The sequence below is a fragment of the Paenibacillus sp. SORGH_AS_0306 genome (genome assembly GCF_030819345.1).
GTDB lineage: Bacteria > Bacillota > Bacilli > Paenibacillales > Paenibacillaceae > Saccharibacillus > Saccharibacillus kyungheensis.
Genome location: NZ_JAUTBP010000001.1, coordinates 4,938,358 through 5,053,700, shown reverse-complemented (window position 1 = coordinate 5,053,700; position 115,343 = coordinate 4,938,358). Strand labels below are relative to the sequence as shown.

The following is a 115,343-nucleotide window of genomic DNA, read 5'->3' as shown; positions in this document are numbered from 1 at the left end:
TACTACCTTGACCTAATATAGAATCGAAATACACTTCTCCACCTAAGTCTTCTACAATTTCTTTGACAATCGCAAGCCCTAATCCTGTGCCACCGATCTGACGACGATCTGAATTGTCTACACGATAAAATTTACCAAACATATGAGGCTTGGATTCTTCCGGTATACCCAGACCATAATCTTGTACTGCCGCAATCCAGTGCGTATCTCCATCCACTAAGCGAACATCGACACGTTCTTGCCCAGGTGAATACTTAATCGCATTACTAATCAAATTATGCATAACCTGTGTAATCCGATCACTATCTGCGCGTACCAGACACACCCCTTCAGGTACATCAATTCCAATCGTATATCCTTGTTTGTTATCCCATTGTTTGGCTACACTTTGCACAATCGGATTCAGATCAAATGGAACCAGTGTGTAATTTTGCTTGCCTGATTCCATCCGTTGGAGATCCAGAAAATCACTGATTAGATTGGATAAGCGATTAGCTTCTCCATGTATTGTTTCCATATATTTTTTCGCTTTTTCCGGTTTGACTTCACGATGAAGTAGTATCTCTACAAATCCTAAAATACTTGCCAATGGAGTCCGTAGTTCATGCGAGACAATACTTACAAATTCATTTTTCAATTGATCCGCTTGTTCTTCTTCCGTACGGTCACGGAATACAAATAGATGATAATTTTCTAAATTCATACCTTTGATCATATTCATATACATTTCCATATAATAAATAGATCCGTCACGTCCTTGGAGAGAGAACTGTGTTTTCCACTCTTTGCTTTCTTCGGTCAGCAACTGCTGAATCTGCTCGCTCAACATTGTGTGTTCTACTGTATGATGATCCAGATATTCTGTAAGTGAGGTAATATTAGCGCCTGTGATTAGTTCTGGATTCACACGACTTACCTGTTGATTGCAAAATGAAATCGTCCCTTGTGGATCGCAAAGTACCAAGCCTTCATGCAGAGAATCGATGATTTGCTGAATCGTATCCCGTTGTTGCTTAAGCATCCGTTTTTCCAGTTCCAATTCTACATTGAGTTCTTCCAGACGAACACTTTGCTTGCGCCGCTCTTCACTTGCAAGTTGCGCTTGATATGCCAGACCAAATTGTCCGATTAATCCTTCTGTCATCAATTTATCTTTGATATGCACCATCAGACTACCGTACGTTGTAAATAGAACAAAACCGAGCACATTCATTTCTTCATTAAAAATAGGATAGTAATGATCGTCTGCACGTTCATATCCTTGATGAACTCCTTTTTCTTCGGTGCTGAGAGTACGGCTACGGACAATAGGAGTCTTTTCTTCTAATACTTGTAATGCGGGCCCAAATAAATGATCAATAGCTTCTCCATGTATCGTATGTGGCCATCCAATCGAATACATCATACGTGACGAAGCAGGATTGCCGATCTCATCTTGAATAACCAGCATTAGAGCATCATGACGTGTCGCTTGCATCAATGCCCGCAGACTGCTTTCTAAAAAGTCATTCATCTGCGCAAAACCCGTTAGTTTTTCTTGATACGAATTGATCCATTGTAACTGTGTCTCACGCTCGGTCAACCGTTCCAAGATCGTTTCCTGCTCTTGTTGTTGCATCATAATTTCTTCATTCTGTGCTTCCAACTCGTCGTGTTGTTCTCCCATTTGACGCAGACTTTCTTCCAGTTCTTGATGGCGTTCTTTCAACTGATCACTCATATGATTAATACCAGCAACAAGCCCACCAATCTCGTCCTGCGAAAAGGTATTTTCTAAATGAATATATTCCCCTTTACTTATTCGCTCTACTGCTTGCTCCATCTGGGCGATTGGATGAATAATCGATTTGCGTAAATAACGAATCAATATAACAGCAGTTCCCAGTCCTAACAAAATTAACACCAACGGTACAAATAGGATCAAAGAATTGATACGTTTACTTTTGGCAATCAGATCGTTTACTTCTTGGCGTTCAATCTGCATTAACCGATCTAATTCGCTATTGACCGATTGCACCAGAGAAGTAGTGATCGTCTGTGAAATACGATTGATTTCAGTTTGATTATTTTGCTGTTTGAGTGCTTGCATCACCGGAAAATAGCTAAAATATTCTGTGCTTTTGCGTGATAATTCATCCAGACGTGAATCTTCGGTCTGAGCTTTTTTAAATGTATCCAAACGCTTTACAAATTCATCGCGACTTGTCTCGGCTTCCAATAAAAATTCATTGCGATCATAAGCCAGATATGCCCGAAAATCAGAAACTGCTGTACGATAATCTTCATCCATATCTTGAATCTGATTTTGCTGATTAAGATGTGTATTAATATCATTGGTAATATCTGCGGTCTGTTGCTTAAAAAACCACTCAACCGCAAAAATGATAATACCAAACACCAAAAAAAGAACAATCGTCCATAAAGCGACCCGGCGTGCCAGACCCCCGCGGGCTGGATTCATTATTCATCGCCTCCACTGGCTGACAGTAATTCTTCGGCTGCATCCATCAATTGCAGCGGGCTAAATGGCTTGGACATATAAAGAGATACTCCTGCTTGCTCCGCACGAATCCGATCTTTCTCCTGTGCTTTGGCTGTCAGTAAAATAACAGGCTTTTTCGCATTGACTCCGCCACTTTGACGTAACCATTCGCAGACTTCAATCCCTGTAGCTTCAGGCATCATATAATCCAAAATAACAAGGTCAAAAGGGTGACTGGATAGCTTGTCTTGAGCTTGCTTACCATCTTCTGCTTCGATCACATTGTACCCTTCATCTTCCAACGTTTCTTGTAGCAAAAATCGTAAAGCTGGTTCATCTTCTGCGATTAAAATTTGATATGTTGTCATTTCACTGTATTCCCCTTTGTTGTAACAGATTATCGAACATGATACAGATCTGCCGAGCGAGTATACTTTGATTTATCTTCTCTACATTTTACTATATTTTACTATTTCGACAAAACAGCTTTTTATTGTTGTAGGTCTTTCACACTATAAGTAAAATTTTAACAAAATAGACCACTTTACAGACTTTGATAACAACGATCACGACTGGTAATATGATATAATGAAAGCGTAATTCCATTTTAATTGCAGAAGAGGGGTTTGACCTTTATTATGCTACAATTTAGTCCCTCATTTTTACAGATCGGATCAACTGTAGGTCTGTTAGTGATTGCGATAACCGCTATTCTGGTACGTTCTCGTACTAATCACAGACCGGTCAATGCCAAAAAAATTCTGATCCCGCCTATGGGAATGAGTACTGGTTTTTTTATGTTTGTTGTGGCTGATTTTCGGGTGTCCTGGATATGGGCTTTAGGTGCTTTTTTAGCCGGATGGTTTATTTTTTCGTATCCGTTAATTCGCGGTACCAAGTTTGAACGATCGGGTACAGATATCGTTGTGCAACGCTCCAAAAGTTTTCTGTTTATTTTAATTGGTCTATTGATGATCCGTTTACTGTTACACCGATTTATTGAACAGTATATTTCGATTCCACAAACAGCAGGCGTATTTTTTATTCTGGCTTTTGGCACACTATTACATTGGAGAATATCGATGTACCGTCAATATCGCAAAATGACATCAGATTCTGCTATTCCGTTGTCTAAATAATCTATATCAACACATAAAAAACCGACTTCTACAAAATAGAAGCCGGTTTTTTGATATATTTATATATTGTTTTGCAGATTGTATTATTTTATAGCTGATCTAGCATATGATTAATCAGTCACTTTGACCAATTGTTTACCTAGATTTTCACCGCTAAATAACCCGATAAAGGCTTGCGGTGTATTTTCAAAACCTTCTATTACATTTTCGCGATATTTGAGCTTGCCTTCTTTAACCCAGCTACCCATTTCTTTTAATCCTTCGGCTGCATCAGCTGCATAATCACCAACTAAGAAACCTTTAAGCAACACTGTCCGTTTGAGCAAAGTAGGTTGGATACGTGGGCCGATATCTGGTTTCTCATTGTTATATAGAGAAATCTGTCCGCATAATGGAATACGTGCATTGGTATTAAGTAGATCAATAACAGCATCCGAGATTTCACCACCGACATTATCAAAATAAATATCAACACCATCCGGGCAAGCTTCTTCCAATGCTTCACGCACAGGCTTCTCGTCTTTATAGTTAATCACAGCATCAAATCCAAGTTCATCTAATAGATAGCGGTTTTTCTCCTCTGAACCTGAGATACCTACTACACGACAACCTTTGATTTTACCAATCTGTCCTACTAACATCCCTACAGCACCACCTGCACCGGAGACAACTAGCGTCTCGCCTGGTTGTGGATTACCGATACGAAGTGTACCAAAGTAAGCTGTAAGGCCAGGCATACCTAGTACACCGACAGCTGTAGAGATTGGAGCCAGTTCTGGATCGACTTTGCGACAAGTATCTGCATCGACAACAGCATATCGCTGCCATCCCCATCCACCGACCACAATATCGCCTTCTTGATAACGAGAATCGTTACTTTGCAACACTTTACCGATAGAACCGCCACTAACAGGTTCATTTAGAGCATAAGAAGCAGCATAAGACTTCGCTTCACTCATTCGTCCTCTCATATAAGGATCAACTGATATATATAAAGTCTGAATTTGCAATTGACCTTCTTTAGCGTCCTCTAGTGGTTGCTGATCGATCGTAAAGTTTTCTGCAGTTGGCACACCTTTTGGACGGCTTGCCAGTAGAATACGTTCATTTTGAATAGTAGACATTATTTATTCCTCCTTGTTTTGCTTACTATTTGTTATTACCCTTAAACGACTATTGTATCGCGTATTCACACTTTTATCACATTCTGTTCATTTCAAATAAATATTAAGTTAAGTTTCATGACACATCTGTTAATAATAAGCAAAATAAAGTACTATTATAAGTGATCATGAATAGTTAATTGACATTGAAATGCACTTTAGTTGTATTTTATTAAATATAGATCAGCCAATATTACATTGTATATGAAAAGGAGCAGGAGGTTAGTTATGCGTAGAAAATCAAGAAAAGTGGCTATCGTAGGTGCTGGAATGGTAGGAGCAGGTTGTGCGTATTCGATGATTAATCAATCTATCGGTGATGAGATTATGATGATCGGACGTACTCATGAACGTGCAGTAGCCCAAGCATTGGATTTGTCACATTGTATGGAATTCACCTCTCACCGTACCAAAGTCTATGCAGGTACATTGCAAGATTGTGGAGATATGGATATTGTGATTATTACTGCCGGAGCTAATCCGATACCCGGGCAAAATAACCGGATGAATATTTTGCATGAGACTGCCGCGATTGCTCGCGAAATTACAGAACCAATTGTCGCGAGTGGATTTAACGGTGTATTTATTGTAGCGGCTAATCCTGTAGATGTGATTACTCATCTAGTATGGCAAATTTCAGGCTTTCCACGTGAACGTGTGATCGGAACAGGTACATCGATCGATTCTTCTCGCCTCAAAACGCTACTTTCTGATGTCTTTTCGATCGATCCACGTAGTGTACATGGATATGCCCTTGGAGAACATGGAGAATCTCAATTTGTCGCATGGTCACATGTTACGATCGGCGGCAAGCCGTTATTGCATATTTTGGATCAACATACCGCTCGTTTTCCTGATCTGAATCTGGATGATATCGCTCGCAAAACCAAAGATGCAGGCTGGGAGATTTTTACCCGCAAAGGCAATACACAATTCGGTATCGGCAATGCGCTTGCGTATATCGCCCGTTCGATTCTCAATGATGAACAACGGATTATTGCTGTTTCTTCTATATTAGAAGGAGAATACGGACAATATGATGTCTGTGCAGGTGTACCTGCTATTATCGGTGGCGAAGGTATCAAAGAAATTATCGAGCTTCAACTGACTGCGGAAGAGCAGACCAAATTCGAATACTCTTGTCAGCAGATTCGTAATGGTATTGAAGCTGTTCTACCAGTGATCATTCCTAATAGCGATGTTGTCTAAATGTCGTCTAAGTCATGACAAACTAATCTACTCACTCTAAATCGTTATCAACTACCTATATCAAAAAAAGAGCTATACTTCTGAATAATCAGATGGTATAGCTCTTTTGCTTGTATTAGATATTCATTTATGAAAGCTATATTACATATTCTTTCTTCTTACTCTCCCGAACTCGACGCTGCATCCCACTCTAGACTTTCCAGAAATCGGTATACATCCTCAAAGACCAGATCATGTTGCTTGTCCATCGTCAGAATATGACCGGATTGGTCATACCATTTCAGCTCCTTGATCGGCATAGTCAGATCTTCATAAATAATCCGGGCACTCTCTAGATAAAGGTCTTCATCAAGCTCGCCCTGCATAATCATGGTCGGTGCAGAGATACGCTTCACCTGACTAGCGGTAGAGGATATTAGTTTACGTAATTGATCCAGACTGTGCAGAGGTTCTTCAGCTAGCTGTATCAGTTCCTGCTCAATCTGCGGCTCTTCTTTGCCTTCGATAGACTTGAACCAGCGGGCATATTCCAGTACCCGTCTGAGAATATCTTCATTGTCTTTTTCACGTATAGGTGCACACATCGAGACGATAGCTTTGGCGGGAAATAGAGTACCCAGTCGCAGGGAGAATACACCGCCCAGTGATACACCAACTACAGCGATCTCTTCATACCCTTCCTGCTCTAGATATTCATAACCGTCTACAGCACTTTTCCACCATTCCGAAGGTTTGGTGTGTAACAGTTCTTCTGGAGTACTGCCGTGTCCTTTATACAGCGGGCCATGACAGGTATACCCTCTATCATTCAGGAAACGTCCCAGTTTGCGGACATGCAGTGTATTGCCAGTATATCCATGTAGCAGTAGAGCAGCCCTTGCTCCTCCGCGATATGTAAATGACTGAGGGGGAACCAGTTTCATCTGATCATCTCTCCAATTCTATTTTCTCTATATTATAAACAGAATGACTGCTCTAAAAGCAGAACCAGAAGTAAGAATACCATATTTACTAACGGTAGCCTAATCCGCAGTATACGGATCAGAAGTCCTCGTAAATGTTGGTTATCCTACTTCTGGAGAGAGATTGCTGTCTTATTCTGTTACTACGATATCATCGGAATAAGTCACTATATAGTCTGCTTCATCAATCCATGTACCTGTTACAAAGTTCCTTCCGCCGGACTTGTACATGATGCTCATAAATATCCACCTCGTATCCTTCGCTTCCTTCCAGATATTCATCCTCATCCGTCCACAGATAAGCGACCGAAGAAGCATTGAACATCGTAGGTAGCTTGCCTTGTCCATCATACATAGTATGCGGTGCTCCCAACTGCCAGTGCGTATGTCCGGTAAACAAAATCACATGTGGATATGCAGATAATATATGGCGTAGTAGCTCATCTTGATCTACCCCGTACCAGCCCTGCTGTTCCAATGAACCCGCCACCGTATTGATCAAAGGCTGATGCAGAAACAGAAAGATCGGTCGCTCCTGTGAAGACTGTTCTGCCAGCTTGCGATCAAGCCAATCCAACTGTTCCTGCGTCAAATGACAGTCTTTGGACAACGGCTTTTCGGTGCCGATAAAAATGAAGTGATAACCACCGATCCAATGATCATGATAAGAACCGTCTGTGTCTGTAGCTTCATTAAAATTACCAATCCTCCGCTGCCACAGTTGCTGCGAAGCTATATCCTTTTTTTCTGGCAGAGAAGATTCAGCACCTATTTGCGCCTGATATTGCTCCCATAATTCCAGCAGTTGCTTCCCCTTCAATCCGGTCAATTCCTGCGGTGCTTCTTCCCAAATAAAATCGCCCACATCATGATTTCCCATCGTAAAAAAGAAAGGGGGTAGCTGATCACGATACTTTTCCCATATCCGGTGCATTTCCCAGTATTCTGCTTCCAGACCGTGATCGGTCACATCTCCTACATGCATAACGCCGAGACTATCGCCGCCGCGCCGAGCAATATCTGCCAGTGCCCTGTCCCAGTGAAGATTGTGAATATGTTGCGGATCTTCTGTCACATGCGTATCTGTAATGACCTGAAAGCTAGCCAGCCATTGTCCGAAATTATGGTTGGCTGGCTGTACAGCAGGATTATTTTCCAAAGGCTTCATTGTGCATCACTCCATTTCAATCCGATAATTCCAACAATAATCAGTACTATCCAGCAGACCGATGCTGTTCTTAGACGCTCTCCAAAAAAGTAATATCCAGCAATACTGATCAATGTAATTCCCACACCAGACCAGATCGCATAAGCAATGCTAATCGGCATATAACGTACTGCATAATTCAACAGGGTAAAGCTAGCTCCGTAACAGACAAACATTAATACCGACGGCACAATACGACTGAACCCATCCGACATTTTCATCATAATCGTACCGGTTAACTCCAGCACAATCGCCAGCAGAAGCAGAATCCAGCCTGCATTGCCTGTCATTCCTGTACTCCTTCATGCTCAAGCAACTGGGTAAAGGAGAAAATAACAGCGTCCGCAGACTGACTAGCTACACCTGTACCTATACCGATCGCGATTGCACAGTCCGCCGCTCTAGCCATCTGCATATCGCCATTCGTATCGCCAATCACTGCTGTCTGATCCGGTGTAATATCGAGTTCCTCGCAGGCTAGTAGTATCATATCGGCAAATGGCTTGCCTTGCAATACGCGATCATTGCCCACAATTACTTCAAAATAATCTACCATGCCCATCCATTCCAGATGCTTGCGGGCACTGTCTGTATCATCTGCGGTTACCACGCCAAGCCGTATTCCTTTTTCCCTGCACTGATCCAGAAATTCTCTTACTCCTAGTAGCGGATATGCCGGTCTAGCATGCTCCATAGCCAGATTGGCTTCTTGGATACAATCATGTACGATTGCTTTGGATACCGCCCATGATAATCCGGCACGATAGCCATGCCAGATCAGTACAGCATATACTTCGTCCATCGTACCCATCGCCAGCGGTCCACGAGCATCATAATCGATCATGTGTCCCTGCTCGTCATGTATCGTTCCCCAAATATGAGGAATATCCTCCTGACTGATCGAACAACCATGGTCTGCCAGCCGAAAATGAAACAATCTCATCACTTTGTCAGTCCAGAATCCCCACATACGATTAAAATCAAGTAGTGTACCATCCTTGTCCAGCAACACTGCCTTTATAGATTCAGATTCAAGATTCCAGAGTCGATTATGGATAGAAGTGAGCAGATTCGGTTGCTCTCTTATTGCTCTTATCGATTCTGCGGTTTCTGTGGATTTTGTAGTTTCTCTGCTTACTTCTGCCATGTGTGCATGTCCCTTTCCTGCGTGTAACTGAAGACAGTGCACAGCATTACGCAGCTGCACACTGTCTTTGTTTATTTACTGTAAAATTCAGTAGGAGAACTTTGGAGAAAACATGATCCTGTCAAAGAAATCTGTATATTATTGCTAACATTATTGTATTCTTATCGTCAGTCTGCCTGTTGGCTCAGCGCTTCAGTTCAACAATGCTATTAGCGGCTATTCACCCGATCCAGCTCCTGCTGGGCTTTGACTTTGGCTTCTTGCAGTGCCTGCGTAGCTGGTACATTATTGATCTCTACCTGATCAGCAGCTACTTTGAGTGCATCATTGATTTTGCCACCTGTCGGGTCTTGAAATGGTGCCGATGCATGGGAAGCCTGCTTCAGCGGGACTTCGATCTGTGGATTTTTTTGACTGAATGCTTTGAACTCTGGATCTTGCAGTGCTGATTGACGTACCGCAATATATCCGGTATTCATTGACCATTGTGCTGTATTGGATGCTTTGGAGAAGTAAGTCAGCCATTTGAAGGCTGCTTGCTGTTGCTCTGGACTTGCTTTGGCAGGAATACCTGCCATAATCGCATTCGCAACTGGCTTGCCTTCACCTTTTCCTTCCCAACCCGGCTGTTCCATCGCACCGACAATTTTGAAGTCCAGATCTCCCTGATCTCCACTGGATCCGGTATAACCTGCTGCTTTGTTTTTCATCACATCATCAATCGTTTTGTACCAGTATTCCCATCCCTGTCCACCAGAGTGGATCGTCATGATCTGGTCTTCATGAATCCATTTGCGGAACATGTCCCATGTCTCGATCCATTCCGGTGAATCGATCATAACCGTCTTACCATCATCACTGATTATTTGGCCGCCTTTACTCAGCACAGCATCGATCATATTGTCACTGCCCCACATCGGTTCCCAGCCGTAGAAGATCGTTTTTCCATTTTCTTTTTTGGTCATTTTGGCAGCCGCTGATGCCAGAGATTCCCAGGTAGTCAGACTGGCTGGATCTATTCCGTTAGCTTTGAGCGTATCTTTGCGGTAATACATGATCTGGGTTGTACCGTACATAGGCAGGAAATACTGCTTGCTATCCACCTGTCCTTGCGTTAGAAACGTCTGTACAAAATCGTCTTTCTTAAAATCAGGATCGGTTGCAATAAATTGATCCATCGGTGCATAATAGCCTTTTTTCGCCCACTCTACATTAGAGCTGAGCACAGCGGCAGGCACCTGACCGGAAGCAATAGCTGCTTGTAACTTTTGTTCGGTCTCATCATAGTCTGCCTGTACGATTCCTTTGACGACAACATCCTTTTGTGAAGCATTGAATGCATCGATCGTTTTCTTCATATTATCGCCCAGCTTACCACCGAGTCCGTACCAGAATTCGATCTCTACCGGTCCATTGGATGAAGCGGTAGAACCTGCTGCACTGGTTGCACTGTTGCTTGGTGATCCGCAAGCTGTAGTTAGCAGGAAGCTAGAGATGACCATTAACGGTAGAACAGATTTCCATTTCAGCAAGGAACGACGCTTGGCTGTACGGCGATGCTCTGTCAGCGATTCCGGATGTATACTAGAGTCAGACTTGTGATCGTTTCTCTCTGCGTGATAACTGTTATTGAGGATGTTGTTAACAGGTTTTTTGACGATCTCTTTTCCGAATAAACGAAATGATTTCATAGTCGTAATCCCTTCTCATATGTAAAATGGTTGCCTGTTGTAAAGCATTTTTCAAACTGATCTTGTCTGGTTACATGCAACTGTAATAGCCAATCTGTATGTTTCACAGATTGCTTTTAGTTTTTGTTTACTCCTGCCGACATATTTACACTTTGCATAATCGTTTTCTGAGTAAATAAAAACAGAATCAACAGTGGAGCAATAGTGAACGCACTGGCAGCCATAATTTGCGGCCATTTCAGACCATAGGCTCCCCCTTCCACGAAGAAACTGCGTAGTCCAGCCGATACTAGCTGAAGATCAGGACTCTTGGTAATAAGCATTGGCCAGAAATAATTATTGTACTGCTCGATAAACGTAATCAGCACCATTACTGCAAACGTAGAACGCGCCAGCGGTGTGATGATCGTCCACAGAATCCGGAAATGAGAAGCACCATCAAGCTGCCCTGCCTCTACCAGTTCGTGGGAAATCTGCATAAAGGCTTGCCGGATCAGGAAAATCGAGAATACACTGACACAGTTGGACAGAATCAATCCGGTATAACTGTCCAGTAGCTGTAACTTGCTCAATACCAGATAGCTGGGCAAGTATACGGCTGTACTCGGAATCATATAACCGAGCAGTACGACACCGGTGAACAGCCCTTTGAGCCGAAAGCGCATATGAGTCAGCGCATAAGCCATCATGCTGGAATTGATGATCTGTAGCAGAGATATCGCTGCGCCCACGCCGATACTGTTCAGAATATAGCGGGCAAATGGAGCCGCATGCCATGCATCTATATAGTTGCTCCATAGAAACGTCTCCGGCCAAAATGTCGGCGGAAAGCGGAAAATCTCATCATTGGTCTTGAATCCGCTCATCACCATCCAATAAAATGGAAAAGCCATCATCAGACTAATTATAGTCAGTAGCACATAGCGCACTAGCTGGCCTGTATTCCAGCGATAACGAGTCACAGTTATAGGATCGTTGCTTTTGCCTGCTGTTCGCTGACTGTGTGACCCGGATTCATGCCGATCCGGAGTGATTGGCGGATAGGATGTCTCCTTTTTTTCTGCTCGTGTCATATTCACTGGTAATGCACCATCTTTCGCCCGATCAGGAAAGAACATCCCGACAACAGCACACAGATTAGAATAATTACTACAGCCACAGAAGAAGCCTCCCCTACATTAAATGCCTCAAAAGCAGATTGATAATACAGATACAGCAGTGTACGCGTTGAACCTGCCGGCCCGCCTTGTGTCATTACATTGATCTGATCATAAGCTTGCAGAGACTGAATCGTTAGGATCACTGCAAGGAAAAAGGTTGTTGGCGAGATCAGTGGCAAGGTAATATGCTGGAAACTTCTCCATGCACCAGCTCCATCTATTGAAGCTGCTTCCAGCAGATCCGATGGAAGATTACGCAAAGCCACCAGATAGAAGATCATCGCCCAGCCGACCGATTTCCACAGCGTAACGATCAGGATAGCTATAAGTGCCCAGTGCGAATCTTGTAGCCAGCCGATTCCTGCTATACCAAACCAGCTCAGTACATGGTTCGCATAACCTACATCTGGCTGAAAAATCCATGACCAGACAATAGATACAGCGACAGTCGGCGTTACCCATGGAGAGAAAATAAAAGCACGGTATATGCCTGACGTACGAAGTTTGCTGTTCATCAGCAAAGCCAGTAGCAAGCCGCCTACCATAATCGGAATAACACTGCCTAGTCCAAACAATGCTGTTACTTTCAGCGCCTGATAAAATTCGGGATTGGTCAGCAGGTACCGATAATTATCCAGTCCGACAAACAGCTTGTCCGGACTCATAAAATCCCAGTCCGTAAAGCTCAGATAAAATATGTATCCAAGAGGGCCTAGCCAGAATACCAGTAGCGGAATCACAGCCGGCATAGTAAACAGCAATGCCTCGGTCTCTCGGAATATTCTCGTTTTCAATACATCCACTCCTGTGTTCAATTTTTCTTTAATTGTTGTCTTCATTTGTTCTTTTTTCGTGTTATTATATGTTCTGTACAAAAAATATTGTACAATCAAATTCACATTGATGAGTTATCACAGTGTAAAAACATTGGTGATTCATGTAAAATTTATTAATTTCACCGGAAATAAATTACATATTATGAGGTGACATAATGGAAAAGGAAATAAATGAGATATCCAGCGAACCCTCCCATTCCAGAAAGCAAGAGCTTCGCGCAGACATGATTGAGGCGATTGCTCAGACGATGGATCTGTATGGAGTGAATCATTCCTTCGGTCAGTTATATGGCGTTATGTACTTTGAAGATCGTCCAATGACCCTTGAAGAGATGAAAAACGATATGAATATGAGTAAAAGCAATATGAGTTATGCTGTCCGCTCTCTAATGGAGTCACGCATGATCAACAAGCTGGACGAGAAGCGCGACCGCAAAGATCAATATCAAGCAGAAACCGATTATTTTCGTACATTCCAGAACTTTTTTGGTAGTCGATTGCAACGGGAGATCGATGTAATGACCGCTTCTATGGAAGAAGTTATTCCCAAACTATCGGAAATCATCCTTTCCCGGCATACAACAGCCGAAGAAAGGGAAAGCTGTCTTCGTGATCTGCATAAGTTGCAACATGCTCAGCAGTATTATAAATGGCTACAACATTTTGTAAGCGAACTGCAAGCAGGTTCTTATTTCCCATCGTCTACTCAGCCACAAGATGAGTAATCCAGTAGATAGTAGATCGTTAATAGAATAATATTGAAGCTATTCTACCTGTGATCATTGCTAAAACGATACTGTCTAAGATGTTGGCTAGTTTATAACCCATCTATCTGCTTAATCCACATCGTTATCCATTCCACATACCAAAAAAAGAGCTATACTTCTGAATAATCAGATCGTATAGCTCTTTTGCTTGTATTACCTATTTATCTATTTGTATGCTGTGCGTTATTTTACAGTCAATACCGGACAGTTCGCATGCTGGATCACTTTGTGACTGACACTACCGAGAAATAGTTCAGACATTTTACTCATGCCTCTAGTTCCCATCACGATTAGATCGTAATTCTGGCTATTCGCTAAGTCACAAATAATCGTCGCTGGATCACCTGTCTGGTAATTAATATCATACTGAATACCTGTAGGATCAAGTACCTGACGATAAGGTTCTGTCATTTCATGCCCTTCTTCATTTAACTTGGCATCAACATCAATACCTAGTGGTGGTTCAGCAACCATCATCACTGGATTGACATGAACTGCTGTAAGAGATGGCTTATTAGATAAAGCTTGAATCAATTCGATCGCTTTTTGCAACGCTCGATCTGCGTGCTCTGATCCGTCTACAGCTACTAATATTTTACGAAATACGGAACCGGTCGGCATCTGTTCTTGTGATTGAATATTGGTCATCATTATCCTCTTCCTTCTATTATATAGAATCAAACATTAGATATAGAACCTAAGATTAGTGAGCATGAGATACATCAATATCACGTAAGTGACGACGACGTACAATCAATACCAATACACCGATAAATACCATTAATGCACCAAAGTAAAATGGCATCTGTGCATTGTACCATTCAGATAATTTACCTGCTAACCACGGAGAAGCCGCACCACCTAAGAAACGAACAAAGCTATATGATGCTGAAGCAACCGAACGTTCTACAGGAGCGGATTCCATAACAGCTGTTGTAATCAACGTATTGATAATCCCTAAGAAAATACCTGCGACAATAACAGCAACAATAACAGTTGTTGGTGAACCCATAAATGTACCGATACCCATTGCCAACAAATCCAGTGTAAATAGGGTTAACATGACACCCATCGAAGCAGCAAGGTTGAAACGGCTTTGCAATTTAGGTGCTACAAATACAGAAGTGAAAGCAAGCAAGATTCCCCATCCAAAGAATACATAACCAAGTCCATGTTCATCCAAGCCCATGACATAAGGAGAATAAGCCATCAATGTAAAGAAACCAAAGTTATATAAGAAAGCGACAATTGCTAATGTTTTGAGTGCTGGATAGCTAAGTGCTTTGAACGGATCAGCAAGTGAACTGCGTTTAGCTGGTTTTGGAATTTTCGGTAAAACGAATAAAATAAATAAGAAACCAATAACCATCAATACACTAACACCGAAGAAAGGACCTCTCCAAGAGATCGAACCCAATTCTCCACCAAGCAAAGGACCGACTGAAATACCTAGTCCAAGTGCTGCTTCATACAAAATAATCGCTTTGGCTGTACCTGATGTCGATAAGCCCACAATTGCCGATAACGCTGTTGCGATAAATAGCGCATTACCTAATCCCCATCCACCGCGGAAACCAACGATTTGAGCAATCGTATCAGATGCTCCACCTAATGCTGAGAATGCAATAATCAGCAAAATACCACTTAATAATGTCCATTTAACTCCGATCCGACTGGATACAAAACCTGTGATTAACATTGCAAGACCGGTAACCAGATTATAACTAGTAAATAGTAACGATACCTGACTTTTACTTGCATGTAATTGATTAGCGATTGCTGGCAAAATAGGGTCAACTAAACCCAGACCCATAAATGAGATCACACAAGCAAAAGCAACAGCCCAGACTGCTTTAGGTTGTGAAAACAACCCGCCACGTTCAGGCAGTTCTTTTAAAGTTGATGTTTTGGTACTCATATTGATGTATTCCTCCTTGGAAACCGTTAATTTAATTTAGCTAATCCTTCTTGAATCCGTTGACGCAATAATTCTGCATCGGCTTTGAACGCATAGATACGGTTTAACTTCTCATCCACCATATGTAGCTGTTGATCTAACGTCTTATTCATTTCGATCAATTGCTGACGACGTTCTTCTTCATCCGTAGTGTTGCGGTATTGCTCGCGCTGATCATTGAGCATCTCGGTTACTTTGACATAATGCTGTAATTCTTGAAGCGAGAAGCCTAGCACATCGCGAGCATTGATAATTTTTTTGAGCCGATCAATATCTGTCTGACTGTATAACCTTGTTCCACCATCACTACGCTGAGGAGAAACAAGCCCAATCTCTTCATAATAGCGCAGTGTACGCTTCGTTAAGTTACAGGCAGTAGCGACTTCATCAATCTTGTAGAGAGTCATCTGTCATCCCTCACTTTGTTTGTACTCATATATCTTTTATATAAAAATAATTACATATAAGTTATGTAACTATAATACTACTATCTCACGTTAACGTCAATGTTATATACCAAATTTATATGTATTTTTTGTTATATATTTTAAAAAAGGAAATCTGTTAGCTAATCTTTATTACGTATCTTATTTTCAAAATTCATTATTATTCAAATTTGTGGATATATTAGATTATTTCGTTTCATTTCAGTATCCTTTTGTGTATACTAGGAATATAAAGAAAGCCTACAGTGGTGGTACACTGTAGGCTGGATCGACAAAACAGGTAGTAAGCAAGACGATGCTACACTGTCAAACAGTATAAGAAAAACCGCCGAATAAGACTTCTACCTCTTAGTCCCGGCGGTTTTTCTTGTGTTTTGCTTTCTTCCAGATTCCGATAACTTTGTTTAATCCAACCATTAAGCTGGTTAACTTGATACCTACATCTAAAAGAATAAGCAATACCTCCAAGTATGACATGGCTTCACCCCCTTTCGGGTTGCATCGCCATATCATTTACCACCGGTACTTTGTCTTTCCTATGATATTGTAGCATATGTAGTACATTAAAATAACTTAAATACGTATAATTAATTTTGGAGATTGAAATATAAAAAAGCGACTCTATAATATAGAGTCGCTTTTATTTTACCAAGCGCTAGATTATTGTTTTTTCTCTACAGCGTGTCCGCCAAATTCGTTACGTAGAGCTGCAACAACTTTACCTGTAAATGTATCGTTGTCTAGAGAACGGTAACGCATTAATAGAGACAATGCGATAACTGGAGTTGCCATTTGTAGATCCATTGCTTCTTCTACTGTCCATTTACCTTCACCAGAAGAGTGCATGATTCCTTGAATTTCTTCCAAGTTACCATCTTTTGCAAATGCGTTTTCTGTCAATTCCATTAACCATGAACGAATAACAGAGCCATTGTTCCATACGCGTGCTACTTTTTCGTAGTTGAAATCGTACGGGCTTTTCTCTAATACTTCAAATCCTTCACCGATTGCAGCCATCATACCGTACTCGATACCGTTATGAACCATTTTCAAGTAATGACCGCTACCTGATTCGCCTGCATACAAGAAGCCATTTTCAACAGAAGTATCGCGGAATACCGGTTCAACTACATCCCAAGCTTCTTTGTCGCCACCAACCATATAACAAGCACCGTTACGAGCACCACTCATACCACCTGAAGTACCTGCATCCATGTAACGAATACCTTTTAATTTCAATTCGTTATAACGACGGATCGATTCTTTATAGTGAGAGTTACCTGCTTCGATCACGATATCATTTTCATTTAACAATGGAGCGATCTCGCCTAATACGGAATCAACAACACCATGAGGAACCATGATCCATAAAATACGTGGAGATTCTAAGTTAGATACCACTTCTGCTAATGTATATGCTGGTGTTGCACCAAGATCAGCGATTTCTTTTACTGCTTCTTTGTTCAAATCAAATGCAACAACCTCGTGGTTGTGATCCATTAAGTTTTGTCCAAGGTTCATACCCATTTTTCCTAATCCAACTAATCCGATTTTCATTGTGTAACCCTCCGTGTCTTTTTTGTAAAAGTAGTTGTTACTCACTATCCATAAGTCTTTTCTCTATTGATCTATATCTACAAAGCCAAATTTTAGCTTTAGATCACATGTAGAATACGCTCTGTAAAACATATACCAGAGCGTATTACCCATTTTATGGTATCTGTTAAACGACTGCTACAGGAGCAGAAGCTTGAACAGGTTGATCTTTTAACCATTGGAATCCTTCAACAGCAAGCAATTCATTAGAAGCTTCAGGACCATACGTACCTGCTGCATAATGATGAATTGGCAAATCGTTATCTGCAAATGCTTCTAAGATCGGTTGTACCCACTGCCAGGACAACTCAACTTCATCCCAGTGAGCGAAGAATGTAGCATCTCCACGTAGTGCATCATAGATTAACAATTCGTAAGCTTCAGGCTCATTGTCTGATCCTACTTTAAATTCAGCTGTCATTGGCTCAAGACGACCAGTGATGACATTTTTATGATTTAATTGTAGAGTGATTTTTTGATCTGGATTAATGCTGATCACCAACATATTCGGTTGAGCATCACAAGCTACACAGATATCTTCATTTTTCATTACATCTTTAAATTCAATTACGATACGAGTTGATTTCTCTTTCATACGTTTTCCGGTACGAATATAGAAAGGAACTCCTTGCCAAGAGAAATCGTCTACCCATACACGAGCAGCAATAAATGTATCTGTCATCGAACCTGGAGTGATTCCTGGCTCATCTTGATAAGAAGCTAATGCTTTACCATTGCTTTCACCAGCACTATATTGAGCACGTACGATATGTTTGTGCGCATCTTCTTTAGAAATGGAGCGTAACGACTGAGCGATATGTTTTTTGTGAGAGCGTACATCGTCTACGGTATGACCAGCAGGCAATGTCATTGCAGTCATCATCAACACTTGCAACATATGGTTTTGCATCATATCACGAATCGCACCTGTGTGATCGTAATATCCTGCACGTTCTTCAACACCAACTGTTTCTGCTGCTGTAATCTGTACATTAGCAATATGACGGTTGTTCCAAAGTGCTTGAATCGCTGGATTGGTAGAAGCTAAAGATTCCAAATTTTGCACCATTGGTTTGCCCAAGTAGTGATCGATACGGAAAATTTCTTCTTCTGCAAATGTTTTGCTTAATTGTTCATTCAACTGACGAGCAGAAGAAAGATCATGTCCAAATGGTTTTTCAATGATTAGACGTTTCCAACCTGTTGTTGTTCCAAGTCCGCTGTCTTTGATATTAGTAGCAATCACTTCAAAGAATTCAGGAGCGACTGACATATAGAACATACGATTTTGCGGAATATTTAATTCAGCTTCACGAGTTTCAACAATTTTGAGCAGTTCTTGATAACCTGCTGTATCATCAACATTTAAGATATGGTAACGAATCGAGCGAAGAAAAGCATCTACAGATTCACGATTTTCTGGTTTGTTACGTGAAAATTCTTCTAACGCCTGTTCTACGTAAGTTTGGAATGTAGCATCATTGAACGATTTTCTTCCTAAACCAATTACCGAAAAAGCTTCAGGCATTTTGCTATCTACAAACAAGTTATACAAAGCAGGGAAAATTTTACGTTTTGCTAAATCCCCTGTTGAGCCGAACAATACAAAAGTCATTGCTTCCATTCGTTTCTCCTCCAAAGTACCCTACTCCAACACAGTTTCTATTTTATCGTGCGGGTATATTTTATCTACGTGACATGTGGTGTTTTCATTCTTGCTAAAAAGATACGGTTGATATAGCAACTATATCGCCAAAAAATAAACGAGCATTTTTCATTATGTACGACTTTACATAAAAGAAGTCGTTGCATATCCAAATCTCGCTTTAAAGTCAATCCGTCGTTGTGTCTCTTTTGTGACAGACACTGTTTACAAAATCCACAATAGACCTTGTGTCGAACAATGTCAAGGATAAAAATGAAAGTTTCAGAATGAACATTACTTATTCCGTCAATTTATTATCGGTATTTTGCTGCTACTTGTGAATAGCTTCGTTGACAATAACGGTTACAAGTGATAGGATATTTTTGCACAAAAGGTTGCTATAACAACTAAAACAGTAGGTGAATGATATGCCTTATGACGTAGAAAAGAGTTATACCGTATTGATTCGTGATGTCCATCTAGCGATCTCCGGTCATATTAAAAATAAATTATCTCCATTTAACCTGGCGCCCGAGCAAAATTTTATTATGATGCTGTTATGGAAAAAAGATGGCATTACGCAAAATGAAATTGGCGAGCGCTTAGGAAAAGACAAAACCAATATTACGCGCATGATCTCTAATTTAGAAAATAAAGGTTTTGTCCGTAAAATTACATGTACTGACGATCGGCGTTGCTTTAAAATTTATCTTACTCCCGCAGGTGCGCAACTTGAAAATGAAGTCTGCCCTGTGATGGAAGAAGTCGGGCAAGAACTGGTAGATGGCATTTCAGCAGAAGAACTGGTTCTGTTGCGTCGTCTGCTTACCAAAGTTCGTGATAACGCAAGCACTACTACTGTCGCTAACGATTCAACAATTACACCAGAATCGATAGTTACAGCTCCTCTATAACTGGGAGCTAAATGAATACGGCTGGTAAATCCTCTTTTCACTTCAAAGAGCAGGATTTGCCTTTTTGGTCTGTCTGCTACTTCTCCTCTTCTACATACATACGAATAATCTGAATCGGCCCGCGTGAATTAAGTTCCATCATTTGCTCGGTCATTTTCTCCGGTGTATACGGCATATCATTGTCTAGCCACCAATAAATGACTCCTACATACGCTGATCCAATATAACTAGCGATCACATCTTTATGGACAAATAACTTATCATCGTCAAACCGCGAAAACTTTTGCTCATAAAAAGTAGTGATATATCGCTTCATATACTGGATAAAATTCATACTCGCTTTGCGTTCAAACATCACCCGAAAAAACTCTTTGTATTTGATCACATACTCAAAAATCCTTTTTGCAATATAACGTTGTAGATCGTCTATTGAAGGATTAATAATGGATGCTTCTTTGGCATCGCCAAACAATTCGCCCAAAATCTCATCTGTAGTTGTATATAATAAATGATCTTTTGTTTCATAATGCAGGTAAAATGTTTTACGGTTTAAGGTGGCAAGATCGGTAATATCTTGAATTGTGATTTGAGCATACGGTTTGCGATCCATCAGATCGATTAACGCATCTTGTAACAAACGGCGTGTACGTCTCACACGTGGATCTAATTTTTGCTCAGGCATATACGCTTCCCCTTCTCTTCTAATTATCATTGCATAATAAGTCATGCTTCCAACATGTTGCATCTTGTTAATCCTATATACCCACTTTATAGACAAGTGTCGCTTTAGCCACATCTAAAGAAAGTTTGGTTATTGTAACTATAGGATCAATAGCGTATAATTCAATTTAACACAATTTAATATGAAAATTTATTCATATCCATCAAGCCGAATTGGTTTGTTTATAATAAAAACAGATATCAAAGGAGTTTTACACATGACAACAGCACATGAGTTAGTTCAACAACAACGACAATTTTTTAATACAGGTAACACCAAAGATGTTACTTTCCGTATTCAAGCGTTAAATCGTCTTAAAAAAGCAATCGAGAAATTTCATCAACCGATTCTGGATGCTTTGAAAAGCGACCTTAACAAATCAGAGCCTGAAGCGTTTGGTTCTGAAATTCGTATCGTTTTAGGCGAAATCGACTTTACGTTAGAACATTTAGAGCAATGGGCAGCACCACGTGAAGTACCTACTGCTTCTACTTTGCCAGATTCGTCTAGCTTTATTCATCCAGAACCTTATGGTGTTGCTTTGATTATTGCGCCTTGGAATTATCCTTTCCAATTGGCATTTGGTCCATTGGTTGGTGCGATGGCAGCCGGTAATAGTGCAGTGATCAAACCTTCTGAATTAACACCTGCGGTATCTAAAGTCACTGCTGAATTGATCGCAGATACATTCCCTAGCGAGTATATTGCTGTTATGGAAGGCGAAGTAGAGACTAGCACAGCACTACTCAAAGAAAAATTCGACTATATCTTCTTCACAGGTAGCACAGGCGTAGGTAAAGTGGTGATGAGAGCGGCAGCAGAGCATTTAACACCAGTTACATTAGAATTGGGCGGTAAAAGTCCAAGTATCGTGCACAAAGATGCGAATCTACAAATCGCTGCTCAACGTCTAGCTCGTGGTAAATTCTTAAATGCAGGACAAACTTGTGTAGCACCTGATTATCTATTGGTACATGAAGATGTACGTGAAGAGTTTATCTCTTTATTACAAGCAGAAATCAACGATAAATATACAGAAAATGCAACTCAAAATCCAAACTTCCCGCATATCGTTAATCAACGTAACTTTGATCGACTAGCGAAATTTTTGGAAGATGGCGAGTTCTTAATCGGTGGTCGTTCGATTCGTGAGCAATTGGTTATTGAACCTACATTACTAGGCAATGTTGATTGGAGTTCACCAGTCATGCAAGAAGAAATCTTCGGACCGATCTTGCCCGTTATTGAATACAATGATCTAACTCCTATTTTAGACGAAATCACAAATCGCCCTAAACCACTTGCTCTATACTTGTTCACCAATGATGAAGAAGTACAAGATCAAGTATTCAACACTGTATCTTTCGGTGGCGGTTGTGTTAACGAAACATTGTCTCATATGACTTCACACTACCTACCTTTCGGTGGTGTTGGTGATAGCGGTATGGGTTCTTATCACGGACAACAAAGCTTTGAACTATTCTCTCATCACAAAAGTATCCTAAAACGCAATTCTTAATACACTACAGTTACAATAACTATTATTTTGAGATCGTTTATTTTCAACTAAAACAGAATAAAAAGTAATCCTCACAATAGCCAAAGTGATCTTCTTTATAAAGGTACATGTTCTTTAGCCATGAACATGACGAGAAGATACTTTGGCTTTTTTTATATACTTTTTGCTCTATACCTTTTTTCGTATATTGAATTCATTCCATCTTTCTTCACTTTCTTTTCTGCATTCTCCACGTACAGAGCGAAGGGAACGGAGTTGTTCTGAAAGTCGCCTTTGAAGTCAGATATTCACCGCCCAAACGGTCATTTCAGATATCTGATTTCACCAGCGAAGGCAAGAACAACGCTGTTAACGTAGCATTTTCACTTACTTTATACACACTGATTGACTATATGTGGCTTTCTCCCCATTTCACAATACACTGGTTATTGAGTCCTCTATTGGGTAAGTTTATACTTATATGTATACATTTACTTATGGATGGAGTGAAAGCAATGAGTAATTCAACTAATGTAGAAATGAACACCATCGATCAAATCAAACAACGTATTTTAGATGCTAAGCATAATCGCCTTACTCATACTGATTTTGATATTCATGCAGAATTGGAGAATGTATTGCAAGATGTCGGACTTTCTTCAGCAGATAGTGGCGGAGAGATTTCATTTATAGGGAAAGATCCGATTGTACCTAGCGTATTGCGTCTAGCAAGTTCAGCAGGGATCGGAATGGTTGCCAAATCGGTTGCTGCTGCTAACCTGTGGCGACTACGTGGAGGTAAAGGACAAGACATCTCACTGGATTTGCGTAAAATTTTACATCGCTTATCTCCTTTTTATGATCGCAAATGGGAGAAACTCAATGGATATTCACCTGCTAGCCCTTCTGATCCTAGTCAAGCGCTCAAATTTGGCTTTTATGAAACCAAAGATCATCGCTGGGTGATGCCGCTTGAACCTTATCCTAAGCTCAAAATCAATACACTTAAATTATTAGACTGTGCAGATACACCAGAAGCTGTCGCTAAAGCAATCTCTACATGGAATGCCAAAGATTTGGAAGATGCTGCCGCTAAAGTAGGTGTCGTGATGCCGATGGCACGTACGGTAGAAGAATTTATCGAAGAACCTACATTTGCTGATGTCGCCAAATTACCCCTTATACAAATTGAAAAAATCGGCGAAAGTGATCCAGAACCGTTGTCGCAAGGTGTCTCTTCTCCACTTGAAGGTGTACGCGCATTAGGAATGGGGCATGTGATCGCAGGCGCTGGTATCGGACGGGCACTGGCTTTACAAGGAGCAGATGTACTTAATATCTGGCGACCATCCGATTGGGAAGTAGACACTACTTATTACACATCTAGTGTCGGTATGCGCTCTTCTACATTAGAAATAGGCGAACCACAAGGTCATGCCAAAATGCAAGCATTGTTACAAGACGCAGATATCTTTTTTGCGAATCGTAGACCTTCTTATCTGAATCGATTTGAACTGGATCCAGAGCAATGTGCTAGTGTAAGACCGGGTATTATTCATGTATCTGTCTCGCTTCATGGCGAAGAAGGAGTCTGGGCAGATCGAGTTGGATTCGATCAGACCGCTGGAACGGTTACAGGGGTTATGTGTCTTGAAGGAACACCGGAGAAACCACAACTACCCGCTATTTTGGTCGTAAATGACTATATTATCTCATGGCTTGCTGCTGCTGGCGCAATGGCGGCTCTTGCAAGACGTGCAGAAGAAGGCGGTAGCTATAAAGTACACATTTCGCTTAGTCGTGTATCGTTATGGTTAATGTCGATGGGTATTTTTGATAAAGATTATGCGTATGCAACAGCAGGTTCGTCGGATGAGCATCTGTATCTTGATCCTGACTTATTTACAGCAGAAACGGTCTGCGGAGATTATCAAGGCGTGACCGATCAAGTGCAAATGTCTGAGACACCGGGACATTACAACACTGTACTTGTTCCAAGAGGATCTAACCGTCCAGAGTGGTTACCCAAAAATCTGTAAACTTCTCTGTTCATTCCTATATTCTATACAAATGATATAGAAGTATCCTGATATAAATAGTGATGACTACTTTAAAATAACTTCTGATCTTTAGCCATTGGGTTACGATAATAAGCTTAAATATCGCTTGTTATTGTAACCCTTTTTGTGTTTATTTAGATTCTGTCAAACGATTTACAATCATGTACTTATGAAGACGCTATATAATTGGTTCCTACAATTCTTTTTAGGGTATAAATCGATAGACCATACGCAGTCTAATACATATCTTATGTAGGAGGAACATCTATGTTAATCGAAGCTGTCTATCATCGTCCCAAGCTGAATTGGGGTTATCCTTATGATCGTGAAACGATTCATTTACGTCTACGCACCAAAAAGCAGGATGTGAAAGAAGTCTGGGCTCTTGCTGGCGACAAATACATGTGGGAAAAATCCAAAGAACGCGTACAGATGCATGTTTTTGCAACAGATGATCTGTTCGATTATTGGGAATGTGAAGTAGTTCCTCCTTTCCGCCGTATCAAATACGGATTCCTTCTCAAAAACGATGATGAAGAAATTTGGATGGACGAAGATAAATTTGGTAAAGAAGAACCGAAAATGGATCGTTTATTCGATATTCCATTTATCAATCCAGTCGATGTATTTACACCACCAGCATGGGTGAAAGATGCTGTCTTTTATCAAATTTTTCCGGAACGATTCGCTAATGGAGATCCTTCGATTAATCCGAAAGACACATTGCCATGGGGCGAAAAGCCAGAGTGGTTTAACTTTTTCGGGGGCGATCTGCAAGGGATTATTGATCATTTAGATCATTTGACCGATCTTGGGATCAATGCGATTTATATGACGCCCATTTTCAAAGCAACCACCAACCATAAATACGATACCGAAGATTATATGGAACTTGATCCTCATTTCGGAGATAAAGAAACGTTGAAGAAATTAATTACAACGTGCCACGATAAAGGGATTCGCGTGATGTTTGATGCGGTATTTAATCATTCTGGCAAAACATTTGCTCCATTTGTCGATGTACAAGAAAAAGGCGAAAAATCTAAATATAAAGACTGGTTCCATGTACGTAGATTCCCATTAGCTGTAGAAGACGGTATTCCAACGTATGATACATTTGATTTTGAGCCATTAATGCCGAAGTTGAATACTGAAAATCCAGAAGTAAAAGAGTATCTGTTAAATGTAGCTAAATACTGGGTTGAAGAATTTGGCATCGATGGTTGGCGCTTAGATGTTGCCGATGAAGTCGATCATCATTTCTGGCGTGAATTCCGTCAAGCTGTGAAAAGTATCAATCCAGACGTCTATATTTTGGGCGAAATCTGGCATGAATCTTCTCCATGGCTACAAGGTGATCAATTCGATGCTGTAATGAATTATCCGTTCAAAAATGCGGTAACCGACTTCTTTGTCGAAGATACAACAGATGCGTTAACATTTGCTCATGCGATTGGTACACAGATGTCACGCTATCCTCGTCAGGTAACTGAAGTATCTTTTAACCTGTTAGATAGTCATGATACTGCGCGTGCGTTGACGCTTGCTAAAGGTAACAAAGATCGTCTCAAATTAGCGGTAACTTTCCAGATGACATATAGCGGTACTCCATGTATTTATTATGGAGACGAATTTGGCATGGAAGGCGAAAACGATCCAGATTGCCGTCGTTGTATGGTATGGGATGAAAAAGATCAAGACTTAGAATTGTTTGCTTTTTACCAACAATTAATCAGTCTGCGCAAACAATATCCTGCTCTACGTCAAGGTACATTTAAGTTCTTACATGCCAAAGAAGGCAATAACGGACTGATCTATGAGCGTTCTGATGATAAAGACACATTTGTAATTGCGATGAACAGCTCTTCTGAACCGGTAACAGTTAGCATTGATGTAGAAACATCCAAGTGGGAAAACATGTTAGATCAGACTACACTTGAAGTTGAAAATGGTCGTCTAGAAGAAAAATTACCTGCTTTTGCTTTTGTTATTTTGAGAGCTGTTCAATAACAAAATCTATTTATATAGAAGATAGATATCTTTCGAAGCCTGCTTTCTTTATAGAAAGTAGGTTTTTTTATTGTTTTTTTAGTATGTAATCATTTTTCTCCTCTCGCTTACAACACATATCATTTATCATTTTAAAGTATTCCTTCGCTCACACTTTAGATAGAAGTAATGCTCTTTTTTTGCAATAAAATATGTAATATTGAAATTTATATTAAGTATTGAGAATAAGGTTCCGATATTCAAAGAGACAAACTTTTTTTACATTTTATTCAAATGTTTCAACAAGTATTATTTAGGTTTATGTTTATACATTATTTAGTATTTGGTTCCAATGATTTATCACTTTTTGTCGAATTATTTTTAAGCATACGTAAGACTTTATACACCCTTTTTTTCAAAACAGTATTTGGATTTATCCTTTTTTATTATTTGTTTTGGACTGCTGATTTACTCCCTCTTTACCTTTGTCCCTTATACACAAAGGACAAATCGTATCATCTTTCAATTGATATCTTCACGTTAAAACCTTAAACTTTGAAGTATTCACTACTAGTTCTTATTTCTTAGCCCTATGTTTATGATATCGTTTTCAATCGGACTTTGGAAAGGAGGATATCGATTTTGGAGAAGCTGACCGCTCGCCTCACAATGATGCTACAGTTTCTGGTTGCCTCTCATGGTGACTATATTACAATCAGGGACTTGTCCGATCATCTAGATGTGAGTGAGAAAACGGTCAAGCGTGAATTGCCGAGCGTTGAAGACTGGTTACATCAAAGACAGCTAACCCTGATTCGCAAACCGGGTACAGGGCTTGCACTGGAAGGTAGTCCAGAACATCTGGCTATCGTACAGCAAGAACTGGAAGAACAGACACCTAAGAAAGACTACACCCGTGAAGAAAGGCATTACTTCATTATTAGTGAACTTCTACTTTCCAAAGAACCGATTAAGTTATACACCTTTGCTTCACAATTCAAAGTCACAGAAGGCACGCTCAGTAATGATCTGGATCGTATCGAACAATGGCTTCAAGCTTTTGAGATTACATTGATTCGTAGACCCGGACTTGGTGTCTATATTGAAGGAACTGAAAGTAGTATCCGTTCTGCACTGGTACATCTGCTATATGAAAGTGTAGACGAATACCAATTGAATCATCTGGTACGTGACCGTTTCCCTACAGAAGAACAACCTGGACGCGTACAATTCCATATCCGCAACCGCCTGCTGAACCTGGTTGATGATGGAATGATGAACCAGCTTCAGCAGTACTTGAGTGATCTGGAACGTGAAATGCATATGAAATTAACCGATAGCGCGTATATCGGGCTGGCTGTTCATCTAGCGCTGGCGATAGAACGTATTCGAAGAGGGCAACGCATCACGATTGCTCCTCGCATACTGGATGAGCTCAAGCAACTAAATGAATTTGAGACTGCACGTACACTCGCGATCAAGTTAGAACAGTCTTTTGATATTGTGATTCCTGAAGATGAGATGGGTTATATCACTATGCATCTCAAAGGCGCTGAAACAAGACTTAGCGTCGAATCTGATCCGTATTATGAGCATGTTAGCTTTGAACTGGTCAAGCTTGCCCGGGATGTACTGAAAATGGCCGAAAGTGAAACCGGATTCGAACTCAAAGGAAACAGCAAATTGTTCGCAGGCTTTATTAATCACCTTGGACCTGCGGTAGAGCGACTACGATTAGGATTAGATATTCGTAATCCCCTACTCGCACAGATCAAAGAACAATATGGCCCTACGTTCGAAGTCGCTCGCAAGTGTTCGACTTTACTGGCTCAATTTACAGGCAAAGAAGTACCGGAAGCAGAGATTGGTTATATGGCTATGCATATCGGCGCTATGGCTGAATATGCTGCTGCTCAGAAAAAACCATTTAAAGCATTAATCGCTTGTGCTAGTGGGATGGGAACATCCAGTTTGCTGTCTGTTCGAGTCAAACGTGAATTCCCTGCTCTACAAATTATTGATGTGGTTTCTTCTTCAGAAGCTGTTCGTTTAGAAAAGCGTGCTGATATTATTATCTCTACCGTAGAAGTAGATAGCCTCATTCCAACTGTACGAGTATCACCCTTACTTTCATCAGAAGACATTATCGATATTCGTAAAACCTTATCTCAGCTAGATACTTCTAAGCATACACAACATGTACAACAACAATCGCTTGATCCGAGTGTACGCTTAACCGAAACATTGAACACTCATAAAGAAACACTGACTGGCATCTTAGATTTAACACAAGGATTAGTGATAAGAGATGGATACACTTCCACTTCTGTAAGTGACTTGATCCACCACATTGCAACGACTTTTACTGCTTCTACAGAAAGAGCACATGTATTAGAACAAGAACTGCATGAACGTGAGCGATTAGGAGAAACTGTTCTTTCGCAAGATGGATTGATTTTGTTACACTGTCGTTCATCTGTCGTGCCTAAGCTTTTTCTAGGTGTGATGCGATTTGCCCATCCGATATCAGCCGCTTCTCAATCGGTTGATCTGTATGCAGCGATCGTCTTGCTTGCTCCCAAAGACAGCAGTAAGTCTTATCTGGAAGCAGTTAACGAAGTCAGTAAATCATTGATCGACCGTCCTGGATTTGTGACTAGAGTCGTATCGGGTAGTGCCGCCGAATTAACGGCTGAGATTTCTAGCTTAATGAAAGATTTGTATACTCGCAAAATCGAACAATATATGATGGAGGTCGAACAATTATGAGTTCTGTGCAGACAGCTACAAAAGAAAGAAAAAGTGCTCGTGATCGCGTACAAGCATTCGGACGCTTTCTAAGTTCTATGATTATGCCGAATATCGGTGCTTTTATCGCTTGGGGTCTACTCACTGCTTTATTTATTCCAACAGGTTACTGGCCTAATGCTACACTAGCAACAATGGTTGATCCAATGATCAAATATTTGCTTCCTTTATTGATTGCTTATACAGGTGGTAAAGTCGTTGCTGATCATCGCGGTGGTGTACTCGGTGCGATTGCCGCTATGGGTGTTATAGTCGGTGCTGAAATTCCAATGTTTATCGGTGCAATGATTATGGGTCCACTTGGTGGATATGTGATCAAACAGTTCGATAAATTGATCGAAGGTAAAGTAAAATCCGGTTTTGAAATGTTGGTTAACAACTTCTCTGCTGGTATTATCGGTATGTTGCTTGCGATTCTGGGCTTTGTCGGTATTGGCCCATTAGTAGAAGCATTTACTATGCTTGTAGAATCAGGCGTTAACTTCTTGGTTGCTCACGATCTTCTACCATTGGTTTCGATCTTTGTAGAACCTGGTAAAATTTTATTCTTAAATAATGCAATTAACCACGGTATCTTTACACCGCTAGGTGCGCAACAATCTCTAGAAACGGGTAAATCTATTTTCTATCTTTTAGAAGCAAATCCAGGCCCAGGTCTTGGAGTATTGTTGGCTTACTGGATCTTTGGTAAAGGTACAATTAAAGGTTCTGCTCCAGGTGCAATCATTATCCAATTCTTTGGTGGTATTCATGAAGTCTACTTCCCTTATGTATTGATGCGTCCAATCTTGTTTATCGCTGTTATTCTTGGTGGTATGGCTGGCGTATTCACAAATAGTATTCTAGGTAGTGGTCTAACCAGTGCTGCTTCTCCAGGTAGTATTATCGCTATTATGGGTCTAGCTCCAAAAGGTGGTCACCTGGTTGTATTAGCTGGTGTAGCCGCAGCAACGATCGTTTCCTTTATTTTCTCAGCGATCTTCTTGCGCAAAGCTCCAAGCGATGAAGATTTGGAAAAAGCTCAAGCCGCTTCCAAAAACATGAAGTCTGGCGGTAACGCTGGTGGTCCTGCTTTGACATCTGCTACCGATCTTCAAACAGGTGAAGTTCGCAAAATCGTATTCGCTTGTGATGCAGGTATGGGTTCAAGTGCTATGGGTGCTTCTTCTTTCCGCAAAAAAGTACAACAAGCAGGTCTACCGATCAATGTAACCAATACAGCGATCGATGGGATTCCTTCTGATGCAGATATCGTCGTGACTCAACAAAATCTAACAAGCCGTGCTAAAGGTAAAGCACCAAATGCACAGCATGTATCGATTGATAACTTTATTAACAATCCGATCTATGATGATATGATTGAACGTTTAAAAGCAGCTACAGCAGGTAGCCCTGACTCTTCTATTCCAGATAATGCTGCTGGTGTGAAACAAGAAGTCAGTGATGTATTGAGTCACAATGCACCACATGTGGTACAAGATACAACAACGTCTAACGCAGGTTCTACCATTTTGCGTAAAGAAAATATTGTATTAGGTCTTGCTAGCACATCGAAAGAAGATGCGATTAACAAAGCAGGCGAAATGCTAGCTGCTGCTGGTTATGTCAAACATGATTATATTGCAGCGATGCATGAGCGTGAAAAAGTAGCTTCTACTTACATCGGTAACGGTGTAGCGATTCCTCATGGTGTCGGTGAAGCGAAAAAACAAATTCAAACATCCGGTATTGTTGTTCTACAGTATCCAAATGGTGTGGAATTTGAAGGCGGTACTGCTTATCTTGTGATCGGTATTGCTGGTGCAGGTGGAGAACATCTTCAAATCCTGACTAAGATTGCTGAAACGATTGAAGATGAAGCGACTGTACAACATTTAGCTAAAGTCACAGATGCTGAAGAAATCTATCGCACATTCTCAATCTAATCCTATAGTTATTCCGGTTGAATCAGCAGCGATCTCGTTGCTGATTTAACCTGTTTATATCTACTTTTGCTTATATAAGCTACACATTAAGGATGGCTTCTGGTTATATACAGAAGGAAATCCTACAAATACTTACGGAGGTGCAATATTATGAAAAAAGCGATTCAATTTGGTGCAGGAAATATCGGTCGTGGATTTATCGGAGCTTTATTGTCTAATGCAGGTTATCACGTGGTTTTTGCAGATATTAACGAACAAATGATTAATGAACTGAATGAGAAAAAAAGTTACCAGATTCATATTCTTGATCTGGAAAAAAGCGTAGAAACGATTACCAATGTATCTGGTTGTCTTTCTAATGGTACAGACATTATTGATGAAATTGCTAGTGCAGACATTATTACAACCGCAGTAGGGCCAAATGTACTCAAATTTATTGCGCCTACGATTGCACAAGGCATCGAAGCTAGACGTACAGCAGGCGGTGGTTCACTGAATATTATCGCTTGTGAAAATATGGTTGGTGCCACAAGTCATCTACAAGAGCAAGTACTGACTCATCTTTCAGAAGAAGGTAAAGCCTATGCTGAGCAAAATGTCGGCTTTGCCAACTGTTCTGTAGACCGTATCGTTCCTCCTTTTCAGGGTGACAGCATTCTAGATGTAGGTGTAGAAGCCTTCCACGAATGGATTGTAGAAGAGCCTAAACTTAAAGGTGGTACTCCTGAAATTGATGGTATGAAGCTTACAGACAATCTAGTTGCTTATGTACAACGTAAACTGTTCACACTGAATACAGGTCATGCCATTACAGCGTATATCGGTTTCTTGAAAGGTCTAGAAACGATTGACCAAAGTATTCAAGATGAAGGTGTACGTGCGATTGTACGTCCAGCGATGGAAGAAAGTGGCGCAGCTCTTGTACAAAAACATGGCTTCGATGCAGGCGAACATGCCAAATACATCGATAAAATCGAAACTCGCTTCAAAAATCCATATATTCGTGATGAAGTGATTCGTGTAGGACGCGAACCTTTACGCAAATTAGGACAAGCTGATCGTCTGGTAGGCCCTGTAAAAATGGCAACTGAATTTGATCTCGGACGCGATCATTTGCTCAAAGGGATTGCTGCTGCATTCCACTATGACAATACAGCTGATCCTCAATCTGCTGAACTACAAGGACGTATTCAAGCCGAAGGCTTTGGCCCTGTCGTCAGCGATGTAACAGGATTTGCCAAAGACAGCGAAGACTATAATAAAGTCATCACTGCTTATGAAGAGTTGAAATCTCTAAAAAGCTAAGCAAAATAGATGAATTACGTTGTATTATCCAAACTCATCAATATACTTTTACTGCTATAAGTAATAATTTACTTATAAAAGTAGAGGTGAATTGATGAGTTTTTATTTATTTTCTTTTATAAGTTACTTAATCTCACATCAAATTTAAGGTTGTATCCATAATATTCCTTTAGATTCCAAAAATTTGAAATTAACTATTTACAAAACAGTTCGACATGATATAATAACTTACAACAAATGGATTTAATTCAAACTAAAGGAGTTAACTTCCAATGAATAACATAGATATCAAAAAACCTATCGAAGATTATGACACGAATTATTTCGATCAATCGTATTTAGATGTCTATAAAAAAATATTAGTAGATGGCTTGCAGGAACAAATCGATTTTCTGACTTCTATTATTGATCCTGATACTGAATCGAATATATTAGACTTCTTCTGCTGTAACGGCAGACATATTTTACAACTGTCTGATATGGGATTTCACACTACAGGATTAGATATTAACAAACAATATTTAGAGTTGATCCAGCAACGTTCTCAAGGAAAAGTACAAACTATTCTTGCAGATGGACGAGAATATGTCGGTCAGGAAAATTACGATGTTGTACTGAATTTAGAAAATTCTATCGGTTATATCGAAGACTATGAAGACAATCTTAAAATTATCCAATCGATACATAGTTGCTTACGTTCGGGTGGAAAATTTATTTTAACATTGATTAACCGTGATTATCTGGTACGTAACTTTCACTCTCTTGCCTGGTTTGGCAATGGAGAAGGTAAATATATGTTAGAAAAGCGCCGTTTCGATCCGACAACCAGTGTACTTCATATTGAAGAAAAAAGACTTACTGTAGACGGTCCTGAAAAAAATTACAGACTGAATATGAGATTATTTAGCGCCACTGAAATCAATCTCATGCTATCCAGTAGCGGATTCAAAGTACTTGATATTTTTGGTGATTTTGACCGCAGTCCATACCGAATGAACTCTCCACAAATGTTATATATCTGCGAAAAAATATAATCTCTATTTATATTTATAGATATACCTATACTACGTGAGGGAGGTGACAATTTATGAAAAGAGATCGTATTATCATCATTGACTAATTTGTCTGTCGGCCAACCGGATACCTCTACAAAGGCTACTGATATACTCAGTAGCCTTTGGTTTATCCAAAAGAAAGGATTTGTATATTCATGTCTAATTCGACCGTATCTTTTGTAGCTACAGGTGATAGCTTTATTACTCGAATTTCTCCCGGTCATTTATCTTTGGAACAGTTAGTTCCTTTTATTCAAAAGCATGATGTACGATTAACCAATTTAGAAACAACAATCCGTATGGAAGAAGGATTCCCTGCTGCTCAAAGTGGAGGAACATGGGCATCAGCAACTCCCGAGGTTTTACAACATTTGCAATCATATGGATTTAATATATTATCGATCGCTAACAATCATATGCTTGATTATTCTTATGGCGGTTTGGCAGCTACTGAAAAATATATCAGTGCATTGAATCTATTATATTGCGGTGCTGGCTCTACTCTACATACCGCAAGTAAACCCAAATACTTAGAAACACCTCAAGGTCGTATTGCAGTCATTGGTGTCACTTCTACTTTTCATGAATCAGCTATTGCTGGAGAAAGCCGTGCAGATTGTTCTGGTCGTCCCGGTATCAATCCTTTAAGATACAACACTGTTCATCAGATTAGCTCTACTCATATGCAACAATTAAAAGAATTAACAGCTGTCACTTCTATTAATGCAGAAATCAATATTGCGATGCAACATGGACATTTACTCGATCAACTTCCAGATTCTTTTTTTATGTTTGGTGAGTATGATTTTGTCGAAGTAGATGATCCCTCTCAGGAAGGTACTTTTACCAGTTGCAATCCGATAGATACCCAGCGTATCTACCAATCTATTCATGAAGCCAAACGCCAAGCAGATTATGTGATTTTAAGTGTACATTCCCATGAAATGAAAGACGAAAATGAGAATGAACCGGCTGATTTTTTAAAAGAATTTTGTAGAGGATGTATTGATGAAGGAGCGCATGCTATGATCTGTCACGGTCCTCATCATATTCGTGGTATTGAAATCTATCAAGAACGCCCTATTTTTTATGGATTAGGTAACTTTATTTTTCAAAATGAAACTGTAGAATCAGCACCAGCTGATTTTTATAACCATTTAAATTTAAATCATACCCATAATATTGCAGACTTACTGGATAAAAAAAGTAAAAACGGTACTTCTAGCTTTGGTGCTAATCTCAAGTTCTGGCAATCATTTGTGCCTTCGTGGACAATGGATAATGGCAAATTAATAGATTTAGCGATTCATCCTATCTCACTTGGACATGAATTACCACGTTATCGTAGAGGTTGTCCAACTTTTAGCAATCAGACCTCAATCATTGAGCAATTGAATACATTATCTTCTTCATATAACGTTCATTTTGAAACTCAATCAGATGGTACAGGCAAGTTAATATACTAAAGATATTGCATCGTAAAGGAGATGGAATATGCTAGCTTTATTTCGAATACCCGCGTTTCTTCATTTTTGGCTAGCACAAGTCTTTTCTAGACTGGGTGATGCGATAGCCACTACAGCCATCATTTTTCTAATAGGTTCCAATTCGTCAGATCCTATTTTTATTAGTTTAGTAATTTTTGCAGAGTTGTTTGCAACGACAGCTTTTGGTTTGTTTGCAGGATCCATTGCTGACCGTTTTCCTAAGCATCTGGTAATGATTTATATGGATGTATTCAGAATTGTGATCAATATTATTATGATTCTATGTATAGCTTCTCCACTTGCTCTTATTGTTTTGGTTTTTTTGAAAGGAATCGGTACAACTATTTTTTACCCGGCCCGCACTTCTTTTATTCCCGATATTGTTGGTGAGAATCATGTTAATGAAGCTATGTCGATTAGTCAAAGTACTTATTTTACTGTCTACATTATAGGCCCTGCGATTGCTGGATTATTATTAACCACCACTTCAGTATCTATGATTTTTGTACTCGATATTTTATCATATCTCTTTTCTATTATATTTATTATGATTGCTAATTCATTTATTGTATCCAAAGCTAAACTTGATCTTACGCCAGAAGAAAAAGTAACTCACGAACCGATCTGGGCATCAATGATTTCCGGTCTTAAAACTGTTTATCGTATCCCTTCGCTGTTCTTTTTGCTTATGATTTTGATTCCTTTTATGTTTGTTGCCGGGATATTTGATACAACGTATACTTCTATTTTGCTTCAAGTGTTTCGTTTACCTGCTATCGATTATGGTCAGATTCAAAGTATAGAAGGAATTGGAGCTGTCGTAGGAGCAATTATAGGCCCTTTTTTATTACGTAAATTAAATTCTAGTCTACTCTTGTTATGTACTATTATTGCTTTTGGTATACTAATGAGCTGTGTGACTCCACTTAATTATATCCATGCTACAAATCTTTCTCCTATTTATGTATGGAGCCTAGCGATCGGGATTATCAATGCTTTGATTAATCTACCTATCACTTCTATTTTTTTGAAAATCACACCCAAACCTTTTCGAGGTCGAGGGATTTCTATACTACAAACATTAACTACTTTAGGTATTATTTTAGGCTTATTATCCGGAGGAATTGTAGCACGTTACTTTAATCTGATTACACTAACGACGATTGCTGGTATTGCTCTTATAGTGTTTATACTGATTATCGCTTGTACCTCCAAATTCAAGCATTTATTACAGGAGTCTCGTTCTGAACCAACCGTAGCATCTACTTCTAAGCAAGCTACTGAATCTTCATAAATAAAAGATAACAATAATCTAAAAAAGACTTTTCTTTTTCAGTACAAGTTCATGTACTTTGAGAAGAAAAGTCTTTTTGGAAATATCAAGATAGGAGTCATACATCCAATCATTTAACCTAGCATTTGACGAGGGTATTCGGCAGGCTTACCGAATAAATAACCCTGTGCTAGCTCAATTCCTATACTACGGCAAAAGTCATATTCTTCACGGCGTTCTATACCTTCTGCTAACACAGTAGAACCATGGTTTTGCGAACGCTGCAAAATATGAATAATTTTTTGCTGTTTCTCAGCAGAGATATCACAATGATCGATTAAGCTACGATCGATTTTGACATAATCAGGTTGCAGATGATCGATTAATTCAGGCTTGGAATATCCTGAACCTACATCATCCAAAGCGACAGATATCCCATTACTGCGATAGACATCAAAAATATTTTGTAACTTAGGCATTTCAACAATATTTTCGGTTTCAACCACTTCAAATACAAAGTCTTTTGGATTCAAATGAAGACGTTCAATAGCAGCAAACGTATGACTCAAACAATACTGCGGATTGTAAATAGAAGATGGTAAAAAGTTAATAAAGCGTTTGATACCTGGTTGTAAATGTTGCGCACTCGTCTCAATCGCTGAAATACGAGCTGCCCGATCCAAAAATGAGTGTAACCCTGTCTGATGCGCAATATCGAATAAGCGATATGGCTGAAATGTAGGGCCATCTATAATCGGACGAAGCAAAAATTCATAAGCAATGACTTGCTCATGTTGATTCACAATCGGTTGCATATGGCTTGTAAATTGCTTTTGTCGAATAATTTCAACAACATCGTCATGCTGTAGTCGATTAACAAATACAGACAATGGCAACCATACCGGCTCTCCCCCAATATCGTCTGAACCTAACAAACCTACAGATACACAAGATGTAATTTCTTCAGGTAAACTTCGTACCCAGTGCATGATATCAAGCATCTGTTCTCTTGATTGATATGAAATAGAGCAAATATCTTCCATGATATACGTATCATAAGACTGTTGTCGAATTAGATTTTCAAGAGAAGAAGAAAGCGGTCGCAAGGACACTGTTCCTTGGTCTTCTATCGGCTGAACATAACTGCAACCGCTACAATTCATAGAGATCCTCCTTAATATTAAAACAAAAACGTAGTATAAACGTGAAAATTAATCGGGTTTAAATAGAGTTGCTTTACTTTTCATTTCTCATATTATAACATCCTCAATCAAGATCACATTAGGCGTTCAGTATATTATCGGCTTTATTTTGATATTTTTGAATACGACAAAAACTGCAATAATTACTATTGCAGTCTTTGAAGTTGATACGTTCATCATTCACTCTAGTTACGTTGCTATTAGCTAGCAGGAATCTCGATCGAATCTCCAACTTGAAGCTTCGTTGGATCTGTAATTTTATTGTATTTAGCAAGTTCTTCCCATGTTACGCCATATTTCAGACTAATACGGTACAGATTATCACCTTTTTTGATAATATAGGTTTTCTCATCTGTAGGTTTAGCTGGCTTATCAACAGCTGGTTTTGTCGGTTTAGGTGCTGGAACCGGCTTCGTTGTTGGTTTGGTAGGCTTCGCTGGTGTTACTGGTTTGGGCGGTTTGGCAGGTGTTACGGCTGGCTTGCTACCTGCTGCTGCGCTAGAAAGATTAATTGAATATTTAGCAAAACCATCTGCTGCTTCTCCTACATAAGCAATTGGATCTGCTCCTGCAACTGCTTTGGCACTAGACAATGCATCTTTTGCTTTTGGAGAAGTGTTAAATGTTACTGTTGGGTTGCCTTTGATTGGTGCAAGTGACCAGTTACCATCAGCAGCCGGATTGATTGTTTTGTTTTCACGAATATAATCGATAATTACTTGACGGTTCTCGTCTGGTGCAGCCAGAATAATACGTTTGCCATCTGGATTCGCCAATTTGGACGAAGAAGCACGGTAGTTATTTGTAGCTACTACGAATTTTTGTTCTGGATCGATAGCTTTACCGTTAAATTGCAAGTTCACAATACGGTTAGAAGATGCATTTAAAACAGCACCTTTTGCATCGTATTTCGGTGGTTGTGTGACATCAATTTGGTAAGTAACCCCATCGATAACATCAAAGTTATACGTTGGGAAGTCCATATTGATTAACGCTTGCTCGCCTGATTTAGCTGGATCGATTTGATTGAATTGTCCTGCTGACCATTCCAACCAGTTTTTCACTTCTGCTCCATTGACAAGCACAGCATGAACTGTATTTGGATATACATAAAGGTCAGATACATTTTTGATAGCTATCGTGCCTGCTGGAATATCTGTGTAATAACTTGCTCCTGAACGTCCACCTGCTTTGAATGGAGCGCCTGCAGAAAGAATAGGTAAGTTCTCATATTCTGTCCCTTGAAGTTGTTTCTCCAAGTACCATTTTTGAGCGTTTGTTACGATTTGGATCGATGGATCATCTTCTACCAGTGCAAAGTAACTGGTGATACGAGCAGTAGATTCACCAACAGGTCCACGAATATATCCTAACGTTTCTTCGTGTTCTTTGTATACAGAATCGACTACACCTTGATCTGCATCAACTAATGCTTTTTTGGTAGCAGTATCATAGATTGGACGAGCTTCTACTTTAGAATCAGAGACTGTCCATTTGTCGCCTTGTTGTTTTAGTTCAAGATCAATAATTCCCAGGTGATCGCCCCAGAAACCTGGCTCTACTGAAGGAACGCCATTGATTGTTCCTTTTTCTAGATCTACGCCTGTTTTACCAGCGAAATCAGCACTAGGGAATACTTTGTGTGCATGTCCGAACATAATCGCATCGATACCTGGCACTTTGCTCAAGTACAATACGGAATTTTCCATCAATTCAGTCTGAGGAATATCTTCAAAGCCAGAATGTGGCACTGCAATAATAATATCTGCGCCTTCTGCTTTCATTTGTGGAATAAATTTGTTCGCTGTTTCAACGATATCTTTAGCAACCACTTTCCCCGACAAGTTTGCGCTATCCCATTGCATTACTTGTGGTGGTACGAAGCCGATAACACCTACTTTAATCGTATGTTTAGCTCCACTTTCATCAGTGACTTCTTTATCCAAAATCAAATAAGGAGTAAAATAGTTTTTCTCACCTGAACCTGTGCCATCATCTGTATAAATATTAGCATTCACATAAGGGAAGTTAGCGCCTTTGAGAGCGTTACCCAAGAAATCCAGACCATAGTTAAATTCATGGTTACCGATATTTCCTGCATCATAACCCAATTGGTTCATCGCTTTGTAGACAGGGTGAACTTCGCCTGCTTTTAAAGGATCAACTTTGGCTACATAGTCACCTAACGGATTACCTTGTAATAGATCACCATTATCGATCAATACACTGTTTTTGGCTTCTGCACGCGCATTTTTGATCAATGTCGCTGTTTTGGCATATCCATATTGATCTGTCGCTGCATCTGAATAATAATCATAGTTCATTACGTTCACATGAATATCTGTTGTCTCCAACAAACGTAATTTTACGGTAGATTCAGAAGAAGTGGCTTCGGCTGCAAAAGCAGGAACTGCCGACACTGCAAACAATTGCAGAGCTGCGATGACAGTAATTGCTTTTTTAAATGTTTTGTTTCCCAAATTCAAAATAAAAAACCCCTCCCAAATATATTCGCATTTGCTTGACCTTTTCCTATTTATCTCTATGCCCTATATGTATAACAGCATGAACAAGCAGTGACAATGTACTTAACATGCTGATTTTAAAAAAATCATATTAGAAATTATGATTTAGAGTAGGCAGATAAATAGTAAAAAGGCTACCAAAAGAAACGCATGATAGAATTGTATACTATCAGCTGATATATTTGAAGGGTTATTAGTTCTATTTTTTATGAAAATAAGATTTATTTTGCGAAAAATTCTATAATTTACATGATTGTGTCATGTTTCTTTTCATAAATAATAACTCTTTGAGATTAAGGAGTTAAAAAATTAGTATTTCGATCTTTATATTGAAAATACATATCTAAAATTCGATCTAATTGTTCTGATTGGTCTAACACACGATAATCGCGCATCCCATGTTCTTCTGCCATCTGGTTCAATATGCGGCGTTCCTGCTCAATCTGTTGTTCTATTTGTTTTAAGTTCAAGGAAACCACCTCCAGTATATTTCCTTATATCTTGCTATCAATGAGACTTTCATTTTATTCCATCATCGTCATTTTACAGGTTAGTCTATAAAATATTTCTATATACCTTTTTATACCTTATTTGAGTATACCTTATCAAGTTCCTCAAGTACCTATTTTATCCTTTTTATGGAAAAATAAAGACGAAAAAACTCGGAATTTGAATTTTGCATTCATTTCTCTTGTTTCGCAAATTTCAAATTCCGAGTCATTTATGTGATAACTGCTATCTTAAACCATTAAAGTTGTATCAGATTACGCAGTCCACGTTTTTTTGTTACCATCTTGATCTGTATATTCAATCGTTTGTGGTTTGATATCTAGGATCACATAATCAGGATCTTCTGGACCGGAAAACCATTCTTTAAATTCTTCTTTCCAAACACGTTTTTTCAATTCGTCGTCTGTAGATACAGCACTTACACCTTCGATTTCAACGACTTGATTAGTGCCGCCTTTTTCATAACCCAACAATACATAACAGTTCGGATTTTTTTTCTAACTCTTCGACTTTATGTGTTTTGCGGTTTGTCGCGAGATGAATATTCAAGCCTTCGTTATATAGCGCCATGTAGCGTACTTTAGGTTTGTCATTTTCTACTGTACCTAGTGCACAAAATGGATTACCTTCTAATGCAGTTAATATCGCTTGTTCTTCAGCTGTTTTACTCATGATCAATCTCCTCCTGTATATAAACGTATGGGTGTATTCAATATCTATGTCTATGTATATCTATGCGATACGTATAGAAGAATATTGAATGGAACTTTTGTTAGTTACAAACTTCCGTATATGTAAATACCCTTAGACAGCGAGACTGAACCGAAATACACTGTCTTTTGCTGATGACACCGCATTCTCTTTACTGGACAGTTGATACCCTCTGGTCTATAATTACAATGTAAAAAAACCGCATATGTACAGGGGAGCTAGTTGCAACTGGCTGAGAGTGTATTGTGATAAATACAGACCCTTATACCTGATCTGGATAATGCCAGCGTAGGAAAGTAACAAGTCGTTATATGCTGTACTCTAGCTTATAATTGCACCTATGTCGTCCCGATGGGGGCGTTTTTTTTATGCCTTTTACCCAGTATTACAGGATTGACTATTTGAGCTAGAAGAAAGAAGGATGACGGTAATGAGAACTCAAAAAAGGTGGCGTCAAAGCTTACCGTGGTTAATGGTAGGTTTATTGTGGATCACCACTGCATGTGGTTCAGCAACAAGTACAAGCAATACAGCCAATCAGGCAGGATCAACATCTGCCCTTAAAGATGTAAAAGTCGTGCTCGACTGGACACCAAATACGAATCATACTGGCTTATATGTTGCCCAAGCACAGGGCTATTATAAAAAAGCAGGATTAAACGTCGAAATTATTACTCCCGGTCAAGGTGGAGCAGATACCATGGTCGCTTCTGGTGAAGTGCCTTTTGGAATCAGTTATCAGGAAAGTGTGACTCAAGCGCGTGTACAAGGAGTGCCTTTAGTGTCACTCGCGGCAGTTATCCAGCATAATACATCTGGCTTTGCCGCTCCTACAGATCGCGGAATCAAAAGCCCTAAAGATATGGAAGGCAAATCCTACGGTGCATGGGGATCGCCTGTTGAAGAAGCAGTTATGAAATCCATTATGGATACCGACGGTGGCGATGTTAGCAAAGTCAAAAGTGTTAATATCGGTAATGCGGATTATTTTACAGCTGTACAAAAAGGAATCGACTTTGCATGGATATTCTATGGATGGACAGGAATTGAAGCAGAACTTCGCGGACAACCATTAGATATGTTATATGTAAAAGATTATTCAGATAAATTAGATTATTATACACCTGTTATCGTAACCAATGAGAAGCAGATCGCTACCGATCCTGCACTGGTGAAATCATTTATGGCGGCAACCAGTAAAGGATATGAATATGCAATCGCTCATCCTGATGAATCAGCAGATATATTGCTCAAAGCAGTACCTGATCTTGATCCTGCACTGGTCAAAGCTAGCCAAAAATGGTTATCTCCACGTTATCAAGATGATGCCAAACGCTGGGGCGAGCAAAAACAATCAGTCTGGGAAGGTTATGCCGATTGGATGTTCAAGCAGAAATTGTTAGACAAACCGTTAGATGCAACCAAAGCATATACAAACGATTATTTACCTGAAACCACCAAATCATAAATAGAACATAAGGAGATGACTACTATGGCACACACCCTTTTAAGTATTCAGGTTATTCCCAAAACTCAAGCTGGTGAGAACTCTTACGATTATGTCGACCGGGCAATAGAAGTGATTCAAGCCTCCGGTGTGAAATATGAAGTGCATCCACTTGAGACCACGATGGAAGGCGAACTTAGCGAATTGTTAGAAGTGGTTCGGCAAATGCACGAAGCGTTAGTGGAAAAAGGAAGCCCGAGTATTATTTCTCAGATCAAAATTGCTCATAGTCCAACCGGAATCAGTATGGATGGATTAACTGAGAAGTACCGCTAATGTCTACGATGAATACATGGTGGAACAGGCTATGGCCGCCCCTCGGGGCGGTTGTTTTATTACTGATTATCTGGCAACTGGCAACCAGTCTATTCCATATTGAGACATGGATTCTTCCTAGCCCTGCATTGATTGGACATGAAGCATGGAGTGAGAAAGACCGACTGGGCTTGCACACATGGGCGACGTTAAAATTGACACTATCCGGCTTTAGTATAGGTGTTGCTTTTGGATTACTGGTCGCAGGCGTGCTTCATTATATTCCTTTTCTACGTTCAGCATTATATCCATTATTGATCTTGAGTCAAAATATCCCTACGATTGCTCTGGGACCGCTACTCGTTATCTGGTTCGGATTTGGGATATTGTCCAAATTAATTGTGATTATTCTGGTATGCTTTTTCCCGGTGACCATTGCGGCGCTGAGCGGACTGGCTACTACCGATCGTACAATGCTTAATTATATGCAAATGATCGGCGCTTCTAAAAATCAAATCTTTTGGAAATTAGAATTACCTTTTAGCTTACCTTCGATCTTTTCTGGAGTTAAAATTGCTGCAACGTATAGTGTAATGGGTGCTATTATCGCTGAATGGATTAGCAGTAGTGAAGGAATTGGCTATTATATGATGTTGCAAAAATCAGCTTTTCGCACCGACCATATGTTTTTAGCGATACTGGTAGTTGTAGTGATCAGTCTTATGTTATTTATGCTAATCAATATGATCGAAAAATGGTGTGTTCGCTGGCATCATCCTGCACAACATCGTGCTGTCAAAGGAGGTTCTAAAGATGTCGCTAAATAAACCTCAAGATCCGACTTTATCGGTGAACAACTCTACTCCACTTTTAGCATTACAAGGAATCAGCAAATCTTTTACACAGGGCAAGCAATCGTTACATGTGCTGCAAGACATTTCGCTGCATGTAGAGCAAGGTGAATTTGTATCCATTATCGGCCCTTCTGGTTCCGGTAAAAGTACGCTTTTGCAAATGATTGGTGGCGTGGTGCTTCCCGATCAAGGACAAGTCCTTTTGGACGGACAAAATATAACCGGTCGTAAAGGATTGAGCGGTTATATGCCACAACAACCTGCTTTGATGCCCTGGCGTACGATTGAAGATAATGTTATTTTGGCGCGCGAAGTAGCAGGATTACCGCGCAAAGAATCATTAGAATTAGCCAGACAATGGCTGGATAAAGTTGGACTGGGTGGTTTTGCATCATCTTATCCTCATACATTATCTGGCGGGATGCAACAGCGGGTTGCGTTTTTAAGAGCTTTGCTAGGACCTCGTGATCTTCTATGTCTGGATGAGCCTTTTAGTGCGTTAGATGCTTTTACACGCAGTGAGATGCAATCATGGTTGTTGAACATTTGGGAAGAAAATAGACGCTCGGTTATTTTTGTCACTCATCATATTGAAGAAGCATTACTACTTTCAGATCGAATCTATGTGCTATCTCGTCGTCCTGCTACTGTACTGCATAATATTGTAGTTCCTTTTCCTCGTCCAAGGCGAGAAGAGATTACCGATGATCCGCAATTTATTGCTCTACGCAGACAATTGATGAATGCGATGCGTGATACCCATGAAGGTGATCAATCATGAAGCCTGTCTATGCTCCACTTATCGATAGCCATATCCATCTGGATCAATATCAAGATCAACAGATTAAGCGAATCATTAAATCGCTTCCAGAACATTATATCCAGTCGCTGATTACAGTTTCGATGAATCTACCTTCCTGTCAGCGTAATGAGAAGCTGGCTCAACAATATCCGTCTATCGTTCGCCCTGCTTATGGATATCATCCAGAACAGCCTTTACCCGGCTCGCAGGAGCTTGAGACGTTATTGGTATGGATAAAGCAACGTATTGATAATATAGTAGCGATTGGTGAGATTGGATTGCCGTATTACTTGCGACAAGAAGCAGTAGAACGTGGCGACCAATTAGATGAACAAAGATATATCGATGTATTGTCTGCTTTCCTACAACTTGCTGCTGCTTATGACAAGCCTGTTATTTTACATGCTGTCTATGAAGATGCAGAGATCGCCTGTGATCTTTTAGAACATTATGGTATCACTCAAGCTCATTTTCACTGGTTCAAAGGATATCCTGCTACGATTGATCGTATGATAGCCAAAGGTTATTATATTTCGTTTACGCCAGATATTCAGTATGAAACGGAAATTCAGCAATTGGCTACACTATATCCTGCTCATCTGGTGATGGCTGAAACGGACGGCCCGTGGCCATTTGAAGGTTCTTTTGCCGGACAAATGACTCATCCGTCTATGACTGCTACTGTCTGTTCTGAATGGGCTAAGATTCAGCAGATATCAGAGCAAGAAGCTCGCCACTTAATTTATCAAAATACATTATCATTTTACACACCAAATCAGGCACAGCGTCTCTAATACGAACGCTGTGCCTGATTTATGTTGTGCTATTTTATGATGATAGACCTTTATTGTTGTTGCTTTTGATTTTGATTGTATAGCGTTTGGGGATGTTCCCAATCGGAAAGCCATACCAGAATAACAGATAACAACTGCTCCACATTCATCGGTTTACTGATATAATCAGATGCTCCTGCTTCTATACATAATTCACGATCATCTTTCATTGCTTTAGCGGTGAGTGCAATAATCGGTAGGTTTTTCCACTTTTCTTCCATCCGAATCCAGCGCATCGCTTCATACCCATCCATAATCGGCATCATCATATCCATTAATACAATATCTGCGGATTCAGCATTTAATAAAGCAATCGCTTCTTCCCCATTCTGTGCACTACGTACATGCATACCTTTACCTTTGAGCACACCTTCTAACGCAAAAATATTACGTAAATCATCATCAACAACAAGCACAGACTTACCTTGCAGTCGTGCTAATGAATCTTGTTGTTCTTCTTGATCCATCCATGTTAAAGGTAATGGCTTGGTAACAGGCTGTCCTTCTTCATTGATAGCAAGTGAAGGTAGATACAACGTAAATGTACTACCTTTACCTAATTCACTTTGAACAGTAACATATCCTCCTAGTAATTTGGAGAATTCACGACAGATCGATAATCCTAGACCTGTTCCACCATATTGACGTTCGGTTGTGCCATCTTCTTGTTGAAAAGCTTCAAAGATCAGATTTTGCTTATCTTCTTTGATTCCTATTCCTGTATCTGTAACTGAGATCGCTAGCATATAATCCATTTGTTCTGGAACCGTATAGCCTTTAGCAACCATCGAATCGTCTGCTAGACCAATATTGATCGCCACTGAACCTTTACTAGTGAATTTAAAAGCATTGGATAACAGATTTTTAAGAATCTGCTGTAATCGTTTCTCATCGGTATAAAATACATTAGGAACATTCTCAGCAATATAAGATTGAAATTCGATCCCTTTTTGCTCGGCAATTTTTGCAAAACTATAGCCCATCACTTCAGGTAGATCATAGACGGATACAGAATCACGTTGTACTTCAACCATACCTGCTTCAACTTTAGACAAATCCAAAATATCATCTATTAAATTAAGCAAATCTTGACCGGAATGATGAATCACTTCACCAAAATGAGGCGTATCATCTTCTTCATGAGTTTTGTCTTTTTCACTAATCAATTGAGACAGAATTAAAATACTATTGAGCGGTGTACGTAATTCATGAGACATATTGGCTAAAAACTCCGACTTGTACTGCGAGCTACGGCTCAATTCTTCTGAATACAATTGAAGTTCTTTTTGCGCAATTTGTAATTCTTCTGTTTTGATCTCTGAATAGTGATTGCGTTCACGAAGTTGCTCGTTCGTTGCCTGAAGTTCTTCTTGTTGTGCTTGTAGTTCTTCTTGTTGAGACTGTAATTCTTCTGTTAATGTCTGTGCTTCACGCAGTAACCGATCTACCTGCATCCGATTATCTACATTATTCACAACCACTCCAAATGTAGATACTACACGCTCAATTAACTTTTGCTGTTTGTCTGAAAATCCATAAATAGAACCTAATTCAATCACAACCACTGTTCGATTTTCAAATAAAATCGGCAATAGCATAATCTGCTTCAGTGGAATAGAGGTAGCTCCTGTCTGAATACGAATAGGATGATCTGATGGAGATTCCATCAACATAATCGTTTGTTCTACGGCTGCCTGTCCAACGACCCCTTCACCGAATTGAAATTGGCGCATGGCATCTGGCATCGCATGATAAGTAGAATAAGAGGCTTTGTGCATCAGCATAGGAATCCCATTCTTTTCTTCGCAAAAATAGAAAATGCCATACGCTGAATCTACAATAGGAGTAAGTTCACGAATAAAACGATTTGCCAGATCATCGATTTCATTAATGTTCTGATATACTGTTCCCATTTTGGCTAATTGCGTCTGAATCCAATTGCTTTCTTCGATCTGTTCGTTAAATTCACGAGCTTTTCGATTATGATCTTCTAAAGCACCAGACATTTTATTAAATGCGACTGCAATATTGCCGATTTCATCACCAGTGACAACTTGTAGACGTGGCAAATGTTCCGCTGTATTAAAATCCATTTCTTCCATTACCGTTGTGACTTGCTTTAGTTGACGGGTGGTTTTCTTTATCGTCCATACCGCAATTGTAATCCCAAGAATAATAAGAATCGCAGATAAGACTACAACAACTACGCCCCTGCCTGCAAAAGATCCATTTTGAGATATCATAAATTCGATAGCCATAAAAAGAATAGCCACTATTAACACACTAACAAAACCAAAAATTTGCTGATTTTTGTAGTTCATTCGTTCGATAATCTTCCTCTCTGTTGTACGCGCTTAGTGGGAAAATAGAAAGATAATATTCATATATCAAGAATACGCTATATTTGCTTTCTTGTCTTGATTACATTGAAGTTTTTGCTAAATTTTGTTTGTTTATGAAAGTGTTCGTATTTTGTGTGAATAACCTTGACGTTCATTTTATTCTGATATACGATGTGCAGTGCTTCAAACAGCGTTATTTTCGTTAATAATAACCATTATTACTCAGGAAGAAGGAACAGTATATATGTCCAAAGCAACCAATCGTTCTATGGTCACTATAGGTTTGCTTGCAGCCTTATTTATCGGTGCCCTCGATTCAACTGTAGTCAGTACAGCATCACCACGTATTATCTCTTCACTTGGAGGATTAAGCCTGATTAGTTGGATCTTCTCTATCTATACATTAACGACTTGTATCGCTACACCAATCTTTGGTAAGCTAGGCGATTTGTTCGGTCGTAAATCGATTTTCGCTATTGGACTGGGTGTATTTGTGCTCGGTTCTATTATGTGTGGATTTGCTAACTCGATGACCGAATTGATCTGGTATCGGGCTATTCAAGGAATTGGAGCAGGTGCGCTCACACCGGTCACATTTACAATTGTAGGCGATCTGTATCCTGGCAAAGAACGTGCTAAAGTACAAGGACTCTTCTCATCTGTATGGTCAGTAGCCGGACTGTTTGGACCACTGGTAGGCGGTTACTTTGTCGATTATATCTCATGGCGTTGGATTTTCTTTATTAATCTGCCTGTAGGGATTATAGCGATTTTGTTTATCTTTATTTACTTTCATGAATCGTTTGAGAAAAAGCAAAAATCGATCGATTATGCAGGTGCAATTACGTTTACGATCGGAATGACTGCTTTGTTGTTAGCTCTTTTGACAGGTGGAGAAGAATACGCCTGGGGTTCACCTATGATTATCGGTTTATTTGTTGTTACAATTATTTTTATGGTTTTATTTTTACAAATAGAAAAACGTGCGGCTGAACCGATGTTACCTTTATCGTTATTTCAATCCCGCATTTTATCGATTCCCTATGTGCTTGGATTCTCTACCCGTTGGATGGTGATGGGTGTAACAGTTTACTGTGCGCTCTGGATTCAAGATGTATTCGGCTATAGTGCTACCAGTGCTGGACTGGCTCTTATGCCGATGTCTATTGCTTGGCCTGTGGCTTCTACTTTAGCCGGACGCTGGATGTACAAAGTAGGTGCCAAGCTACTGATTGTGCTTGGATCTGCATTTGTAGTAGGCGGTAGTCTATGGCTTGCTCTAATGCATGCTCAGTCTTCTTATGGAGTGATTGTAGGTTCATTGATTCTGATCGGACTCGGTATGGGCTTTATCGTGACTCCTTCACTTGTTGTAATCCAAGGTGCTGTTGGCTTCCAGATGCGTAGTGTAGCTACATCGACCAATACGTTAATGAACTCACTGGGACAGACGATTAGTGTAGCTGTATTCGGGATGGTGTTCAATGCGATTGTGACGACAGGGACTGCATCGCAACTAGCTTCCGGGATTCACTATGTATTTATATTAATGTTTGCGGTATCAGTCTTAAATCTAATTATTGCGTTATTCTTACCATCCAGTCAGCAGTTATTCAGTGCGATTCGAGAACATGAAGCACCTACAGGTGCTAGACCTCAAGGTCAGACTTCTACTTCACCTGCACTGGAACGTAGCTAATCAACACGATATAATCGAAGAGTCTCACCCTACACTATCTATAGGAGTGTGAGCTTGATCATGATAGATTGGGAAAAATGGAAAGAGCTTGAATGGAAACTATTCAAGTTCTGGATTTCTATTCCGCGTATTTTACGTATATCTATTATCCCGTTGATTCTTGTGATTATTTCTATTTTAGGTTGGGTCAAAATCTTTTCAGAATAATATACAAAAAAACCGTTATCAGCTCTTCTTACGAAGATCATAGGATAACGGTTTTTTGTATACTATTTTTAGTGCTATGATAATGGTTTTGAATTAACGTTTATTGAAGCCTTTGCGTTCTAAGAACGATTTTAATTGCATACGTGAAGGAGCGGTCATTTTTTCAGCCATCAGTGCAGACCATGGTGCTGTTTTGGCTCCGCCGGTACGTTCAGACAAATAACGAACCATCGTATCATCGTATTCTTTCATCGCTTCTAATGTAGTATCTGCTTGATAAGACTCACGATGCAAAACAGCTTTCTGTGGTAAACGTGGACGAATACCTGGCTCTTGATTCGGATAACCCAGACACATACCGTATACAGGATACACATGGTCAGGCAAATTCAAGAATTCAGAGACTTCTTCAATATGGTTACGAATTCCGCCGATATACACAACGCCAAGACCCAAAGATTCAGCGGCTACTGTAGCATTTTGTGCAGCTAATGTTACATCCACAGTAGCGACAATAAAGTTCTCAGCAGCATCGCCATAAGATTCTGCGTCAGGCATATGTTGTTGAACTGCATTTTCCAGACGATACATATCCGCACACCACACTAAAAATACAGGGCATTGCTCGATATAAGGTTGGTTGCCTGCTAATACAGACAATTTGGACTTACGCTCTGGATCTGTAACTGCAATCACACTGTATGCTTGCACATTGCTAGAACTAGATGCCATTTGTCCAGCAGCAATAATCGCTTCTAACTGTTCTTCGGTTACCGGATCAGGTTTATAGCTACGAATCGAACGGTGTTTCATTAATAAAGAAATGGTATCATTCATAAATACGAACACTCCTGTCTACTAATCATTTATAACTAACTGACTATATATAACTATTATCATATTAATTATACGTTAATGCAAGTCTATTACAATTTAATTCGTTGTAAGCGTAGCGCATTTAATACAACCGATACTGAACTAAATGCCATTGCTGCTCCTGCTAACCATGGTGCTAACAAACCTATCGCTGCAATCGGAATCCCTATCACATTGTAAGCAAGTGCCCAGAATAGATTTTGCCGAATATTGCGGATTGTACGTCGACTGAGCATAATCGCGTCTGCAATTCCATTCAGATCACCGCGCATCAAGGTGATATCTGCGGCTTCTATCGCTACATCTGCTCCTGTACCGATTGCAATCCCTGTATTGGCTGTAGCCAGAGCAGGCGCATCATTGATACCATCACCGACCATAGCTACGATTCGACCTTGTTGTTGCAAACGGCTAATTTCAGTTGCTTTGCCTTCAGGAAGTACACCTGCTAATACTTGGTCTACACCTGTCTGCGCAGCGATCGCTTGAGCAGTACGTTCATTATCACCTGTAATCATAATGACATGTAAGCCCATCTGTTTGAGACGAGCAATCGCCGCTTGTGATGTTTCTTTGACCGTATCGGCTACAGCAATCCAACCTGCATATTGTCCATTGATTGCAGTTAACATCACTGTTTTACCCTGCTGTTCTACCTGTTGAATCTCTGCTTCTAGATCATGTACATCAATCTGCTGAGATTGTAACAATTGACGGGTTCCGATCCATAACGATTGTGCACTTATCGTAGCATGGATACCCTTACCAGGTATCGCTTCAAAACTATCTACTAATTCTGCTTGTAATCCGCGTTCTTTGATACCTTGTACGATAGCTTTGGCAAGTGGATGTTCAGAAGCTGATTCTGCTCCTGCTACCCATTGCAACCATTGCTGTTCAGACATCTCTTGACTATTGTTCGCAAATTGAATATCAGTCACAACTGGTTCGCCGCGCGTAATCGTACCTGTTTTGTCTAATACAACCGTATCTACTTTATGTGCGGCTTCTAAATGCTCTCCGCCTTTAAATAAAATACCGTATTCCGCAGCCCGACCAGAGCCTGCCATAATCGATGTCGGTGTCGCAAGCCCTAATGCACAAGGACAAGCAATCACTAGAACAGCAATCGCTTTTTCTAGTGCCCCACTAAAATCACCTGGAGCTACACCCCAGAACCAGATAGCAAAAGTGACTAAAGCGATCCCGACCACAATCGGTACAAAAATACCTGAGATGACATCTGCTAGACGCTGAATCGGTGCTTTGGAGACTTGCGCTTCTTCAACGACACGAATAATTTGCGACAGTGCTGTCTCTTTACCGATATGCACCGCTCGAAATTTAAGTCGTCCATTCTGATTAATAGTCGCTCCAATTACCTGATCGCCGACCGTTTTTTCAACAGGTAGACTTTCTCCGGTTAGCATCGATTCGTCGATAGAAGAATGACCTTCTACTACTTCGCCATCCACCGGAATCTTTTCACCCGGTTTGACGATAAGAAGATGTCCCACCTGTACATCATCTACAGGAATCTCTACTTCTTCCCCATCAAGATCGATTCGGGCTGTTAATGCGCGCAATCCCATAAGACTCCGTATCGCTTCAGAAGAACGTCCTTTGGCACGATATTCAAACCATTTTCCTAACAAAATTAATGTGATTAAAATAGAACTGACTTCAAAATATAATTCCACACTCGTTCCCGGTACAATCAGTGAACGAATCATCAGAAATAGACTATAAAAATAAGCAGCCGATGTCCCTAGTGCTACCAGTACATCCATATTGGCGCTTCCACTACGCAATGCTTTGTAGGCTCCTACATAAAAAGCACCACCAATCACAAACTGAACCGGTGTTGCTAGAATCAACTGTACCCAAGGATTCATTAACAACATCGGTACACCAATCCATGAAGTGACGCTAAAATGACCTACCATCGCCCATAATAAAGGTAATGATAAAATCGCAGACGCTATCAATTTCCATTTACGTATCGTTGCCTCATGTTCTCGGCGTTGTTGAATACCTTCTTCTTTTTTCGGTGAAGCGGTATATCCTAGCTTTTCTACTTTGCGGATAATATCTGTCGTTTCTAGTGTACCTGGTGTGTATTGTACTCTAGCTGTCTCCAATGCCAAATTCACATTGACCGCAGACACACCATCCATACGCTTAATCCCTTTTTCGATCCGAGTAGCACAAGCGGCGCAAGTCATTCCTGAAATATCCAAGTCGACAGTTTCTTTGAGCGACTGGTAACCTAATTGTTCGATTTTCTGTTCAACCTGTTCTTTATTAATCGCAGACGGTTCATAAGTGACAGAAGCACGTTCAAGCGCTAGATTTACATTCACTTCTTCAACACCATCTAGACGACGTAATCCTTTTTCGATACGTGTAGCACAAGCAGCACAGGTCATTCCACCAATCTGTAACGTTAATTGTTTGGTCTGATCTGAAGCTGGTGTAGGTGCTGAAGATTGGGGATCACTGATATTACTATTAGACGATACACTCATCACAATAACCTCCTTTTGAATACTATTGATATCCCTTATATACCCCTATAGGGTATTTATATTTTCAAAAAAAGTTGCCCTGAGCATCACTAAGGGCAACACATTTACTTTATTTACAATAATTCTACAGTTCTGTTGGAGTGATCGAATGATCTGATCATACGAAATAAGGATATCTTAACGATTAACCGCCTGTAGAAACTACATCATACCCTTGCTCTTCGATAGCGTCGGTCAATTTCATAATATCGACTTGATCTGCATCATATTCAATATCAACAGATTTGGCTTCCAAATTCACTTTACCTTTTGCACCGATCTCTTGAAGTGCTCCTTCTACCGCTTGAACACAGTGGTTGCAAGACATACCTTCTACTTCTAATTTAATATTTGCCATGATTATATCCTCCTTTGATTATGATCGTTATATTATTTCAATAATTTATTAATCGTGATAAGTAGCTCGTCAATCACTTCATTTTCCCCTGCTTCGATACGCTCGACCACACAACTCTTCATATGGCCTTCTAACAGCAATCTACCGACAGAGTTCAGAGCAGATTGAGCGGCTGCAATCTGATTCAGCACATCATCGCAATAAGTGTCTTTCTCAATCATGCCTTTGATTCCTCGAATCTGTCCTTCAACACGATTAAGTCGACGGATCATATTGCTTTTCATCTCATCTGAATGATGACTACGACGAACCTCTCCCGGGCTATGATCGCAAGATTGATGATGCTCATGAAGTGAATCTTCTGTATTCAGATGATCTACCTTCTCCATAAAGTATCCCCCTTGATCGTTTATAATTACATCTTAACATACCCCCATAGGGTATTCAAGGTTGAATTTATATGTATATAGCATTTAATGGATTGGGCTTCCAAGCTACAGCACAAACAGCCTATCTGCTAACGATAGGCTGTTGTTTTGTAAATATTCATTCCATATCATCTTAAATATCACGTTCATTTTGCCGATTAATCAGTAAGCCATTATACCCAAAGCAGACAAAACATCCTGTTTATTTACTTAAAATTTGTGCTAAAATGTACCCAGTAAAAGCGAATTCATGATCCCTCTATTCCTCTGTCTAAATGATCCAGTACTCGCTCGATCAATTGTGCCGGATCAATTGGTTTTGTCATAAAATCAATAGCGCCCATACGCATACCACGAATAACCATTTCAGAACGAGAATCACCTGACAATAGTAAAACAGGGATATCTTTGGTAGCTGGTTTGTTTTTAAGACTTTCTAGTACATGTAGCCCGTCCACATCCGGTAAATGAATATCCAGAATAATCAGATCATACCCTGTAATGCGTGAAGGGATTTTCAGAAAATCTGCCGCATCCTCATACGATTCTACAATTACATCTTCTGTCTCCAATAATTGTTTAATCAACAATGTAAAGGGAGCGCTATCATCAATAATGACTATTTTTTTCATGAAACGGTTACACGTCCTTTGCAGAAAAATAGGGAGGGAAAAATCCATGTCAAAAGCAGATCGGTATCAACAGATCATCCAACAAACTAGAATTCGGTTTTTGGCGGATGCTTCTCTCAAAATGCAAGATTTGCAACATCGCTTTGAAGATTATGATCACGGTCGATTATCCGCAGATCAACGTACATTACCTGATTGTATTCATCGTCATGCTCATGCGATCAAAGGATTAGCCCTTACACTGTCGTATGAAGATATTGATCACATCTGTGAAGAAATTCTTAATTACATTCTATACCAACCAGATCATGTATGGACAGCAGAAGATATCCATACTTTGCGTAAAATGGTAATCACACTGGATCAATTGTTAACTCAAGCTTCTTCAGCACAGGTGTAATGTAGCTTCGATGCTTTACAGATATGACGTGCATTTGTTGCTTTTTCGTTAGATTTTCCATTGGTCTCTCTCGTTAATTCCTGCTACAATAGATCACGCTGACAGAAAGAACGATCTACAGAAAGGGGTATTACGACTATTGGCACAGTTATTTTTTAAGTACGGTGCAATGAACAGTGGGAAATCGATTGAAATTTTAAAAGTTGCCCACAACTATGAGGAACAGGAGAAACATGTTCTGATTTTTACGTCTGCCCTAGATAATCGCGATGAGACCGGTTATGTCTCTTCTCGCATTGGTGTACGTCGTCAGGCTATTGCAATTCATGATGATACCGACATCTATAGTATTGTCAAAAATTATGCGCCTAAGCCTTCATGTGTATTGATTGATGAGTGTCAATTTATGAAAAAAGAAGCGATTTTGCAACTGGTACGCATCGTGGATGAGTTAAGCATTCCTGTGATGGGCTTCGGTCTCAAAAACGATTTTCAAAATAATCTATTCGAAGGTAGTCAGTATATGCTACTGTATGCAGATAAAATTGAAGAAATGAAAACAATTTGCTGGTTCTGTGAACGCAAAGCGATTATGAACCTGCGCGTAAAAGATGGAAAACCTGTGTATACAGGAGAACAGATTCAAATTGGTGGTAATGAAAGTTATTATCCTGTGTGTCGCAAATGCTACAATAATCCTCCGATTGAATAGATTGGCGGTTGTAAACTCCAGAACGCCTACAGACATGATGTTTGTAGGCGTTCTTTATTTATTTTGAAGTATACCAGAGCAAAGCACGCTGTTCTAATTGAGTGACAAATTGTTTTTTGGCTGGGCTGTACTCGTTGGTTGTAGTGAATTTCTGGGCAAGTTCTTCTTTAAATTGGCTATATCGAGTCACTTCTTGAGGATGGCAACGTAAATAATCTCGTAAAACAAGATGACGATGGATATGAGGATTATGTTGTTCATAACAATGAATATGGTGAGTGCGCTGATCGCCACCTTTTCGAAATAATCGCCTGCCTTCTATTCCCCATTCACCTGCCACATCATATCCCACATCACGCATATGATTGTTCCATTCATCCATCTTTTCAATATTCTGAACGATTACCAGCATATCAATCACAGGTTTTGCTTTTAAAAAAGGAACCGATGTGCTTCCAAAGTGATGTATCTCTATGATTTGATCTGCAAATATATCTCTAAGCAACTCAGCTTCTTCTGCAAACTGTACTGCCCATTCTTCACGAAAATCACTCAATCTTACGTCCATCACCTAGCCTCCTCTGCATGCATGGTGCTTCTGCGTAAATGGTTTTTACTATTTTCCCGCATTTCCCGGTACATCAACCATCCCATCCACAGCAAAATGAAGAGATGAATCCATACTACGATCATGCCTGGTATACGCGGAAGGTTGCTTGTTAGCACGCCCCATAGATTATACGTAATCGTTACACTCAATACGCAGGCGATTGCAATCCATTTCCGGTCTATCATAGCGACAAGTAACAGTAGAATCAGCGCAGGAATACTGTAACGCTCGTGAATTTCTGTCGGTAACATAAAAAAGGCAAATGAAATCCATGCAGCAGCTTTGAGCAAAACGGCCGTATGAAGTGCGCGACATTTCCAAAGATAGATCCCTGTATAGATCACAGCGATCAACAACAATATAAATCCCAAATTACGTAGTGAAATCATGTTCCAGAGCTTCTCTGTATCGTTCATGGTAGGAACAGTTCCAATCACATAAAACCAGATATTTAACGCATTCAAGGTGACTTGAGTGTATAAGCCTACAGCGCTGACATAAGCACCTTTGAACATCGCTTGTAATCCACCATACGAGGCAAAATAAATAGCGACCACCACTACAGGAATGATCGCCCCTACTACCATATAAATAAGAGGCTTTATCTGACGGTGCCATATACATTTTAATACATAAAATCCGAACACAGGTGCAATCACAATCGCTTGTAATTTTGTAAATAAAGCGATCGCAAATAGTAAACCTGCTACTAGAGGAAAAGCGACAACAGTCAGTAGCGCACCTGCCATCAGGATTCCATTTAATATATCAACTTGTCCCCAGATCGAACTGTTGACGATCAAGGCTGGATTGAATACAAATAAACAGAATAATAACCAGCGTGTAGGCGTGGATCTAATGTTACGCGACCAGCAAAAGACGATTATACATGCACATAGATCAAGTAGGATCAGCAACCATTTAAAAGACAATTGACCTGCTTGTATCGTAATTCCGAATCCATGTACAAGTGCGGCATAGCCTTGCATAATAAGTAAAAATAAGGGCGGATAATTAATATTGGTATCATGGATATAGACCGTTCCTAGCCCATACTGCCGTATCTCATTCATCCACTGGACAAACAAATTCTGATCGCTCATAAATCCTGCATAATGGCTTCCCAGCCATACACGTATCCATAGCCCTATCGCCAATAATATCAACAATGCGATCCATTCGGTTAACGGTGTAATATACATAGGTTTTTGCTTTCGTGTGCTTCTCGATACTATATCTGTAATAAGTCATACCTCCTTGTATCTGTACAAAAGTGGCAGACGTTGTTCCAAGAAAATAAGGCGATTATGCTCTTCTCTGCCTTATTAACAAACGTTGTTAGGCTCATTATACAAGCAACTCTTTGCGGTTTGCGAATTTGTTATTCATATTTTTGATTTTGCAAACTATAGCGAATATCTTATGAAATATTTGTTCCTATTTACAAAGAAATCGGTATACTGGAAAATGTGCATCTTTTTACAAATTACGACGTAAAAAGGAATAGTCTATCGATGTATTATTCAAAAGGGAGTGAACAGTATGTATTATCCTCTGCGATATATAGAATGGTCAGAGACCAAGCAGATGGAAGTTGGCGAAGTGTATCAGATTCATTCACTGTCGCAAGAAGAATTATTTGTACATAAGCTAGTGGATGCAGTAAAACTTAATCATCGTATATGGGTTCATGTGTCTCATGAATCTATAGATCATGAAAAGCATACGATTTATGTACGTCCATTTGCAGAAGAATTACCCGCGACTTATCAGCGTAGTCTAGCCACGACGATCAGCGGGCAGAAAGATTATCCGAATGGACTTGCTCCTGAATATTGGCTCTGGGATGGCACACAATTTCAACGTCGTGATGCAATCGATTCGTATGTATCACCCATTCATCTGGCTCTGCGCTTATTGGATCACTATTTGGTACAGCAAGATATTACGTATGATATTTTGTATACCGTACTGGATGCAGATCGTCAGAAAGTGATGATTTTTTTAAATGAGGTGAATGAGTGATGAATAATCGTACCAAAATGATTGCTTTCTCATTAATGCTCGCTGTTCCTGCAACTCTTTCCGGCTGTGGCAATGATTATGATGACGATTGTCAGTATGATCAGAACGGGAATGCATATAACTGTAATACTAGTAGTGGGTATCACAGTGGCTCATCCTATTCGAAAAAAAGTAGCTCCCATAGTGGATTTGGTAGTGGTGGCTTTAGCGGCTTCTTTTCTGGAGGTTAACTAGATGCGACAGACACGAGCTCTTCCGTATACAAGAGCACAACTATTCACCCCGGAGATCGAACAACGGGTTCCTTATCATATGATGTATGAGAAGCCTTACTGCTTAACAGCACTCACTCTTTATCAGGCGCATGAATGGGAACAGCTACGCATTGGCTCTGAACAAGTACATCATCTATATCGCAAAACGTTGCGATTTGTACAACAACATTTACCCGATGATTATTTATTACAGCAATTAGGAATTCATCCTGCTCTACTAGAAGGTGCCCGTCAGGATATTCCGTTAGATGGACTGACTAGATTAGATTGGATCATTAGCCCTCAAGGTGAGCTGAAATGTATCGAAAATAATACAGATACACCAAGCGGTGTGCCTGAAGTGGCTTTTTTGGAACAAGAATTATTGCGATATACTTCTGATCTAGAGCCTGCTTCTGCTTCGATGAACGCCTGTATTCAGAAGATGTTCAAGCAAGCGGTTGATTATTATAAAGGTCAGGGATTAGGCGAAGTAATCTATTTTACCAGTTACGACTGGCATGATGAAGATCGTGCGAATACGTTATATATGATGGAACAGTGTATAGCACTTGGTATTGAAGCTACATATGTACCTTTAGAACAACTACAGATTATACCGGGTGAAGGACTATATTATGGTCAAGAACGTATCTATATTCTGTATCGCTTATACCCGTTAGAGTATCTTGTAGAAGATCGAGAAGCAGATTCAGAGCGCCCTGTCGGTGAAGATTTATTGCAACTGGTAACTGACGGTAAGCTTGGTCTACTAAATCCGGTACAACATATCGTGACCCAGAGCAAAGGATTTATGGCGACAATCTGGTCATTATATGAACGCAATGCGCAGATGGCTGACTATACAGGCTTTACTTTATTTACAGACGAAGAATGTGAATGGATTCAGCAGTATTTGTTACCTACGTATTTTACAGATCAAGTGTTTGTGCAACAGCAGATTCCTTATGTAGTCAAAGGCTTTTTTGGACGCGAAGGATTAGGAACGCATCTGATCGAACAACCGGAAACGCATTCATTAGATAGACCTGAGTCTAGTTATCGTGATGATTCTACTCCACAGACAGAAGATGATGAGATTGCCGCTTATTATGAAAATCAGCCCAAAATCTATCAACAACTGCATCCGATGGAGCCTGTCTCTGTAACGACTTCTGAAGGAACATTTGATGGTTATCTGTTAACAGGAGCTTTTGTAATAGGTGGTCAATTTGCTGGATTGCTACCTCGTATAGGAGGCAAAGTGACAGACAATCTAGCTTGCTATTGTGCGGCGGCGATTGTTCCCTCATCAACCTTTTGAACAACTGATTATATGTTTATATTTTGAAGGAGGAAATACAGTTGAAAAACTTCGGAACTGACTTATTACATATCGGAATAGGGTTAGTTATTTTATTTGCTGTTCTGTTTGTAGGGTATTATATTTTTAGTCTTATGACACGCTATAACGATAATCAGCAGATTGCAGAGGGCAATCAAGCGGCGGGTATGTATATGGGTAGTAAAATGTTAGGATTATGTATTATCGTCGGGCTGGTATCGATTAATTCTGATGCATGGATAGATGTATTGATCTGGTCAGGTGTTGGTATTGTGATTCTGTGTCTGGTGTATCTGGTATTTGATTGGGTAACTCCGCGTACCAAAGTCTGTGAACAGATTGAAAAAGGCAATATGGCGATTGCTCAATTGTTACGTTCTTTGATTATCGGGATTTCATTTGTGATTGGAACATTTGTGATGTAATAAATCAATATACTGATAAAAACATAAAAACAGCTTTCTTCTCTGCTTTATAGGCAGGTCGAAAGCTGTTTTTATTTGATATGATAGGCTACATCTATTCGTAACTACCTGTTATGAAGCTGCTCCATAAGAGCCGTTTTTGAATGTTGTTGGATCATACCATTTGTAACCTGCTGCTGGAGCTGCCCAAGGTTCAGCTTGTGGCTCTGTAGATGTAGCAGGTGTCTCGATAGAGATTAATGATGTTGGGCTATCTAACGTCAACCCTGATACTTGATTTAAGCTGGTATAGCTTTCTTTAACAGCCAACCATCTTACCGTCTGTACCAATAATTTCGCATCATCGACTTCTTTGTATCCATCATAGGTTGTCTTTTTAGCGCCTGTTTCTTCACGTAGATATTTAGGAGAAGCATCTTCTACTGGCGAAGAATCACCGATAAAGGCAGCTTTCCCTGCGCCTACTTTAGAAACCGCTGCATAAGGACCTTCTGCACGTCCGCCGCCATTGTATACGCCTTGATCGACAGCATTATTCCATTTGGATACAGAAGACGGTAGATATACGATACCTTTTGCTTTGGTCGGATCTAGAATAGCAAGTGTTGATCCTGCATGCATCGCTACAGAATTTACACCGGCTGTAATGCCAAACGCTTGTGATGAAGCAACGATATCATTGGCATTTACATCACCTAGAGCGTTGTAACGGAAACGAATACCAAAGTTCGTACCCAACCAGTCGGAACCACTCACACCTTGCATCGCTGGTGAAGCTGCTTCTTCTGCACTCATTCCTTTTGCCGGGTTACTGTAAGCACCACGACGGTATCCGTTGATTGCTTCTGATCCATCCCAGCGATTTTTGTTGCGGTCTGCATTATAGTGATCGGCAATAAAGAAAATACTACCGCCGCCTTTTACATATTGAAGCATAGCTGCTTGTTCTGTTGATTTGAAAGGAACGTTAGGCTCAGCGATAACGAATACATCGTATCCTTTGAGCTTATCATACGTAATCGCTTGCTCTCCAAATGTATACGGTATTGGACGAGTAAGCGCATCTACTGTAAATCCGTCTGCTTTGAGTCCATTTGCAAAATCAGAGAATCCTCCATCGATTACCCAATCTGCTGCACCGGCAGTTTGAGCATGCGTATTATCGAACAATACTTTTTTACCTGTTCCATTAGGAAGAGGCGTATCTGTTCCTGGCTCAGTAGGAGGTGTCGTTGTATCACCATCTAAAGTCACAGACGTTGGATTTTTAACACCTGCAAAATTGTTATATGCACCAGCTGTACCCGTAACGACAATCGTTTTGCCAATTAGACTTGGATTGCTCTGTAAACCGAACTGCGAGCGGAAAGAGCTGCTTAATTGTACATCTACTAATTTGCTAGTTGTACGTTCACTGCTGCTATCTGCGATTAGCACGTTAAAATCGTTAGCAAACGGGCTTGCAAAATCACCTGTAGAAGCTCCTGAAGCATGTCCAACCACAATCCCTTTAACTGTAATCGTAGAGCCACCACTTTGAGCTTGAATCGCTTGTGCAACCGTTAATGTTGTTGCCGCTTCAGCTACCGGACGATACCCACCCAATAAAGAAATGAACATCAATAATGCTGTTAAAAGCACTACTGTTAACCGCTTCGTGACTACCTTATGCATATAACAATTCCTCCTTTGAATAGGTAGAGACAGAATGACTATTCTGATTCTCTTATTATCATAATTCTATTTTGTCTATCTAATTCCTCTTTTATGTAAATTTTTAATTAAAAGTAAATTAAATAAGAGAGAATGCTGTATATAAAGCAAAAAATACGACCTCCATATACTAAGGTCGTATTTCTATTTTTTTTACTTATGAAAATATTATGTGGATCTAAAAAGGTCTAAACAGCTCAAAACTGAGCAAGGCAGGAGCGATTGCGTCCTTGCTGTTTGGCTTCATATAACGCTTGATCGGTTTTTTCTAATAATTCATCCCACAATAACGCCGGGTACATGCCAATACCTATCGAGATTGTAATATGAATGATTTTACCATCCGGTAGTACAAATTTCTTTTTCTCCACATTGGTGCGTAACGTCTCGGCAATAATTTTAGCTTCAGTTAATTGGCAGTATTCTAGCCAGACAGCAAATTCTTCTCCACCTTTGCGAGCTCCATAATCTGTACTGCGAATACTTTGTTGAATCACGTTAGCCAACTGAAATAGCACTGCATCTCCTGCCGGATGACCGTATTCATCATTTACTTTTTTGAAATGATCGATATCGATAAATAGCAGAGAATGTGCCATATCTGTTTCCTGATGTTGTAATTGTTCGAACTTGTGCTCAAATGCTCTTGGATTATATAAGCCTGTCAAAAAGTCAAATTGAGCTTCTTTGCTTACTTTTTCAAATAATTCATTATTTTTTCGTAAAGATCGAGTAAGCATAAAAATAAATAAAGTCGCTGCGGATTCCACGATAATAAATACAAACACTTTATCAATTTCATTTCTGCCTAATACAATACTGAGCGAGATCATAGCAATAATCGTCAAAGCAATTCCTGAATATAGCCATTTTCTATAAAAACTAATTTTACGTGAAAAAATCCATGAAGCTGCGATACAGAGAGTTGCCGCATTGGCCAAGCCCAATATTGCACTTAATCCAATCGTCGGACTTAATATAATTCGGGTAATCATAATAATAATCGTTGTAATAATTCCGGCTACACTGCCACCCATACTAATCGACAGAACGATCGATATCTGGCGCAAATCCAATAGTACATTATCTCCTACTGGAAATGTAAATTGCATTAGTGTAGCTCCTAACAAACCAAAAAATAATCCGATCCATTGGCGCTTTATATACGTACTTGTTTTGAAATGAGCATTCAAATAATTCAATAACATACTTCCAAAAAAAGAAAATGTAGCTAAAATACAAAAATTCATAAATAAATCTTTGAACAACATTTGTTCACGTCCCTCTGACTACGGAAATAATAAGTATATCTATATACATCGTCAGTCTGAAGAATTTATTAAATAGGCTAAATTTATTATTTTAGTGTGCGATACAAAACTGATTTCTTCCGCCTTTTTTAGCTTCATACAAAGCACGATCGGTTTTTTCTAACAACTCGTCATCAGCATATAAAGGATAAAACCCTATCCCAAGCGACACTGTCATTGATACCGTTCTGCCATCAGGAATCACAAACTTGTGCTCCTGGATATTTTGGCGGATCGTCTCTGCCCATCTGATCGCTTCTGCATGCTCTTCTACATGTTCAAGAATAATTGCGAATTCTTCTCCCCCTTTGCGAAAACAATAATCGAATGAGCGTACACTGCTACATAGCACTTCAGCAAATTGAGCCAGTACCGCATCTCCAGCAGAGTGACCGTATTGATCATTAATCACTTTGAAATAATCGATATCTAACAATAGTAATGAAAAAGGAATTTTCTTTTGCTGACTTAATTGATTGTATTTATATGTAAATCCACGATAGTTGTATAACCCTGTCAAAAAATCAAATTGAACTTCTTTGCTCATCGCATCATAAATCTTGTTATACCGCCGTAACCGTTCGATCAGCAAATAAGTAAATATAAACGACGAAAAGAGCACCACAATAAATAAAATCAGTGTCGTCTTTTTTGAAAATCCAGTCCATAACAGAAAAATAAGCAATGAATTCAATGTCGATAACAGTGCAGTCATAAACCATTTGTAACGAAAAGAAGGCTTGGTTCGAAATACAAAATAGGCGATCACAAATGTAATACAAGCATTAGCTATCCCTAAAAAAGAAACACCAGTAATCGAAGCAGAAAACCATAAGCGTGCTATTGAAATCAGCATAGTCGTAATAATGCCAGCCATGCCACCGCTTAATACAGTAGCTACAATAATAGGAATTTGTCTCAGATCAAGCAATGTTCCATTATCTAATTTGAAGGTGAACTGCATTTGGACGATGCCAAATATCCCTAGAAAAATCCCTGTTAACATCTTAAACGCAAATGGACTGATACGTGGATTACTACGCACACTGCGAAAAAGAGCATTACCAAAAAATAAAAAAGTAGAAATGATACAAAAATTAATAAACAAGTCTTTTATGATCATAAATACAGTACCCCTTTTACTCTAAATCACGATTGATCAATAGGTTATCTATTCTTGAGAGCAAAAGGCTTGATCGCTGTATTCAGCTCTATTCAAACTAAGATTGCCCATTCAATTAAGTTACTGTCTTTTTTACTTTTTGTTAAGCATAAGACAATCTGACATGAAAATCACTTCAAATTTGTCTTTTTTTACTTTACAATCTAAAAGGTTTTCGATAAAATGTCCAATAGACCAATCATCCTACCTTTAGGAGTGAACATTATTTTTAATAAATTGGAAAAGCAGTCGTTGGTAGATCAAGTCTATGCTCAGATTGAACAACGAATCAAAAATAATAGTTGGGCGATCGGAACACGAATTCCCAAAGAAGCTGAACTGATGGAGCAATTTGGCGTTAGTCGCAATACATTGCGAGAAGCGATTCGTGCGCTTGTGCATGTCGGTCTATTATCGACAAGACAAGGTGATGGAACCTTTGTAATAGCAAATAGTGAACTTCATTCGGTATTGCAAAAGCGGGTACAGCACTCTACTGTTGTTGAAATTCTAGAAGTACGTCATGCTCTAGACCGAGAAGCTGTAGCTCTAGCTTGCCGTAGACGAACCGATGATGATCTACAGCAAATGGATCATTATGCTAATTTGTGTCAGCAACATATGGATGCTGGAGAGATTGAGCAATTTGTAGAAGCAGACTTTAAGCTACATCAAGCTATTACTGCGGCTTCGTATAATCAATTGCTGATTGATCTGTATGCTCATCTTTTTGAACAAATTCAAATGTCGATTACCAGTACTACCGTGCTCAATGATTCTTACTGCACAGGGCATCGTAATTTAATCCAAGCGATTCGTGAACAGCATAGTGAACAAGCGATGTTGATCGTTGATGATTATATTACTTATTTTACAGATCGACTTCAGTCGCTAGATCACTCTTCGTAGTATCAAGCGCATATTAGAAAGGTCAACGCTTATGTATTGCCAGGCGTTGTAGAAAGGACTATAGAAATGAATCGTCATTCGTTGGAGACTGCGGAGTCAGGGTTATCCCTGCGTAATCCGCTTTTTTTATTGATTTGTATTTTGTTAACAGCTCTTAATATGCGTAGTCCAATTACAGCTATTAGTCCATTGTTGGATCTTATCCGGCAGGACTTCCCTGTATCTAATGCAATGGCTGGATTTTTAACAACGATCCCTTTAGTCGCTTTTGCCATTTTATCTCCTTTTGTCGCAAAAATGGCAGGCAAATACGGGATGGAACGCATTATTATCGTATCCCTGATGGTATTAACTCTTGGTGGCTGGTTACGTCCATTTGGTGGATTAACTATGCTCTTAATCGGTACCTTTTTGACCGGTCTTGCGATTGCAATCGTCAATGTTATTTTGCCTGGAATGATCAAACGTGAATTTCCTTTTCGTGTCGGTATTATGACCAGTATCTATTCAATCTGTATGAATGTATTTGCCGCTACTGCTTCTGCGGTTAGCTTGCCTTTAGCCAATGCAGGACTCGGTTGGAAAGGTTCGATCTTGATCTGGACTATGCTTGCAATGGTTGCTTTGATCTTATGGATTCCGCAACAACGTTATAATCAACCCGCCAAATTGCTAAAACATACCGCTCATGCTACTCGCAGTGTATGGCGTTCGCCTTTGGCATGGAAAATCACGATCTTTATGGGTATGCAATCGATGATATTCTATGTATCTATCGCTTGGTTACCTGATATTTTGCAAGAACAAGGGCTGACCAATATCCAATCTGGATATATGTTATCTTTAATGCAATTTTCGATGTTGCCATTTAACTTTATTATTCCTATTCTAGCCGCGAAGCTCAAAACACAGCGTCCTCTTGTTTTATTTACAGTCATGCTGTACTTGATTTCACTGCTTGGTATTATTTTTGTTGATGGGCACTTATGGTGGACGGCTATTTGTTTGATTTTGCTAGGGATTGCAGGTGCTTCTTCATTCAGTCTATCTATGATGTTCTTTAGTCTGCGCACACATACGGCTACCCAAGCGGCTGATCTATCCGGTATGTCCCAATCTATCGGTTACTTGCTTGCGGCTTGTGGCCCAACACTTTTCGGGATATTGCATGATATCACTGGCAACTGGAAATTACCGCTCAGTCTGCTGGTCATTGCTACCTTTATTATTTTGTATACCGGAATGATGGCAGGCGGTAAAGGCTTTATCCATCCTGAAGAAAAACCGGCTTCTGCCAGCTAATTAAGCATAACCTGTGTGATTATCCTCAAATTCGGGTATGTTTAATAAGAGATCAGATTTAAAGGAGGAGCTAAATAATGACTACTGATTTAATTTCAGTGAAGAAGTTGAACAATGGTGTAAATATGCCCTGGTTTGGTCTAGGTGTATGGCAGGTTGAAGATGGTAATGAAGCGATTGATTCGGTAAAAGCTGCACTTAAAAGCGGTTATCGTGCAATAGATACAGCTGCTGCTTACGGTAATGAAGAAAGCGTCGGCAAAGCAATCAAAGAATCAGGGATTGCTCGTGATGAACTATTTATTACTTCTAAAGTATGGAATAAAGATCAAGGTTATGAATCTACCCTTGCTGCTTTTGAACAAACGATGAAAAAATTAGATCTAGACGTATTGGATCTATATTTGATTCACTGGCCTGTTGCAGGTAAATATAAAGATACTTGGCGTGCTATGGAAAAACTATACAAAGACGGACGTATTCGTGCGATCGGCGTAAGTAATTTCCAAACTCATCATTTGGATGATTTGTTAGCAGATGCTAAAGTGGTTCCTGCGGTCAATCAAGTTGAATTCCACCCGCTATTAACGCAATCTGAATTGCTTGCATATAGTGAAGAAAAAGGAATTCAATTGGAAGCATGGTCTCCACTCGCACGCGGTAAATTATTTGATAATGAAGTGATCAAAGAGATCGCTGATAAATACGGTAAAGAGCCTGCTCAAGTTATCTTGCGCTGGGTACTGGATAAAGGTGTAGTCGTGATTACGCGTTCTGTCAAAGAAAAACGGATTGCGTCTAATGCTGAAATCTTTGATTTCAAATTGACTGTCGAAGAAATTGATCGTATCAGTGCGCTGAACAAAAACGAGCGTACCGGTCCAGATCCAGACAACTTTGATTTCTAAATCACTAATAAAGGCTTGAATGTACTGCTATTACAGCGGTGCATTCAAGCTTTTTTTTGATACAAAAAAGCTTCCGACGAGTGCCGGAAGCATAAGAAGAGCGAAGTAGCTACTTACTACTTAAATGACTTTTTCAGTATAAGCGATCAACCTACAATTGAACTACGAGTGCCTAGTAAAGCTTGCTTGAGATGGTTGTATTGATTAAGTATGGAATCTACTCTTCTAGACTGGTCCAATACGCGGCGATCGTGAAGGTCGTAAAACTGCACCATTTCATTAAGTTCCCGGCGCTCTAGTTCTATCGATTCCTCAATCTTTTTTAGATGTTCCAAGAAACTCACCTCCTACCGCGGTATCTTATATAAAGCGTGATAGTGAAAACCATTCTTTTCTCTGACTCTTCTACAATCATGGTCTTCACTATTATAGTACTAGATGCAAATAGAGTACTTTCTAAGAATTTTACCAAACGATTCCTAATTCTACCATATCAGATTTACACGTACTTTAGATTATAAAGTGAACGATTGTCACCAGATTGCCTTATGAACCGAAATGCCCTGAACGAGCTACTTTTGTTTTTAAATATTTTTCATTAAATTCTGAAATGTCTCCCCATAACGGCACACGTTCTTTCACTTCAGCACCAGAGCGTTGCAATGCTTCTAATTTGCGAGGATTGTTAGTAATCAAAGTTACAGGCAATGTACGTAAATGATTCAGAACTGCAATAGCATCATCATAATTACGCATATCATCTTCAAAGCCAAGTTCCAAATTCGCTTCTACTGTGTCTAATCCTTGTTCTTGCAATACATAAGCCATTGCTTTACTGAACAGACCGATACCGCGACCTTCGTGATTAGCTAGATAAAATAAAGCACCTGATCCATGAGCGGCAATCATTTTCATCGACTGCTTCAATTGGAATCCACAATCGCACCGTTTGCTACCAAAGATATCCCCTGTATGGCAAATGCTATGCATACGAATCAAAGCGTCAGGAGATTCTTTGAAATCACCATACACCAATACACTGGACTGTTGCGCTTCTGCTAAATTAGAGGAAGATAACATTTCAATAATTGCTGCTTGATCATATTCACCTTCGCCACAGAGATTACCTGGCATACTGTCACAGCGCAACCAGCAGTACCACTGGAATACAACTGTTTCATTATCCAAATTGACAGGTAAACGAATCGGGCCGACCAAATATATAGATTTATCAGCGCTTGGTACAATCTTAATATGATCTTGCAAAGCAGCTGTAATTTTAGGATTAATCATGGTTATTACCTCCAAAGTCCGTATGTTGGATCATAGATATTATTGTAAGATACGTTGTATTGAATGATATGGATTATATGCCTTCATGCTGGAAAGATGCAAATTGCGCGCGAAAAGCAGCTTCTTTGACAAATTGACTATCCAGTTCAGCTCTAGTCTCCGCACGACGAGCTTGTTCGAATTCTTTTAACCGGTTAGCACTCCAATTGCGTGTAGCCAGTGCATCTATAATAATCGGTGTTAAAATATGAGCATCTTGCATCGCACTGTTCACACCAATCGCTCCGGTCGGGCTAAAGGTATGAGCAGCATCGCCCATAATCACCAGTCCATCTTGTACCCATGTATCGCAGACACAGCTTTGTACTTTGAGTAATACAAAATCTTCCCACGATACGATATGCTGTTCTACGATAGATTGTAATTCAGGAAAAGCTTCAGTCAATGAACGCACAAATGGTTGAAACGGTGTTTTGCGTAGTTGAGGATACGTATCCTGCGGAATATTCCAACCGATTTGGATATAACCGCCTTCTTGGCTGAACAGCGACAATTGCGCATCTTGTGCCAGTGCCATACGTACTGTAGGCGGCCATTGTTCAGGTGCAGGAATACGTGCCCATAATAGATCGAATCCATGTTTTACGATATCTGCATGAATTCCGGCAAGCTTACGTACAGAAGAATAGCGTCCATCGGTACCTATAACGATATCACTATGGATCACTAACTCTTGTCCATCATGTCGTACTTTAACACCGTTAACATTACCATACTGCTCGTCTTTGATCAGATCAATAACAGTGGTATTCATCATTAATTCGTAGTTAGGGTATACAGAAGATTGGTCTAACAGAACCTGTAACAGATGTTTTTGAGGAACATGAATCCCTGTATGTTGTTCTCCAGGTGCAGGTTGAATCGTTTTGATGATTTGACCATGTTGAAAATATTCTACACGTTCCATAAGCAACAGCCCTGCTTCACGCACTTTTTCATAAAGTCCGTATTGCTTCAGAATCTGCTCCCCTTGTGTATTTAAATGTTCACCACGGAACTCTTTATCAATATGGTTATGCCGTTCTAACAGTATGACGGATATCCCTTGTGTAGCCAGCAAATAACCTAACAATGCACCACCAGGACCTGCGCCAACAATACATACATCTGCCACTTTTTCCATTGTGTATTTCTCCTTACCTTGCTTTTCAGTAGCTTTATTTATTACAGCTTCAATAATAATATTTATTAGTTACTTTTAATAAGTTAATTATATTTAAGAGAATAATCATTGTCAACTTTTACTTATCATACCCGATCACCTATACATTTTACGATATGAAAAAAGCTAGAGCGACGCATGCCCTAGCTTCTTTATCGGTTGAACATTACAAATTAATTTGAGGTTTCTGGGAATTTAATCCACTTTTCAAACCGTCGATATCTAATCCATCTGTAGCAAATGCTTGCCGTACCAGCAATGGTTGAATAAATTCATCGTATTTGCCCATATAAGGAGCCTCTTCTTCTGCCAGTAATTGTTCAGGATTCTCGATCCGTTCACATTCTGCGATAATCTCAGCTTCGATCTCAGCAGCATCTGCTTGACCGGATACGACAAAATAGTAAGGCTCTAGCGGTGTTACTGCTCGTAGTCCTAGACGTTCGGATAGATTATGCTTGAGCAATCGTTCCAATGTACGGAAGGACTTGCTACCAACCCATGGTAAAACAAAACAGGAATCCCCACCAGCAGGTAACACGATCTTTTTGAGCAAATCGGTTTCTCTTGCTAATCGACGTGCTCGTTCTAATCGGGTTTTGGCTTGAGGGGCTAGATAAGGATAATGATCATTGGATGCTAAAATTTCGCGAATCTTCTGCATAATCATGGTATCGATATCACCACCTGCGCCAAGCCAGAGCGTATCTACTTTCCCTTTCGAAGATTTGACATAGACTGCCCGATGGCGACTGTCGATCTCTTCGACTTTCCAGAGCTTGCCTGCCAGTGAAAAGCAATAGCCCGGTGGTGGAACGGTCGTAATCGAACCTATTTCTTCTGATCCATTATAGACAGCATGTTCTTCATCGTCTTTGAATACGGCATAGAAGCGGAAATTGTTGACGATCTTTTCTCCGGCTAACCCGATAATTAATGTGCCTTCTTCGGTATATTGAAGATGATCCAGTTGCAGTAAGTATTGAAGAAACGATTGGTATTGCTCTGCACTAAAATGGCGAAAAGGCGGTAATGTCAAAATAGCACGCGCCAATTCAGCAGGCTCTGCTTCGCCCATACTTTTGAGTATACTCATCGTCTGGTGATACAGAATACCGACAGGCAATTTGCGTGCACTGAAAGGCTCTACCCATTTCTGCTTCACATACAATTCAATGACTGCGATCGCTCGTAACATAATCCATGGCATACGTGCCGGCAATTGTGCTTCTTCATCCTCTTCTTCCGGACAGACAAAGATCATTTCTGATACAGACCCTTCACGTCGCCCTGAACGTCCTAATCGCTGAACAAAGCTAGAGCATGAATAAGGCGCACCTAATTGAATAACACGCTCTAATTCACCCAGATCGATGCCTAGTTCAAGTGTCAGTGTCGCCGCCGCTACAGCAGGGCCGTATCCTTCACGTAGAGCTGCTTCGGCTTCTTCTCGTAACAATGCCGAGATACTGCCATGATGTACATGAAAAATATCCGGTTCTTGACGCTTAGCAGCAACAGCTCTCATTTCGAGCGTCATATACTCCGCATCTGAGCGACTATTGGTGAAGATCAGCGCTTTTTTATGATGGGTTTGGTCATAGATAAAGTTATGATACGCTTGTTGCGCATATTCTAATTGTTGAGCTTGTTCTTCATTTCGAGCATTAGGAAATGAAAAGTGTTCAATACTCAAACGCAACTTACGATTGCCTTCCGGTGATACAATCTCAACCGGTTGACCTGTACCTGCGGCTAACCACTGGGTCGCACTTTCGTAATCGCTTAGGGTCGCAGATAATCCGATTCGTTGAGGACGACAGCCACCCATACGCTCAATACGGGATAATTGTGAGAGTACTTGAATTCCCCGATCGGCTCCCATAAACGCATGCACTTCATCGACTACAATATAACGAAGATCGCCGAACAGCGCTGGAATCGAATTGGGACGGTTCATCAACAATCCTTCCAGTGACTCCGGTGTAATTTGTAAAATGCCAGAAGGGTTTTTCATTAATTTGGTTTTCTGTGATTGAGGAACATCCCCATGCCAGTGCCAGACCGGAATATCCGAATCACGCAAAACCCCTTTAAGCCGTTCAAATTGATCATTGATCAATGCTTTGAGAGGCCCTATATATAAAATGCCGACCGATTTGGACGGATGTTCATGTAATGCGGTTAATGCTGGAAAAAAAGCAGCTTCTGTTTTACCAGAAGCTGTACCGGACGCAATCAGTAAATGATGGGAAGTATCCAAAAGCACCCGACAAGCTTCTACCTGTGCTTCACGCATTTCTTTCCAACCACTACGATACATATATTCCTGAATAAATGGAGCCAACCGATAAAATGGATGGTTTCTACTCATAGATCAAACTCCGCTAAAAAATCATCGACTTCATCTTTGGGTGCAGGTGTAGGTGAAGCTGATCCTCTAGATGGTGTACGCTGACTGGAGGCTGAGTTAGGCAATGCATCAGCATCAGCCGCATATCCACCGCCATGCGGATTGGTCGGCGCTGTCGCTAACTGCCCTAACAATTCATCAAACGATAATTCTTCATTAAAATGAAGCGTGTTAAGCAAATCAATAAAATCGCGTACCACTTCACGCGGAGTCAGCAGTTCTTCTGCCCCCATGCGTGAGACAGCAATTTGCATAAAAGCGACCAGTTGATGTTGCTCTAATGTCGATCCATACTTGTGATGCTGACTATGAATATCACGTAACTTTTGTAACATTAATAATATTTCTTCATGTGATAACATTTCTAGTCGAATCACAGGCCCTGCAAAGTTCTTGGTTCCACTGCTACCGAACCGACTTTCAGATAAACGGGAACGTAAAGCTTCATAGCTATATAATCCACGACGCGGGTCTTCGACAAACTGCGGTGTGCCACCGATAAATACACCGAGATGCCCTGCTTTACCTTGCATCGTATCGTTAAAGATCGTTAACAACTTTTCATAATTACTTTGACGGGATACACTATTAGAAATTTTGTATAAATTAACACCTTCATCGACAAATAATAGCAATCCTTGATAACCAATGCGAGCAGCAAACTCTGCCCATAATTTCATATAATCATACCAACCATCGTCATCAATAATCACACCTACATTTAATTCACGTCTGGCTTCGGTACGGGTTGGATATTCGCCACGCAACCAGCGTAGTGCCGATTGTTTGAGCGTGTCTTCACCTAAGCGAATCCCTTGCCAGTACGCCGATAACACTTTGGCAAAATCAAATCCATGCACCCAGCCTTCCATTTCAGACGTTACTGAATGGATACGGCGTTGCACTTCAATCCCTATAGATGGATCGTCTGCAGATACATTGTTTTCTTCCATCACTTGTTGTTGAAGGGTCGATATCCATTTCTGTAACATCGATTCAAGCGCTCCACCGTCTGGACGGGTACGAGTCGATAGATTGGTCATTAATTCGCGATATGTGCCAAGTCCCTGACCTTTGGAACCGGTAAGACGGCGTTCAGGAGATAGGTCGGCATCTGCGACTACAAATCCGCGATCCATTGCATAATTACGGATCATTTGTAGCAAAAAGCTTTTACCACTACCATATCGACCTGTGATTAATTTGAAAGCCGCTCCGCCATCAGCTACATTATCCAGCTCACGCAAAATAGATTCTACTTCATATTTACGACCAACCGCTACATGTTCCAGACCGATACGGGGAACAACTCCTGCCGCAAAAGAGTTCACTAATGCAGTGGTGATCCGTTTGGGAATTTTAACTTCATTCATTTTCTTTTCACCTCATGATGATTGCATCAAGCACTGTTCTATATTCTTCCATAATCGTACCTTCTTCAAGCAAAAGGTCACCGATTGTATCCATCGCCAGATCATTAATTTCATCGACTAGCAGTGCTGGCATTGTGCCACCTTTACTAGCGATATCACGCAATACTGAATCATCCGCTTCATCTAACAATGCGCCCAAAAATTGAATATGATGCGTCTGTAAGCCATCGATCCACTCTTGCCATTCGTTATCCAGTTCGGCAGGCAACGGAGCAATGCTCATCCTCACCTCTTCTGTAAGTTGATCCTGAGGAAGAGATGATTGAGCTTGTAACGTCTGCTCTGTATCGTCTACTGATTGGAGGGTGTCTTGTTGTGTGCCTATCTCTGGCTCTTCTTCTACCAATGGTGATTCAGCATCTACAGCTAATGCATGTTCAGCGATCCATGTTGTCCATTCTTCTTCATTGCTAATCTTCTGTTCTTCACGCAAAGTCAACATATCACGTACCACATTAGAATCCGCTTGTAGTTGTTCAAGTACCGATGTATCAATCTGTACTTGTCTTGGTGCAGGTAATTCTTCTGGCACTGTAAATATACGCTTGATATACCGTTCGATCAAGCGAGCAATCTCTGGTTCAACCGGTGGATTGATACGAAGTCGACCGCTAAATTCCAGATGACGACGAAATTCATTTTCTGTTAATTTGATAATACCTGTCAAAAATTCTCGTAGTGGCTTGTGCTCACATAACGGCAATCGTCTGACAGTAACAGTACGCCCGTAGATTGTAGCATCATAGACAGCACTGCGGAACAAATAACGTTCAGTCTCCCGATATACAGGTGGACGGAAAATCTGGATCAACCTTGCTCCTTGTTGCTTATCTAGAAAAGCATCGACCGCCGCCAACACTTTAGGCACATATTCTTGTATCCATTCGCTACCTTTTTCCACATAGAATCGGCTACGCTGCATATCATAATCAAGTAATTGATGAACCAGTGCAAAAGGAATCTGTGCTGGTTGGGCTGACCAGATACGTTCCCATTCCAGATCAGCTAATTCAGTAGGCAAATGATCAGATGCTTCAATCATAAATTCACTCAGCGGTTCATGCAGGTCATGAACTTGTCCAAAATCAAGTACCCACTGCGGGATATATCGATCTAATTTGATAAACTTTTTGCGATATTGACGCCATAGATTCATTAGATATTGATGCCCTTCTAACGGTTCTGTCCATCCTGCGCCATTGATAATTTCGTAACACATTAAGAAAATATACGATAAATCTGTTGCTGGATATCGACCTTCACGTACTTCTTGACGCCAGTAGAAATACCACTTTTTCTGTCGCCATGTCATACTCTCATAAGTCGGCCAATAACTCATAAATGGAACAAATTCAGCTTCTTCTTCACGATGTTCTATCATTTCATGTGCGCGCTTCGCAAAAACATGCTCTGCGGTCTGAATCGATGATTGAGAGCGCAATTCTTCATCGGTCTCTGATGAACCATACTTCGATGAATCTTCATACGATACATAGCGTGGTGCAAGTTCGCTATCTAGCACGATCTCTTGTGCATGATTATCATGAGCAACACGATGATCTACCGACAAATCGACTTCTGCGATATCGCCTTTTGCTTGATCCTGCGAATAAATGCTTTCATGTTCAGCAGCATTTATAGGCGGAATCTTCCATGTAGACATCGAAGCAGTATCGACCGGAATAGAAGCACTTTTTCCAGTAGAATGAACTACTTTGTAAGTAGGTGGTTGATTAAGATCCATTTCATAGCCACTGATGTCGTCCTGTTCTCTCTCGCTTGCAGATTGTTGATCTGCTGTAGATTCAGGTGGCAAAGTAACAGAAGGACTATCTTCTTTTTTATATTGAAAAGACTGTAACCAGCCTTGATGGTCATAGATAATATGATCTTTTTTCCAATCTTCGTCTATAGTTGTGTCTATGTTAGGAATAGAAAGGTCAGCAGGACGTTCAGGAATACGCAATCCCCGTTCTTCTGTTCCCCATTCAAATTCAGCAAATCCACCTTTGCGCTCACTTACTTGTGGTAATCCCGATTGAAGTGCACGCTTGACCACCATTGGAAAAGCAGGTGGTAACTCGGTCAATGGATGGTCGGGATCGACAATCGCATATTCACGTACTACAGAATGAAATAATTTGAGCAGACTGGTCTGAGCTGTTCGCATATGAGGTTCATCCAAATGTTGACCTTCTGCATAGATCGCCAACCGTAAGCGGGTAGTTAACTTATTCATAGCTTTGTATACTTTGCTCGTTACACTATCTGTTAATTCATCAGGTTCTAAATAAATCGCAATATCGACTCCACCTGGCAACAGCGCTGTTCTTCCAGTCAATAGACTAGCAGGTACAGCAATCAATGGTAATGTCGATTTATTTTTGGTTGAGCTTGTTTTGCTCGACAATTCAGATGCTTCTTGCCAGTATGATCCGAGTGTCGGTTGCCATAGCTTTTGCAATCCAGTCAGTAAAGGCTTTTTACCAATAATCGCAATCTTACATGCTGGAAATTTGCGAATATAAGCTTCCAGAAAATGCTGTAGCGATTCACTATGCTTCATCACTCCGCCTAGAATCCCGCCAGAAATTCCCCAATGTGTTAGAAAATCAAAATGTTGCGTCAAATCACGTTCTGTACCCGGTAAAGCCAAATCTGGAATCAGCAATTGTTCCCACGGGCCGCTGAGTCGTTCAGAACCACGCTGAATAATTTCTTGCGATGTTAATTTACTATTTTTATCAAGTGATGTACCGTCAGCCATTCTACCCATAGGCCCTAACCCTAATTCGCGTAGTACATCTGCTTCGATCTGTCCATGCTCATGTAATCCAACATACGTTCCAGATGCACCTAGACGACGTGATAATTCTACAGCAGGATAGCGAATCCCACTGATCTCGATCATCGGTACAGCTGTGACTTGTCCGACACCATTTTTCTCGTCTCGTCTGCCTTCAAGCACCCATTTGGCATCCATATGAATACTATCTGTAAATTCTTCTGGAGCAGCATATGGAATATATTCTTCAGCAACTTGAAAAGACTGATCTTGTGCATAGGCAGGATCGATACCATAGACGATTTCTTCATCAGGAACATCTTCAAGATAATGATCCAGATCATCTACAGTATAGCTTGATTCTGAAGATGTAGAGATAGCGATAGTCGTAGCAGGTTCACTCCCGCCAGAAAGAACAGCTTCAGCGCTACCATCGTAACTTGCTTCAATCGGTGTACCATCAAATAACTCTAATGTGCCCGGTACTAATCTGGTCAATCGTGTATATAATTTGTGCGCTTCTTCCGGTTTGAGCAGACATTCGCTATGACCGTAAGAGGAGTGTTGCCATCTATGTTCAGCATTACGAAGCGTTTTACCCATAACCATCTGCTGTACTTCCTCAGCTTGTTCCTCTTCAACGACTCCATCGGCGCGCGAAATATGCAGGAAAAAGCCTCGATCTTCTTCGAAGCTTAATAATGCCGTATAGGTTCTGTCTGTATAGGATAGTGGCGATGGTGAATGCATAATAGACTCCTTGCCTTTCCTTTAATAATATTGATCATCCGTTTGGTAAACATAATATCCCATTATACATGAAGCAGACCGAAGAATGGTATAGGTTACGAACATATTTTCGTTTATTTCTTTTTATTTTCTACAGATTTTCTACAATTGAATAGGTGAGGAAGGTCTAGCCGGTATCTGAAAAGAACGATGTACCCAGCCTATCAAGTCCATTTCATCAGTTAGACTGCCAATATAACTGATATATCCATCTGGACGAATCAGCACATAGCCACCTTTGCCCATTCCATATTGTTGATGCAGATGATTGTCTGGATCGGTATGAATATGCGATGGTAGTGATAATGAAGTCATTAATGGTTGATCCAGTAATAAAATATGGATATCAATAATATCTTTCCATTTTACAGCTACTTGAGTCAACAATGAACGGTGATCTGGCTCTTCGATCTCATCTTCAAGTGTGGGTGGCTTCGGGCTTGCGACTACAGGATGTTCTCCTGTAAATAAAAGTAGCGTATGGCGAGATGATTGTCCGTATCCTCCATCAGGTGCTCGCTCTCCTGCATGAAGCATTGGTCGTTGCCAGCCTTTGCCTTGTTGCACAATAGGGCTGTGGGGATAAGCCAATCCTGTTTCGGAGATTAGACTGAACAATCGCTTTTGGATTACTTTACGAGAAGATAGTAATGGAGCGACTGTATTGCGAATCGCAATCGGTACAGAATATCGGGTTGTCGCTAACCGGGTAAAAAGAGAGGTTCCACGTAGTAATTGTCGTCCAATCGGTTCACGTTCAGCATGATAGCTATCCAGTATAGTATCGGAAGCATACCCCTGACAGACTAGCGCTAATTTCCAACCTAGATTAAATGCATCTTGTATCCCTGTATTCATTCCTTGTCCACCGATAGGTGAATGAATATGAGCAGCATCTCCTGCTAGAAAAATGCGACCTGTACGGTAAGACTTCACTTTCCGTTGATGTACAGCAAATTTTGCTAACCAGATCGGATCTGAAATAGTAACTTTGATCGGCAGACAAATATCCAGTACTGCTTGAATATCTGCTAATTCAATAGATTGATCGGAAGCAGAAGAGGTTACAGCATGATCCGGTGGCATGCCAATAATAACCCGGTGTCGGTGATTCAGCATCGGGAAAAGAGCTGTCAGATAGCCTTTATTCAGATAGACATACAGCTTATTATGATCTTGCTTCCAATCGATCTGTACATCAGCTAGAGCAAACGATTGAGCCAGTACTTCGCCTTCAAAAGCAATATCACTGAGATGACGCACAGTACTATGAGCTCCATCGCAACCGACTACCCAGCGTGCCAATATCTTTTCTTCAGACTGAGCAGATTTGTCTGTATGTTGAATAATTGCCTGTACATATTGCTGAGGCTGATCTAGCTGTTGCAGAGCAGTTAATTGAACCTGTCGCTCTACAGTACCTCCGAGTGATGTTAAGCGATCAATTAGCACTTGTTCGGTGATACTTTGCGGAACCATCAGTACGTAGGGATAAGGGCTCTGAATTAATGAAGTAAAGTTTACCTGTGCTAATACTTTGTTATAGCTAGATGCTTGCATCCCTGTGACTTGATGCCCTTGAGCTATTAATGTATCTGCCACCTCTGCTTGATGTAATAATTCTAATGTACGTGCCATCACACCTAATGCTTTGGAATATTTGGAAGGATGCGGTGCTTTGTCAATAATTCGATACGATATACCGCGTCTTGCTAGTTCAATTGCTAGCGTAAGTCCTGTAGGACCTGCGCCTACAATCAACACATCACAATCAGGAGCAGTCCGATGAATATCAGCGTTGATAACCATATCTACCTTTCCTTTCATCTCCAAAATGATGATATATGCTATTTCAATGATTGACGTGCTAGATACAGACTGTACTCAATAGCCGGGCGCGCCAATTCTACGTAATTAAACAGTGTCGATGGTAGTCCGATTCCAGCTTCAAATAAGCAAATATTGCGATGTTCATCTACACCAATATCCAACCCGATTTCATGAAATCCTGATCCAATTTGTGATTCCAAATAATTTGCTAATTGTAGGGCAGTTTTTTGTATTTTTTGATCCATCGGCCCGTTCACTTCTTCACCAAATTGATGCTCCAAAAATCGATTCCATGTAGTAGATACAGTCAGTGTTTTTTTGCTATTGGCTATTTTAATATTGGATTTTAAAGAAATCCCTGCTGAACAAAAAGCGACAATCCATTCGTTTTTGCCATTTTTGGCAATATGCACTCGAATATAAAAAGGAAATCCTTGTATAACGGTACTACTCTGCACTAATTTTTGTACACAATAGCGTCGTTCCGTCAATAATTCTACCAAAGCCATCGTTTGCTCAGCGTTCATCTGATGAATATACGTCTGATCGAATACTTCCAGCATGTCTCCTTTTACTTCTGCTGTAAAAGTATTCTCGCCTTTAGCGCCTCGATCGGCTTTGAGTACGACTTGCTGATGTTGCTGAATAAATTCAATCACCTTCTCCGGTTCTCGCATAGTCATAAAAGGGATTACGATTTTTTTAAGCTCAGGATCACCTAACAGTAGATTGTACACTTTTGTTTTGTACATCGACTTGCCTATAAGGGTATGTGTTATTGGAATACCCGCTAACTTTTCATAAATATTGCCGAATTGATCTGATCCTCTGCGGCGCATCCGATCATAGATCACATCAGGATAATCAAAAGTGTTGTAGACCCATTTTGTACCATTCCATTCTTTGCCACGAATTTTACGTGTTGCTTCCTTCACATCGCCAGGGTAGAAATAGAAAAAGTCCGCTTGATGACTGCTTGCTGCCATCGCACTAGCTAGACACAATTCAGGCTCTATTTTCCAACCGATAAGCATCCCAATCGACAATCGCTTCTCCATCGTATTCTCCTTTGCTTTTATGCAATGTATTTATAGATAGATTAGACAAGCTATGATCGCTTTTTAAGAAGATTGCGACTGACGCACTAAGTATTGACAGTAAGCGATCGCAGGCTGAGCCAGCTCTATATTATGGAAAGAAGTATCCGGTATCCCCAGACCTGCTTCAAACAATCGAATTTTATTTTGCTTATCAATTCCGAGGTCTAATCCTATTTCGTGAAATCCTGTACCCCATTGCTGTTCAAGATATTGCGAGATTTCAATCGCATATGCTTGAATTTTGCGATCCATTGAACCACCCGGTTGTTCTCCGAATTGATGATTGAGAAAGCGAGTCCATGTGGTGGTCACACGAAATGTACTTTCGCTATTTGTTACTTTGATCATCGGATTAAGCGACAAAGAGACTGAACAGAACGCAACCATCCATTGCCCTTGACCGTCTTTGGATACATGAACACGAATAAAAAATGGAAACTCTTGCACTGTTGTACTTTGAATTAATTTCTGTGCACAATATCTACGTTCAATCAATACCGTAACCACCTCAAGCATTTGTTCCTGATTCATCGTATGCAAATAAGTCTGATCGAACACTTCATATCCATCATCTTTCACTTCTACTGTAAACATATTTTGAGCAGATGCCCCACCATCTGCTTTGAAAATCACACGTTGATGCTTATGAACAAATTCGATTACTTTTTCAGGATCTCTCATCGTCATAAAAGGAATTAGTGACTTTTTCAAATTCGCATCCCCGCGAAGCACATTATAGACTTTCGTTTTGACAATAGAGCGTCCTCTCAGCGTATGAGTGATAGGAATACCTGCTAATTTTTCATAGATATTACCGAATTGATCTGAACCTTTGCGACGCATCCGATCATAGATCACATCAGGATATGCAAATGTTCCGGTGATCCATTGTGTGCCGTCCCATGCTTGCCCTTCAATCGTACGTGTCTGTTCATCTACACCCGCAGGATAAAAGTAGAAAAAATCAACTTCTTGACTGTGTGCTATTAATGCACAAGCCAGAGGTAAATCTAATCGTATTTTCCAGCCAATCATCATGCCAATCGACAATCGTTTTTCCATAATGATCTCCTTTGCTTTCTACTCTTGTTGTGATTTCATAGTACAACATATAGCAAAAGCTCGCTTTCTTAAAAACAGAAAAGCGAGCTTTTGCACATTCAAACGTTTAGCTAGAGGAATCAGTTGTTGCTGAATCTGTACTAATAGATGTTATAGCATATTCAGTGCTATCAATTTTGATTTTGTTGATATTATGACTATCTGTTTTGGCTGGCAAATCAATCGTGACTGTATATGGATTACTTTCAGTCAATTGAGCTTCAGATACAGGTTCTGTTTCTTCTGTTGGTGATGTACTTGATGTAGAAGAATCGGTTGTTCCTGTGTCGGTTGTAGCATTGGTTGAGCCTTTACTATCTATCGTATCGGTTGTATCTGAATCTGTAGTCGATTCAGAAGTTGCTGCTACAGTAGCTATCGTAGGATTATCGCTCATACCTGTAGTACTGGATGTGTCGTCGGTACGGTTGGTTGTAGCATCTTCTGCTGAAGAATCAGAAGAAGTATTCCCGCTACTCGTGGACGCTTTGCAAAGCGACTTGGCATTCAATTGAGTATAATCTACCTTTTGCCCGTTCCCCATCAGCAATGTTGCTTTAGTAGGTTTGAATGCTTCACAAGTAGCTAGATCTGCAAAGTGAAAAGCAAGACCTGTCGCATTACTAGTACTAGTACTGGTACTACTGTTATCTGTACCTGTTGTTGGCGTTGCACTGGTATCTGCATCTGGAGTCAATAATGTGACTACTACTTTGGGCAATTGAACGGTTTCTGTCGGCGGTTCGGTCACTTCTGGTATCGGATCAACCGCAGGTGCCGCTTGCTCGACAGTAATCACGCCAAATACTTTTAATGCATATACAGATAATCCACCGATCGCTACCAGTAAGACAACCGCTAGTAGCGCTAATAAGGGCATACGTTTGCGATTACGTTTAAACCATTTTGATAATGGTGTAGCTAATTCATCTCTTGCTTTAAGGTATACTGCTCGCAATGCTGGCCCTTCTTTGGGAAAATCAGCTTTCGCTTGCGAAGCAAGTTCTCCTCTGCGAAATGCTTCTGGATCATGTCTGCGAAAATACGCCAGAATAGCGGTCTCATAAGCAGGTACAAATCTTGGACTTTGCGACTTGCGACCCGATGTTTTTTTGGGAGTATCGGCTGTACGAACTCGATCTTTATCTAACAAATGATCGCTAGCCGATGAAGCAGGGTCAGGTAGCATAAATTCTGCACGTCCTTCTGACCAATGGAAAAAAGTATAAATTTGTTCAGGAGTACTCGCATGCTGGCGAACCGCTTCTACCATTGCAGAATAATCCAAGTCATTCGGTTCAGCACTATAGCTAAAAGCTGCCGCCAACCGTCCGAATTGTCCTTTTCGAATATCATCGGCTAGCCATAAGCGTCCTAGTTGTTGTACTTGATCTTTCTCATTCGGTTGCAATTGATGCAATAAATTCATTAAATCTGCGGATAATTCTTTTTCAGTAAACCAAATATATAATAATTGGAGTGCTAATTTTTTGGCATTGAGACGGCGATCAGCACGTTCAGGATATTCATCACTTGGTAACGGAAGAGATAGGAAATCTGCTTGCAACAACTTCTCACGAGTCAGTGTTGACCATTCCAGATCATTCAATAACAATCGTTCCGCAGAAGCTCGCATATCGTCTCCTAGACCGGATTGTCTCCAAGCTTCGGGTGGAATCACTTTTCCATGTAATGAACCGGTATCTACTTCATCTAATAAAGTAAATACTTTACCTGTAGCGATCATCAAGTCAGAGCTATGCCGTAATGCTTCCATAAAAGATTGACCTGCACGATTACAATAATCGTCCATCTCTAGTAAATCTGGATAGGTCGTGCCCCATTCTACAGCCAATTGAATCACTTCTTCAACAGTCTGTGCTTGATGGAATTTACGTTCTATTAACGGATTTAATAACATAACTGCAAGACTAGGCTGACTACCTGCCATTTTGATAAATGCATCATTTAAAGCAGGATGTTTCTCCATCATTACATAGAATGCCTGACTTGCTGCTGTCTGTCCTGCCGCAACAGCATTACGAATCGCCCAGATAAAATACTCTACAATTTTGCGTCCGGTATGTACTTCATCGATACCGTAATACTCTGCAAAACATTCTGCAATCGCAATATCCGGTACAACACCTGTCCGTACTTCATCAAATTCACGATCAAAACGCGATAAAAATAAATCATTGACACGCATTGCAGAATCCAGCGCGCCTGCTGGTCGTAAATGTTTAAGCAACGACTGCAAAATAGCCGCAGGATGCTCGCTATACAATTGTTCGTCGCCCGCTTCTACACGAAACAACGTTGTCCACTCATCATAATGTGCAGGATCAGGTAACTCTTCTGTCGAAGCATCGATTCCTGCTTGCCCGCTATCAGCAAATTCTTGTAATGCACGCAATTGATCCGGTTGTGTAATATGCTCCCAGACCCATTCGGTGTATACTTGACCTGCTTTTTCCGGTTGAGCTGGATGAATACGACCTGTACTCCAGTCAAAATGATAATCACGCTCAATATTGCGATCACCCGCACGAATCGAACCACTTTCAACGAACATCAATTGAATCCCTTTACGGCTTTCGGGTTCTTTCGCATAAGTGGTAAATCCTAGACGACGACGGAAAGCGTAAGGAAGCGCTTCTGTAATCACCGCTGTTAATCGCTTCGCATATACAGACAATTCAGTAATCGGTACATTCAGCGAAATATATACTTTACGACGCTTATGAATCGCAGACATCACTGCACCGATCAATTGCCGAAAAGTAGCTCCATCTATTCCTAATTCCTCTAATACAGCCATGCTATTTGAAGCAGACGGGGTAGACGGAATATCTTGCAATTGTGGTAAGTCTTGCCCTTGCTCTACATCATACTTTTCCTCAAAATCTGCTTGTAACCAACGATCATAGTGATGTACCCATTCTTCAGCACGCCCCGCAGGAATCACATAATTGTGAGAAAAGAATGTACTTCTTAACCCTGTAAAATCAGCATTTACGTAATGGCTATTTCCCAGTACAATATCACCATTTTCCAGTCGTACCAATTGTAAAGCAGACGGAAATAAAGCATCTTCTTTTTCACCTTTGGCTAACAACTCTGCCGGTGCATCATATACGCATAACGGATGAATATACTTTTTGATAAACGAGTTATCGAGTCTAGACGATTTGGCAATCGTATCGTACCCCTCGGTAGAGCGGAAAATACCACTTTTCTCCCGGGTATACATCTGTTGATCGATCAGGGCATTCGAGAATAAACTCAAGCGTTTCCTCTCCCCTCGATATAATTCAGTTTGTACAATAACCAGATAAATGGCTCATCGACACGAATCGGACTAACGACACTTTGTAGCTTCTGGTCGATAGGATTACTTCCTAATGCCGAGACAGCAAAATAAGCAGTGTCTTTGAAATATACATCCATCGTTCCTTTAAATGGACGATCGACACGCTCAATAAAGCGGCGAATTTCACCATCTATATTTTCAAATTCATTCAAATCAAAATAATCACGATGAATTACATTATGGAACACATTACTGTTGGATTTGATATATTCCCCTTCATCTCCACGCAATGATTCCAGCATATCGCTTTTGGTCAGCACAACAGCTGTTGGAATATTGGTTTTGCTATCTTCTTGATGAGCTATAAAATCGCTAAATAAAGTTAGTACGACATCACGTGGCTCATCATAACGAGACACCCATTCTCCTTTATCGTCACCAAGCTTAATCCGAATACGATCTCGAATCGAGCGAATCTGAAGCGGATCGACCATAAACAAAATCCCCGCAGAGTTTTTAATATGCTGACCATGCAGTCCCAAATAATCCTGATCAACCATACCTTCACCAGCTACATCAAAAAACACTAGTGTTAACGGTGGCTTCTCTTCATCTTTGAAAACAAATTGGAAAATAAACGGTTCTTGCATCCGTTCTTTTTGCGTAGAACCCAGTAGATCGCCACGTTCAAATAAAGGCTCTTCATAATTGATACGGAACTTGCGACTAATCTCTGTGGTCAGTGGCATACAGGCGGCATCAAAATTTTCTGCTGTAGTATTTTGCAACGTATGGATTAGTGCTGTCATATAGACAGACTTACCTACCTGCGAAGCACCCACAATCGAAATAATATTGCTAGGTACTTTGCCTGAAGTAACTGGTAATTCATTATGACAATGCGGACACAGACGACGACGTGTGACTTCACCATAGCGGTCATTGAGTCCCACCAGTACATGATCCGAATAAATACGCTGTTCTTCAGGAACATCTGTTGGTAGCAATACCGCTTCCATATCATGAACCGTATCCAGCCCAAAGCGAGAACGGTATTTGTTTAATTTTGCATCTTCACCGAGTCCGTAATCTTCATCATCTTCACGGTGATGTGAAGCACGAAATTCTACTTCTTCCGGTGAAAATTTATTAAAACAATACGGGCAAACGATATCGTAAAATAACGGTCTAGGCGCGGCTTCCGGTTTCTTTTTAAACCAATCGAAGATATTCATCTCAACGATCTTCCCCCTACTCCAAAATCAATTCGTACATCTGTCCGTATGTACGTCCATCGGTAAAAAAGAGTCTTACATATTCATTTTTGCCTACCTCAATCGCGGGCAATTCATTACGTCCTGCTTGAAAAGGAGCTGCAAATGGATATACAATCCCATCATCTTTATTGACAGCATACCCGCCTTCTTTTTTCACATAACATAATACTTCTTTGGGAATAGGCACTTCTGCATGAACTTCGATTCGCACCGTTTTACGTTTGCCAAACCATACTCCTTGTTGCTTAATCGAGTAATAAATTTTGGCTTTGCCTGCACTAAGTTCAATCGTATTTTGACCATCCGGTTGACGCACAAGTACAGTTTCTCCTTGTTCTTCATACGTCATATATACGGTATATGTCATCCTACCAAAATGATCGACTCTTTCGATATATCCATTGTTCGCTTTATATTCTTCTTTGGTATATAGACGCAGACTCGCAGGAGAAGAATCTGGCTGATCTGATGAACTACCTTCTTCGCCAACTGCGGACATCTGCGTTACTTTTTCAATATAGACCGCTTCTGTATCGCGTGGCCATAACCAACGCAATGTACACAATCCATCTTGCGCTTGTCCGGTCAAACCATGGATTCCTTGATTGGTTTTCAGTTCGGTGTACAGCATATAAAGATCCCCCTTCTGAGTCTACTTCTATCTATGTTTGACTGTATTTAAATGTATCTGTAATGAAACAAAACGTAATTAACGTTGAAATGTACCACTACTTGTTCCACGACGTCGACGTGGGCCTTCTGAAGGTGTAGGTGGCGGTGGTGTAGAACTGCGTTTGATCATACGTTTACTATTTTCACCAATCGGAACAACCAATGTGAATAGTGCAATAATAAATGCCAGAATCATAACTGCTAAAAAGCGTATCACTCCGTCTGTCCAATCCGTTTTGCCGATCCCCCACTCCAATAACCAACCAGCGAGTAATCCAGCTACACCGCCACCGATTCCGAAGCTACGTGCCAAAAAGCGATTGTCGAACATTAATCCCATACCTACACCCATCAATGCGCCTAATAACATCACCAGTATCACATGCAGAATCACATAATACAGATTGCTATAAAAAGGTTCACTACGTTCTGTTACCAGGGTACGTTTGTCTAATGTATCGTAAATCTGTTGGAACGTCTGTGGCAATTGCGAAGCATCAGCTACATTGTAATAGTTACCGCCTGTTTGACTCGCGATATCTGTAAGTAGATTCGTGCCGCCTGCATCTGTCAAATTCAAACCAACCGTATTGATCGAAATTGATTTGGCTTGATAAGGAGCAAGTGCAGACATATCCAGCGCACTATATCCATCAGACAACATAATGACGACTGTACCACGAGTATCATCATTTTGAGCAGTAATCTGTTGCATTGCAGTATCCAAAGCACCTGTAAAGTTAGTACCACCTGTAGTCGTTGTCATCGCATCCATCGTAGCTGTAATCTGCTGTTTGGAAGCATCATTGATTTCGGTCAACGGCAATACTACATTTGCTTGGTCGCTGAATCCGATAATCCCAACACGCTTGTCATCATCCATCGAATTGACCATATTTTTCACTGCTTGAAAACGCTGGTTCTGTGCATCGGTTTCTAGCATACTCCCGGAGTTATCGATCACTACGACAACGTCGCGAATCGATTTGACTCCATTGAATCCGATCTGGTAAATCGCTTCTCCACCAAGTCCTCCTAAAAACATAAGCACCAAAGTAGCGGGTACAAATAATTTCCACGAAAGCCCTGCATAACGTTGACGCCAGGATGCTCCATTTAATTTCGGTGAAATCGTTTCAGCTAACAAACAAAATCCACCAATAAATAGACTGATAATTCCAAAATACAATCCAATAAGAAGCACTCGTGGCATCCGATCAAAATAAGAATGAATCAACCATTCTCCTATGATAAATCCGATCGCGCCTCCAATAAGGCTAAACAATACCATAAGCCAATTCACTTTGCGTTGCATACGTGGCATCTCCCCTTTCATATGAATATGTGACATTTCGTTTATACATTTGAGCGATTGAAGTGTATCCTTACATCTAAATTTTAATGAAGTAGATGAAAAAGCTATGTAGGGAATGAGTGTAAGTTTGACCACTTCGAGGAAAAGATTATCCTTTCGCTCGCTGTTAAGGTCGGATATCTTGAATGACCGCTAGACGGTCGATATCCGAATCTAGCATATGCTTACGAAGTAGTTTTCTAAAGAAAACTTGTAATGCGAACGCTACGCTGCTTTCGGATCAATCTTTGCCCCTTCGTTACGCGGTAAGTGGCTACATAGTTTTTAAAGAATTTTGAAAAGCTTTGAAGAGATTTTTCTTTTAATCTATTGAATGACTTTTTACAACGAATAATTTTTCAAATAAGTGTATACAAGAAATGGAGGAGCCACTTAAAGTTTTTAAAAGTAATTTGCTCTTATCCTTCACCACTTGCCTCACCCTGCCAGGCAAACGCTCCTATTTTGAACTTTTAGCATTTACTCCCTGCTCTGAGCGGAGGAAAGGCAATTGCTCTGAAAGAGTGAAACGATCGCCTTTGCAAGATTGTCCCGACTGCAAAGCTTTTATTCAAGGGACAATCTTGCAACAGCGACGACAAGAGCAATTTCTTTCCCGAAGCGGTCAAACTCAGAGTAAAAGCTAGACGTGAAAATCATACCCGTTTGCAATATACGTATCATAGTACGTTTTACCATTACGATAGTAAATTAAATCTTCAATCGTAAATCCACCCATCAGATTCAGCTTTTCTACACCACTGGTGCGATCTTCATGGACGAATCCTGTTTTATAAATGCGAGTCGTATTATCTACACCTGCGGCATAACGGACAAAGTCACCGTTAGCATTACCAAACATATATTTTTCTTCATAACGATGTTTATGCGTATAATCCAGCAGACGAATATGGATAACCGCTCGATCTTCTAAAGTACGATACAGTTCTTTGAACAAATCTTCTTGCGATAAAGCCTGCTTGTTCTCATACTCAATCGTAACATTAGCACGATTCAACAGTTCCTGTTCGAATGTCTGTGTAAATGAACGTGATGCTAATAGTTCTTTACGACACACCTCCATCAGACGTTCCACCAGCGTCGAAGCTCCTTGTTGCAACAGCAATGTCACATCGCCTACACTGCGCTCTTCAAAAAAAGCACCATCGCCACGTTTTTCCTCAATCTCCTCCATCACTTCAGCCGTAAGACGACTATAGTAATCATGGATATTTTGCCCGATATAATCATCTGCTGTACGGATACTGTCTGTTGCCGCCGCTTGTAGATTAGAACCGATCGTATCCATACTTTTTATCTGTTGCATACTATCACGATGAACAGCAGTAAGATGCTCTTCGAACCGACGATATAGACGCAATCTAGTTTGCAATCTTAAAATATGCAATTTGCGTGGATAAATCGTATCAATCAAGGCACGGGTTAACCCGCGAATATTGTGTTTTTCCATAAATGGTAATCGTTGAAAAGATAAATCGTCTGCCCGGCTGTCATACCATTCATCTAATTCAGCCTGTGCACTTTCAAGCGTATTCATTAGATCACGAGTACGTGCATGATAATCATTCCACATACTCTGTTCGCCAGATTCATCGGTCCACTCTGCAAGCTGGTAGAAATGAAGAGGAGGATGTTGACGAAGCATCTCTGCAATATTAGCTTGAAGTTCACGCCCTGCATCCCATTGTTCGATCCGCTTGATCATTTCTTGTTCATAATTATCATGGAAAAAGCGTTCTCCACCATATTCGAACAATGCATGTTCTGCTTCACGTAGACTTAGCGATTTCAGATGACTAAAGCTTGTTGTACGGGTCATAAGACCATTCATATCTTCCAAACGACTACTATTAGGGACTAACATATCAACTCGTTCGTCGATACGTTGTTCATCCAGACCTAACAACTCGAACTTTTCACGACTGCCTAGAATCGTTTTATGTTTCATTCGTTTCATTATTCCATAGAAAAATTGCTCCAAAACAGTTAATGCAATCGCTCGATCCGGTCGTCTGACTCTAGCAAATCCAGCAGACACTAACCCTTGATTGCCTTCCCCATTACGAACATTATTTTTGAAAGCATTATTATTATAATCAGATCCGTAAAAAGAAGATTCTCCACCTGTTTCCAGACGTTGACGATTTTTGAGCAAGCTAATCCGGCAAATAATATCGTAACTACTTTCCATCCCACCATTAACCGAAATTCCGCGTTCATTACGATCAGATAACACATACGCTAATTCAAATAACGGCGATGGTGAATGTTGTACCATCACAGCTAATCCATCTTCAGTACGTTGTAATGGTGCAGTCAATGTATAATCTGCACGTTGAATATGTTCCAATTCTTTTAGAAACGCTACTCCTGCTGAACTGGCATATCCAAATTGTTCTTCTTGATCGCCTTCATAAATGAGCGCATACATATCCATCTGCACTGATTTGAAAGATTGACCTAGAATCGAACGTGCTAATAGCGATATTTCTGGAACCAAAATATTCATCGGATCATCAACACGCGTTATCACCGATACATGCAATCGATCAAAAGAAGAATACATCCGTCCGAACTCAGCTAAACGGCGAGCCGCCTGCCGGAACGTACGATTCAGTTCCAGCAGATGCTTGCCATCTTTTTGAAAATGGTGATGCCAATCAGGCCGTTGTGTTTTTTTACTATGATCGTTAACTGTCGGACGAGATAAGAAGGTAGTGATTTTTTGCGATTCTAATGAACCTATACTTTGACCTGTACGCATAGAATTCACGTTCTGTTCTTGTTCATACCGAGCTTCATTAGCCCGTCTTGCTTGCTGTTCTTCTCCTGTAGGTTCAGGAGCAATCTCCACATACATCACGCCAGCACTATTATCCCACTTCTGAGCATTAATCTGCATAACAGGACGGACAGCATCTTGAATCAGATCCCCGATAAACAGGAAAACGGCGGGGTAGTGAATACTGCTCCGCCCATCTCCCTGCCCGGCTGTTTTCTCCTCGTCAGCAGCATATGCATCTGCGAATTGTTTCAGCCGAACGTCCATCTTATTTCAACTTCCGGCGAATATCGCTTAATTTAGTAACCATTTGTTTGTAGAACTGGTAAGCTTCATCTCCATTAGCCAATTCGACACGTTCGTATTCTAGACGATCTCTTGCTTCCAGATACGCTTCGTACAATTCATCTAATTTATTTAGAAGCGGTGCAATATCTTCAGACGAAGTGATTTCATTGTCACGACGATCTGCTTTGCGCATCAATGTTGCACGATTTTTCTGATCTAGATTGCGGAAATGTTCAAATACTTCAAATTCCACAAAATTACGGCTCTTCATCAGATTTGCAAAAGCATCCCAAGCTTCTTCTTCAGGATCACGATCATAGACGTACAATGCACCTTTTTTAGTAATCGTATCGGTATACAATGCTTGTAAGAACTGATCGGTTAGTTTTTCTTCGCCTTCATAACGACTTAACATACTTTCTAGTTCTACAATTTTGGCTTGAATACTTTCATATTTCGCTAGTTCTGCACGTACACGTTCGATCATTTTTGGTGAACGAATCAAGTTCTCACGTGCTAGATCTTCGTTAAAGCTACCGAAGATATCTTTCGTAGATTCATGTGGCAAGCCTTCTGCCATAAGACGTCTAAGTTCTGCTAGTGCACGTTTCACTTCACCTAGATTCGGACGAGGTGCATCCAGACGCATATCATAGCTAGCAAGCGTAGGAACCAGATCGAATGGCTGTGTGAAATGAACAGCAAAACGACTGCTTGTATTTTGGTCTGCATCTTTTTCAACAATAATGCCTAGTTGTTTTGCACGCGCATAGTCTGCACGCACACGAGCATTGTAGCTTTGTACACGAGCATTGGTGTACGTTTCACCCCATGATTGCTCAGGAATAGGTGAAGGCAAGTATGTCCAGTTTTCTTTCTCGGTCTGTACCAAATGGCGACCAATACCTTCACGATCCAGAATCGTACGCTCATAGTTCTCTTCATATACTTTCAGCGGTGTATAGACGAACAATGGCACACCATTACGAGTGTTCAACCAGAAAATACGGTTTTTAACTTTACTTTCTTTAATCGTAAAGTGTGATTTACCCAGTGCATTGTTCTGGAAGTTACGAATACCACGCAAAATGCTTGGCGCTTGAACAGGAACAGATACAAATCCCCATGAAGGGAAATGCAGATTACCTGCACTATTGCTCAAATGGAACACCGGTACAGCTTCATCATCCAATTTACTAGCAATCGTGCGCTCTACGAATTTCTCAATCGGCTCGTCTTGACCGTATTTCATCACCAAGAAATCTTCCATTGAACGTGTGATCAGATCACCGAATTTGTCGCTCAAGAAATCAGAGATCGAGCGTACAATATCGACTTCTTGCTCTTTCACCCATTGATCGGAATGTTCTAGCAATTGTGCAGAGAAATCACGAATCAGATCATCGCCATCTTTGCTATCCATAATATCGCTCACCGCTTTGGAAATATCCGGTACGCTCACTAGATTCCAATAATACGTTTTGTTCCCACGATGATCTTCTTGCTCATTCGCATTGGTCAACAACTCACCATTTTTCTCGAAAATAGAGCTTAATGCATTTAGTACTTCGGTAAATACTCCATAGATACGGTTATTTTCACGATTTAACATTTCATATAAATCTTCATAAAATTCGATCATTTGTTGTGTACGTTCTACATCTGCACGCAACCAGTATTCGTCGATTTTAGCTTCAATGTATACATTTTTCTTTTTGTCTTTAGAAACGAAAGCACTTTTCGCATCGCCTAGACGTTCATTCGCATAATCAGCTGCTGATTCGATATCACGCGGAATACGTGTCTGACTTTCACGCAATGTTTCGATATACGAAAGAAGCATTTTCAGTAGTGAGAATCCTTTTTCCGAGTACAACAGACGTGATACATAGAATGGGCCTTGTTCTGGATGTAAGAACATACGGCGAATCTGATCTGAAAATTGTCCGACGATCTCGCCTGGCAATTGTTGCTTCGCTTTGATGTATTCTTCACGAGCACGAATCAGGAAGGTCTGCTCAAGTTCGGTATCCATATTAACAGCTTGCATTTTAACTACATTATTGAAGCTTAGACGTTCACTATTTTCAAATCCAGGCAATGGTTCAGGTACACGAGATTCGAATGTTTTGGTCATCGTCTCGACATCTACCCCTAATTTGCGGGCAAAATTCTCAACAGCTTCTTGGTCTGGCGCTTGATCGAACATTTTGTCCATCTTTTGGAATAGACGATACGCTAGATATGTGGTCATTTCTTCGATTGGTAATACCGCAGAAGAAGCACCAATAATATTGTATTCATAGTTCGCAGGATATGCACGATTCATCTGTGCAATATTGGTACGAATATTACTGATATAGTCATGGATCGCAAATTCTTCACCAGACGCTTTTTCTTCACTTGCCATAAAGTTCGTAATATTTTCAGCCGTTACATTCATACAGTAATCATATGCATTTTCAAGCAATTTACCTTCGGTATTGGTTGCTGAGATCAAATGACATAGATTAAATGGTGCAAGTGGCGAATTTACATTGAGTATACTGCCGTATTGCTGTTTGAAACGTTCACCACGACTATCGACATTCATCCAGTAATCCAGTTCTTTCAGAGCCGCATAACCATTTTTGCGAATATATTCGCGTGTATGCTCACTTAGACTTTTATTGGATAAGTTGACGTCTGGTGTAAACAGGTAACCGAGCATATTCAGACGGTCTACCCCTGCTGCGCCATAATCGCGTTCTACAATACCACGTACAATATATGAAATATCTAAGAAACAACCACTACCTGTACCACCCGATAGCCCTGTTAGTAGAAAGACCATTAATTTTTTATTGGTACCAACAGACAGCGTTTTGATCTTTTTATCTATACTTTGTACGACCTGATTAATTTTAGTAAATAACAGCAATCGTCCTGCTTGGCGTACACCAGCCGCACCGTTCATACCGTCAGTGATCCCTAGTTCTGGAGACAACCATTCAGTGATATAAGGTTCTAGCAGACTACGGTTTTGTAGCAATCCACCGATCTCTGCATTGGACAGCAATACAAATTCGTTAATTGGATCAAGCCCGATGCCTTTATATTTTTTGTTGCGATCTTGTTCGTTCGTTTCAAAAGCAAGAAATTCAACGTTATCTGGTTTGTCTTGTTTTTTCTTAGTCATTGGATCTTCTGGAAGTTTGAAGCGACGGTTGATCTGGTATTTCAGACGCAATAGTGCATCAATACCTGTACCCCCAAGTCCGATAATCAAAATAGGGTTGTCGATTGTATCGACGCGTATTTTATCACTGACAATACCACCGCCAAGTGATACGTCCAGTTGTTGAATGTGTTCTCTAACGATTGGTTTCATGAATGATCCCCCTTGGGCGAATTAAATTTCTTTATTTGAATGTGTGTTGGTTGGTGGAGGTGAGGACAAGCGCTGCGGGGGTGGATCGTTCTTGGCGTCGCTGGTAAGATCGGATATCTTGATTTGACCACAGAGTGGTCGATATCCGAGTCTTAAAGGCGACTTTCAGAACGATTCCATCCCCTTCGCTTGTGCATCCTTCCACTTTGGAGCGCTTGGGTAGGAAGAAGAGAGATTGAATGCGCTTGGATTTGCAATCCGGTGCTGGGTTGTAGTTAAACATTTATACAATTTAAAGAATAGAATGTGAATTTCATTATCTTAAGATATATGTCATGAGATACATACTTTAAAAGATACGTTTTGGTTTCAATAATATATTGTAATCAATGATTATGAGATTTTGAAAAGAGATAGACCATTTTTTAAAAGAATATCTTTGTGTTTTAGCATACACAACCTAATTTCAGCATGATACACACTCTGTTTCAGTATACAGATGTAATATGAATAGTTTGTGTATAGGAATTATGTTAGGTATTCAAGCATAATTGTTTTGTCGACCTGACGTAAGCTGATCGTGATGCGGTCGCCGCTTTTAAGTTCAAAGCCTTTAGAAGCATCGATCGCGCGGGCGGATTTTTCGATTACGTTGTCCGCGTTGTTCCGAATCATAATACGGTCGTTACTGCTTGGTGTGAAAATAATATTTTCCGTTTCTTTCAGTTCTGGTGCAAGTTGAACCAGTTGATGCAGGTTAAATTTGCCACGGAATGTAGTTAGTTTTTTGTATTGTGGGTAAGAGCGTTCGCCGGTATTTTCATCGCGAATCTCGATAACCATTTGTCCAACAAAGCCGCGGTTTCTTTTTTTCAAGAAGCCGAGTAAGAACCACAATCCTGCAAGTATTAGTAGCGCAACGACTGCAATAATGATCCATGTAACCAGACCTAATCCCGCTTTTTCGCCACTACCGGATACACCGCCTTTGGCATCAATCGTTACTGGAGCAGTCTCACGATAAAAACTTTGTTCTTCTGCACGAGCAACCAGTTGATAGACATGATTGTCAGGCACTTCAAATGTACCTTTAAATTCACTGCCATCTGTAGTCAAAGGAACTTGACTGGTTGTTCCTGTATCCATGTCTTTCACATTCAGTACAGCTTTCATACTGCTTGCTTGCGAATTATCTGTTAATTTCTGACCGCCGCTTGTTAAATAAGAAACGATATCGATTTTATCGCCTTTACTGTATGCTTTGGTCGGAATAGGATCTAGTGCTAATTCCAGGTTATAGTTAAACACCAGATTAATATCAATCTTGTCTTGATCGACACCTTTAACCTGTAATGTCCAATCTCCTTGCTCTGGAGATAACAATTTAACTAGCGAATAGCTTTTGGAAGTAGACATGCTGACTTTATCTGATGGTACAGCTACAGCATTGCCTGATGGATCGACTAATTTCACTTCAACCGCTTCTGACGACATAATAGAAATATTTGCTTCTTTTACATTGGCATTCGGAATATGAATCTTCACATCTTGAAATTGTCCGTTACCTGTTATCGAATCGACAGGTACCACATTCACTTCTTGATGATCTGCAAAAATCTCACTTAGAATCTCTGGCAAGTCTTGCGCCGAAGTTGTTACAAAAGATTTACCACCTGTATCATCAGCAATCTTTTTCAATGCTTCTTGATTTAGCTTACCATCCGCATTCAGCCCGATTGTATAGACAGGATACCCGTCTTTTTTGGCTTGTGCTACAGCTGTATTCAGATCATTATCTGCATCACTGTTACTGCGTCCGGAATTACTGTTCAACTGATTGTTACCATCAGCGAACAATACAATCATCGGTTCATGTCCTTGCTGTGCATTGTCTTGCAAAATGTTAACGGCTTCTTTCATTCCTACCGAGATATCCGTATACGCTCCTCGTGTTAGACCATCGATAAAAGACTTGAGCTGTGTTTTATCATCAGCAGATTGAATAGCAGTCAATGCCTTTTCACGTTCAATACGGTCTGTATACGATACAACTCCTACTCGATCGCCTTGCGATGGTAGCATATCTATAAATAATTTCATCGCTTCACTACCTAGTTGTTGCGGGTCACTGGATTTCATAGAATTACTAGCATCCAGTACCAAGACCGCATCAATCGGTGTAGTGGAATTATTAGTACTATTTGTCGCTGAAGCAGCGAACATCGTGCTAGGCAACTGTGTCAGGCACAGAACCAAAGCTAGCAGGATATACATAAAGTTTGTATTTCTTCGGGACATAAGTCTACTCCTTCACTGGATAGATAGATGGCGCTATCGTACACCATCTTACGACATTTTCATTAAGCGCCGGTTAAATTCACCTTAACATGCCTTAAAAATCATAAAGTGAAAAATTTGATACTATTCTTATCGGTATATCCATTTTACTCCATTTTAGATCATAAATCACAAACACATATGCGCTATTTATCATAACAAGCCGGATACCATTATAACGCATATTCGCAAATATCTTCCCCACCTTAAGACGGGGGAATCCACTAGACTATAGGCTAAAAGTTGAATATCACTCCTAATTTTCGCTATTCTGTAATAGATTATGCGCTAAAATATAGGTATAGTGAGGTTGTTGAACACTTTATAATTCAACAAGTAATACCGATCCTCCCTTAGATTAAAGTTAGACTCGATAAATCTGATTAAGAAAGGAATGTCATATGTTTGCATACGTATGTCTCGCTGTTTTGTTTCTTTTTGTTATCCTAAGATTGTCTATGTACGCATTTAAACGCAAACGTGTCCCAACAGAAGATGAATTAGAAAAGCAGTTACTATCTACTATTAACCAAAGAAGCTAACAGATTCGCAGATTTACCCAATTCCTTGTTAGCAGACTCCTGAAGTTATTTATAAATACGATGTATAGTGAGTGATCTTAATCTATGACAACAACCAAAAAATCGATTCAATTACCGGTGCTTCATCGCACCCGGCGTGTATACGATAACTTACGAATATGCCGGAAATGTCAGAATTACACCATTTTACCTGGTGATGCTTGTCCGGATTGTGGCAAGCAAGCACTTGTTCCTGTGACACAACATGCCCGTCTACGTGCTAAGCGCAAAATGATGAATGAGATTCTATTTGCTCTTCTTCTTACTATTATAGCGGTTGTCGTATCGAAAGAAGTCACTGAAATCGTTATTTCTGTGATCACAGGTGCAGTATGTATAGCGGTTCTTGTTTTGGTTCAACGCCGTATGATATCTAAAGAAACATTACGGCAGTTAGCACGCTTATTCAAAACAGATAGTAAAACGATCTATGAAGGCACTGTACGTGATCAATCAACAGCTGTAACGGCTGTACGTAGTGGTGAAGATGTCGAAGGATATCATATGTTACGTCAAGCAGCCGTTGTTGTGCATAATGATCGTCTACGACTGGCTCAATTATCTTTATTGCAAAATTTCCGATTGCGTAGTGATATGGATCTGGATCTAGATTCATTGATTGTGCAAGATTTTGATCCTTTATTAGCCGAATATATCGGTGAAATTGCCAAGATCAAACGCGAAATGGTGAAAGATCGAGCTATTCGTTATGTGATAGCGAACGAACCTCAGATTTTGAAATTAGAAAATGGAATGAATATTCTGGTCAGTGTAACTTCGGCAGCGGTACGAATGAAGCGTTATGTCACGATGTATCCTGGATTTGTTCGTCGTTACGCACGCTTTTTACCGAAAGACCGTTTTTTACGATTGTACCGGATGATTAACAACGATCCTGCACAAAAAGACAGTGCAATGGCAATAGACTTGGAAACTATTCGTCAAGAATTATACAAAGGCGATTCTGATTTTGAGCCTGCTATTCCTGGAATAGGGATCTCATGAGTATTATTCGTTTATTTGCATTACGTAATCTGTTAATCGTAGCTTGCGCTATTGCAGCCGTACTAGCAGTCTATAAAGGAGTTCAAATTTCGCAAAAAATCCATGCTGTGCAAGAAGCAGATCGCTATTATGATCAGAAGCAATGGGTAGAAGCCGAAACCTTTTATCAAAAAGCGAATACCAACACATCGATTCAGTACCAGAATGAACATATTGCTAATCGTTTATTGCAATTATTGCCGATTACAGATTGGAAGCAGACAGTAAGTTCCAGTCAGCAACAGCTTCAATCTGCCGCCAGTACCCAACAATTTGAAGCGTATCTTACCGCTTATAAATTATGGCAACAACGTCTCAGTCAGCAACAACAAGCTGACAAAAGGTATACGGTTCAATACAAGCAAATTACAAATGAATCGAAGATCAATGATCAATTAAAAACCGATTTTCAAGCTTTTCGTGAATTGTTCGAAGCAGGGCTACAAAATAATCTACAAAAGCGCAATTACACTGATGAATCGGATAAATGGAATCTATTACAGATTCCGGAAAAATATCTAGCAGTTACAGGCACACGCCAATCTTATCTCAATACAGTGTTCAAAACGTATGATCAGACCAAATTAACACGTCTGGCAGCCGCCGGTGATTTTACTGCTTTTCTAGAACAAGCACGCAGTACATGGGATGGTTATCAACAACATGATTGGAGTGCAACTTGGGTATTAACTGCGGCGCAAAATAATGCAGCCAAGATTCTTGCCACCGATATTGCAAATCAGCAGATCAATAACTTTGTTACTCATGCTCAAAGCTTTAATCAGTGGGTCACTACAGTCAATCTAAGTTCTTCTCCTGTGACAACCACGATCAATAATGAGATTAATTCATTACTTCGTGAAGCCAATAATATGGTGACAGCAGGTCAGTATCAACAGGCTCTCGATATTTACCAAGCGATACAACCTGTCCAAGATACTACCAATCTGATAGCACAGACAAAGGTCACATGGGCTTCCAGTGATCCGCTGTATGTGTTGCAAAGCTCTAATCCTTCAGTTGCGTATCAACATGTAGTTGGAGGCACTAACGGACTTAATGCAGATGTCTATGCATTAGCAACCGATGCTGAAAATCATCTCTATATTGGCAGAATGACCGCTAATGGTGATACCAGTATTCTGTCTGGAGAAATTGCACAGCAAGCATCTCAGATCCGTAGTCTAGCGATCGTGAATCAATTAGGGACACCTGATCAACCTGTGATCGAAATTCAATCCGAACCTACTACAGATCGTACAGCTACTTTTTCTTTTTATGCGGTTGAACCTAGTGGATTCCGTGCGTTGCTTTCTGTCGAAGCTGATGGATATACAATCGGTGACAATCAAACGATACAGGTACAAAATCCATCTGATTTAGAAAAAGGACAGACTGCTATCTATGCCCGTAATGAAGATGGAGAGTACACACGTACCGAAACACAGAATGAATATACTTCTATTGATGGAAGTACATTAACAAGCTATCTTAATGAGCCTGTGTCATTTGAAGTCAATATTGTATCTACTGATGCGGATGATCGAGGAGCGATTGCATTAGTCGGAGAGCAATATATTCGTCTTCGAGGAGAATTGAACTGGAGTACAGGTTCCTTCGTTGTCTCCGGTGTATTCCGAGGTGAATTTGAACCATTTACTAACACATTAGGAGCTGGCGACACCCATTCTACAGGTGAAAATAATACACCTACCGAAGAAAATGGAACACCAGAATCAACAGACGAAACAGGATTACTACAAGAACCAGACTATGGAGTAGACGCTCCTGATGCTCCTGCCAATCTAGAATCCAATATCACGATCCCTGTGTTTGAAGTCGAATCTCTGCAATAAGGTTTTACTAGAGGCACAGCATTTAATTTTAATAGCTAAAAATAAAGCAAAAAGCTATCTATCAGGAGTACATACACTCTAAATAGATAGCTTTTTGCTTTTGATCTTACTGATTTTATTTGGTCGCAGAAGGAACAACATCTGCTGGAATCGGACATATATACGTCTCGCCTTGCAATCGCTCTTTTAGTTCTGCTTGTGCAGTTTGACGTAACTGAGGATTTTGCATAATTTCAATAGCAGTAGCCGCCATAATTTTACTGGCATATAACATACCTTTATGAGCAATAGAAGTTGCTCCTAACGTAACCCATTGCCAACTATGAGGCATCGTACCAATCGCAAAGCAAGCGGTTGTACACTGCACTGTAGGCGTAATCCAGCTTACATCTGATACATCGGTTGATCCGTATAACATGAGTCCATGCAGATATGGATTCACATGATCTGCTAACACTTTACCTTGAAGAGTGGCAGGTAGATGTGGACTGCCCTTTTTTTCTTGCGCTGTTAATGTATTTTGCACCGCAGTAGCCAATGCTAATTCTTCTGAAGTATGTTCCGGAATCGGAAATTGAGCAAATTGGTCATACACAACCTGTTCTAACGTGGTATTCGGAATAATATTTGAACATGCTTTATCAAATACAATTTCTACTTCTGTACCTGTCATCAGTGCCGCACCTTTAGCGATATCATGAACTCTTTCCATAATATCAGCGGCTTCTCGTACATGAGGGGCACGAATCAGATACAACACTTCTGCATTCGCTTGTACCACATTAGGCGATAAACCACCGGTATGAGTCACTGCATAATGAATACGAGCTTCTTGAATAATATGTTCTCGCAAGTAATTCACACCAATATTCATCAGTTCTACCGCATCAAGCGCACTTCTTCCTAGATGCGGACTTGCAGCGGCATGAGCGCTTTTGCCTTTAAATTTATAATAAATCTGAAAGTTCGCCAACGTATGAACCGACATCACACTATGATAATCCATAGGATGCCATGTGACTGCACTGTCCACATCGTCAAATAACCCTTCGCGCGCCATAAATGTTTTGCCAGAGCCGCCTTCTTCCGCAGGACAACCGTAATAACGAACCGTCCCGGCTAATCCATGTTGCTCCATATAATCTTTAACAGCAACCGCCGCCGCTAATGCACCTGTTCCAAGCAGATTATGACCACATCCATGACCATTGCCACCTGCCACGACCGCTTGTTCAGTTGCACTAGCTGATTGCTGACTAAGTCCGGATAATGCATCGTATTCCCCTAACAAAGCGATCACAGGTTGACCACTTCCATAACTGGCTATAAATGCAGTCTCAATACCGCCACTTCCACGCTCCACATGGAATCCTTCGTGCTCTAGAGCAAGGCATAACAATTCAGCAGATTGCTTTTCTTCAAAACGAGTCTCTGCATATTCCCAGATCTGATCACTAATCGCTGTCCATTTGTGTTGACGATCATCAATAGAGCGATGAATCGTATCGGTATTGATCATAATATTATCCTCCTAAGCCTACAAAAATCATAATAAGAATCAATTCCACCATATAACCGATCACCAGCAACATCGGAATACTGATAATTAAAAGAAACCGACGCATAGGCACAGTCACATCAGGTGCTTTGCTTATCCAGCGATACAATCCTCTCCATGCCAGAATCAGAGCAGGCACGATAGCCAAAATCCCCACCGTAATCACTGCTACATACAACGATTGTTGCTGAGCAGTACTCGCACCTTGTGTCATCAGATTTGATTTGCGAATCATCAGAAAAACCCAGACAGCCGCTACGATAATGTAATATAATTTGATCCCGTTACTAAATGAAATAAGCTTCTTATCCAACATGACTCCCCCTTTAATCTAGACTGTGGTTTGTTTGTTCAAGTGATGCTTCAGCAGAACCGTGCACCTGAGTTAAACGGTAAATTTTGCGTGGTCTCCCTCGTAGCGCTTGTAGCTCCTCGCCTTCTACCTCGGCAAGATGAATGTGACAAAGGCTACTCATAATCCGTTGGGCATTACGCACAGTCATAGACAAATGTTGAGCAAGTTGAGCGGTTGTGAAGCCATCCCAGTTCATCCGCTGTGTCAGTGCTTCGATTTTTTTGTACGTTTTGACACTGATATTAGCTTCGTTCAATTGAGACAATAATGCTCGATCTAGAGAACGAGAACTATAACTCCATTCTTCGATCTGCCCTACCGCTTCACGAATCACACCGTTATCTTGCACAATAATAATGTGTGAAGACGATTCTTGTTGTTTACTTTGCTGAAGAGCACGTAGCGCATGATTCTCCGCGGCTAACGCTGTGTCTCCATACCCTATTCCTACAGACACTTCCACTTCAATCTCCAGAGCGATCTGCTCTATACTATGATGCAGTCTCGATAATTCACGTTCAATCGCTCCGCGCGTGCTAAATATTTGGTAGCGTCCATTTCCTTTGTCCACCAGCACACCATCCATATGTTCACACAATTGCAAAAGTACGGTTTTAATCCGTAATTCAGCATACTGCAATCCATACGAAGTAGATTCGGTTAGCGAGCGGTGATTAAGTAGATCGGCTTCGATCATATGAATCCCAATCTGAGTATCTTTAAAATAAGAACTTCTCGCTTGCTGAATCAGTAGCTTGGCGGCTTGCCGAATATCTTGCGAACTTGTGGTCAAACGATACACCGGAACCCCTTGTTCTTGCAGAGCAGCATAGACAAAATGCATACAGGTTAATGCCGCTACACTTTGCCCGCTTTTCCATTTATCCATATGAAATTGAATCAAAGTCTCTGGTTCATCCGAGCCTTCAAATATATTGAGATACACTTGGTCGATCGGCAATCCTGCTTCAGCAAAAGACTCGTGCATATCCAAGTCTTCTGAACGAATAATATCGACCGAATAGCGGTGATCCCGAATATGATAATCCATATTCATTTGTAATAAAGCTTTGTATAATCCTGAACCAGCAGGCTTACAATAAGCTGTTAATTCATGTTCTTTCAAAAAAGGGCTTGCAACTGATAACGGAATAGGCCCTGAAAATAGCCAGCCTTTGACTGTGGAACGATACTGTTCTAAGATTTGTGGAATTTCTCGTGGATGATTATAGACCATCGCCACAAATTCTACATCGTCCGCTAGATCCCGGGTCAGATTTAAAATACGTTCTACAGATGGGAGTGGCCCCACGATACCGAATCGATACGTCATCATCTTCTCCTTTGTCCTCACACTTGAATATACGTTACTTCTTATTATATCAAGTTCTATGGGCAAAAGAAGCTTGGACGATTTTAACGCAGAATACGCATCGCGATTCGGCGGAACCATTCGATTCCGATCGGTAATGCCGCTTCTTCAATATCAAACTTTGGATGATGATGCGGAGCAGGATTACTGCCACCTATAATCATATAAGTCGCTTTACCGCCATTCTCTTGCACACGTCGCAACATATAACTGGCATCTTCACTACCGGTAGAATAAGCACTTTCTTCAGGAATTGTATGCACACCTTCGATACCGACCGCTTCTTCTCGGGCAATTTGTATCATATCTTCATCGCAAGTAATCGGTATGGCTCCACCTACTATTTCAACTTCATACTCCAATCCATGCATGCCTGCGCTATGTTCAATAATCGTACGCACACGTTGCTCTAGCTCACTATTCACCTCTTCCGATTTAGAGCGAGTCTCGATAACCATACGCGCATGTTCAGGAATAATATTGGCTGCTGTACCGCCTTCCAGTACCCCTACATTGATTCGTGTATCTCCTGTGCTATATCGTGGAATACTATGAATATTAAGCAAAGCAGTTGCCGCTCCAAGCAGTGCATTTCGTCCTTTTTCCGGTGTTGCTCCTGCATGCGAAGCTACTCCTTGAAAATGGGCTGCTAACTTGGTCGTTGCTAGATAGCCTGTTGTTCCTCCATGCAATTGACCGGTAGGCACTTCACAACCCAGATGAGCGCAAAATAGATAATCCACATCGTCCAATATCCCTTTTTCGACCATAGCATAAGCACCGCGTACTCCTTCTTCGGCTGGCTGAAAAATCAACTTGATCGTTCCCGCGAACTCTTGCTGGCTTAACGCTTCTGCAACACCCAGTCCGATCGTTGTATGACCATCATGCGCGCAAGCATGCATATTCCCTGGAAAATGCGAGACAAATGTATGTTGTTGTGGAAAATGATCATCGTCTTTACTTTCTACAATAGGCAGTGCATCCATATCAAAACGAAAAGCCAGTGTCGGCCCTGAACGCTTTCCTGTTAAAGTACCGACGACCGCCGTATATCCCCCACGCATATTACCTACAATATCTGGATCAGCGCCATGTTCTAGTGCACGTTGATACGATTCTTCCAGTACTTTGTCGCTTGGTAATCCGCGCCGACTGTCTCCATCAATCGCATCTTGCCCGTAGATCACGTCATACCCTAACGATTTTAAAGTCTGTACAACAATCGAAGCTGTACGATATTCGGTAAATCCCAATTCAGGATGTTGATGCAAATCTCTGCGTAATTCAATGATGTTTAACATGCAAGTTCATCTCCTTGTTAAATGTGCATCTTATATTTGAAGCATATAGTAATCGATCTAATATTTTGTTTATGAATCAGCTAATCGCGGATACACACCCGGGCCAATCGGAAGCCCTAACATATACCACACAATCAACATCAACGACCAGACGATCAGGAAAACGATCGGATACGGCAAAATAAGTGAATAATACGTGCCTAAACGTGCATTTTTCTGATATCGCTGTAAAAATCCTAAAAACAATGGAAGGAATGGTGACATCGGAGCGAAAGGAATCACTGACGAATCAGCGATACGGAAGATCATTTGTGCAAATGCCGGATGATAACCTAGCAACATAAACATCGGTACAAATACAGGGGCCAGAATCGACCAGATTGCTGATCCACTGGCGATAAACATACATAGTAGAGCAGACAAGAACATCAATCCTAGAAAAGCAGGCATGCCTGTCATATTTGTTTTTTCTAATATATCAGTTAATCCTAAGGCAATAAATTTCCCCATATTACTCCAGTTAAAGAAAGCCACGAATTGAGATAATGGAAAGACCATCACAATAAAGCCAGCCATTCCTTTCATCGGATCAATCAACAACAGTGGAATATCGCCTTGATTACGAATCTGCTTGGTTACAACACCATAAGTAACAGCAACCACAAAAAAGAAAATAATAATAATTGGCACAATACCAGACATAAATGGCGAAGGCACAATCGAACCTGTTTCTGGATTTCGAAGAATACCGTTGCTAGGCAAAATCAATAATAACATCACACCAATAAATACAATTGCCGCTATACCGCTTGCAAGTAGACCTTTATTTTGAATAGGCGTCAAAGCTTCCATCTTGTCTTGATCGGTTCCTTGATATTTAGGCAATCGTGGTTCTACAAATTTATCGGTAACGATTGCTCCTGTAATCGTCAGCACAATAACCGATGTCGCCATAAAAAACCAGTTGTCCAATACACTGACACTAATCGTGCTGTTCACTGCTTTGGCGGCTTCTGTACTGATTCCAGATAGCAATACATCTGTCGTCACCACCAGTAAATTCGCTGTAAATCCAGAACCCACGCCTGCAATAGCCGCCATCAAGCCTGCAATCGGATGACGACCTACTGCTAGGAACATTAGCGCTCCCAGTGGAGGCATAATCACTAACGCTGCATCTGAAGAAATGTGACTGAAAAAGGCGATAAACAACACCATATAACTGGCATACTTGGCACTGACACGAGACGCCATTTTCAACATTAACGCTTGTAACAGTCCTACTTTTTCTGCTAATCCTGCTCCTAATACCAGCGCCAGAATCGAACCTAAAGGCGTAAATCCGCTAAAATTTTTGATGATATTAGGTAGAATCCACTGAATGCCTTCTGCACTAAGCAAGTTTTTGACAACAACTGATTCTCCATTCGTCGGATCTTTTACCGACACATGCAACCACGACAAAATAGCTGTCGCTAACATCAAAATAATGATCAAATACACAAACAGTAAAAATGGATTAGGAATTTTATTACCGATCCTCTCGACCCATGTAAATATTTTTCCTGGACTTGACGGCGATTGTACTGGTGTTTGACTCACTAGCATTCCCTCCATTTTAAGATCATAATACGACATTTTCGTTTAATGCAGTATAAAAAAAATATGCACAGGATACAATAGATATGTAAGGTTTTTTAACAAAAATATTAATTTTTTTTATAAAAATGAGTTTTTCTGCATAAAAAAAGCCAAAAAGATCAAGAACAATGACAGCTAAGTTCTCAATCTTTTTGGCTTTAGATGATAAAATGTCTTTTTATGGTACGTTTTTATTTGCGTTTGCGTGAATTCATTACAGCGACTCCGCCTAATACTAAGGCAATAATCGAAATAATCAATGTTGTCACTTGTAGACCATTACTGCTAGCCGGTTGTTCCATCGGCATCGTGTTCATATCATTTGAAGCCGCAGTATCTGTTGTTGTGCCTGTCGCTGGTGTACTTTCCGTTTTTGTAGTATCTGTTCCAGTCGCTTCATCTGTAGCTGTCGCAGTATCTTCGGTTGTTGCTGTATCGTGTCCATCAGTTGTTGGAGCGGCAGGTGTTGTTGTAGCTGCATTTTCTGTAATCGTAGTAATCGAATGAGGAAGTTCGCTTCCTTCTTTGCCTGTCCATTCAACTACGCTACCATCGCTATAGTATTGGTACGCATCCCATGCTAATTCGCCATCTTTAGCTGGATTTTCACCTACAAATACGAACTGTTGAAATTGACCTGCTTCAATCCCGCCACTTTCTGCTTCCCAAGTGATCGATGTAATTTCACCAGCATCATTTTTTTCAGTTGTTGTTTTCCAACCCGGTACAGGTTGATATTGTTTGAAAGATAAGTTTTCCGGTACTTTTAATGTTAATTTAGTCGTTGGCAAATCTTTTTCAGAAGGTACTTTGATCGTATACGTTTCCCAGGCGGAAGGCATCGACTGAGCAGGTTTGACCGTAACATGCGCACTTGCAATACTGCTAAATGTTAGTAATCCTGCGACCATAACTGCTGAACCGATTGTGATCATTTTGGTAAATACCGAGTTTTTTTTCATTCGTCATACTCCCTTTTTTATATATCATACAGGCATAATATAATCTGCCTGTTGTACCACAGCTTATTGACCAATCCGTAGTGTAAATTCAGTATCAATCGTATCTAAAGACTTGGTCAAAATATGAACTTTGACATGCCAGTTACCATTCATACTCACCATACCTGTTTTCTGATAGACTCCATCTTTGCCATCACTGGCTGTAAGCAGAATTTCAGTAGGAGCCATCGCCATATCCATATGATTCATCGTTAATGTAATTTGTTCGACATCTACAGGTTTGGCTTCAGTTTTGTTTTTAACAGATACGATAAAATTATTGCTACCCATCTGCGCTTGAGGAACCTCTAATTTAATCTCATATCCATCGACTTCTTGTGTCTGTACGGTCTGCTTCGGTGTCGCTCCATTACTGATCGGAGCGGCTTGAGGAGAAAGATGCACCAGCGCCGCCGCTAGCATCAAAATCACAAAGCCAGTTAACACTTCCCACATCAAGTCTTTGCCAAGCTCTTCTTTTTGCTGTCGTCCTTTGACATAATTCATGGCACCGAATGCCGCCATCACAAGGAATAACAACATTTTTGCAAGTAGCGTCAACCCATAAGCCGTATTGAACAGTGCCATCAGACTAGGCAGATAAATAATACTTCCATAAATACCAGTAACCAATAAAGCCGCTACCGATATAATCGCCCACCATGAGAAGCGGCGTACAATACTCCAATATACCGTTTTGCGTTCTTCTCCTGTAAAAGGAGCTACAATACGCGGTACAAATACCGCCATTGCTACCAGTGCACCACTCCATACCAGAGCCGAGACCAGATGGATAAAATCAGCTGCAATCGCAATGCCTGCATACGGTTCTGCATAAGCATGTCCATCCAGCGATTTGGCGAGTAATTGTACAATCATCAAAGCAATTGCAATCATTCCGATAGCACGCTTCGCAGCAGTTGCAAGCTTGCTATGCGCATACAAAGCTATCAGAATGACAATCAGTACAGCGGTGATCATTTGGATCAACCATACCTGACCGAAAGTCGTTTCACGGAATGTATTTCCTAATTCTGTTGTTGTCTGCATAACCGGAATATCTGCATTCCAGGCGATGCGTAGTGGCAATTGAACCAATAACGCAACCACTGTTAGTGCCATCCCTATCCATAAAAATAAGGCATATCGACGCTGACGCATCCATGTTGTTGCTTCAGATGTACGTAAGCGAGCTGGTAATAAAAATAGTGATAACGCAAGCAATCCTAATACTAATGATTGACCGGTATACTGTAACCACCGCATTACAATCAATAATGGATTAACTGATTTACTATCTGGTAGTGTAGTTGGCGCATCTGACATTTTTTTGCCAGCACCGTCTCCGACTTGAAAAACAATTCCGCCTTCTACCGGATGTCCATCTCCTGAGACCGCTTTCCATGAAATATTGTAAATATCATCAGCAAGCTTCACCGGAATGTTTGCTTCTAATAGAGCTGCATTTTTACTATCAATAACAGCTTTGACTCCGTCTATTTTTTGACCGGACGAATCCATCAATACAATCTGATAATACGCAGGCTGTATCGATTCATTGAATAATAATGTGATTTTGTCAGGTGCTTTGTCTAGCACTTCATTTTGAGCAGGGAAAGATTGTTGCACATACGAATGAGCCGAAGTGCTTTGTGGAAAGCATAATCCACTACAAATACTCAAAAGGACTAGCAATACAGGTAACAACAATCTCCGCTTGGTTATCGAAAAATAAATTGATGTATGATAAATATGATTCACCTACTTTATGTGAGATGCCTTCTATGAAGTCCGTTTTGTGCAATCACAATCTCTATGGTATCGAAGTGAGTACATTCTGAAAATGACTATATAGGGCTATATCTGTTACAAATATGGCTTAAATTTGAAAAGATTATGGACGATAGAGCTGATCTGACGCTAATCCATGCTCAATCGCATATCTTGTCAATTGTACTCGATTTTCTAATTGCAATTTGTGTAGTAAATTTTTGAGATGATTCTTGACCGTTTGCTCTGAAATATTAAGCTCTGCCGCAATATCTCGATTGGTCAGCCCTGACGATACCCAGTGCAAAATTTCTCTTTCACGTGGTGTTAAAGTGTTCGCTACCGGATCATTTTGCGCTTTGGTCGATGGGAACTGTTGCAGAATACGTAGTGCAATCTCTTGACTAAGCCCTGCTTCATCCAGCACAACACTACGCAAATATTCCAACCACATTGAAGGCGGCAAGCTTTTGAGAATATATCCTTGTGCGCCTTGCTTAATCGCTTCGAATAGATGGGCGGCATCATCGGATACAGTCATCATAATAATTTTGATATAAGGAAATCTAAGCTTAATCAGACGAGTCGTTTCTAACCCATCCATCCCTTTCATCGAAATATCCATCAAAATCAGATCAGGCATCCATTGCTCGGTGAACTCCAATGCTTCCTGACCGCTTGTCGCTGTACCTACAATATTGAACATTGGATCTTCAGACAAAATTACACGCGTTGCTTCGCGTGCATGAGCATGATCATCGACGATTAAGACACGTACACTATTCATCACGATTACCTCCTTTGATGATAAATAAAGTTCGCTCTTGTTGACGTTGCAAAGCAAATGTCCATCCTCTCCACTGTGCACGTTCAGCCGTAATTTTCAATCCAAATCGACCGGGCAATTGCAAAGACTGTTCATGAAATCCTTCTCCATCATCTTCAATCACAATCTGCCAGCCATTCTCGTTGCCTTCACTATGTATCCAGACCTGCTGGGCATGCGCATGTTTGTGAATATTCAATAACCCTTCTCGTATACAAGCTAATAGTTCTGCTTGTTCTTCAGGTTGGATATATTTATCGTTTAACTTCCAATCTAATTCTGTTTTTACACCGGCTAACGGAATCATTTCCCAGACACGATAAGCAAGTGACACTTCTTCTGTTGCTCCACTACGAGGAACATGCTTCAGATCAGCAATCGCTTGTCGTACATCGTGATTGGCTTCACTTACTGTGCGACTGATATCGTTAAGCGTTTCCTGTACATGTGGATCAGCATACATCCGTTTCGCTCGATCTAACTTTACGCCGAGTAAAAACAAAGATTGAGCTACTCCATCATGCAGTTCTCCAGCGAGCAACTGACGTTCTTCCAATTTTCCTTTGACGATCCGCTCTTGATCGAGCGCTGCACGCGTATTTTCTAACATATCAAATAATTGCCGTAGCAAAGTCACACTGACCACATAGATAATAACCGGTGATAACCAATTACCCACTTCCATCGAGAGATACGGCATTAGAAATTGATGACGAATATATTCCCATAAGCCAATCGTTACTGTAGGTAAAAATAAAATGATCCATTTAATTTTGGTATACGACATATAACTCTCCTTTACTTACGTAAAAATTGATCTTTGCGATCACTATTGTACGTGTTTGCAAAGGATTATGACATATCTCACGTATGGACATCATGTGAACATATCGAAATCTATACTTATTTTTAATAAAAATTGAATAATTCATTTGCAATTGACTGTATTAATGTTTACAATAAATTTATGATAATGATTATCATTCCTATTCAACTGATAATGAAATGATAATATAGATGTTGATGGAGCACAGTAACCTATTTTAACTTCAAAGGAGCCGGAATCTCGATGAACGTAATGACACAGAAGACTTCACTACAAGTAGATGATTATCTGGATCTTCTTAACCTTGCCGTACGTATTGGCGATCTTAAATGGCAAAAAGAAATTATTCGTAAATTAGAATATATGAAACATAGCCAGACTCCTTCTAGAACACGCGCATAGTTTGTTAAGAATCCAAAAGTATCCTTTTTACTGAGAATAAAGATCATATGGATGATCTTGTTATACTATATATAAGGAAGATTGGAATGGTTGAATCTACCACCACAATCTGTTCCTCAAACCGATACTTCATGTGTGAAGATGTCGGTTTTTTTATGCACAAAAAAAGCCTGCTAGGACAAAATCCTGCCAGGCTTTCACTATATATTCAATTCATTGATCATGTCGTTTATATTTATAGCTTACATTATAGTGGATTACAATTTTATAACAGTGCTTCGATATCTTCTTCCATATCCAAAGGATCGGTTGTCGATTCAAAGCGTTTAACCACTTCACCGTTACGATCGATTAGGAATTTAGTAAAGTTCCATTTGATTGAATCGCCTGGCAAATATTCTGGATGCTTCTCGTTCAGCAATTGTACCATCAATTTAGATACCGAATGATTCATATTAAATCCTTCAAATGACTTCTGTTCTACCAAATACTTGAACAATGGATGAGCATTTTGATCACGCACATCTACTTTTTGGAACATTGGGAACGATACACCATAATTCAACATACAAAATGCTTCTACTTTATCATTACCATCAGGCTCTTGATCTGCAAATTGGTTACAAGGAAAGCCTAAAATCACTAAACCTTTTTCTTTATAACGATCATACAACTTTTGTAAATCTTCATATTGGAATGTAAAACCACATTGACTTGCTGTATTTACGACTAAGATAACTTGATCTTTATATTCTTCTAATGATACTTCTTTACCATTCATAGCTCTTGCAGAAAATTGATAAACACTCATGTTGGCTCTCCCTTTGTGTTGGACACGTGTAATAAGTCTCACTACTATATAATTATAACCAATATTTTGTCGAATAAACACACATTCATTAAAATTTAAAAATATTTTTAGTTCTTTTAAGACTATGCAGTAAAAAAGACCAGCCACATGATGATCATGGCTGGTCTTTTATCAGTATTTAATTGATTTATGCCTCGTGTTCTTCATCCATAAATGGCTTATTAACATAATAGTACATCGTCGACATAAAGATCGCTCCGCCGATCAAATTCCCGAGTGTTACCGGAATAAGATTATGAATAACCCCTGCAAAATTAATAGTAGATGGATGATCCACTACCAGAGCAATCGCAAATGTACACATATTCGCGATACTGTGCTCATATCCCGAAATAAAGAAACAAAATACAAATAACATCATAGCAAATAATTTGGCGCCATCGCCTTTCAAGCCCATCGGAATAAAGAAAGCCAGACAGACAAGCCAGTTACACAAAATAGCGCGGAAAAACAATTGCATCGTAGGCGCTTCCATTTTGTGCTGAACGACATTTAACAGAAACGCATTGACCGAATGATCTGCATATAATCCTGTTAAAAAAATCAGCAACGCAAATGCACATGCCCCGAGTATATTCCCAAAATAACTTGTGATCCACATCCTGATCACATCTAACCACTTCAGCTTACGCCGTATCGCCGCGTAGGAGTAGTAGAAGGTATCTCCTGTAAATAAGTCTCCACCGCCATAAGAGATCAATATGATCGCCGCTCCGAACGTTAACGCAGCCATCGGGTACGCCATAGGAGACTCAACCGCATAAAAGAAGTTCCCTGTTTTGAATGCGACAATAACGCCAAATCCGATAAACATACTGGCAAGCATCGAACGCGATAAATAACGAAGCTTGCTTTGTTTGTAGATCCGATTTTTTTCAAGTGCTAACTTTTCGACCTGTCGTAGTGATTGTACTTCCATAATTCACCGTCCTCGTTATTAGAATTTGTTCGATGTGCTGTTGATCATAGACATTATAATCTTCTTTACACCATTGTTCTGATGTTGAATAGGTCTTTTTGCTACAAGACGTCCCCTTTTGCGATGTGTTTTTAGTTATAGACAATCTGACCGTTACTGTATCACAGGTTAATTATTTGGAAAAGAGGTTATAATGTATATCATAGATTTATATGTAAATTTATACTGTGTATAAAGATTTATACTAGAATAGTACTAGAAAAAATAGTAAATTTACAGCTATAGGAAATTAAGTAGGACATAGTTCCTATTTATCGACAAATTGTGACTAAAGTAGTATTTGCTATAACATTTGAAAATAATTCTACCGAAATGATAGTATAGACATTAACAGACACACATTGGACACATCATTTTTCAGTAAACAATGACCTTTAACCTAATTCAAAGGTCTTGATCATATATATATTTTTTCCCTTATGTATCAACACTTTATTGGACTGTCGTTATAGTTCGTTCATAAATTTGTCAAAATTTAATCCGAATTTAAGGTAATTAATGTGAAAAAGTGTTAATGTAAATTTACAATTAATAATAAGAGGTGACCGAAAATGACAAACACAAGTAAAGTACAACAACTTCGTGATATGCTTCCAAAAGACCAACAATCTATCACTCGGTATGTAGAGCACGCATTAGAATCTATTGATGAATTGGTTGAAAAACACCGCCAATATACAGCTTCTCTAGCAATCTACGGTGACAAAATCAATGGTAACGAAGAACGCGTATATCGTGATACAATCGCTGAGATCAAAGCACAATTGGTAGAAACATTGGAAAGAACAGTAGAAGACTTCACACACAAAGGCGACAAACACTGGCAGAACAATTACAAAGACGGTATTGTATAAGATACAGCTTTTACAATAACTTTATCATTATTTTTCTATACAAAAAGAACCGCAGCCCGGATCGCTGCGGTTCTTTTTGTTGTGTTCAGTTATCCAAAGTGATCAATAATACGGTGCCATCATCAGATATACGATAACACCTGTAGAACTTACATATAACCAGATTGGCATTGTCCAACGTACAATTTTTTTGTGTTTTGCAATCTGCATCGTCCATCCCCATACCAGAGCAAACAAAGCAAGCGGCACAATAATCGCAGCTAAGAAACTATGTGTAATCAGGATAAAGAAATAGATAGGACGCACAATACCTACGCCACCAAATTTAGCGGTTTCTGGTGATAGATAATGAAACGTTAGATAAGTGACTAGAAATAACAATGTCGATGAAAAAGCCGCTAAAATAAAGCCACGATGGACTTTAATATTTTTTCTCAAAATCGCTATTAAAGCTGCTACTAGAAAAATAAAGGTAAAGCTGTTAAAGATCGCATTCATTCGTGGCAATAACGTAATATCAAAATCGACTGTACCTTTGTAACCTATTGCTGGTGAGAAAAATAACAACAAAATAATAACGTTAGCAATAACGGATACAGTAATAATAATTCCGGCAAAGTTTTTATTCGTTTTTGGTGTTGCCACATTAGGCTGTGTATTTTTATCCATGCAGACGCTCCCCATCTTTCAAGTTCATACTCTCATTATAGTTTTATATTGGAGTTGAGGGTAAGCCCTTTGGTGACAACAGTTTGAACATTTTGAGGTTGTTTGGATTTTATACGTCTTTACGCCAGATATCGTGATAATCTTTATTGCGTTTGAATAATGCTAATGCATAAGAACAAGCAGGTACAACTGTTTTTCCTTGCTTGCGAGCAATATCTACCGCTCTTTT

At 40.2% G+C, this 115,343-nt stretch carries 95 protein-coding genes and 1 riboswitch (2 of these 96 only partly in view); of the genes, 33 read left to right on the top strand and 62 right to left on the bottom strand.

The window, feature by feature from the left end; genetic code table 11:
- Nucleotides 1-2,461, bottom strand: the 5' portion of a protein-coding gene (locus QE450_RS22425; protein WP_307302236.1) for an ATP-binding protein. It extends 560 nt beyond the left edge of the window; 2,461 of the gene's 3,021 nt are visible here — the first part of the coding sequence; the start codon lies at nucleotides 2,459-2,461; its stop codon lies off the left edge, out of view.
- Nucleotides 2,461-2,850, bottom strand: a complete 390-nt coding sequence (locus tag QE450_RS22420) for a response regulator transcription factor (RefSeq protein ID WP_273614630.1) — start codon at nucleotides 2,848-2,850, stop codon at nucleotides 2,461-2,463. Before QE450_RS22420 ends, QE450_RS22425 begins: the two co-directional genes overlap by 1 nt.
- 270 nt (nucleotides 2,851-3,120) lie before the next feature.
- On the opposite strand from QE450_RS22420, the gene QE450_RS22415 reads away from it, so the two are divergent.
- Nucleotides 3,121-3,621 carry a CcdC family protein gene (locus QE450_RS22415; protein WP_273614629.1) on the top strand — a complete coding sequence of 167 codons (501 nt, stop codon included), beginning with the start codon at nucleotides 3,121-3,123 and terminating at the stop codon, nucleotides 3,619-3,621.
- A 110-nt stretch (nucleotides 3,622-3,731) separates the two neighbouring features.
- Here QE450_RS22415 and QE450_RS22410 read toward each other — a convergent pair whose 3' ends face one another.
- The gene (locus QE450_RS22410; protein ID WP_273614628.1) at nucleotides 3,732-4,745 is read right to left on the bottom strand and encodes an NADP-dependent oxidoreductase; all 1,014 of its coding nucleotides are present in this window, start codon (nucleotides 4,743-4,745) and stop codon (nucleotides 3,732-3,734) included.
- Nucleotides 4,746-5,012: 267 nt separating this feature from the next.
- On the opposite strand from QE450_RS22410, the gene QE450_RS22405 reads away from it, so the two are divergent.
- The gene (locus tag QE450_RS22405; protein WP_274171140.1) at nucleotides 5,013-5,993 is read left to right on the top strand and encodes an L-lactate dehydrogenase; all 981 of its coding nucleotides are present in this window, start codon (nucleotides 5,013-5,015) and stop codon (nucleotides 5,991-5,993) included.
- Between the two features lie 158 nt (nucleotides 5,994-6,151).
- Here the strand turns inward: QE450_RS22405 and QE450_RS22400 are convergent, their stop codons facing one another.
- The 7 genes from QE450_RS22400 to QE450_RS22370 all read right to left on the bottom strand — a co-directional run bounded on the left by QE450_RS22400 (nucleotide 6,152) and on the right by QE450_RS22370 (nucleotide 12,909).
- Nucleotides 6,152-6,916 (bottom strand): alpha/beta hydrolase, encoded by a 765-nt coding sequence (locus tag QE450_RS22400; protein ID WP_307302229.1) that lies wholly within the window; start codon nucleotides 6,914-6,916, stop codon nucleotides 6,152-6,154.
- A 223-nt stretch (nucleotides 6,917-7,139) separates the two neighbouring features.
- On the bottom strand, nucleotides 7,140-8,123 hold the full coding sequence (locus tag QE450_RS22395; protein ID WP_307302227.1) for a metallophosphoesterase family protein: 984 nt from the start codon (nucleotides 8,121-8,123) through the stop codon (nucleotides 7,140-7,142).
- Complete coding sequence (locus QE450_RS22390; protein ID WP_274171142.1) at nucleotides 8,120-8,452, bottom strand: DMT family transporter; 333 nt, start codon at nucleotides 8,450-8,452, stop codon at nucleotides 8,120-8,122. The genes QE450_RS22395 and QE450_RS22390 overlap by 4 nt, the downstream gene beginning before the upstream one ends.
- On the bottom strand, nucleotides 8,449-9,309 hold the full coding sequence (locus QE450_RS22385; protein WP_307302224.1) for an HAD family hydrolase: 861 nt from the start codon (nucleotides 9,307-9,309) through the stop codon (nucleotides 8,449-8,451). The genes QE450_RS22390 and QE450_RS22385 overlap by 4 nt, the downstream gene beginning before the upstream one ends.
- A gap of 209 nt (nucleotides 9,310-9,518) precedes the next feature.
- A complete protein-coding gene (locus QE450_RS22380; RefSeq protein WP_274172990.1) occupies nucleotides 9,519-10,811 on the bottom strand; it encodes an ABC transporter substrate-binding protein in 1,293 nt (430 codons plus the stop codon).
- A gap of 305 nt (nucleotides 10,812-11,116) precedes the next feature.
- Entirely contained in the window at nucleotides 11,117-11,896 is a 780-nt protein-coding gene (locus QE450_RS22375; protein WP_307302800.1) for a carbohydrate ABC transporter permease, read from the bottom strand.
- A gap of 179 nt (nucleotides 11,897-12,075) precedes the next feature.
- Nucleotides 12,076-12,909, bottom strand: a complete 834-nt coding sequence (locus QE450_RS22370; RefSeq protein WP_373462060.1) for a carbohydrate ABC transporter permease — start codon at nucleotides 12,907-12,909, stop codon at nucleotides 12,076-12,078.
- A 242-nt stretch (nucleotides 12,910-13,151) separates the two neighbouring features.
- Here QE450_RS22370 and QE450_RS22365 point away from each other — a divergent pair, with 242 nt between their 5' ends.
- Complete coding sequence (locus QE450_RS22365) at nucleotides 13,152-13,721, top strand: GbsR/MarR family transcriptional regulator (protein ID WP_307302220.1); 570 nt, start codon at nucleotides 13,152-13,154, stop codon at nucleotides 13,719-13,721.
- 225 nt (nucleotides 13,722-13,946) lie between these two features.
- Here the strand turns inward: QE450_RS22365 and QE450_RS22360 are convergent, their stop codons facing one another.
- From QE450_RS22360 to zwf, 6 genes are all read right to left on the bottom strand, one after another.
- Nucleotides 13,947-14,414: a universal stress protein gene (locus QE450_RS22360; protein WP_307302218.1), complete on the bottom strand. Its 468-nt coding sequence runs from the start codon at nucleotides 14,412-14,414 to the stop codon at nucleotides 13,947-13,949.
- Between the two features lie 52 nt (nucleotides 14,415-14,466).
- The gene (locus QE450_RS22355) at nucleotides 14,467-15,681 is read right to left on the bottom strand and encodes an MFS transporter (RefSeq protein ID WP_307302217.1); all 1,215 of its coding nucleotides are present in this window, start codon (nucleotides 15,679-15,681) and stop codon (nucleotides 14,467-14,469) included.
- Between the two features lie 26 nt (nucleotides 15,682-15,707).
- Nucleotides 15,708-16,127 carry a MerR family transcriptional regulator gene (locus QE450_RS22350; protein WP_273614623.1) on the bottom strand — a complete coding sequence of 140 codons (420 nt, stop codon included), beginning with the start codon at nucleotides 16,125-16,127 and terminating at the stop codon, nucleotides 15,708-15,710.
- Between the two features lie 387 nt (nucleotides 16,128-16,514).
- Nucleotides 16,515-16,643: a hypothetical protein gene (locus tag QE450_RS22345; RefSeq protein ID WP_274171147.1), complete on the bottom strand. Its 129-nt coding sequence runs from the start codon at nucleotides 16,641-16,643 to the stop codon at nucleotides 16,515-16,517.
- A 183-nt stretch (nucleotides 16,644-16,826) separates the two neighbouring features.
- Nucleotides 16,827-17,723, bottom strand: a complete 897-nt coding sequence (gene gnd / locus QE450_RS22340; RefSeq protein WP_069329580.1) for a phosphogluconate dehydrogenase (NAD(+)-dependent, decarboxylating) — start codon at nucleotides 17,721-17,723, stop codon at nucleotides 16,827-16,829.
- A gap of 166 nt (nucleotides 17,724-17,889) precedes the next feature.
- Entirely contained in the window at nucleotides 17,890-19,386 is a 1,497-nt protein-coding gene (zwf, locus tag QE450_RS22335; RefSeq protein ID WP_273614622.1) for a glucose-6-phosphate dehydrogenase, read from the bottom strand.
- A gap of 449 nt (nucleotides 19,387-19,835) precedes the next feature.
- Between zwf and QE450_RS22330 the strand changes: the two genes are divergently transcribed.
- Nucleotides 19,836-20,321, top strand: coding sequence for a MarR family winged helix-turn-helix transcriptional regulator (locus QE450_RS22330; protein WP_307302212.1), 486 nt, complete (start codon nucleotides 19,836-19,838; stop codon nucleotides 20,319-20,321).
- Between the two features lie 76 nt (nucleotides 20,322-20,397).
- On the opposite strand, the gene QE450_RS22325 is transcribed toward QE450_RS22330, so the two are convergent.
- A complete protein-coding gene (locus QE450_RS22325) occupies nucleotides 20,398-21,003 on the bottom strand; it encodes a TetR/AcrR family transcriptional regulator (RefSeq protein ID WP_273614620.1) in 606 nt (201 codons plus the stop codon).
- A gap of 256 nt (nucleotides 21,004-21,259) precedes the next feature.
- On the opposite strand from QE450_RS22325, the gene QE450_RS22320 reads away from it, so the two are divergent.
- The 9 genes from QE450_RS22320 (at nucleotide 21,260) to QE450_RS22280 (ending at nucleotide 36,463) form a co-directional block, all read left to right on the top strand.
- The gene (locus tag QE450_RS22320) at nucleotides 21,260-22,561 is read left to right on the top strand and encodes an aldehyde dehydrogenase (RefSeq protein ID WP_301263017.1); all 1,302 of its coding nucleotides are present in this window, start codon (nucleotides 21,260-21,262) and stop codon (nucleotides 22,559-22,561) included.
- A 494-nt stretch (nucleotides 22,562-23,055) separates the two neighbouring features.
- A complete protein-coding gene (locus QE450_RS22315) occupies nucleotides 23,056-24,579 on the top strand; it encodes a CoA transferase (RefSeq protein WP_307302209.1) in 1,524 nt (507 codons plus the stop codon).
- A 288-nt stretch (nucleotides 24,580-24,867) separates the two neighbouring features.
- On the top strand, nucleotides 24,868-26,610 hold the full coding sequence (locus QE450_RS22310; protein WP_307302207.1) for an alpha-glycosidase: 1,743 nt from the start codon (nucleotides 24,868-24,870) through the stop codon (nucleotides 26,608-26,610).
- A 621-nt stretch (nucleotides 26,611-27,231) separates the two neighbouring features.
- Nucleotides 27,232-29,358, top strand: a complete 2,127-nt coding sequence (locus QE450_RS22305; RefSeq protein ID WP_307302205.1) for a BglG family transcription antiterminator — start codon at nucleotides 27,232-27,234, stop codon at nucleotides 29,356-29,358.
- Complete coding sequence (locus QE450_RS22300) at nucleotides 29,355-31,322, top strand: PTS mannitol transporter subunit IICBA (RefSeq protein WP_307302203.1); 1,968 nt, start codon at nucleotides 29,355-29,357, stop codon at nucleotides 31,320-31,322. Before QE450_RS22305 ends, QE450_RS22300 begins: the two co-directional genes overlap by 4 nt.
- A 150-nt stretch (nucleotides 31,323-31,472) precedes the next feature.
- The gene (locus tag QE450_RS22295) at nucleotides 31,473-32,627 is read left to right on the top strand and encodes a mannitol-1-phosphate 5-dehydrogenase (protein ID WP_301263011.1); all 1,155 of its coding nucleotides are present in this window, start codon (nucleotides 31,473-31,475) and stop codon (nucleotides 32,625-32,627) included.
- A 272-nt stretch (nucleotides 32,628-32,899) separates the two neighbouring features.
- On the top strand, nucleotides 32,900-33,661 hold the full coding sequence (locus QE450_RS22290) for a class I SAM-dependent methyltransferase (protein ID WP_273614612.1): 762 nt from the start codon (nucleotides 32,900-32,902) through the stop codon (nucleotides 33,659-33,661).
- Between the two features lie 176 nt (nucleotides 33,662-33,837).
- Nucleotides 33,838-35,148 (top strand): CapA family protein, encoded by a 1,311-nt coding sequence (locus QE450_RS22285; protein ID WP_307302201.1) that lies wholly within the window; start codon nucleotides 33,838-33,840, stop codon nucleotides 35,146-35,148.
- Between the two features lie 28 nt (nucleotides 35,149-35,176).
- A complete protein-coding gene (locus QE450_RS22280; RefSeq protein ID WP_273614610.1) occupies nucleotides 35,177-36,463 on the top strand; it encodes an MFS transporter in 1,287 nt (428 codons plus the stop codon).
- 113 nt (nucleotides 36,464-36,576) lie between these two features.
- Here QE450_RS22280 and QE450_RS22275 read toward each other — a convergent pair whose 3' ends face one another.
- From QE450_RS22275 to QE450_RS23605, 5 genes are all read right to left on the bottom strand, one after another.
- Nucleotides 36,577-37,605: an EAL domain-containing protein gene (locus QE450_RS22275; protein ID WP_307302198.1), complete on the bottom strand. Its 1,029-nt coding sequence runs from the start codon at nucleotides 37,603-37,605 to the stop codon at nucleotides 36,577-36,579.
- Between the two features lie 239 nt (nucleotides 37,606-37,844).
- Nucleotides 37,845-40,130 carry a bifunctional 2',3'-cyclic-nucleotide 2'-phosphodiesterase/3'-nucleotidase gene (locus QE450_RS22270; RefSeq protein WP_373462026.1) on the bottom strand — a complete coding sequence of 762 codons (2,286 nt, stop codon included), beginning with the start codon at nucleotides 40,128-40,130 and terminating at the stop codon, nucleotides 37,845-37,847.
- A gap of 332 nt (nucleotides 40,131-40,462) precedes the next feature.
- Nucleotides 40,463-40,639 carry an aspartyl-phosphate phosphatase Spo0E family protein gene (locus QE450_RS22265; RefSeq protein ID WP_204826437.1) on the bottom strand — a complete coding sequence of 59 codons (177 nt, stop codon included), beginning with the start codon at nucleotides 40,637-40,639 and terminating at the stop codon, nucleotides 40,463-40,465.
- A 294-nt stretch (nucleotides 40,640-40,933) separates the two neighbouring features.
- A complete protein-coding gene (locus tag QE450_RS23610) occupies nucleotides 40,934-41,152 on the bottom strand; it encodes a pyridoxamine 5'-phosphate oxidase family protein (RefSeq protein ID WP_373462025.1) in 219 nt (72 codons plus the stop codon).
- Complete coding sequence (locus QE450_RS23605) at nucleotides 41,139-41,351, bottom strand: pyridoxamine 5'-phosphate oxidase family protein (protein ID WP_373462024.1); 213 nt, start codon at nucleotides 41,349-41,351, stop codon at nucleotides 41,139-41,141. The genes QE450_RS23610 and QE450_RS23605 overlap by 14 nt, the downstream gene beginning before the upstream one ends.
- 240 nt (nucleotides 41,352-41,591) lie before the next feature.
- Nucleotides 41,592-41,703: riboswitch (TPP riboswitch) on the top strand.
- A 117-nt stretch (nucleotides 41,704-41,820) separates the two neighbouring features.
- On the opposite strand from QE450_RS23605, the gene QE450_RS22255 reads away from it, so the two are divergent.
- From QE450_RS22255 to QE450_RS22235, 5 genes are read left to right on the top strand one after another with little or no spacing between them, the layout of a single operon-like run.
- A complete protein-coding gene (locus QE450_RS22255; protein ID WP_373462023.1) occupies nucleotides 41,821-42,858 on the top strand; it encodes an ABC transporter substrate-binding protein in 1,038 nt (345 codons plus the stop codon).
- A 24-nt stretch (nucleotides 42,859-42,882) separates the two neighbouring features.
- Nucleotides 42,883-43,173: an MTH1187 family thiamine-binding protein gene (locus QE450_RS22250; RefSeq protein WP_273614607.1), complete on the top strand. Its 291-nt coding sequence runs from the start codon at nucleotides 42,883-42,885 to the stop codon at nucleotides 43,171-43,173.
- Between the two features lie 8 nt (nucleotides 43,174-43,181).
- The gene (locus QE450_RS22245; RefSeq protein ID WP_273616217.1) at nucleotides 43,182-43,979 is read left to right on the top strand and encodes an ABC transporter permease; all 798 of its coding nucleotides are present in this window, start codon (nucleotides 43,182-43,184) and stop codon (nucleotides 43,977-43,979) included.
- The gene (locus tag QE450_RS22240; protein ID WP_301263008.1) at nucleotides 43,966-44,787 is read left to right on the top strand and encodes an ABC transporter ATP-binding protein; all 822 of its coding nucleotides are present in this window, start codon (nucleotides 43,966-43,968) and stop codon (nucleotides 44,785-44,787) included. Before QE450_RS22245 ends, QE450_RS22240 begins: the two co-directional genes overlap by 14 nt.
- A complete protein-coding gene (locus tag QE450_RS22235; RefSeq protein ID WP_307302192.1) occupies nucleotides 44,784-45,602 on the top strand; it encodes a TatD family hydrolase in 819 nt (272 codons plus the stop codon). Before QE450_RS22240 ends, QE450_RS22235 begins: the two co-directional genes overlap by 4 nt.
- Before the next feature lie 50 nt (nucleotides 45,603-45,652).
- Here QE450_RS22235 and QE450_RS22230 read toward each other — a convergent pair whose 3' ends face one another.
- A complete protein-coding gene (locus QE450_RS22230) occupies nucleotides 45,653-47,962 on the bottom strand; it encodes a response regulator (protein WP_307302189.1) in 2,310 nt (769 codons plus the stop codon).
- 265 nt (nucleotides 47,963-48,227) lie between these two features.
- Between QE450_RS22230 and QE450_RS22225 the strand changes: the two genes are divergently transcribed.
- Both QE450_RS22225 and QE450_RS22220 read left to right on the top strand, forming a co-directional pair.
- Nucleotides 48,228-49,682, top strand: a complete 1,455-nt coding sequence (locus QE450_RS22225; RefSeq protein ID WP_274171160.1) for an MDR family MFS transporter — start codon at nucleotides 48,228-48,230, stop codon at nucleotides 49,680-49,682.
- 54 nt (nucleotides 49,683-49,736) lie between these two features.
- A complete protein-coding gene (locus QE450_RS22220) occupies nucleotides 49,737-49,889 on the top strand; it encodes a hypothetical protein (protein WP_273616388.1) in 153 nt (50 codons plus the stop codon).
- 93 nt (nucleotides 49,890-49,982) lie between these two features.
- Here QE450_RS22220 and nfsA read toward each other — a convergent pair whose 3' ends face one another.
- The 5 genes from nfsA to QE450_RS22195 form a co-directional block, all read right to left on the bottom strand.
- A complete protein-coding gene (nfsA, locus tag QE450_RS22215) occupies nucleotides 49,983-50,726 on the bottom strand; it encodes an oxygen-insensitive NADPH nitroreductase (RefSeq protein ID WP_273614602.1) in 744 nt (247 codons plus the stop codon).
- 89 nt (nucleotides 50,727-50,815) lie between these two features.
- The gene (locus tag QE450_RS22210; protein WP_307302187.1) at nucleotides 50,816-53,293 is read right to left on the bottom strand and encodes a heavy metal translocating P-type ATPase; all 2,478 of its coding nucleotides are present in this window, start codon (nucleotides 53,291-53,293) and stop codon (nucleotides 50,816-50,818) included.
- A 184-nt stretch (nucleotides 53,294-53,477) separates the two neighbouring features.
- Nucleotides 53,478-53,690 (bottom strand): copper ion binding protein, encoded by a 213-nt coding sequence (locus tag QE450_RS22205; RefSeq protein WP_204826427.1) that lies wholly within the window; start codon nucleotides 53,688-53,690, stop codon nucleotides 53,478-53,480.
- A gap of 32 nt (nucleotides 53,691-53,722) precedes the next feature.
- On the bottom strand, nucleotides 53,723-54,079 hold the full coding sequence (locus tag QE450_RS22200; protein ID WP_274171162.1) for a metal-sensitive transcriptional regulator: 357 nt from the start codon (nucleotides 54,077-54,079) through the stop codon (nucleotides 53,723-53,725).
- 287 nt (nucleotides 54,080-54,366) lie between these two features.
- A complete protein-coding gene (locus QE450_RS22195; protein WP_204826426.1) occupies nucleotides 54,367-54,750 on the bottom strand; it encodes a response regulator in 384 nt (127 codons plus the stop codon).
- Nucleotides 54,751-54,796: 46 nt separating this feature from the next.
- On the opposite strand from QE450_RS22195, the gene QE450_RS22190 reads away from it, so the two are divergent.
- Nucleotides 54,797-55,150, top strand: a complete 354-nt coding sequence (locus QE450_RS22190; RefSeq protein ID WP_273614599.1) for an Hpt domain-containing protein — start codon at nucleotides 54,797-54,799, stop codon at nucleotides 55,148-55,150.
- A gap of 139 nt (nucleotides 55,151-55,289) precedes the next feature.
- The gene (locus QE450_RS22185) at nucleotides 55,290-55,862 is read left to right on the top strand and encodes a thymidine kinase (protein ID WP_273614598.1); all 573 of its coding nucleotides are present in this window, start codon (nucleotides 55,290-55,292) and stop codon (nucleotides 55,860-55,862) included.
- 58 nt (nucleotides 55,863-55,920) lie between these two features.
- On the opposite strand, the gene QE450_RS22180 is transcribed toward QE450_RS22185, so the two are convergent.
- Both QE450_RS22180 and QE450_RS22175 read right to left on the bottom strand, forming a co-directional pair.
- Nucleotides 55,921-56,430, bottom strand: coding sequence for a GrpB family protein (locus QE450_RS22180; protein WP_307302184.1), 510 nt, complete (start codon nucleotides 56,428-56,430; stop codon nucleotides 55,921-55,923).
- On the bottom strand, nucleotides 56,430-57,674 hold the full coding sequence (locus tag QE450_RS22175) for a hypothetical protein (protein ID WP_307302183.1): 1,245 nt from the start codon (nucleotides 57,672-57,674) through the stop codon (nucleotides 56,430-56,432). The genes QE450_RS22180 and QE450_RS22175 overlap by 1 nt, the downstream gene beginning before the upstream one ends.
- A gap of 340 nt (nucleotides 57,675-58,014) precedes the next feature.
- On the opposite strand from QE450_RS22175, the gene QE450_RS22170 reads away from it, so the two are divergent.
- The 4 genes from QE450_RS22170 to QE450_RS22155 are packed head-to-tail and all read left to right on the top strand — an operon-like array spanning nucleotide 58,015 to nucleotide 60,521.
- Nucleotides 58,015-58,497, top strand: a complete 483-nt coding sequence (locus QE450_RS22170; RefSeq protein WP_301263001.1) for a hypothetical protein — start codon at nucleotides 58,015-58,017, stop codon at nucleotides 58,495-58,497.
- Nucleotides 58,497-58,727: a hypothetical protein gene (locus QE450_RS22165; protein ID WP_274171166.1), complete on the top strand. Its 231-nt coding sequence runs from the start codon at nucleotides 58,497-58,499 to the stop codon at nucleotides 58,725-58,727. The genes QE450_RS22170 and QE450_RS22165 overlap by 1 nt, the downstream gene beginning before the upstream one ends.
- 4 nt (nucleotides 58,728-58,731) lie before the next feature.
- Nucleotides 58,732-60,075: a glutathionylspermidine synthase family protein gene (locus QE450_RS22160; protein WP_307302179.1), complete on the top strand. Its 1,344-nt coding sequence runs from the start codon at nucleotides 58,732-58,734 to the stop codon at nucleotides 60,073-60,075.
- A gap of 41 nt (nucleotides 60,076-60,116) precedes the next feature.
- The gene (locus QE450_RS22155) at nucleotides 60,117-60,521 is read left to right on the top strand and encodes a DUF350 domain-containing protein (RefSeq protein ID WP_307302177.1); all 405 of its coding nucleotides are present in this window, start codon (nucleotides 60,117-60,119) and stop codon (nucleotides 60,519-60,521) included.
- A 111-nt stretch (nucleotides 60,522-60,632) separates the two neighbouring features.
- Here QE450_RS22155 and QE450_RS22150 read toward each other — a convergent pair whose 3' ends face one another.
- The 3 genes from QE450_RS22150 to QE450_RS22140 form a co-directional block, all read right to left on the bottom strand.
- Entirely contained in the window at nucleotides 60,633-62,195 is a 1,563-nt protein-coding gene (locus QE450_RS22150; RefSeq protein WP_307302175.1) for a DUF6359 domain-containing protein, read from the bottom strand.
- A 236-nt stretch (nucleotides 62,196-62,431) separates the two neighbouring features.
- Nucleotides 62,432-63,436 (bottom strand): GGDEF domain-containing protein, encoded by a 1,005-nt coding sequence (locus QE450_RS22145; protein ID WP_307302173.1) that lies wholly within the window; start codon nucleotides 63,434-63,436, stop codon nucleotides 62,432-62,434.
- A 160-nt stretch (nucleotides 63,437-63,596) separates the two neighbouring features.
- Entirely contained in the window at nucleotides 63,597-64,667 is a 1,071-nt protein-coding gene (locus QE450_RS22140) for a GGDEF domain-containing protein (protein WP_307302171.1), read from the bottom strand.
- 264 nt (nucleotides 64,668-64,931) lie between these two features.
- Between QE450_RS22140 and QE450_RS22135 the strand changes: the two genes are divergently transcribed.
- The 3 genes from QE450_RS22135 (at nucleotide 64,932) to QE450_RS22125 (ending at nucleotide 67,825) form a co-directional block, all read left to right on the top strand.
- A complete protein-coding gene (locus QE450_RS22135) occupies nucleotides 64,932-65,615 on the top strand; it encodes a FadR/GntR family transcriptional regulator (protein WP_307302796.1) in 684 nt (227 codons plus the stop codon).
- Nucleotides 65,616-65,681: 66 nt separating this feature from the next.
- The gene (locus QE450_RS22130; RefSeq protein WP_274171171.1) at nucleotides 65,682-66,917 is read left to right on the top strand and encodes a CynX/NimT family MFS transporter; all 1,236 of its coding nucleotides are present in this window, start codon (nucleotides 65,682-65,684) and stop codon (nucleotides 66,915-66,917) included.
- Between the two features lie 77 nt (nucleotides 66,918-66,994).
- Complete coding sequence (locus QE450_RS22125) at nucleotides 66,995-67,825, top strand: aldo/keto reductase (RefSeq protein WP_307302169.1); 831 nt, start codon at nucleotides 66,995-66,997, stop codon at nucleotides 67,823-67,825.
- A 146-nt stretch (nucleotides 67,826-67,971) separates the two neighbouring features.
- On the opposite strand, the gene QE450_RS22120 is transcribed toward QE450_RS22125, so the two are convergent.
- The 16 genes from QE450_RS22120 to QE450_RS22045 all read right to left on the bottom strand — a co-directional run bounded on the left by QE450_RS22120 (nucleotide 67,972) and on the right by QE450_RS22045 (nucleotide 97,166).
- Nucleotides 67,972-68,160, bottom strand: coding sequence for an aspartyl-phosphate phosphatase Spo0E family protein (locus QE450_RS22120; RefSeq protein WP_273614586.1), 189 nt, complete (start codon nucleotides 68,158-68,160; stop codon nucleotides 67,972-67,974).
- A gap of 211 nt (nucleotides 68,161-68,371) precedes the next feature.
- Nucleotides 68,372-69,118, bottom strand: coding sequence for a GTP cyclohydrolase II (locus QE450_RS22115; RefSeq protein ID WP_273614585.1), 747 nt, complete (start codon nucleotides 69,116-69,118; stop codon nucleotides 68,372-68,374).
- Between the two features lie 73 nt (nucleotides 69,119-69,191).
- Nucleotides 69,192-70,301, bottom strand: coding sequence for an FAD-dependent monooxygenase (locus QE450_RS22110; protein WP_273614584.1), 1,110 nt, complete (start codon nucleotides 70,299-70,301; stop codon nucleotides 69,192-69,194).
- A gap of 205 nt (nucleotides 70,302-70,506) precedes the next feature.
- Nucleotides 70,507-72,714 carry a DEAD/DEAH box helicase gene (locus QE450_RS22105; protein WP_307302167.1) on the bottom strand — a complete coding sequence of 736 codons (2,208 nt, stop codon included), beginning with the start codon at nucleotides 72,712-72,714 and terminating at the stop codon, nucleotides 70,507-70,509.
- A complete protein-coding gene (locus QE450_RS22100; protein WP_307302165.1) occupies nucleotides 72,711-74,126 on the bottom strand; it encodes an ATP-binding protein in 1,416 nt (471 codons plus the stop codon). The genes QE450_RS22105 and QE450_RS22100 overlap by 4 nt, the downstream gene beginning before the upstream one ends.
- 7 nt (nucleotides 74,127-74,133) lie before the next feature.
- Nucleotides 74,134-77,721, bottom strand: a complete 3,588-nt coding sequence (locus tag QE450_RS22095; protein ID WP_307302163.1) for a TerB N-terminal domain-containing protein — start codon at nucleotides 77,719-77,721, stop codon at nucleotides 74,134-74,136.
- A gap of 141 nt (nucleotides 77,722-77,862) precedes the next feature.
- Entirely contained in the window at nucleotides 77,863-79,569 is a 1,707-nt protein-coding gene (locus QE450_RS22090) for an FAD-dependent monooxygenase (RefSeq protein ID WP_307302161.1), read from the bottom strand.
- 38 nt (nucleotides 79,570-79,607) lie between these two features.
- Complete coding sequence (locus QE450_RS22085) at nucleotides 79,608-80,648, bottom strand: YheC/YheD family protein (protein ID WP_307302159.1); 1,041 nt, start codon at nucleotides 80,646-80,648, stop codon at nucleotides 79,608-79,610.
- 63 nt (nucleotides 80,649-80,711) lie between these two features.
- Nucleotides 80,712-81,752 carry a YheC/YheD family protein gene (locus tag QE450_RS22080; protein ID WP_274171178.1) on the bottom strand — a complete coding sequence of 347 codons (1,041 nt, stop codon included), beginning with the start codon at nucleotides 81,750-81,752 and terminating at the stop codon, nucleotides 80,712-80,714.
- A 106-nt stretch (nucleotides 81,753-81,858) separates the two neighbouring features.
- On the bottom strand, nucleotides 81,859-85,080 hold the full coding sequence (locus QE450_RS22075) for a GAP1-N2 domain-containing protein (RefSeq protein ID WP_307302157.1): 3,222 nt from the start codon (nucleotides 85,078-85,080) through the stop codon (nucleotides 81,859-81,861).
- Entirely contained in the window at nucleotides 85,077-86,339 is a 1,263-nt protein-coding gene (locus QE450_RS22070) for a TRAFAC clade GTPase domain-containing protein (protein ID WP_273614576.1), read from the bottom strand. Before QE450_RS22070 ends, QE450_RS22075 begins: the two co-directional genes overlap by 4 nt.
- 16 nt (nucleotides 86,340-86,355) lie before the next feature.
- Complete coding sequence (locus tag QE450_RS22065) at nucleotides 86,356-87,012, bottom strand: beta-mannanase (protein WP_273614575.1); 657 nt, start codon at nucleotides 87,010-87,012, stop codon at nucleotides 86,356-86,358.
- A 78-nt stretch (nucleotides 87,013-87,090) separates the two neighbouring features.
- Nucleotides 87,091-88,368 (bottom strand): vWA domain-containing protein, encoded by a 1,278-nt coding sequence (locus tag QE450_RS22060; protein WP_307302155.1) that lies wholly within the window; start codon nucleotides 88,366-88,368, stop codon nucleotides 87,091-87,093.
- Between the two features lie 682 nt (nucleotides 88,369-89,050).
- The gene (locus QE450_RS22055; protein ID WP_307302153.1) at nucleotides 89,051-91,477 is read right to left on the bottom strand and encodes a transcription initiation factor TFIID; all 2,427 of its coding nucleotides are present in this window, start codon (nucleotides 91,475-91,477) and stop codon (nucleotides 89,051-89,053) included.
- 1 nt (nucleotide 91,478) lies between these two features.
- Nucleotides 91,479-94,868, bottom strand: a complete 3,390-nt coding sequence (locus QE450_RS22050; protein WP_307302151.1) for a tubulin-like doman-containing protein — start codon at nucleotides 94,866-94,868, stop codon at nucleotides 91,479-91,481.
- Between the two features lie 528 nt (nucleotides 94,869-95,396).
- Nucleotides 95,397-97,166 (bottom strand): vWA domain-containing protein, encoded by a 1,770-nt coding sequence (locus tag QE450_RS22045; RefSeq protein ID WP_274171182.1) that lies wholly within the window; start codon nucleotides 97,164-97,166, stop codon nucleotides 95,397-95,399.
- Nucleotides 97,167-97,831: 665 nt separating this feature from the next.
- On the opposite strand from QE450_RS22045, the gene QE450_RS22040 reads away from it, so the two are divergent.
- Together QE450_RS22040 and QE450_RS22035 are read left to right on the top strand one after the other, a co-directional pair.
- Nucleotides 97,832-98,791 (top strand): hypothetical protein, encoded by a 960-nt coding sequence (locus QE450_RS22040; RefSeq protein WP_273614570.1) that lies wholly within the window; start codon nucleotides 97,832-97,834, stop codon nucleotides 98,789-98,791.
- Nucleotides 98,788-100,686: a hypothetical protein gene (locus tag QE450_RS22035; protein ID WP_307302146.1), complete on the top strand. Its 1,899-nt coding sequence runs from the start codon at nucleotides 98,788-98,790 to the stop codon at nucleotides 100,684-100,686. The genes QE450_RS22040 and QE450_RS22035 overlap by 4 nt, the downstream gene beginning before the upstream one ends.
- 115 nt (nucleotides 100,687-100,801) lie before the next feature.
- On the opposite strand, the gene QE450_RS22030 is transcribed toward QE450_RS22035, so the two are convergent.
- The 9 genes from QE450_RS22030 to QE450_RS21990 all read right to left on the bottom strand — a co-directional run bounded on the left by QE450_RS22030 (nucleotide 100,802) and on the right by QE450_RS21990 (nucleotide 111,300).
- A complete protein-coding gene (locus tag QE450_RS22030) occupies nucleotides 100,802-102,205 on the bottom strand; it encodes a M20 family metallopeptidase (protein ID WP_307302144.1) in 1,404 nt (467 codons plus the stop codon).
- 4 nt (nucleotides 102,206-102,209) lie between these two features.
- Nucleotides 102,210-102,557, bottom strand: coding sequence for a hypothetical protein (locus QE450_RS22025; RefSeq protein ID WP_273614567.1), 348 nt, complete (start codon nucleotides 102,555-102,557; stop codon nucleotides 102,210-102,212).
- Between the two features lie 13 nt (nucleotides 102,558-102,570).
- Nucleotides 102,571-103,932: a helix-turn-helix domain-containing protein gene (locus QE450_RS22020; RefSeq protein WP_274171186.1), complete on the bottom strand. Its 1,362-nt coding sequence runs from the start codon at nucleotides 103,930-103,932 to the stop codon at nucleotides 102,571-102,573.
- Nucleotides 103,933-104,015: 83 nt separating this feature from the next.
- Nucleotides 104,016-105,275: an amidohydrolase gene (locus QE450_RS22015; RefSeq protein ID WP_307302141.1), complete on the bottom strand. Its 1,260-nt coding sequence runs from the start codon at nucleotides 105,273-105,275 to the stop codon at nucleotides 104,016-104,018.
- Between the two features lie 69 nt (nucleotides 105,276-105,344).
- Nucleotides 105,345-106,877, bottom strand: a complete 1,533-nt coding sequence (gene abgT / locus QE450_RS22010; protein ID WP_307302139.1) for a p-aminobenzoyl-glutamate transporter — start codon at nucleotides 106,875-106,877, stop codon at nucleotides 105,345-105,347.
- A 230-nt stretch (nucleotides 106,878-107,107) separates the two neighbouring features.
- A complete protein-coding gene (locus QE450_RS22005) occupies nucleotides 107,108-107,878 on the bottom strand; it encodes a YcnI family copper-binding membrane protein (RefSeq protein ID WP_307302137.1) in 771 nt (256 codons plus the stop codon).
- A 63-nt stretch (nucleotides 107,879-107,941) separates the two neighbouring features.
- A complete protein-coding gene (locus QE450_RS22000) occupies nucleotides 107,942-109,624 on the bottom strand; it encodes a copper resistance CopC/CopD family protein (protein ID WP_307302136.1) in 1,683 nt (560 codons plus the stop codon).
- 187 nt (nucleotides 109,625-109,811) lie between these two features.
- Entirely contained in the window at nucleotides 109,812-110,474 is a 663-nt protein-coding gene (locus tag QE450_RS21995; RefSeq protein ID WP_204826391.1) for a response regulator, read from the bottom strand.
- Entirely contained in the window at nucleotides 110,467-111,300 is an 834-nt protein-coding gene (locus tag QE450_RS21990) for a sensor histidine kinase (protein WP_307302134.1), read from the bottom strand. The genes QE450_RS21995 and QE450_RS21990 overlap by 8 nt, the downstream gene beginning before the upstream one ends.
- A 282-nt stretch (nucleotides 111,301-111,582) precedes the next feature.
- Between QE450_RS21990 and QE450_RS21985 the strand changes: the two genes are divergently transcribed.
- Nucleotides 111,583-111,741 (top strand): hypothetical protein, encoded by a 159-nt coding sequence (locus tag QE450_RS21985; RefSeq protein ID WP_204826389.1) that lies wholly within the window; start codon nucleotides 111,583-111,585, stop codon nucleotides 111,739-111,741.
- Between the two features lie 265 nt (nucleotides 111,742-112,006).
- Here QE450_RS21985 and QE450_RS21980 read toward each other — a convergent pair whose 3' ends face one another.
- Together QE450_RS21980 and QE450_RS21975 are read right to left on the bottom strand one after the other, a co-directional pair.
- Complete coding sequence (locus tag QE450_RS21980; RefSeq protein ID WP_273614559.1) at nucleotides 112,007-112,552, bottom strand: glutathione peroxidase; 546 nt, start codon at nucleotides 112,550-112,552, stop codon at nucleotides 112,007-112,009.
- 187 nt (nucleotides 112,553-112,739) lie between these two features.
- Nucleotides 112,740-113,531 (bottom strand): formate/nitrite transporter family protein, encoded by a 792-nt coding sequence (locus tag QE450_RS21975; protein WP_273614558.1) that lies wholly within the window; start codon nucleotides 113,529-113,531, stop codon nucleotides 112,740-112,742.
- 611 nt (nucleotides 113,532-114,142) lie between these two features.
- Between QE450_RS21975 and QE450_RS21970 the strand changes: the two genes are divergently transcribed.
- A complete protein-coding gene (locus QE450_RS21970) occupies nucleotides 114,143-114,445 on the top strand; it encodes a hypothetical protein (RefSeq protein WP_273614557.1) in 303 nt (100 codons plus the stop codon).
- Nucleotides 114,446-114,547: 102 nt separating this feature from the next.
- Here the strand turns inward: QE450_RS21970 and QE450_RS21965 are convergent, their stop codons facing one another.
- Nucleotides 114,548-115,114, bottom strand: coding sequence for a DUF420 domain-containing protein (locus QE450_RS21965; RefSeq protein ID WP_273614556.1), 567 nt, complete (start codon nucleotides 115,112-115,114; stop codon nucleotides 114,548-114,550).
- Nucleotides 115,115-115,223: 109 nt separating this feature from the next.
- Nucleotides 115,224-115,343, bottom strand: partial view of a GNAT family N-acetyltransferase gene (locus tag QE450_RS21960; RefSeq protein ID WP_273614555.1) — the final stretch only. 162 nt of this gene lie beyond the right edge of the window; 120 of the gene's 282 nt are visible here — the last part of the coding sequence; the start codon falls outside the window, past its right edge — the gene reads right to left on this strand; it ends in the stop codon at nucleotides 115,224-115,226.

Excerpts from the sequence above, each read along its gene's own strand:
- QE450_RS22405 (WP_274171140.1), top strand. The coding sequence starts at position 5,013 with ATGCGTAGAAAATCAAGAAAAGTGGCTATCGTAGGTGCTGGAATGGTA.
- QE450_RS22280 (WP_273614610.1), top strand. The coding sequence starts at position 35,177 with ATGCTAGCTTTATTTCGAATACCCGCGTTTCTTCATTTTTGGCTAGCA.
- QE450_RS22235 (WP_307302192.1), top strand. The coding sequence starts at position 44,784 with ATGAAGCCTGTCTATGCTCCACTTATCGATAGCCATATCCATCTGGAT.
- QE450_RS21970 (WP_273614557.1), top strand. The coding sequence starts at position 114,143 with ATGACAAACACAAGTAAAGTACAACAACTTCGTGATATGCTTCCAAAA.
- QE450_RS22230 (WP_307302189.1), bottom strand. The coding sequence starts at position 47,962 with ATGAACTACAAAAATCAGCAAATTTTTGGTTTTGTTAGTGTGTTAATA.
- QE450_RS22225 (WP_274171160.1), top strand. The coding sequence starts at position 48,228 with ATGTCCAAAGCAACCAATCGTTCTATGGTCACTATAGGTTTGCTTGCA.
- QE450_RS22385 (WP_307302224.1), bottom strand. The coding sequence starts at position 9,309 with ATGGCAGAAGTAAGCAGAGAAACTACAAAATCCACAGAAACCGCAGAA.
- QE450_RS22200 (WP_274171162.1), bottom strand. The coding sequence starts at position 54,079 with ATGGAGAAGGTAGATCATCTGAATACAGAAGATTCACTTCATGAGCAT.
- QE450_RS22330 (WP_307302212.1), top strand. The coding sequence starts at position 19,836 with ATGCCTTATGACGTAGAAAAGAGTTATACCGTATTGATTCGTGATGTC.
- QE450_RS22045 (WP_274171182.1), bottom strand. The coding sequence starts at position 97,166 with ATGTCCCGAAGAAATACAAACTTTATGTATATCCTGCTAGCTTTGGTT.
- QE450_RS22345 (WP_274171147.1), bottom strand. The coding sequence starts at position 16,643 with ATGTCATACTTGGAGGTATTGCTTATTCTTTTAGATGTAGGTATCAAG.
- QE450_RS22315 (WP_307302209.1), top strand. The coding sequence starts at position 23,056 with ATGAGTAATTCAACTAATGTAGAAATGAACACCATCGATCAAATCAAA.
- QE450_RS22085 (WP_307302159.1), bottom strand. The coding sequence starts at position 80,648 with ATGGAGAAGCGATTGTCGATTGGGATGCTTATCGGTTGGAAAATAGAG.
- QE450_RS22320 (WP_301263017.1), top strand. The coding sequence starts at position 21,260 with ATGACAACAGCACATGAGTTAGTTCAACAACAACGACAATTTTTTAAT.
- QE450_RS22400 (WP_307302229.1), bottom strand. The coding sequence starts at position 6,916 with ATGAAACTGGTTCCCCCTCAGTCATTTACATATCGCGGAGGAGCAAGG.
- QE450_RS22290 (WP_273614612.1), top strand. The coding sequence starts at position 32,900 with ATGAATAACATAGATATCAAAAAACCTATCGAAGATTATGACACGAAT.
- QE450_RS22210 (WP_307302187.1), bottom strand. The coding sequence starts at position 53,293 with ATGAGTGTATCGTCTAATAGTAATATCAGTGATCCCCAATCTTCAGCA.
- QE450_RS22005 (WP_307302137.1), bottom strand. The coding sequence starts at position 107,878 with ATGAAAAAAAACTCGGTATTTACCAAAATGATCACAATCGGTTCAGCA.
- QE450_RS22245 (WP_273616217.1), top strand. The coding sequence starts at position 43,182 with ATGAATACATGGTGGAACAGGCTATGGCCGCCCCTCGGGGCGGTTGTT.
- QE450_RS22240 (WP_301263008.1), top strand. The coding sequence starts at position 43,966 with ATGTCGCTAAATAAACCTCAAGATCCGACTTTATCGGTGAACAACTCT.
- QE450_RS22015 (WP_307302141.1), bottom strand. The coding sequence starts at position 105,275 with ATGTTAAACATCATTGAATTACGCAGAGATTTGCATCAACATCCTGAA.
- QE450_RS21975 (WP_273614558.1), bottom strand. The coding sequence starts at position 113,531 with ATGGAAGTACAATCACTACGACAGGTCGAAAAGTTAGCACTTGAAAAA.
- QE450_RS22365 (WP_307302220.1), top strand. The coding sequence starts at position 13,152 with ATGGAAAAGGAAATAAATGAGATATCCAGCGAACCCTCCCATTCCAGA.
- QE450_RS22380 (WP_274172990.1), bottom strand. The coding sequence starts at position 10,811 with ATGGTCATCTCTAGCTTCCTGCTAACTACAGCTTGCGGATCACCAAGC.
- QE450_RS22160 (WP_307302179.1), top strand. The coding sequence starts at position 58,732 with ATGCGACAGACACGAGCTCTTCCGTATACAAGAGCACAACTATTCACC.
- QE450_RS21995 (WP_204826391.1), bottom strand. The coding sequence starts at position 110,474 with ATGAATAGTGTACGTGTCTTAATCGTCGATGATCATGCTCATGCACGC.
- QE450_RS22205 (WP_204826427.1), bottom strand. The coding sequence starts at position 53,690 with ATGGCAAATATTAAATTAGAAGTAGAAGGTATGTCTTGCAACCACTGT.
- zwf (WP_273614622.1), bottom strand. The coding sequence starts at position 19,386 with ATGGAAGCAATGACTTTTGTATTGTTCGGCTCAACAGGGGATTTAGCA.
- QE450_RS21990 (WP_307302134.1), bottom strand. The coding sequence starts at position 111,300 with ATGTCGTATACCAAAATTAAATGGATCATTTTATTTTTACCTACAGTA.
- QE450_RS22275 (WP_307302198.1), bottom strand. The coding sequence starts at position 37,605 with ATGAATTGTAGCGGTTGCAGTTATGTTCAGCCGATAGAAGACCAAGGA.
- QE450_RS22115 (WP_273614585.1), bottom strand. The coding sequence starts at position 69,118 with ATGATTAATCCTAAAATTACAGCTGCTTTGCAAGATCATATTAAGATT.
- QE450_RS22150 (WP_307302175.1), bottom strand. The coding sequence starts at position 62,195 with ATGCATAAGGTAGTCACGAAGCGGTTAACAGTAGTGCTTTTAACAGCA.
- QE450_RS22410 (WP_273614628.1), bottom strand. The coding sequence starts at position 4,745 with ATGTCTACTATTCAAAATGAACGTATTCTACTGGCAAGCCGTCCAAAA.
- QE450_RS22065 (WP_273614575.1), bottom strand. The coding sequence starts at position 87,012 with ATGCTGTACACCGAACTGAAAACCAATCAAGGAATCCATGGTTTGACC.
- QE450_RS22050 (WP_307302151.1), bottom strand. The coding sequence starts at position 94,868 with ATGAAACCAATCGTTAGAGAACACATTCAACAACTGGACGTATCACTT.
- QE450_RS22190 (WP_273614599.1), top strand. The coding sequence starts at position 54,797 with ATGTCAAAAGCAGATCGGTATCAACAGATCATCCAACAAACTAGAATT.
- QE450_RS22110 (WP_273614584.1), bottom strand. The coding sequence starts at position 70,301 with ATGGAAAAAGTGGCAGATGTATGTATTGTTGGCGCAGGTCCTGGTGGT.
- QE450_RS22035 (WP_307302146.1), top strand. The coding sequence starts at position 98,788 with ATGAGTATTATTCGTTTATTTGCATTACGTAATCTGTTAATCGTAGCT.
- QE450_RS23605 (WP_373462024.1), bottom strand. The coding sequence starts at position 41,351 with ATGAGTAAAACAGCTGAAGAACAAGCGATATTAACTGCATTAGAAGGT.
- QE450_RS22080 (WP_274171178.1), bottom strand. The coding sequence starts at position 81,752 with ATGGAAAAACGATTGTCGATTGGCATGATGATTGGCTGGAAAATACGA.
- QE450_RS22300 (WP_307302203.1), top strand. The coding sequence starts at position 29,355 with ATGAGTTCTGTGCAGACAGCTACAAAAGAAAGAAAAAGTGCTCGTGAT.
- QE450_RS22395 (WP_307302227.1), bottom strand. The coding sequence starts at position 8,123 with ATGAAGCCTTTGGAAAATAATCCTGCTGTACAGCCAGCCAACCATAAT.
- QE450_RS22355 (WP_307302217.1), bottom strand. The coding sequence starts at position 15,681 with ATGAGTACCAAAACATCAACTTTAAAAGAACTGCCTGAACGTGGCGGG.
- QE450_RS22295 (WP_301263011.1), top strand. The coding sequence starts at position 31,473 with ATGAAAAAAGCGATTCAATTTGGTGCAGGAAATATCGGTCGTGGATTT.
- QE450_RS22390 (WP_274171142.1), bottom strand. The coding sequence starts at position 8,452 with ATGACAGGCAATGCAGGCTGGATTCTGCTTCTGCTGGCGATTGTGCTG.
- QE450_RS22360 (WP_307302218.1), bottom strand. The coding sequence starts at position 14,414 with ATGATGACCAATATTCAATCACAAGAACAGATGCCGACCGGTTCCGTA.
- QE450_RS22325 (WP_273614620.1), bottom strand. The coding sequence starts at position 21,003 with ATGCCTGAGCAAAAATTAGATCCACGTGTGAGACGTACACGCCGTTTG.
- QE450_RS22375 (WP_307302800.1), bottom strand. The coding sequence starts at position 11,896 with ATGATGGCTTTTCCATTTTATTGGATGGTGATGAGCGGATTCAAGACC.
- QE450_RS22070 (WP_273614576.1), bottom strand. The coding sequence starts at position 86,339 with ATGAATATCTTCGATTGGTTTAAAAAGAAACCGGAAGCCGCGCCTAGA.
- QE450_RS22255 (WP_373462023.1), top strand. The coding sequence starts at position 41,821 with ATGAGAACTCAAAAAAGGTGGCGTCAAAGCTTACCGTGGTTAATGGTA.
- QE450_RS22310 (WP_307302207.1), top strand. The coding sequence starts at position 24,868 with ATGTTAATCGAAGCTGTCTATCATCGTCCCAAGCTGAATTGGGGTTAT.
- QE450_RS22175 (WP_307302183.1), bottom strand. The coding sequence starts at position 57,674 with ATGTATATTACACCGTTAACCGAATGGATCGCATTGTTGATATTATTG.
- QE450_RS22030 (WP_307302144.1), bottom strand. The coding sequence starts at position 102,205 with ATGATCAATACCGATACGATTCATCGCTCTATTGATGATCGTCAACAC.
- QE450_RS22370 (WP_373462060.1), bottom strand. The coding sequence starts at position 12,909 with ATGCCGGCTGTGATTCCGCTACTGGTATTCTGGCTAGGCCCTCTTGGA.
- nfsA (WP_273614602.1), bottom strand. The coding sequence starts at position 50,726 with ATGAATGATACCATTTCTTTATTAATGAAACACCGTTCGATTCGTAGC.
- QE450_RS22125 (WP_307302169.1), top strand. The coding sequence starts at position 66,995 with ATGACTACTGATTTAATTTCAGTGAAGAAGTTGAACAATGGTGTAAAT.
- QE450_RS22055 (WP_307302153.1), bottom strand. The coding sequence starts at position 91,477 with ATGGACGTTCGGCTGAAACAATTCGCAGATGCATATGCTGCTGACGAG.
- QE450_RS22095 (WP_307302163.1), bottom strand. The coding sequence starts at position 77,721 with ATGCATTCACCATCGCCACTATCCTATACAGACAGAACCTATACGGCA.
- QE450_RS22285 (WP_307302201.1), top strand. The coding sequence starts at position 33,838 with ATGTCTAATTCGACCGTATCTTTTGTAGCTACAGGTGATAGCTTTATT.
- QE450_RS22420 (WP_273614630.1), bottom strand. The coding sequence starts at position 2,850 with ATGACAACATATCAAATTTTAATCGCAGAAGATGAACCAGCTTTACGA.
- QE450_RS21985 (WP_204826389.1), top strand. The coding sequence starts at position 111,583 with ATGAACGTAATGACACAGAAGACTTCACTACAAGTAGATGATTATCTG.
- QE450_RS22020 (WP_274171186.1), bottom strand. The coding sequence starts at position 103,932 with ATGACGTATCGATTCGGTATCGTGGGGCCACTCCCATCTGTAGAACGT.
- QE450_RS22170 (WP_301263001.1), top strand. The coding sequence starts at position 58,015 with ATGTATTATCCTCTGCGATATATAGAATGGTCAGAGACCAAGCAGATG.
- QE450_RS22350 (WP_273614623.1), bottom strand. The coding sequence starts at position 16,127 with ATGACTCTCTACAAGATTGATGAAGTCGCTACTGCCTGTAACTTAACG.
- QE450_RS22180 (WP_307302184.1), bottom strand. The coding sequence starts at position 56,430 with ATGGACGTAAGATTGAGTGATTTTCGTGAAGAATGGGCAGTACAGTTT.
- gnd (WP_069329580.1), bottom strand. The coding sequence starts at position 17,723 with ATGAAAATCGGATTAGTTGGATTAGGAAAAATGGGTATGAACCTTGGA.
- QE450_RS22060 (WP_307302155.1), bottom strand. The coding sequence starts at position 88,368 with ATGCAACGCAAAGTGAATTGGCTTATGGTATTGTTTAGCCTTATTGGA.
- QE450_RS22100 (WP_307302165.1), bottom strand. The coding sequence starts at position 74,126 with ATGAATGAAGTTAAAATTCCCAAACGGATCACCACTGCATTAGTGAAC.
- QE450_RS22250 (WP_273614607.1), top strand. The coding sequence starts at position 42,883 with ATGGCACACACCCTTTTAAGTATTCAGGTTATTCCCAAAACTCAAGCT.
- QE450_RS22140 (WP_307302171.1), bottom strand. The coding sequence starts at position 64,667 with ATGATCATAAAAGACTTGTTTATTAATTTTTGTATCATTTCTACTTTT.
- QE450_RS22090 (WP_307302161.1), bottom strand. The coding sequence starts at position 79,569 with ATGGTTATCAACGCTGATATTCATCGGACTGCTCCTGATTGTGATGTG.
- QE450_RS22195 (WP_204826426.1), bottom strand. The coding sequence starts at position 54,750 with ATGAAAAAAATAGTCATTATTGATGATAGCGCTCCCTTTACATTGTTG.
- QE450_RS22105 (WP_307302167.1), bottom strand. The coding sequence starts at position 72,714 with ATGAGTAGAAACCATCCATTTTATCGGTTGGCTCCATTTATTCAGGAA.
- QE450_RS22130 (WP_274171171.1), top strand. The coding sequence starts at position 65,682 with ATGAATCGTCATTCGTTGGAGACTGCGGAGTCAGGGTTATCCCTGCGT.
- QE450_RS22165 (WP_274171166.1), top strand. The coding sequence starts at position 58,497 with ATGAATAATCGTACCAAAATGATTGCTTTCTCATTAATGCTCGCTGTT.
- QE450_RS21965 (WP_273614556.1), bottom strand. The coding sequence starts at position 115,114 with ATGGATAAAAATACACAGCCTAATGTGGCAACACCAAAAACGAATAAA.
- QE450_RS22040 (WP_273614570.1), top strand. The coding sequence starts at position 97,832 with ATGACAACAACCAAAAAATCGATTCAATTACCGGTGCTTCATCGCACC.
- QE450_RS22415 (WP_273614629.1), top strand. The coding sequence starts at position 3,121 with ATGCTACAATTTAGTCCCTCATTTTTACAGATCGGATCAACTGTAGGT.
- QE450_RS21980 (WP_273614559.1), bottom strand. The coding sequence starts at position 112,552 with ATGAGTGTTTATCAATTTTCTGCAAGAGCTATGAATGGTAAAGAAGTA.